The following is a 115,343-nucleotide window of genomic DNA, read 5'->3' as shown; positions in this document are numbered from 1 at the left end:
TCGCGGTACTGGACCACGGCAGTTTTTCCGAAGTGGCGCGCCGCGAAGGCCTGGCGCCGTCTTCGATCTCCCGGCAGATCCAGCTGATGGAGCAGGCCCTCGGCCAGCAGTTGCTCTATCGCCACACCCGCGCGGTCAGCCCCACCGAGGCGGGCCGCCTGCTCGGGCGGCATGCGCGCTTGATGCTCGAGCAACTGGAAGCCGCCGGCCAGGCACTGCAGGAACAGCAAAGCGAACCCAGCGGCCTGGTGCGGATCAACGCACCGATGGTATTTGGCCAGCGTCACCTGTCACCGTGGCTGGGCGAGTTGTGCCGGCGCTATCCGAAGCTGCAATTGGATATCCAGCAGACCGACACTTATGTAGACCCGTTGCAGGACGGTACCGACTTGATGTTCCGCATCGGCGTGCTCAACGACTCCAGCATGCAGGCGCGCATCTTTGCCCCCCAACGCTTTCGCGTGGCCGCCAGCCCGGCCTACCTGGCCCGGCACGGCACGCCTCAACACCCGGACGAACTGAGCAACCACCAGTGCCTGGCCTATAAGGGCATCACCGGCCAGCAACGCTGGTTCTTCCGCAAGGGCCACGGCGACTGGAAGCCCTACAGCGTCAACGGTCCGATCACCGGCAACCACGCCGACACCCTCACCCACGCCGCCGAACAGGGCCTGGGGCTGGTGGTGTTTCCGTCCTGGCTGATCGGCGAAGGCCTGCGCGCCGGCACCTTGCAGGCGGTACTGACCGACTACGAAGTGGCGACCACCCTGGAACCGCAGCAGATTGCCGCGCTATGGCCCGGCAGCCGGCGCCTGTCGTTGAAGGTGCGCACGGTGATTGATTATTTTGTGGAGTGTTTTGGGGTGGTACCGTATTGGGATCGATGAGTGGCCAGAGCTATAGAGAAAATTTCCTACCTGGAAAAGTAGGTTTGCTCTGATTTTGCGGGCCAGTATTTCTAGACAAGGACGTCTGGCGCAAACTCCGGCTAACTCTTTTTGGAGATATGCCATGGAAGTCATCTACTACAAAAAATCCCCCGCTGGACGAACTGCTTCAGCCAACTGTCGGACGAACTTTGATAGCTCTCTTAATTTTGGCTATATTTGGCCAAAATATGGGGAACGCCACATGATTACCGTACCTTTGGGTGAAGCGAAAAATAACTTGTCCAAACTGGTCGATGAAGCCGCCAGCGGCAAAATCATCACCATCGCCAAGCATGGACGTGCGATGGCGCAGCTTGTACCCGTGGGCAAATCCAAAGGTCGACGAATTGGCGCAATGAAAGGGAAGCTCGTCATCCCTGAAGACTTTGACGCCGCCTTACCTGACGATATATTGGCTGCCTTCGAAGGCAGTTCTTCATGAGAGTGCTGTTGGATACCCATATCCTGCTATGGGTACTGACTGATGACCCCAAGTTATCCAATAAAGCCAAAAAGCTGATTGAGAGTGCAGCGGAAATTTACATCAGCGCTGCCACATTTTGGGAGATGGCAATCAAGGTCGGCCTGGGAAAACTTACGGTCGACCTGGAGGAAATCCGTGAATGCTGCCTGGATAGCGGATTTGTCGAACTGCCCATCACCTCAGAACATGCTATAGCGGTAAAGGACCTTGAGCACCATCACAAAGATCCTTTCGACAGGCTCATTGTTGCGACAGCCATGAGCGAACCGATGAAGTTATTGACCGCTGATCCACAGGTCGCCCAGTACACATCCTTGGCGATCCTCGTTTAGTACCGCCCGACCTCGATCAAAACACCCACTGCCCAATCAACCACGCATTCGCCCCGCTGATCACTGCAAACAGAAACCACGCCAACACCCTCGTGGGCAGCCGATTGACGAACGGGCCCATCAGTTGCTTATCGCCGGTCATGCGGATCAGCGGGTACAGCGCAAACGGCAATTGCAGGCTGAGCACCACCTGGCTGAGGATCAGCAACTTGCCAATGGCATCGTCGCCCATCAGCCACACGCCGAGAAACGCCGGGATCAGCGCCAGCCCACGGGTAATCAGGCGGCGTTGCCAGCAAGGGATGCGCAGGTTGAGGTAGCCCTCCATGATCACTTGCCCGGCGATGGTGCCGGTAAACGTAGAGCTTTGCCCGGACGCCAGCAACGCAACGCCGAACAGGATGCTGGCAAACGCGCCGCCCACCAACGGGTCAAGCAGGTGGTAGGCGTCCTGGATTTCCACCACCTCGGTGTGGCCGGTCTTGTGGAACGCCGCAGCGGCGAGTACCAGGATCGCGGCGTTGACCAGCAGCGCCAGGGCCAGGGAACCGATGGTGTCGATACGCGCCAGCTTGACCGCGTCCTGTTTGCTGGCGAGGTCTTTGCCGATCAGCCGGGTTTGCACGATCGAACTGTGCAGGTACAGGTTATGGGGCATCACCGTGGCGCCAAGAATGCCGATGGCCAGGTACAGCGGCGCGGCATCACTGATGGCCGCCAGTGACGGCGTAAAACCGCTGAGCACGTCCGGCCAGTAGGGTTTGATCAGCACCAGCTCGATGACGAAACACACGCCGATGGTCGCCACCAGCGCCAGCATGATCGCCTCCAGGCGGCGGAAGCCCCGGTTTTGCAGGGCCAGGATCAATAACGTATCAAAGGCGGTGATGACAATACCGGTGGTCAACGACACCCCGAGCAGCAAGTGAAACGCCAGGGCGCAGCCGAGCACCTCCGCAAGGTCGGTGGCGATGATGGAGATTTCCGCCAATACCCACTGGGTTCGTGCGGAGCGCCGGCTATAGCGTTCGCGGCACAGTTGCGCCAGGTCCTTGCCGGTGGCGATGCCCAGCCGCGAGCACAGGCACTGCACGGCCATCCCCGCCAGGCTGGCCAGTAACACCACGAACAACAGGCTGTAGCCATAGCGCGACCCGGCCTCGATGGCCGTGGCCCAGTTGCCCGGGTCCATGTAGCCGATGGAGATCAGCAGCCCCGGCCCGGCAAACATCAGCATGCGCTTGAAGAATGAAGCCTTGGGATCAACGGCGACGGAGCCGGCCACTTCCGGCGGGCAGAACGGGGCGGTAGCAATTTTCGGCAGGCTGAATTTCACGCGGTATCCCAGGCAAACACTTAAGACAAGCGCGCAGCTTATCAGTCGGACGCAACCGTGCGCATCACCGTGTCCCGCGGCAGGTCAAACGCTTCCACTACCTGCACCACCAAGTCCATCTCCTGGTTCAGCGCTTCACGCTCCATGCGCTGGCGAATCACGCCGACCACCAGCACCGCCAGGGTGGTGATCGAGTACGCCGGGCCGGAAAACGCGCGCACCCCACTCACCAGCAGCATCGCGGCGGCCAACGCCTGGCCTACCACGGGGATTGCCGTGGCGGCGCCTCGGCGCAGGATAAACCCGGTCAGCCCGGCCAATGCCGTACCACTCAAGGCCGTGGTGGCCGAGCGGCCGACGTCAATGCGATTGAACAACCCCTGTTCTTTTTGCGCGGCGGCCTTGAGCTCAGCCTCGAATACCTGCCGGTCGGCATTGCTGAGTTTGTCCTTGTACTGCTCGATGAGTGTTTCCGCGACCTGGGCTTCAAGGTCCGCCAGCGCCACGCTGGCCAGGGGCTCGTCGAATTTGATGCCCAGGCGCTGCGCCACAGCTTCGGCGATCTGGCGATAGCCCACACCATGGCCCCGGGCCAGGTTCATAAAGGTATCGCCGCCCATGCGCTGCAACTCGATCGTCAGCTTGAGCGGCTCACGCACCGTGGCATCGATCGACGCACTGCGCTTTTGCGCCATCAACTCGGCGAGGAACTTCAACTCCTCCGGCCGTGCCTGCACCAGCGCCGGGAACAGCTCCGCGTCTTCCTCGGCGAAACGCACCTCACGGCTGCGCTGGTCGGAGCGGATCAGGCCACGCCGCTCGTGCAACAGGTCGGTGTACTGCACCACGGTTTGCAATTGTGGCCAATAGGCGGCGTGATCGAAGGTCGCCAGGTGCACATTGGTGACCTTGGCCTTGAGCGCCGGCGTCACCGGGATCGCATAACGGCCGATGCAGCGCTCGGTGTCGGGCTTCATGGCCAGCGCCCAGTCCTTGCTGGAGTGGCAATTGATGACCCGCCCCTTGAGCGGCGCCGAAACTTCGTCCCAGGGGCTTGAGGTACAGATCGCGCCGCCCATCAACAGCAGGTTGTCCAGCGGCAGCTCACGGGCGGTTTCCGGGCTGGCCAGCAGGCTCTTGACCAGAATCCGCGCGCCCAGTGAATGCCCGATCAGGTTGATACGGCGTACCTGCAGTGACTCGCCGTGCAGGTACGCGGCGAGCTCCGGCAGCAAGCCTCTGGCCACTTCGTCCACCCGGGCCTCGACGCTTTTATAGTGATCGAGGAAATACGCAATCGCCTTGCCCACCCCCACCGTCGCCGCACCCAGGCTGCCGCCGCCGAGCATCGCGCCGATGACATCCTTGAAAGGCGCGAACAGGTTTTCCAGGAAATGCCCCGCCGGCCAGAACAGCATCAGGTTGGTCGAGCCTTCGATACCGGCCAACTGCGCCTTGAAGCTGCCCAGTTGTTGGCGGTTGAAGAACGCCGAATAACCGTGAACATAGAGATTGAGCACATCCCCCTGGGGCTCGCCACACAACACGAACGTGGGCTTGCGGGTGCGGTGCATTTCATCCCACTGGTGCTGCATGGGGCGGTGACTCCTGGTGACAAGGGAGGGCGATATTAACAAAGGGTGAGGCTCAACGCGGTACCGTTGGGGGGAAAGGCACCCGGTTGGCGCCCTCCTCCTTTCAGAACATCGATGCGGCCTTGGACTTGGCCAGGTACCGCGCCGGCGAATCCCCCAGGTTACGGCGGAACACCGAAGTAAACGCACTGGAACTGCTGAAACCCAACTCGAGCGCCACATCGGTGATGGATGAACCGTGGCTCAGCCGCGCCGTTGCCTCCAGCAGGCAAACCTGCTGGCGCCAAGACACAAACGTCATGCCGGTGCACTCACGAAAATTTCGCGTAAAGGTTCGCCGGCTCATGCTCGACCAGTCGGCCATTTCGCCGATGGAGATTTTCTGCGTGGGCGCTTCCAGAAAGCGCTGGCAAGAACGGGCCAGGCGCGACTCGGAGGGCAATGGCGCACTGAGGGGCAACTCGGGCATGTTGCCGATTTCGTCAATCAGCAAGGTCAGCACGCAACGGTCGCGCACGCTGGGCGAAGCGGATGGCCCGATCGCCAGCGCTGCCTCCAGCAGGTGGCGCAGCAGCGGCGATACGCCAAACACCTGGCAATGGTTCTGCAACCCTGCGCGCTGGGCGGCATCGTCGTCCAGGTAGGTGTTGAGCATCACCACATCGCCGCGCATGTGCATCTCATGCGACACCCCGCCCGGCACCCAGATCGCCCGTTGCGGCGGCACCACCCAGTTGCCCAGGTCGGTGAACATCTTCAACGCGCCGGTGGAGGCATAGGCGAACTGCCCACGGCGGTGCGTGTGGCGTGGAAATACCGTACCAGAGGCGTACTCGCGCAGCGTCACCACCGCTTCAGGGCTGTCGGGTTCATAGGGCGAAAAGGTGAAGGTCGGTGGCATGGCCCGATTTTGTCAAACTATGACCTGACATAGCAAGCAGGCCAAAAGTTCCCCACCTAGAATCGTTGCTCCCCAAGTTGGGTTCATTTCGAAGGGATATTCGGACAATGACGGTCAAAAACTACTTGGACGTACGGGTAGACGGCGCTGTATTGATGGTAGGGCTCAACCGCCCGCAGAAGCGCAACGCCATGTCGCTCGAAGTCATGCACGAACTGCGCGACACCTTCAGCAACCTGCCTGAAGGCATTGGTGCCGCCGTGCTCTACAGCACCAGCCAGCATTTTTGTACGGGGTTGGACCTGTCGGAAATCCGCGACCAATCGGTGATCGACAACGTGCAGGCCTTTCGCGAATGGCACAAGACGTTCGAACTGATCCAGTTCGGCAAAGTACCCGTGGTAGCCGCCATTACCGGTGCGGCCATCGGTGGCGGCCTGGAAATCGCCACGGCCTGCAGCCTGCGCGTGGTCGATGACAGCGCCTTCTTCTCGCTGCCCGAAGCCATGCGCGGCCTGTATGTGGGGGTAGGCGCCTCGGTGCGCTTCCCGCGTATCGCCGGCATCGCCCTGATGACCGACATGATGCTCACCGGCCGCACGCTCTACGCCAAAGAAAGCTACGAGCGTGGCGTGGCCCAATACCTGGTGCCGGTCGGCCAGGCAGTGCTCAAGGCCACCGAATTGGCCCACAAGATCGCGGGCAACCTGCCCATGACCAATTACGCGGTCACCCACGTATTGCCGCGCATTGTGGATCAGAGCCAACAGGACGGCCTGATGACAGAAGCCCTGATTGCTGCGGTGGTGTCCTCCGACGTCCGCACACAGGATCGCCTGGCGGACTTCCTGGATCGCAAGAAAGACAAGATCCAAACCGCGCCAGAGGCGGTGTAACTCCCGGTCGTGAACGTTGCCGAGCGTGCCTCGGCAAACCATGGATGGCCTTCACAACTCACTATCAACCCGGTGAAACCATGTTTCAGCACAGCACTCAAGACGATCTTTATCGCAGCAATGACGCAGCCGATGAACGACTGATCAAAATCGAACGCAGCTGGCACAAACGCGCACAGATCAAGCTCGACTCCCAGCGCCCGGATATCCAGCTTGACCTGCAGGCGCCGGACTTTCTCGAAGCCCTGCTGCCCTTCGCCCATGACCCGCATTACCAGAATTACCCCCACGCCCTGAAGTTGCTGATCCTGTCGGCCGGCTGGGTGATCTACAACCAGAAAACCATCGCCATCGAAACCGAAATCATCTGCCCGTCGTGCCTGGACCTGCTGCAACTGGGCTCGCGCCTGAGTTCGGCCAGCGCCGCGACGATTTCCGAAACCCTGGCGGATGAGGCCTACCACACGCTGTTCTCGATCAACATGTGCGAACTGGCGATCACCCAGCGTGGCATCCGCATCAAATGGCCGGAGCTGGAACTGACCCGCCACCTGAGCCAGGCCCAGGCCACCCTGTCCGAGGCGGATTTCAAGATTTACCGCCTGGCCTTCTCGCTGGTGTCGGAGACGTTCATCAGCGACTACCTGGCCGACCTCAGCGACGCACCGGAGATCCAGCCGGTGTTTCGTCACGTGGTGGCCCTGCACAAAAAAGACGAGCTGGTGCACAAGCACATCTTCCCGTTGTTCGTGCAGCAGGTGGTCGGCGACTTCACCCCAGAGCAAACCGCCTTGTTTACCCGTGGCATCGCCAACTCGATCCGCGTGTTCCCGATGCGCGAAATTTCCGCGTGGCGAATCATCCTGCCGCAACTGCTCGAAGTGTTCGGCGACCGCTCGCTGCTGTTGCCCACTCAATTTATCGAGACCGGCGAAGCGGATTACTCGGCCATGCCCGAGATCCTCAGCTCAATTGGCATACATCCCGCCTCGGTGCTGCCTGAGCTGCCTGTGACGCCAGAGCCGGCGATCACCGTTTGAACCCAGCGTGCCGCTGACCAATACAAATTCAATAGAGTAATGTTTATGTGTGGATACATTGGCGTGTTTGCCAAACAACCTCGTACGTTCAACCCGAACATGTTCGATGCCGCCCTGCGCGCGATCCATCATCGCGGCCCCGACAGCTCCAGCCAGTGGTTCGACCCCAAGGGCCAGGCAGCGTTCGGCTATGTGCGCCTGGGCCTGGTCGGGCTGGGTAATGGCACCCAGCCTATCGTCGCCGACGAAGGCGACCTGGTCATGATGGTCAACGGCGAGTTCTATGACTATCAACGCATTCGCGCAGAGCTTGAAGGTTACGGTTGCCGCTTCAAGACCTCCTCCGACAGCGAAATCGCCATGCACCTGTACCGCCGCCACGGCGTACGTGGGCTCAAGCAACTGCGCGGCGAATTCACCATCCTGATTTTCGACCGCCTGCGCAAAAAGCTGTTTGCCGTGCGCGACCGAGTGGGTGTCAAGCCGCTGTATTACACCGAACATGAAGGCGCCTGGTACTTCGCTTCCGAAATCAAGGCCCTGCTGGCGGCCGGCGTACCGGCGCAGTGGGACCACGAAGCCTACGCCAGCCGTGGCTTTATCCTGCGCGACCGTACGGTGTTCAACAACATCCGCAGCGTCAAGCCGGGTTGCTGGATCATCGCCGACGAAAGCGGCCTGCAGACCGAGCAGTATTGGGACTGGGAGTTCCCCGACGCCAAAGCCACCGAGCAGCGCAGCGAAGCCGAAATGATCGACTCCCTGCGCAACACCATCGAAGAATCCGTGCGCCTGCGCCTGCATGCCGATGTACCAGTGGGTGTGTGCCTGAGCGGCGGCCTGGATTCCTCGGCGATGCTGGGGATTGCCACCGAACTGACCGGCCAGCCGTTGCAGGCGTTTCACTTGTCGTTTGAAGGCGAACAGGCCTACGACGAACGCCAATACGCCGAGATCGCCGCCCGTCATAACCGCGCACACCTCAATGTGTTGTCGGTAAATTCCTCCGACATGGCGGACAATTTCGAAAATGCGTTGTGGCACGCCGAGATGCCGTTCGCCAACGCCCACAGCGTGGCCAAGTACTTGCTGTGCAAATACGTGCAGAACCAGGGCATGCGCGCTGTGCTGACCGGTGAAGGCGCTGACGAAGTCTTCGGCGGCTACCCGCATTACCGCCGCGATATGGTGCTGTACAACCACGAACACCAGGACCCGGCGGTGATCGCCGAACTCAGCCGCCGCCTGCACGCCAGCGCAGACCGCTACCTGCCTGGCGCCAAGAATGACGTGCAGTGGGTTCAGGATGAACTGGGCCACGGCGTGTCCTGGCTGCAAACCCAGTCGGCGCTGTTCGGCCCCCTGGCGCAGTTGTACACCGACGACTTCCGTGAACGCTTCTGTGATGTGGATGCCTACCGCCAGTTCTACGACCGCCTCAGCCCGCGCGCGCTCAACAACTGGGAGCCGGTGAACCGCTCGCTGTACATGGTGGCCAAGTCCAGCCTGCCCAATGTGGTCCTCACCTCCCTGGGCGACCGCATGGAAATGGCCGGCAGCCTTGAAGGCCGCCCGCCTCTGCTGGACCACCAGGTGATCGAAGCTGCCTGCCGCCTGCCGGTCAACATGAAAGTGCGTGGTGCTACCGAAAAATACGCCCTGCGCGAAGCCATGCGCCCGTATGTGCCCCAGGCCGTGCTGGATCGCAAGAAGCAGTACTTCCGCGCGCCGCCGGCGTCCGAAAGCCCGCAGTCAAAGCTGTTTGAAATGGTCAACGACGTGTTGAGCGGCCCGGCCTTGAGTAATGTGCCGTTCTTCGATTCGCGTAAAGTGCGCGCCTTGCTGGCCACCCTGCCAAGCCTGTCTCCTGCCCAGCGCGCGTCGGCCGACAACCTGCTGATGGAAATTGCCGGGCTGTGCCTGATGCAAAAACGGTTCGCCTTGAACTGACCTGTATGCGGCGCATCGCTCCTGCGGTGCGCCGCTAGACCCAAGGAGGGTCCATGCTGAAAAAACATTTGTCGCTCGCCGTACTCGTCACCCTGGTGTGGGGGGTGAATTTCCCCATCACCAAACTGGGCCTGCGCGCGATCGACCCGTTTGTGCTCACCGGCATCCGCTTCGCCCTCGCCGCCTTGCCGCTGGTGTTCTTCATCAAACGCCCGGCGGTGAAATTCAGCTACGTGGCCGCCTACGGCTTCATCTTCGGGCTGGGCATGTGGGGCGTGATCAACTACGGCATCCAGGTGGGCGTGAGCCCGGGGATCGCTTCATTGATCATCCAACTCAGTGTGTTCTTCACCATGGGTTGGGGTTTTGTGCTGTTCAAGGAAAAAATCCGCGGGGCACAGATGATCGGCGCCGTCATGGCCCTGATCGGCCTGGCGGGCATCATTTCCACCCAGGAAGGCAACCATGCGGTGCTGGGGGTCATGTTGATCGTCCTCAGCGCGGTGGCGTGGAGCGTGGGTAACGTGATCATCAAGAAATCCGGGGTCAAGGAGATCTTCTCATTCATGGTGTGGGCCAGCCTGATCCCACCCATCCCGCTGTTTCTCACGGCCTGGCTGATGCATGGCAGCGCCGCGTTCGAAGGCCTGCAAGCCAGCCTCGACCTGACGGCGATCCTGTCCATCCTGTTCCAGGTGTACTTGGCCACGCACTTCGCCTACTGGGGCTGGAACTCGCTGCTCAAGCTGTACCCGGTGTCGACCGTTGCGCCGCTGTCGCTATTGATTCCGGTGTTTGGCATCACCAGTTCGATGCTGATAATCGGCGAGCGTATTTCCACGCCAAACCTGATCTCGATCGGGATCATCATCGCCGGGTTGGCGGTGGGGCTGTATCGCAAGCCGGCGAATCTGGTGCCTGCCGGGCGCCCGGCCGTGATGCAGGCGGAAAAATAAATCCGAACCTTGTGGCGAGCGGGCTTGCCCGCGTTGGGTTGCGAAGCGACCCCAAAAATGGGCCTGCTATGCAGTCCAACGCGGCGCTGCGACGATTCGGCAAGCCCGCTCGCCACAGCTTCGGCGTACTGCCGCCTACTCAACAGGCAAAGTTATCGATCCTTACCTGACCGTCGGGAAACGTCGCAATAATTTCCAGCTCGCCGCCCATTGCGCGGATGTAATCGCGCAACGTGCTGATGTACATGTCGGTGCGCCGTTCCATCTTCGAGACGGCGGCCTGGTTGATATTCAAGCGCTTGGCCAGACTCTCCTGGCTCAACTGCCGAGCCTTGCGCAGCTCATGCAGCGGCATTTCCTTCAGGTGTTGCTCGAACAGTTGCTTGGCGTCTTCACGTGCCTGCGGTGTCATGCGGGCTTGAAGCTCAGCGAATTTCTTAGCCATGGTTACGGCCCTCTTTACGCAATATTTCCAAATGTACGTCGTATAACTTTTCTGCCATTGGGATGTACGCCTCATACCATCGGTGTTGCCCGGTTTTATCTGCGCCGATCAGCAATAACGCGCATCGTCTTGGATCAAAGGCGTAGAGCACCCGGTAAGGTCGCCCCGCATGCTGTATGCGCAGCTCCCGCAAGTTGCCGTGCCGGGAGCCCTTGATGTCGCTGCTGTGGGGAAAGCCCAGGCCCGGCCCGAAAAGCCCCAGCAGATCCACGCTGGCAGATACCGACACCTGTTCCTTGATTCCCAGTTGCTCCCACCAGGCGCCGAATTCATCCGTGTATTCAATTTCCCAGCCCATGAAAATATGCCACCTATGGAATATAAACTCAAGAGCATAAAAACTAGTAGATAAAACGGATGAGCTGCCACCCACGGGCCCTGGGAAATTGTTTGTACGTACTTCCGGCGTGAAGGCAAACGGTCAGACGCTGCAAAAACACAATTATCGAAATGTAAAAAGCGCTCTAATACGCTCCTGTTGATTGGCTTTAAAGATCCTGGAGTTCGCAATGCCCCATGAAGGCAACCTATTACAAGCAGCCGTGGTGTTCCTGCTCGCCGCCGTGCTGACCGTGCCCCTGGCCAAGCGCCTGCAGCTGGGCGCGGTGCTGGGCTATCTGTTCGCCGGTGTGATTATCGGCCCGTCGGTGCTCGGTCTGATTGGCAACCCGCAAAGCGTGGCGCAGTTCTCCGAACTGGGGGTGGTGCTGCTGCTGTTTATCATCGGCCTGGAACTGTCACCCAAGCGGTTATGGGTAATGCGCAAGGCTGTTTTTGGCGTCGGCCTGGCCCAGGTGCTGCTCACCGGCCTGGTGATGGGCGTGGTGGCGTTGTGGCTGTTTGGCCAACCGTGGAACAGTGCAATCGTGCTGGGCCTGGGCCTGGCGCTGTCATCCACCGCGTTTGGCCTGCAAAGCCTGGCCGAACGCAAGGAGCTGAACCAGCCGCACGGGCGCCTGGCGTTTGCCATCCTGCTGTTCCAGGACATCGCCGCGATCCCGCTGATTGCCATGGTGCCACTGCTGGCCGGCAGCGATCACCCCACCACCGAAGCCCAAGGCCTGCAACATGTGTTGCAGATCCTCGGCAGTATCGCCGTGGTGATCATCGGCGGGCGCTACCTGCTGCGGCCGGTATTTCGCATCGTCGCCAAGACCGGCCTGCGCGAAGTGTCCACCGCCACCGCGTTACTGGTGGTGATCGGCACCGCCTGGTTGATGGAGCTGGTGGGTGTGTCCATGGCCCTTGGCGCCTTCCTCGCCGGCCTGCTGCTGGCGGACTCGGAGTACCGCCACGAGCTGGAATCCCAGATCGAGCCGTTCAAGGGCCTGTTGCTCGGGCTGTTTTTCATCAGCGTGGGCATGGGCGCCAACCTTAGCCTGCTGCTCAGCTCGCCGCTTGTCGTGATCGGCCTGACCCTGTTGTTGATCGGCTTGAAGCTGCCGTTGCTGTATGCGGTGGGCCGCCTGGTGGGTGATCTCAACCGCGAAAGCGCGCTGCGCCTGGGCGTGGTGCTGGCGGCCGGTGGTGAATTTGCCTTTGTGGTGTTCAAGATCGGCCGCGACCAGGGCCTGTTCGAGCCCCACCTGTACGACATCCTGGTGCTGACCATCACCCTGTCCATGGCCGTGACCCCGTTGCTGCTGCTGATATGCCCGAAGCTGTTCAAGCCCAAGGTCAAGCCGGTGGAAGTGCCCGAGGAATACCGCACCATCGAAAGCGATGCGCCGCGCGTGGTGATCGCGGGCATGGGCCGCATGGGCCAGATCGTGGCGCGGATCCTGCGTGCGCAGAACATCTCGTTCATCGCGCTCGACACCTCGGTGGAAACCATCGAGCTGACCCGCAGTTTCGGCGGCATGCCGGTGTTCTACGGCGACCCGCAACGCCCGGAAATCCTGCACGCGGCCAAGGTTGACCAGGCGGAATTCTTCGTGATCGCCATGGACGACCCGGAGATCAACATCAAGACGGCCGAGCTGGTGCGCAGCCTCTACCCACACATGAAGATCATCGCCCGCGCGCGTAACCGCCAGCACGTGCACCGCCTGGTGGACCTGGATGCGTCGCCGGTACGTGAGACCTTCTATTCCAGCCTGGAAATGAGCCGCCGCACCCTGGTGGGCCTGGGGTTGAGCCAGGCCCAGGCCGATGCGCGCATCACCCGCTTCAAGAACCACGACCTGCAGGTGCTCGCCGCACAACACGCGGTGTACGACGATGCAGCGAAGGTGATGCAAACCGCCCAGGAAGCCCGTGCGGAACTGGCGCGCTTGTTTGAGATGGATCGGCTTGAGGAAGAGTCCGACAAGGTGTGAGGCTGGGGATGAACGATTTTGCGATTTTTCTGACAGAATACGGCGCAAATTCGTTCATCACCGGAGCGCTTCATGGCCACCCTCACCAAGACCGCAGTCCTGCTGGCCCTTGCGCTCAGCGCCGGTAGCGTATTCGCCGCCGCCAAACCGAGCACGCAAACCATCTCCACCTTGGGCGGTAAGTTTTCCTTCAACCTGCCCAAGGCCTACACCGCCGACACCCTGCCGGCCGGCAAGGCCGAAGACGGTACCGCCGACACCCAAGGCACGATGTACGCCAACCAAACCACGAAAAGTGTGGTGATCGTCGCCGAAACGCTGCGCAACGACGGGGTAACCATCGGGGATAACGACCCGCAATTCCTGGACGGCGCCGTGGCCGGGTTCGTCAAGGACCAGCGCGCCGCCCTGCCCGACTTCAAGAAACTGAACGAGAAAAAACTCACGTTCAAAGGGCTCGGCCTGCGCCAGGTGGACAGCACCGCCACCCAGGGCGGCGGCAAGACCCTGAACTCCACCTTCCTTGGCGGTTCGGGCAACCATCTGCTGGTGATTCAGGCGATTTCGCGGGCCGACGATGCCAAGGGGCATGCGGCGTTGGTGAAGCAGATCACTGGCGGTAAGTAAGCCGATCGCCCCTCCCACATTTAAAACTGTGATTATCTTAGGTTCTTTTCCAACCAGGCTTTCAGGTCCTGCACTTCCGCCTCACTGATGGTATGCGGCATCCCTGGATACCCATGAAACTCAGGCTTCAGCCCCAGCCCGGTCAGCACCTCGTTCGCCCGCGTCGCCGAGGCATAGGGCAAAGCCTGATCCAACGTGCCATGGCCGATAAAGATCGACAGCCGGTTCAAACGTTCATCCGGCTTCAGCTCAGCCTTGAGCACCGGCAACACGCTGCCGCTCAGCGCCGCAATCCCACGCACCAACGTAGGCTTACGCAGCCCGACCTCATAGGACATGATCGCGCCCTGGCTGAACCCCACCAGGAACACCCGATCACTTTGGGTGTGGTACTTGGCCGTGGCCTGGGTCACAAAGTCTTCGATCAGCCTGGCGCTGCGTTGCAGGTCGGCGGTCTCGCCGTTGTAATCGGCGTCGCCAGTGGTCTTGGTAAACCAGCGATAACCGTGGGGGTCCACCGGCATCGGCGCGCGGGCCGACAGGTAGGTCCAAGTCGACGGCAGCGCGTCCTTGATGCCGAACAGGTCTTCCTCGTTGCTGCCAAACCCGTGCAGGAAAATCACCAATGGCTGGTTACGCGCGTCGCCCTGGGTCTGTTCCAGGTACGCCAACGGCAAGTCGGTACGCAGGCTGGCGTCGGCCTGGGCGGCACCGGCCAGCAGGGTCAGTGCCAGAGCAAACAGTTTGAGCATGGGACGTTACCTCAGGGTTTGCGCAACAAGTAAGTGTCCATGATCCAGCCATTTTCCAGGCGCGCCGCCTTGCGCACCCGTTGGATTTCTTCGGCCACGTCACTGACTTTACCGCTGATGAGAATCTCATCCGGCGTGCCCAGGTAGGCGCCCCAGTAAATATCCAGGTCCTGATCGGCCACCGTGCGGTAGGAGTCCTCGGCGTCGAGCATCACCACCAGGGTATCGGCATCACTCGCCTGCCCCGCGGCCAGGCGGCGCCCGGTGGTGATTTCGATGGACTTGCCGATGCGGTTCAGCGCCACCTTGTGCTGGGCTGCGAGGGCCTGCACGCTGGTGATGCCGGGGATCACTTCGAATTCGAAGGTGCAGCGGCCACTGGCCAGGATCGCCTGCAGGATACGAATGGTGCTGTCGTACAGCGCCGGGTCGCCCCAGGCCAGGAAAGCGCCCACTTCATCGTCGGCCATTTCCTCATTGATCATGCGTTCAAACGTCTGCTGCTTGTCGCGGTTAAGGTCGCGCACGGCCGTGGTGTAGTCGATATCACCGCGCACGCGCTCAGGGCAATCAGCCTCGACAAAACGATAGCCGGGCTCGGTGATATAGGTTTCGCAGATCTCACGGCGCAGGTCGATCAGCTTGTCTTTGCTCTGGCCCTTGTCCATCAGGAAGAACACGTCGGTGCGGTTCAGCGCCTTCACGGCCTGCATCGTGATGTAGTCAGGGTTGCCGGCGCCAATGCCGATGATCAGGATGCGTTTCATGGGTTGCTCTCATTGCGGGGCGACGATTTTGCCATGTGAGTCTCCAGGCGCAAGCGCCACACGCTGTTAAAGCGCAGCTCGGTGATGGCCAGGGGCTCGACGTCGATCCGATAAAACATCGTCATCGGCAGCTGCAGCACGTTCAGCAGTGCAGCCCGGATGACAAACGGGTGAGTCACAGCGACTACATGGCCAGGCTCGGTTTCAAGGGATTTCAGCCACTGTGCCACCCGCCCACAGATCTGCTGCACCGATTCGCCGCCATGGGGCGCGCTGGTGCTGTCGGTAAGCCAGGCATCGAGTTGCGCACTTTCAATGTCCCCGATGGCCTGGCCTTTCCAAGCGCCAAAATCAGCGTCGTGCAGAGCGTCTTCAATCACTGGGTGCGCGCCGAACAAACCTGCCGTCTGCCGGGTTCGTGCCTCCGGCCCGCACACCAGGCGCGGGCTTTTTTTGTAGCGCCCGGCCAGGGACAACGCCGCACCCTGCCAATCCATCGCCACCGACTCGTCATCGGGGAAACGCCCCTGTTTCTGCAGCGGCGTCACGGCATGGCAAATAAGGGTCAAACGGGTGGCCTGCATGGCTATTTCACTCGGTTTCGAAGCGCAGTCAGCGTAGACCGGCAAAGTTGTTTCACATGTTACAACGAACATGAAAGAGCAAGCCGGTTCGATGCCGGCGCGGTCGCGCCACTGTATGCGGCCCTACAGCCGTAGGCCAGAGCCTGCTTCACCCCTTATGTGTACATATCCGTTGCTGCGGTAACGGCTGAGTAGGGTTCCGCCCTTACAGCGGGTCACTTTTGAAAAGCACAAAAGTAACCAAAATGCTCTTGCCCCACCACTCGGCACCTCGCTCACGCTCGGTGTGCCCGAAAACAGGTACTACGGAGCGGGCCGCCGCGACGGGGCGTCCCTGCCCCGTCGCGGCTAAACCGGCGTCCTGCCGGTTTACCCGCTCCGTACTACCTGTTTTCGGCCAGCGTGGTTAACGGGGCGCCTAAGATCAAGATCAATAGCCAAAGCAGAGCAGATCAAAAGCTGGCCGCACACCGAGCCTAAGCGAGGTGCCGAGTGTTGCCCCCCCAGTCAATCAAACCACTCCCGCCGCCCCTCAAACGTCCCCACAATCAACTCCACAACCCCCTGCACCGCCTCCGCATCCTTTATCTGCGCATTCACCGCCAACCAAACCCGACGCTGCATGCTCTCACCCAGTAACCCCGGCAACGCCACCAACCCCCGGTCAAAGCTACTCATGTAATGCGGCAGCAACCCGATGCAGGCGCCGCAGCGGATCATCTCCAGCATCAGCGAATACGCCTGCACCTGCACCACCGCCGCCAGCCGCTGTTGCACCACCTGGTTCCAAGGCTGCAATGCATCCACCTGCGCATCCGGCTGCCATTGCACCAGCATGTAGTCGGTCAAATCCTCCACGCTGTCCGGCCGCGTGGTCAGTCGTGAGTAACGCTTGGCGATATGCGGCAGATACTGCAGGCGCGCGAGAGCCCGGGGCGGTTTGGTGGCAAAGCTCGGGCCAGGCACCGGGCTGTCGCCGTCCGCCAGCCATAGCACCACATCCACGTCCACCGCCTGCAGCGACAGGTGGCTGTCGAGGGAGATGATCTCCAGGCGCACGCTGGCGTTGCGCCGCAGCAAGGCAATCAGGTCGCGACCGAGGATGTCATGCAGGATCGGCTCGGCGACCGCCAGGCGGATCAGCGGCTGCTCTACCACCGGCAAGCGCCGCGCGTGGGCCAGGGCAACCAACTGAGCCTGTAATTGCTGGCCGTCGCGGCTGAGCACCAGGCCGTTGCCCTGGTAGCAGAACAACGCATGCCGCACCTGTTCCTCAAGCTGCGCCAGGCGCTTGCGCAGCAGGGTCGCCTTGATATTCAGGCTGCGCGCCGCCTGCATGAAACAGCCGCAACGCGCGCTCACCAGGAAATAACGTGCCACCTCCGGGTCGATCTCGTTGGCCAGCGCCAACCAGCTGCTGCGCGACTCGGCGGGTGCGCGATAGGCCGAAGGCCCTGGTTGGCCGGACGGTTCCAGTAATGCCATGTGAGACTCCCTGTCTTGTCGGTCGATGCATCCAATGCGGGTTGGCGCGTGTTACTCCAGCACTTTGTTCAACTCGGCACCGTCGATGCTCAACGTCGCGGTGTTGAGCATGCCTTCCAGATAGGCCTTGGCAATCTGCTCCTGGCGCTGGACGCGCAGGGCCTGGGTCAGGCGTTCGCGCAATTCGTCGAGGCTCGCGGTACGCGCCGGTTGCTGGCCGGTGAGCTTGAGCACATGGAAGCCCGCCCCGCTCTGCACCACGTCCGATACGGCACCGACCTTGAGCTTCGACACCGCCTCGCGCACCTGCGGCACCAGTTGCTGCAACGGCTGCATGCCCGAATCGCCACCGCGCGCGGCGGTGTCCGGGTCCTGGGAATATTGCGTCGCCAAGGCGGCAAAATCACCCGGCGCCGCCTGGGCACGGCGGCTCAGTTCCTGGGCCTGGCGGCGCACGGCGTCGGCGCTTTGTGGGTCATTCACCGCGAGGAAAATCTGACTCACCCGGTACATCGGCGGCGTTACCCATTGCGCCTTGCCGCTGTCATAAGCCTGTTGCAGTTCGGCGGCACTGGGGTAATCGGCCGGCACCTGGCTGACCGACAGCATGTAGTCGCGAAACACGATCTGTTCGGTGGCGGCGCGGGTCTGCTGTTCCACCTCGGGGCGTTGGCGCCAGCCCTGGGCGTCAGCCTGTTCGAGCACGGCCTTTTGCGCCAAGCGTGAGCGCAGCCAGGTTTCCAGCGCGCCACGGTTACCGCGTAATTGCTCGCGGGACTCGGCCGGCAGGCTGGCGAGTACGGTTTTCAGCTCCGGCAGGTCGATTTGCTGGTTGCCCAGGCGTGCCACCGCCGGCCCGCTCGGTGCAGGGCTGAGCGCCGGCGCCGGTTGTTGCGCGGCCACCGGGTCGCTGCCTGGGCGTACGCTCAACCCCACCGCCACCACCAGCAAGGCCAGCGCACCCGCGCCGACCATCAGGGTTGGCTTCTTCACAGGACAGGTGCCTCTGCGTCAGTGGCCACCGCCTCGGCCTGGGCCTGCAACTGCGCTGCCTGCTGGCTGTATTCACGCAGGTAGACAATAAACTCCTGCAGCAGGCGGTCCCACAATTCCAACTGACTGCGCAAGTGCAGTGCGCCAACACCGGCCACCACCACGTCCATTTCCATCAACAGGAATTCACCCTGCACCGACAGCCGCGCGAACCGTCGCGAGGCGTTCCATACCTGGGCCAGGCCCTCGGGCAGCTCCCCTTGAATGCGCAGCGCACAGCTGTAGGTGAAATCCACATAACTGCCCTGCTCTGCCGCCGGGTTGCCGAAGCGCACGGCAAAGCCGATGCCCTGGCTGGCGCTGAGCAACTGCACGATACCGTTCTGCTCGGTCTGGTTCACGCGATAACCGGCCTCTTGCAGCAGGTCGGTGAGGCTCTGGGTGGTCACGTTGATGATCAATTCGTTCATGTGCGGTTCTTCCTTGTGATCAATGATTGACGCCCGCCTGGGGCGCATCGAAACGGCTCTTGTACAGATCGTCGCCAAAGCCCTGGGCCAGTTCCTCGAACTTGACCCGCGCGCCGCTGGCGAAGGGCTGGCGAATACTCATCACCTCGGCCACATCGATCTTTTCGTAGGCCGCGAGCAATTGCTGGGCCACGCCGTACATCTGTTGATTCTTGACTGAACATTGCTGCACTTGTGTGTCACGTTCGCTCAGTTGTGCCTGCAAGCGGCCGCGCTCGGCTTCCTTGCCCTTGGCCAGCACCAGCAGTTCGTCATAGGCCTTCTTGAACTTACCGATCTGCTCGTTGCTCGCCGCCACCTGCGCTTGCGCCTGGTTGTGCAAACTCTGCTGCTGGCCGGCCATTTGCTCGGCCACGCCACGGGTTTTCTCCAGCTCGGCGGTCAGTTGCTTGATTTGTGCCTGAGCCTGTTTGGCCTGGGTTTCGGCGGCGATACGCGCCGCGCTGGCCTGGGCCTGCTCGCTTTGCAGCGCCTGCAATTGCTGGGTGGTGCTGCGCAATTGCGTACGCAAGCGTTCCTCCATGCCTTCGGCCGACGCCGCTGTGGCGACGAACAGCAACAGCAGCCCGCAGATTCGCGTGTTCATGTGGCATCTCCCTGCGCATTAAAAGCGCGTGTTGAGTTCCAGTTGCATCACATCCACTTCGAACGGCGCGCCATACACTTCGGACGCGCTCAACCAGCGCGCACTGGCGTAGATGTTCTTGTCGATGCCGTAGTTGCCGCCAATGAAGTAACCCTTGGCGTTGGTGCCGCCGAGGTGAAATGAGGAGTCGTTGAAACCGTCGGGCAAGGCGTCGGGCTGGATGTACTTGTAGCCGGCCAGCACGTTCCAGTCGCCGCGCTTGCGCATCTCCAGCGCGCTGCCGAGGGTGAAGGAGACCATCAAGGCATTGCCGCCACTTTCAAACTGGCCCTTGCTGTTGATGTTGTTGACGATCTCGCCCTCGCTGCGCTTGAGCATCTCGTTCTTGTCGTAGGCCAGGTTGTGGATGAAGTTGCCCTGGCTGCGCAGCTTGAAGTCGCTGGGCAGTTCGCTGTCCCAGACCAGGTTGAGGTCCAGCACGTTGAACTTGGAGGCCAGGCCGACGAATTGCGGGTCCGGCGTGGTGGCTGGGGTGGCCGGGTTGGTGGTGTTGTTGCGCAAATTGAACACCGTGTTGCCTTTTTGCATAAAGGCCACACGCGTGCCGTCGGTATCGCAACCCGCGGCTCCGGCCCACGGCGAGCAAGGGCTGGAGCGTTCGCCTTCGATATCCTGGAACTGGTAGTAGGCAGCGGCAAGCTTGAGGCGGTTAGCCCGATTGATCTTCCAGTCGGCACCGATTTGCCCGCCGAACAGCCATTTGGTTTGACTGTCTTCCTTGTCGATACCGTTGGAACTGGCGGTGTCGGAGGTGTATTCGACCGGGAACGCGCCGAGCGTCCCGAACAGGCCCCATTCGCTATTGAGGCTGTGGTTGAAGATCGCCGCCACGCCGTCGAAGTTGAGGTCGTTGGAGTACATCATGTCGGTGGAGTAGAACGGATTGCCGATGCGCCCGGCGGTCAAGGTCATGTCATCCGTGGTTTTCCAGGTCAGGTAGCCCTGGTCCAGCCAGATATCCTTTTTACCGAAGCCGCCGCCGAGGGTCTGGGTGGTGGAAACCGGGTTGTTGTCGGAGCCGGTGGCGATGCGGATGCCGGCGGTCCATTCCGGTGAAATCACCGCTTTCATGCCCAGGCGTGCGCGCAGGCGGAACAGGTTTTCACGGTCCTCGCGGGTGTTGAGCAAGGGTGGAAAGCGGGTGTTGGAGTTTTTGTTGACGTCGTAGGGGCCGGTGTCATTGAGCTTCGCGAAGTCAGTGATGTTGTTGCTGTTATTGCCCGAAAAGTAGCGCGATTCATCGCGCAGGCGGATGTCGCCATCAAAGCTGATACGCGAGATCCAGTCCGGAAAGGTATTGGGCTGGGCCCAGTTTTCCTGCTTGGCGGTGGCCATGACTTCGGCTTTGACCTGGTCGCGGATCTGATCGCGCACCGCTTGCGGCACGTACTGCACGCGCACATCGCCCGGCGCAGCGGTCGGGCCTGCGGCCACCACCGGCGCGGCATTGGCCTGCCGCGCCTGCTGGGCTTCTTTTTCGGCCTGGGCAATCAGCCCATTGGCGGTGTCCTGGGTCAACACGCCTTGTTGCACCAACAGGCGGATCAGGTTGATGGTGACGTTTTCCGAGGGGGCGACCGGGGCTGCCGCCGCCTGGCCAACCAGGGTCGCGATGACCATGCCAACCGCCAGGGTCAGTCGATTCACGGGGGAAATCATGTGTACGCAACTCCTGTAAAAAACCGTTGAAAAAAGTCGTTAGAACAGCAAACGATCAATCTGGGCGCCGGCCCTTGAGGGACAGGCGCATGGGCAGCGTCAGCGACGCCGGAGGCTTCTGGGTGGCACGCGGCGCACGCACCAGGGCGAGCATCTGGGCGTCGGTCTCGGCATCCCCGCTGGACTTGGCCACCACTGCCTTGGTCACCTCGCCTTCAGCGCCCAACCACAGGTCTATCTGTATCGAAAACGCTTTCTTGCGCAGTTCCGGGTCCTCGCGCATCAGGCGTTGGTAGGTACCGGCCAGGTACTGTTTGTAAGTACCGGTGCCCAACCCGCCGCCACCGCTGCCCGCCATGCCGCCGCCCTTGCCGGCACCGATGTTGAAACCGTCATTGCCGGACTGGGCATCGCCGTCGATCTGCATCGGGTTGGCTAAATCTTCGTTAGGCGAAGGCGGTGCTTCCTCGGCTGGCTTGACCTCTTCGGGCTCGGGGCTGGGCACCGGTTCCGGGACTTTTTCTTCGACCTGGGGCTCGGGCTCCTTGGGTTTCTCCGGCGGTGGTGGCGGCGGCGGTGGCAACGGAATAATCGTCGGCACCTTGGGCGCTTCGCGGCGCACGCCACTCATGTCATTGGCCCACTGCCATAAAAACCAAGCTGCCACGGCGCCCAGCAACAGGCCGGCGCCCCACTTCAGCGGGCGCAACGGCGGTTTCTTCTTCACGGGCAACGGCGCGATCGGGATCTGTGCGGTCATGACTCAGCCCTGGCTCGGTTTGCCGGTGACCAGCCCGACCTGGGACAGCTCCAGCCGACGCAGCAAATCGAGCACTTCGATGACTTTCTGGTACTGCACCATCGCGTCGCCGCGCACGATCACCGGGAAATCCGGGTTCAGCGCTTTCTCGATACGCAGGCGCTCTTCCAGCTCGCCGAGGGTCACCGGGTAGGCGTCGAGGAACACCTGGCCGCCGTCATTCACGGAGATCGCCTTGGTCTTGGCCTCCGACAACGACACCGAGGCGCTGGCCTTGGGCAGGTGAATCTGGATGCCCGAGACCTGGGCGGTGGCGGTGAGGATAAACATCACCAGCACCACCATCAGCACGTCCACCAGGGGCGTGATGTTGATACTGTCGACGGCGGCGTCATCGTCATCGTCGTGGGAGGCATTTACGGAAGCCATGGTGATTCTCCTCAGGCCGGAACCGCGGCGTGATGCTCGCGGCGGTGCGCGGCTTCACTGTGCTGGCTCTCGCCATGCATCTCCGCCAGGCGGGTGATGAACTCATCGACGAACACGCGCATGTCGGCGCTGACTTCCTTGTTGCGCGTGATCAGGCGGTTGTAGCCAAACAGCGCGGGGATCGCGACGAACAGGCCCATGGCCGTGGCCAGCAAGGCCGCCGCCATGCCCGGGGCGATGGCGTTGATGTTGACGTCACCGGCCATGGCCGTGCCGAGGAACACCACCATGATCCCCAGCACCGTACCGAGCAGGCCGATATACGGGCCGCCAGCGATGGCGTTGGACAGGGTCGACAGCTTGGCGCTGAGCTGCTGGTTTTCACGGGTGCGTACGCCGTCCATGGAGCAACGGATGGCTTCGATGGTGGCGGCCGAGACCGACGAGGTGTCGGCGCCCTGGGCGCGGCGGGTGCGGATCTCCTTGACCGCCACCAGGTACAGGCGCCACAACGAGGAATGGCGCAGACGTTCGCCCAACTGGGCGTCGTCGGCATACATCTCCAGGCGCGTGCCGATCTGTGCAAAGTGCTCGCGGAAGATCTCGTTGGCACTGCTCACACGGCTGACTTGGCGGTTCTTGCGCAGCATGATGACCCACGACTGGAACATCATCGCCACCAGCACCAGGATGATCACCCAGGCGTCCACCGGCACGGCGTTGAGCAGGAAGCCCAGGCTGCCAAAACCGAAGCCCGACTGTTCTTCATCCACCCCGTAGGCCACCAGTTTCGACTCGGCGCCCTGGGCATTGGCATCGGCCAGCAACAGTGCGCCCGGGCGTGCCACCTTGGACAGGCGCAGCTCATCGATGGCCCCGGCGAACGGCAGGTGCGTGCTACCAGCGTCTGGCAGGTCGGCACCAACCGCCAGTTGCGTATTGAACGCCGGCAGGGCCACGGCGAGGGTCGCGGTTTCGCGGCCGTTCACATACAGCGTGATCTTTTCGCCCTCGGCGGTGAACGCCAGGTGCTGCCATTGGCCGGGGTTCAGCGGCTGGGTCGACACGCCGCGCTGGCCGTCGACGTCAACAAACGGCATGCCCTGGTTCACGCCCAGTAACAGGCTATGGGGGCCGTCGCGGCGGGCCAGCACCACTTGCTCACCACTGGCCTGGTCCAGGCGCAGCCAGGCGCTGGCGGTGAAGGCGCCGCCGGCGGCGTGTTGCAACGACGGGCTGGCCGGCAACAGCAACGGCTGGCCGGCGAACTGCAAGGCGCGGCCGATCACGCCATCGATGCTCGCGCCGCTGGCGTTAACCGAGGTATTGGCGTAGGCCGTGGTGTCCCGGGCCGGCGTGCCGTTGGCGCCGTCAAAGTGGTAGAGCGCGGTGTAGTTCGGATCAAATGTCAGTTGCCCGTTGGCTGTGGCCGGGGCCTTCTGGTTGCCGTAGTACATCCACAGGTCCTGGCGCTGGCCGCCTTCGACCTTGGGCACATCGACCCAGATCAGCGCCATGCCCATCAGCGGGTCGAAGCTTTCGATCTGATGGTTGAACACGGTCTTGTCATCGGCACTCACAAAGCGCAGGTCGGCGCCGTCGTCCTTGACCCCGTCAAAGGTGAAGTTGCCGGTGTGCAGGCGCACCAGCAGCGCAGTGCGGCCCAGGGCCTGGCTGATCGCGGCGCCTTGGGCGGTGGTGTCTACCGAGATCTGCTTGCGGTAGTGCCAATCGTCTTGCCACCAGGCATGGGCGGTGGCCGGGAGCGCGAAGCCCAGGCAGATCAACAGGCTCAGGATTAGGCGTTGCATGGGTGAAATCTCCGGGAGAAAAAGTCAGAAAGTCGCCTGCACACTGAAGTGCAGTCGCGAGTCCTGTTTCTGGGTGTTCGGTCCATCGAGCAGCGGGTAGCCCCAATCCAGGCTGCCGGACAACCATTTGCTCAAACTGGCGCGGGTGCCCAGGCCGACACTGGCCAGGCTGTATTCGTCTTCCTGCTCGGGCAGTGGGTCGTGCAGACGCATGCGTGCGCCTTCGGCGAAGGCGTAGAAGCGCCATTCCTGCACGTAGCTGCCGAGGAACTTGGCCAGGGACGGGGTGCGCAATTCCTGGGAGAGCAGATAACCGTCATCCCCCGTGCGCTCGGCCGCCAGGTAACCGCGCACCGAGGTGGCGCCGCCGGCGGAGTACTGCTCGTTGGACACCAGCGGCCCCGAGGCCAACTGGAAGCCGGCCTTGGAGGCGGACTGCCAATCGTTGGCGAAGGTGTAGGTGTAATTCAGGTCGCCCTTGAGCACGGCAAAACTGGCGCTGGCCTTGTAGCGTTTGTAGTCGAACTCCTCGGCGTCGCTGCCGTAGCCGAAAAACGCACGCGTGCCCACCACCAGGTTCAAGCCCAGGCCCAGTTGCGATTGCTCGGTGTAGCGATAGCCGTTGTAGCCGAAGTTAAACGGTGCGTATTTGAGCGGCACCTGGTCGCTGCTGGACCCGAACTTCATCTCCTCGTCGAAATCCTTGAAGTCGATGCCGAACGAGAACGAGTTGGCCCAATTACCGGCGGCCGGCAGGCTGTAGATCGCCGACACCCCGTAGGAGTGGCCCTTGCCCAACACGTTGCTGCCGCCGATGGTCGCGATATTGCTGTCGGACTGGTAGCCGGAGAACTGCAGGCTCCATCGCTCGTTCAGCGGCGCGGTGTAGGAGCCCGACCAGACCTTGGCATTGTCGGTGTCCTGGGGGGCGGTGAAGTAGGTCAGGGAAATGCTGTGGCCCAGTTGCCACAGGTTGTCGTAGCCGAGGGTCGCGACTGAGCGCAGTTTTTCGGTGTCGGCGCTGTAGTCGTTGTTCAGACCGATGCTGGCGTGCCAGGGGTTCTGGTCCTCCACCTGCAGATCCACATCCATGGTGCCCGGGCGCTGGCCTTCACGCACCAGCGGCGTGACCTGGCGCCCGGCCCCACGGTTAAGGCCGGCGAGCTGGGTTTGCACCGTGGCAAAGTCCGGCACCGTGCCCTCCTCCAGGCCCGGCACTTGCTCGCGGATCTCCACCGGCGAGTAATGCTTGGCGCCGACCACTCGCACGCGGCCGACCTTGGTTTCGCTGACTTGCAGGTAGACGATGCCGTCATCGACCTTCTGCTCCGGCAGCTCGACAAACACCGACTGATAACCGCGCGCCTGGTAGATTTTCTGCAGCGCATCACGGGCGCCTTCGATATCGTCCAGGGTCTTTTGTGGCCCGAGAAACGGGTACACCGCCTCCTCGATCGTCGCCGCATCGAGCACGGTATTGCCGCGCACGAAGTACTCGTTGACGTCCACCTTGCGCGCCGTTTCCTCCTCGGCCCGCGCGGTTTGCGTCAAGCTCCCCAGCGTCACGCAACACAGCGCCAACGTTAATTTGAACAGATGCTCCACACCGCCCCCTGACCTTGTATTTTTATGCGCCGCCGGTTGCACGGCGTACGGCCTGCTCAATTGCTGGATATCGAGGTGCTGCCATGCCGTGCCAGCCAGGTGTGCAACAGGGCGAAGTTCAAGGAGAACTCCGGCATGTGCAGCAAGGCGCCACAAAACACGTCACCGATGATTTTCTGGATAAGTTGCACCGCGCGCGGGTTGTCCAGCAGCGTGGCGATGTCGCGGGTGAGCACGTGGATGCTCCAGACCTTCTGGTTCAGGTCCAGGCCGACGAACCAACGGAACAGCAGGTTGTAGTTGAGCTGTTCATGCAGTTGCTGTTCGCTGGGCACGGAATACAACAGCTGCAGCAGCAGGATCTGCAACACGGTCTGTGGCGCAATCGACATCGTGGGTTCGGCCGCCAGCCAGTCACGATGCTGGTCCAGTACTTCATCGATCTGCGGGCGCAGCAGCACCAGGGAATGGCCCGCCGGGATGAAGCTGGCGACTTCCTTCAAGGCGCCTTGCCAATCCTCCTGGGAGACGATCCATACCCACGGCGCGCCGTAGCGATAGACCGACACCGGCTTCTTGCGCGCCGCTTCGACGATCTTCGACAGGCGCTGATCGAGCTCCTGCATGCCGACTTTCGAGTAACGTTCCATAGTTCCCATCGCCCCACTCCTGGCATCCTGCTGGCGGTTGAAAAAAACGCCGTGCTGACGTTGTCAATCGCGATACAAAGGAGAGACGGGAGTGGCCAAGGACTACCGAACTTTTGTCATGAAAGCTTCATTTTTTGCGGTTGGGGGGTGGTATTAGAGGGGGTTCCGCTCTTAAAGCGGGTCACTTTGGAAACGCCCGAATGCCGGCCCAGCCCGAAGCAACCAAAAGGCTCGTGCCCCTCGGCCAGGCGGTGTGTAGAGCTCCAAAAGTGGGAGCGGGCTTGCTCGCGAATGCGGTGTATCAGTTAACACATGTATATCTGATGCACCGCATTCGCGAGCAAGCCCGCTCGCACATTTTTGACCTGAGTTCGGCTTGAGAAACCGCTCGGCTCTCAGGCCGCCGTGCTGTGCTTTTGATCTTAGGCGCCCCATCAAACACGCTGGCCGCGCGCAGGTTTGAACCCGTGGGTAACCCGACAGGACGCCGGGTTAGCCGTTACCCAAATAACAGATATACACGCCGTCACATATACAAAGGCAACTCATAAGACTTCTTAACCGTACGTACCACCAACGTAGAAGAATACGTACGAATCGGAATTTCCCGATAAGTCTCCAGAAACCGATAGATATACTCGGTGTACTCCGTAGCATCGCGAAACTTCGCAACCATCACAAAATCAAACTCCCCGGTCATCAAGTAACAATCCTGAATCTCCGGATGACTCGCAAGAATATGCTGCATCCTGCGATCAATATCATGGCTGTCCTTATCCAGCTTGATCAGGAAAAACGCCGTCACCTGGATACCCAGCTTGCGCTCATCCAACACCGCCACTTTAGCCTTGATAATCCCCACGCTTTCCATCCGGCGAATCCGCCGGTAACAACTGGTGGATGACAGCCCCACGCTGTCGCTCAACAAGTCCAGGCTCTGGCCGCAATCCTTTTGCAGCCGGCCCAGGATCTTCAGATCCATGGCATCGGTCATCGGTCCAATTCATCCTTGAGAAATTGCAATAAATACGTCGCCAAGACGCACCAATTTGCACAAATCCTGCGCAGAGGCTGGTTAACCTCGATTCAGCTTAGCAGCCCGGCCAACACCTGGCCTCGGGGCGGCATGAGAGGGATCTTATGATAGTCGCGAAACCGACATGGACCGCTGATATCCAAGGACTTTTCAGCGCGCCCTACTGGATACCCGCCACCGAACGCGCCGCTGTAGCCGCCACGTGGGTAGGCTGCATGAATGCCTACGAGGTGTTCCTCGAAGACCCGGGCTCGGTAAAAACCTGGTCGCAAACCATCTACCAGCACCTCGCCTCGCGCAACATGCCGCTGACCACCGACCCGCAGCAATTCTGGCCCATCGATGCCCTGGAAACCTTTCGCCAATGGGTCAACCAGGGCTGGCGGCTCGACGCCGACTCACCGTTCGACGTGGCCGAGCGCATCCCCCCGCCGACACTGCCGCAGCCCGTCCAACGCGTGCGCCAGGACATCCGCGCCCTGAGCCCGGAGCAATTGAACCGGTACCGCGCGCGCCTGGACGATGTGATGCACATCGGCGATCCGGACAGCGGCGCGCCCTGGCAGCGTTACGCCTACATCCACACAAACTGGTGCCTGCATTACCAGGAAGCGTTCGCCCTGTGGCACCGCGCGTATCTGCTGTACCTCGAAGCCCTGATCGACTGCCCGATCCCTTATTGGGACTGGATGGCCGCCGACGCCAGTGTCGACGGCAGCCCTCAAGCGGGCCTGCCCCAGGCGTTCCTCGATGAAACCTATGTGCACCCGCACACCGGCGAGGTGCGGCGTAACCCGCTGCGCTACGCGGCAGCCAAGGATGGCCGCTCCAAAGTGTGCGCGCGCGGCGACGTCGACGGCGTGGACTGCCTGTACGTACAACGCAACCCGCTGTTCTACACCCAAGGCGAGGCGTTTCGCATCGAACGTACGCGCCTGTATGGCATGAGCCGGATCTTCCAGCAGCAAGTGGTCGACGCGCTCGCCTTCAGCACCTTCAGCCAGCCCCAGGGCGTGCCGGGCTACCCGTGGGCCAACATCACCAGTTTCGACCCGCCGCAACCGGACAACCTGTACCCCAACCGCGCGCTGAATTTCGACGGGCTCTACGAGCAGCCCCACGACAACTACCACGGCTGGATCGGCGGCGACATGGCCGACAACGCCTACACCGCCTTCGACCCGGTGTTCTGCTCCTACCACGCCAATATCGACCGCATGCTGGAAGTGTGGATTCGCGCCAACCCCGCCGCGCAGTACACCACCCAGTGCGTGCTGCAACCGTTCGCCGGGCGTGAGGCCAACAGCGTGAACTTCACCAGCGCGGACGCCTGGTGCTACACCACCCTGGGCGACATGGCCCAGGACAGCCGGCATATCGGCTACGACTACGGCGCGCCCGTGGCGCCCCAGTTCGGCGCGACAAAAACCTGCTGCCAGGCACACGCAGCGAGCACCGGCCCGTGGGTGGTGTTCGACCATGTGCGCTGCACCCACGACACCTTCCTGATCGATGTATTCCTCAACCAGCCCGACGCCAGCGTGCACCACGTCAGTGCGGACAACCCCCATTACGTCGGGCGTTTCAGCCGTATCGGCATGGGCCTGGTGGATGACAAGGGCCGCTGCATCACCCAGGGCGTCTCGCGGGCGCTGAACGCCGCACGCAGCGCCAAGGCCCTGAGCCTCACGCCCACCGACGCGGCGCAGTTATCGCTGATCGTGACCCATCTCGATAGTGGCCAGGTATTGGCGCCCGACGCTTACGCGCCGCTGCCTGGCTTTATCGCCCAACTGGTGTGGGACGACCCACGCCTGACCGCCGCCGGCCCCGCTCCGAGGGCCGGTTGCTGCTCCACCTCCGCCAACACCAACGCTGGAGAACCGACATGAGCACACCCTTCACCCAATTCACCTCCCCCGCCGAACAGGCGCCCAAGGACTACAACAAGCTGGGCCTGGAAGACCAGCTATCCACCTTCGAAACAGACTGGAACAACAACGTCACCGGCTGGACCCAGATGTCGGTCATCGGCAACCCCTGGTCCAACCTCAACGACGCGCCGCGTTCGGGCTATTACAACCCCATCGAAAGCGGCTACGGCACACAGACGCCGCTGACCATCACCTGGCAGCCCTTCCCCAACCGGCTGTGGACGTTTTTCTACAATAACGGCGCGGCCGTGGTGCCCCAGCTGGGGGGCCAAGCCATGACCCTCGACCAGGTGATGGAACTGACCGACCACGGCCAGATCACCCTCAATGGCACCCTTTATTCGCTGTATCCGGACCCCGCCGCCACCCAGCTGCAGATCCCCAGCGTGCTGTGCAAATCGATCAACTGGAACGGCCCCTACGCCGACTTTTCACCGTCGGGCCCACGGGGCTGGCTGGATGAGTATTGCGAGTGGTCGATCACCCGCGACCCCGACGGCAACATGCGCAGCATCATGTTCACCAGCGAAAACCCGGCCTACTTCCTGACCATGTGGAATATCGACCCGAACGCCGTGCTCGGTCTGTACCAGGCGTATGTCGACCCCCAGGTGAAACTCGAAGACCTGTACCTGCGCTACACCGCCAACGGCCCGACCGGTAACGCCGGCGACCCGGTGATCGACGCAACCACCGGCCGCCCGGCCTACGACACCGTGAACAAATGGAACAGCGGCACCGTACGCATCCCGGGCGTCTCGGGCGGCGCCATGCACCTGACCTCCGGCCCCAACACCCTGAGCGCCGAGATCTACCTGGCGGCCGCCGCGACCATCCTGCGCCCGCTCAACAGCAGCCGTAACCAGCAAAGCCTGATCTGCTGCGCCCAGTACGGGCAGAACTATCGCAACTCCGATCCACACATCGGCTTCTCGGCCAACCAGGCGGCGGTGAAAAACCTGATCTCGCTGACCAACCCCATCGGCCTGTACCTGCAACAACCCACTTCCTTCAGCGGCTGGAAAGGCCCTCAGGGCCAGGATGTGAGCAGCTACTGGCGCGTCACCCGGGGCACCGCCGGCACCGGCCCGAACAAGTCCGACCAGATCCTGCAGGCCGTATTCGAGGTGCCGGCCAGCGCGGGGTTCTCGATCAATGACATCACCATCAACGGCACGCCAATCAACTACGTGTGGGTGATTGCCGACCAGTTGGACGTGGCCCTCAGCGTGACCCCGGCGCCGCTTGCCGAAACGCCCAAGGAGTGCGACTGCGTGGCGGCGAATAACACCGATGCGCAACCCTGGCCGGTGCAATTGCTGCCGCTGGACCTGTTCTATGGCCAGTCCCCCAGCGACTTGCCGACCAGTTTCGCGCCCGGCACCTCGGGCCAGTTTGTGCTGGTGGTGCAAGGCGCCGACCCGAACACCACCGTGGCGGATGCGCGGGTGCAGTTCTCCAACCCTGGCATCACGGCCCAGGTCACGCAGTTCTTGCCTGACGCCTCGGCGATTCCCGGGCAAACCGACGGCGGCGGCACCCAGGGCTACATCATGACCGTCACGGTCAGCAGCACGGCCGCACCGGGGCTGGTGACCGTCCGGGCCCTCAACCCCAGCGAAGCCGCCAACCCCAGTGCCACCGAACACCCGTGGGAAAGTGGCCTGGCCTTGGTGCCCGGCGCCTGACTCCCTCTCGCCGCCCACGCCCGTGGGCGGCCTCCCCGCTAGCCTTGAGCAAGGAACGCGATCATGTACAGATGGCCCCGCTTGAGTGTGTTGTGCTGGATAACCTACGCCCTGCTGCTGGTTCCACCACCGGCCAGCGCCGCCTCGGACGCCCAGACCTGCGTCAGCCAACTGGTGTTCGACCCCACCAGTGGCGGCTTCCTGCCGGTGAATAATTTCGGCACCGAGCAGGCCTTTCTGAATTGTTTTGGCTGGCAGCTGTTTATCGCCATGAACTGGCCGGTCAACCCCGGGTGGCCCGCCAACCCGAGCCTCGCCGGCGAGCCGGACACCCAGAGCAGCGCCGCCCAATTCGGCGTGCCGACCACGCCCGGGCAACCGATGAGCAACGCCCCGGTGTGGGCCAGTTACAAGGACGCCAGCGAGATCTTCCTGCCCGGCGCACCCAAGCCGTCCGGCTGGGGCGTAGAAACCCTGGTGCCGTCCAATTGCACGGCGACCGGCAACCTCAAGGCATTCTCGAGCGGCGCGCGCAAATTCATCACCGCCACTTCGGAGAGTGCGATCAACCGCAAGCACCGCTTTCACTTGTCCAGCGGTACTCGGGTGACCCTGCCGGATTCGATCATGGAAGCGTCCGGCGGCTGGCTGACGGACCAGTCGGGCAACCTGGTGTTTTTCGAACGCAAGGTCGGCAAGGCCGAGTTCGACTACATCGTCGATAACGGCCTGTACGACGCCGCCAACCAACTGGTAGTCGCGCAGAACAGCGACAACCGCCACCCCGCCGGCCTATCGCTGCCGGCCGGCAAGCTGGTGCGCGAACTGCCGGACAAGGCGCTGCCCCAGGAGGAATTGGGCGCCCTGGAACTCAAGGCCGCCTGGCGCGTACTCACCAATAAACCGCAGCTGTACGGGCGCTACCTCACCACCGTCGCCTGGCTGCAACGCCCCGACACGCTCACGTGCACTCAGGAAGTGGTGGGCCTGGTGGGCCTGCATATCATCAACAAGACCCAGACCCAGCCAAACTTTATCTGGAGCACGTTCGAGCAGGTCGACAACGTGCCCGACGGCGGCGCCACCCCGCCCGAAGGCTACAGCTTCAACAACCCGAACTGCACCGGCAGTGCCTGCACACCCAACGTCGCCCGGGTGCAATGCGACGCCAGCCACACGCCCCCCAACTGCACGCCCCTGGATCAGCCGGTGCAGGCCACGCGGGTCAACGCCACACCCCAGGACATGCAGGCACTGAACACCGCGGTGCAACAGACTTTCGCCCAGCAGAGCCAAGGCCAATCGGTATTCCAGTACTACAAACTGGTGAATGTGCTGTGGTCCAAGACCCCCAACGCGCCGAATGAGCCAGGGCCGGGGCCGAATGTGCAGACGCCGTTGTCGTATGGGCCGTTTGTCAGCGATCAGAGCGCGGTGGTGGCCAATACCACCATGGAAACCTACGTGCAGAACGATAACTGCAACGCCTGCCATCAGTACGCGGCGATTGCCGGCACCAGCGGGCTGGCTGCGGACTTTTCGTTCCTGTTCGGCAATGCCGACTCGGCGAAAAATACGCGCCTGATCAAACGCATCGAGGCGTTCAAAACTCTTAAGGATTAAGAACTGGTACTTACCCATGTGGCGAGCGGGCTTGCCCGCGTTGGGTTGCGAAGCAGCCCCAAAACCAGGCGCTGGGTTCTTTCAGGAAAACCTCAGCGCTTGTACTGGGGCCGCTTCGCAGCGCAACGCGGGCAAGCCCGCTCGCCACAGGGGAGGTGTTTGCCTTCAGAAGGGGGGCTGGCAAGCCAGTCCCACAGAACAAACAAAAAAGGGGCGATCATTGATCGCCCCGAAGGTGCATCGAGAGGTCCTGCTGAAGTACTACAAACTGATCTGCTTGCGCTCCTCATCCGTCAACCGCGCCCGCGCCTGCTCACTCAATGGCCCGGCACCCAGTACCTGCACCGGGCTGTTGGGGTTGTAGCCCGAGGTTTTCTGTTGCGGCGCCGGCGTTTGCGGTAACGGCTCGGTACCCAGGCTCAACACTTCCACGGTCATGATCGACGGCCGGCCCTGCTTGGCCGCCGCCTGCTGGCTGCGCGCCGCGTCTTCCGCCGCCTGGGACGCCGCCGCCCCTGCCGCGCTGGCCGAACTCATGGCGCCGGTGTTGACCGTGGCCGACACTGGCACCCCGGACGACTTGCCCTGGGTCTGGATATTCGCCGCGTTCACCACGCGCAAGGCGGCGATGTTGACGTTGCCCGACACGCGAATGCCCGCCTCGCCCGCATCGATGGTGCCCAACGGTGCGATCAAGTCGATATCCCCCGCCGGCACTTCCGGGATCGGGTTGAGCGTGGCGATCCCCGCACCGGTGCTCGGCACCGACGGCGACAAGCCCACGTTGCCCCAGTTGTCATAGACACGCTTGGGCGGCGTGTACACCACGGTGGTCTTGGAGCCCCGCCCGGCGTTGATGTCACCTTCGCTGGTCCAGCCCATGATGGAACCGCCGAAGGTGGTCATGATGCGGCTCTGGCCAAGCAAAATGCTGCCCAGGGAGTACAGCTGGATATCGCCGGCGCCCTGGGTGATCACACCCGCCGTGGACGGTGGCGCCGCGCCTTCGATGCCGAAGGTCTGGCGGCCGCCCGGGGTGAGCATCTGGATCGAGCCGCCGAAGTTGGTGTGCACGCCGGCACCGCCGAACATCGTGATATCACCTTTGTAGGTGATCGGGTTGCCGGCCACGTCGGTGCTCGGGAACAACGCCGCGATGGCGTCACGCCCGCGCAGGTAACTGCCCTGGCGCACGCTGCCGTCCTGGTTGTACTCGCGGCCGGCGGCCTTGAGTTCGGCAAAGTACACGTCGCGGGCGAAGACCCGTTGTTGCTCGGCGGGTAGCGCCGCGTAGTAGGCCCGCGCCTGTTCGCTGTTGCCGACAAAGCCGAAGCGCTCGGCCAGCCAGCCAACCAGTTCGTTTTCGTAGGTCTTGGCCACCTTGCTGCCCTGCAACGACTCACCCGGTTGGGCCAGGTTGGCGGGGTCGAGGTAAGCCTCGACAAATCGCAGGTAATCCGGGCCGTTGGGGCCGACGCCGGCTTGCATCACGATGCTCGCGCCGGGGCGGTTGTCGCCGGCCGCAACTGCGCCGAGGCTGTTGACCCCGACCTTGTCTTCCATCTGGATATTGCGCCCTGCCGACAGCTCCAGGGTGCCGGGGCCGGCCACATTGAAGCTGCTGTAGAGAATGTCGCGGCCGGCGCTGGCGATGGAAATGTCGGTGAGACTGCTGTGTACGAACAGGTTGCCGGTGATGGAATAGGCGCCCGTGGTCGAATCACCGCCCTCAGCGCCACTGAGTGGAGTACCGCTGCTGACAATGTCGCGACCGGCCAGCATCCATACCGGGCCCGCGCCTTCATAGTAGGTTTGCCCAAAACGTGGATTACCGGCGGTCGTAATGGTGATCGCCCGCCCACTGTTGACCCCCAGCAGGTCACCACTCAAGGCATAGAAGCGTGCAGGCTCCAGGTTTTCACCCCAGGCCGTGCTGGCCGTGTTGGGGCCAAAGGCAAACAGCGGCGATCGTCCGAAAAGCGCAGTGCTGCCGTCGCTGGACAGGTTACCGCTGCCCGTTACCGGGTTGCGATCGCTCAGAAAACCAAGGAAGGCCGGATGCAGGATCGAGGCCAGGCTATCCGGGGTAGCGCTGGAGCGGCTGATGGTCAGGTCGCCGCCATAGATCGAATCGCCCGCCAGCAACTCCAATTGCCCGTTGGCCGAGGGTGCCAGCACCAAGGCTTTGAGCGGTGCCACCGAGTTGGTATTGAAACTCGAGGCACGCCCGTAATACAGGCTGCCGTTGGCGGCGACCGCCCGCAATGTGGCGGGATAGACCGCGGCCATATCGGTTTCCAGGGTCTCGGTCAGCGGCGTGAGGTTGCCGCCAGCGGAGAACAGGTCCACCGCCGTGTGGTCGGTCCACAGGCTGAACCAGCTTTGCCCGATCCCATTGACCCCACCGTTGACATAAGCCAAGGCATTCATTTGCGGCGCGCGCCCTGGGTCGGCGACGTCCTGCAACACCAGGTCGCCCCGGGTGGAGAGACTGAAGGTTGCGTCGCCCGGCAGCAGGCTCAAACCACCCGCCGCGGCGGCGGAGGTGGAACGCAACGGATCGTAGGCCCGCACTTCGCTGGGGCTCTGGTCTCTGAGCTGGTTACCGTAACGCAAGGTCAGGCTGCCAAGGGCGCCACCGGTCAACTGCACATGCCCACGCAGGTTCACCAGTGCGCCGTTGAGGTGGCCGGTGAAGGTCTGGCTGGCTGGGTTGATGGCGCCGCCGACCCGCAGGTTCAAATCGCCGCCACCGGTCAGCTGTACGCTGCCGTCGGCCGCGACCCGGCCAGTGCTGCCGACTGCGAGTACCAAGCCCTGGCTGCGGGGGCTGACGTTTTGAGGGGTTGACGACACTGGGCGGATAAGCCCTGCATCGCCGCCTACATCAACATTGAGGTTGCCGCCGCCCAGGGTGCCAAAGCCGGTGAAGCCGACCATCTGGTCGGCACCCAGGCTTGAGACATAGGAGCCAAAGTTGATCCACCAGGCAGTGGCTTGCGCGTTACCATCGCCCTGGCGCCACAACCAATTGCCGACGTTGGCCGAATCCTGACCCAAATCGACAGCGACCGGGCGCCCGGCGCCAATCAGTGACGGGCTGGTGACATTACCCGTCAGGTCGCCACCCACTTTCAGCAGTAAATTGCCACCCGTATCCGGGTACCAGGCACGATACAGGCTGCCCGGTTTGCCATTGACCAGTTGCTCATTGTTGCCCTGGGCATTGCCCAGCACCTTGTTATTGCTGCCCAAGGCGCGTTTGAGGTTGTACGGGTCATTGGCCGAGGTGGCGCTGGATGAACTGCCAGCGGTGTAGACACCGAACAGCGACTCCATACTCAGGTTTCCGGCCGCCAGTAATTCCAGGTCCGCCGCCCCCGTGCGTATCACACTGAAACGGGTACTGCCCCCGGCCAGATAGCTTGTGCCGCCCCCCTGTGTAACGCAAAACATCGGGTATTCATCACACATGCCGGGGTACGCTTCGTTATCGAAGTCAATCGGTTGTCCCGCCATGCCGCTGTCGCCAAGCCATTCGATGGCGCCCTCCTCGCTCCATACAATTGTGGCGCCCGCGCCGGGCACTCCAAACATCCCATAGTGACTGTCGGCGAGGCGCAGATTACCGCTCACCGGGAGCGGCTGCAGCAGGCGACTATCCGCCGCTTGCGTATCAGCACCGGCCACCAGGCGCAGCGACCACGACTGCGAACCTTCCTCCAGCATCGGCGCAATCGCCCAGTTCTTGCCCTGGCGACCGGCGTCGGCAACCCGCAGTTGCACCGACTCCACGCCACCCGGCAACTTGACGTTGGTACCCGACGGCAACAAGGCTCCCCGGGGCAGCACTGTGCTGACGGCCAGCGTGACGTTGCTGACCAAAGGAACCCCTTTGGGCCAGATCAGCCCGTCGATATTGGCCGAAATGCTCAGCAAGGTGCCAGCATCCAGCTTGCTGCCGATGGCGAGGGTTTCACTCTGGCTCAACAGCGTGCCCGCCGCGAACAGCACATTGCCCGACGCATCCCGCACGGCGGCCGCCAATACCGTACCGGCCGGCAGCACCAGCGGTTGGCTGAGCGTTGCCGCAACCGGAAACCGGGTGCCCGCCTGCATAAACAGCGCCTGGGTCAGCACATCAAAATTAAGCGCCGCACCGGCTGGAAACACAGTGCCCGCTTCCAGCGTCACGCCACTGCCCGGCACCACCACCGTGCCGCCGGTGTAGTCGATACCGGCGCGCAGTACCCAGCCATTGTCATCGTCCGTCTCGAGCGGCGCCGCGAAGCCGTCGTTGATGCTGCCGTAGATATTCAGGTCGCCACCGGCACGCAGGGTCAGGCTACCGGCTTCGGTCAAGGCGGTGGATTTAAGGCTGGCGTAGCGATAGCCGGACAGGTCCAGATCGCCCTGCACCACCAGGTCGCCGTCCGCGGTTGTGCTGATGATCTCTACCCCAGGGCGCAGATGGAACGTATCTCCGTAGGTGGCGTTGTTCAGGCCGGCCAGCTTGTTTTGCACCAGGTTGTTATTCGCGCGGGCGGCGTTGATGAACGCCGTGTTAGCAGGATCGACAACCTTCTTGAGGTAGTCCTGATCAATCACCTGGTAGGGACGCCCATTCGGCGTTTCATCGGTTTTGGTCGGGGCGTCGTCATAAGTGATCATGCCGTTGAGGGCGATCGACCGCGCGCCCTGGATCGTCAACTGCCCACTGGCGTCAATGGCGATGTCATTGCCACCCAGGCGCGGCGCGTTGAGTTCCAGGGTGCCACGCGGGCGCCCGTCGCTGGTCGCAGCGTCGGTGCCATGGCGCAGGTCGATGTGCACGCCATCGGCCAGGGTCAACTGGCCCTGGCCCGAGCTGAGGACTACGGTGGCGCGGTTCGGTGAGTCGATGATCTTGCCGTAGCTGTCCACGCGCAGTTGCGTGCCATGGGCATCGAGCACGGCGCTGCCGTCCAGGGTCAGGCCGTTCTTGGCGGCCAGGTTGATGCTGCCGACGCGCTCGCCGCTGGCGTCCACCAGGCCGGTCACGCGCAGGCTGCCGTTGTCGATCGAGACGTTGATGCTGTTGGCCTTGACGCCACTGCCGATGGTCAAGTCGCCCTGCTTGAGCTGGAAGCTGCGCGCGCCGAACACCTGACCCTGGTTGAGGCGCTGGTTCAGCGCGGCAAATTGGTCGTTGAGGGTGCCGCTGCCACCCAGGTGCTGGGCCTGGATCTCCACCGCACCGGCCAGGTACGGCACCAGGGTGCCGCCAGCATCGTAGTAACCGCTGCTGCCGGCAACGATCTTGCCCGCCAGGTCGACTGTCCCCGCCGCGCTGTCCACCGCCACTGCGCGCAACCGGCCGGCCTGGTTGAATTGCGCCGACAGGTCGATGGTCGAGCCAGCCGCCTGTTGCACATTGCCCGCGCGGCTTTCCAGCAACACCTCGCCACCCGCGCTGTACTTAGTCAGGTCGTTGAAGGCAAGGGCCCGACCGGCCACATCAATCGAGGCGGCATCGGTCAGCACCACGTCGCCACGGGCGCCCAGGGTGACTTTACCGCTGGGCAGCACCACCGCGCTGGCCAGGCGAATGCTGTCGCCCTGCAACGACAACTCGGCGCCGATACCGTCGACCTTGCCCACCGCGCCGGCCGATGCGCTCACATCGATGGCGCCACCGGCCGTGATTTTATTCACCGAACCGGCTTCACCGGTCATCAGCGGCGTGAGGACATTCAGGTTGCCGCCGCTGTAGGCAAAGCCCTTTATCGCGTCGTAGGCGCCCTGGCTCTGGTACACCGACAGGCTGCCTTTGTGGTTGGCGGTGATGCGCTCGCTGGCATTCAGGTTGACGTTGGCAAAACCCAGCGCCAGGCGGTCAAAGGTCTTGGTGGTGCTCGGTTGGGCAAAGTCGCCGTAGCCGAACTCGATACGCTCGGCGTTGATGTCCAGGCGCCCACTGCCGGTGCCGGCACCGCCGGTCACTGCTGCCACAGGCGGCGCCACGGCGCCCTGCCAGATCAGGTTGGCGGTGTGGATAGTCGCCACGTCATTGGCGCCGCCGGCGCCGTAGATCGCCGGGGTGGACAGCATCAAGTTGCTCAGCAACGACTTGCCGGTCACCGCGTCATAGGTGTCCAGGGTGCTGGTGCCGTAGAAGTTGAAGCTGTCGCGCGCCGACAGTTGCAGGGTCTCCAGGGCCGGCGCGCCGAATTGGGTATCACCGCGCAGCAGGCGCTCCAGCAGTTGCTGGCTGAGGGTCATCCCCACCGGCAGGCGATTGTTGGCGGCGGCATCGGCCAGGGCTTCGGGGCTGCCGACGTTGATGCTGGACACCCCCAGATTCAGGTGGCGGGTGCCATAACGCACCGCATCGCCCATCTGCAGTGTGCTGTCGGTCAAGGCGACGATGCTGCCTTCGGAATACAGGGCCGTCTGCCCACTGCAGAGTGCGCTGTTGCACGCGCCCAGCTGGATGCCCCCACTCACATTACCGCCCGTTGACGGTGCGGCGACAACGTTGAGCAAACCGTTGGACACCGCCAGCACATTGGTCAGGTTGTAGATAAACCCGTCACGTGCGTCGTAGCTGGCCTTGCCCTGGCCGATGGTGTTGATCGAGGCGCCTTGTTCGACCGCTATATTGCCCGTAGAGGTCAGCAGCATGACCTCCGGTGCCGCCAGGTTCGCACCCTCGCGCAGGACGATGGAACTGGTGATACTGCTGGGGAGGTTGATGTAGTTGCCACCCTGGCCGTAAGTGACATAGGTCATTCCACCGATCAGCAGGCGCGCGGCGCCCATTGCATTGAGGCTGTCGGCATCCAGCGTAATGCCTCTGAAACCGCCGGTAGCCGCTTTGCCTGGCGCGACAATTTCGATATCGCGCCCTAACACGCCTCTTTCTGCGTTAATCAGCGATACGGTACCGCCGTAACCACCCTCAGCCGCCTCGAAGCGACCGATGCCCTGGAACGAAAAGGCATCCGCACCCGCGCCCGGCCGCAAGGCCAGTTGCAAGGTCTTGGCATCCACTGGCAGCAGAGCGCGGGGCACACCCAGCCTCGCGGCATCGGCTAGGGCGAATTGCGCGTAACCGGTTTCGTTGTATTGGGAGTAGCGGCGCAATGTATCCGCCGACGTGAGGATCACCTGGCTGGCTGTACTGTTGCTGATGCCGGTATTGGCGATGGACAAGCGCCCGGCCGTGGCCCATGAGCCATTGCGCAACGCCTGGGTCACACCGTCGGCGCCAAGCCCGGCCAGGCCATTGATTTCAACCCGGAAAGCGCCTGGCATCAGCGCATAGGTCGACGGCATCAGGGTGTAAGTGCCGGCAGCCAAGCCCGGCACGCCGGCGCCAATGGTGATCTGCTGGCCGATCAGCGGGTCGACCGCGCCGCCTTCCGGCGCCACGGGGGCATAACCCGGCTGCACGCCCGGCACAATCGCATAGATCGGGTTGGTGCCCAGGCCAGGCAGCACAAACCCTCCATTCGCCCCGAACTGTACCAACGGGTTGTAACGCGCATCCGTAGAGCCCCCGCGCCCGGAAATAAACCCCGCACCGAGCAGTTCGCCACCGCCGGACAGATCCACCGTCGCCTCAGGCAGCACCGCCACCGACTGGCCACCCAGAACCACCCCAACGTTCAGGCTGCCAGCCGTGTTGCCACCACCCTGGCCGATGAACGTCACCGTCTTGCCGTTGTACTTGTAGACTTGGCCATCCACCGTGCCGCCGTAAGGCAATACCAGCCCCTTGCCACTCACCGAGGTGATGCTGCCCGGCAGCAACTCCACTCGAGTAGACCCCAGGTTGCCGATCTCGATCAGCCCTAGGGGGGCACGCACCACACCGCCCTGTTTGATGGTCGGGCCACCCAGTTGCAGACGACCGAAGGCCGAGTAAGGCATGGCAGCAGTGCTGTCCCCGATGCGTGCGAGGGTCAGGGTGCGTGTTGGATCGTAGTTGAAGCCTGTGCCATTGCTGGAAGTACCCGCCAGATAGCCCGCCAGTACCCGCGCGCCCACCTCCGTCGCCGGATACAGCTGCGCCGCGCGCAGGGTCATATCGCCGCTCGTGATCAATTGCGTGCTGATGCCTTGGGCAATCACATCCGCGCCAGCGCCGGCCAGGAAGCGCAGATCACCCTGGCTGGTCAATTGCACATCATCGAACCCACGCCGTTCCAGGCTGGCCTGGCTGTTGTCGGGCCGCAATAGATAGCTCTTGTTGCCAAACAGCACGTTGCCACGCACCTCGATCAGATTGGCGTTGGCGTTGAACTGCGCCGTGGTAGCCAGCGCGGAGGGATTGGGCAACACCGGCACCGCGCGGGTGTAGGCTTCCTTGCCGGATTCTGCCGGCGCGAGGATGCCGGCCAACAACAGGTAAGGCGCTGACAGGTTGACCCGCGAGCTGGCCGCCGCGTTTTCACTGAGGTTATAGCTGCCACTGTACAAGCGCAGGCTCTGGCCCATGCTCAACGACACGTCACCGTCAAAACTCAGCAAGCCGTTGCTGAGCAGCGCCAGGTTGTCAAAGCCGCCGGCACTGATCTGGTCCACGCCGAGGCGGCCATGGCCGTACTCCAGGCTGGCGGTGGGGCTGGATTGATGGGTCTGGCTGAGTACCAGTTCTCGCACCTTGAGTACACTGTCGTTGACACCGGCCTTGAGGTAATACGGGCTTTCCAGGGCAACGGCCAGGCTGCCGCCCGCCGCACCTGCGCCACCCGCACGGGCAACGAAGCTGCCGTCCAGGTACAGGCCGTTGTTCGAGGCAAAGCTGATGCTGCCACCGTTGCTAGCCACCGGCACGCGGCCCTGGCCGGGCACATCGAGCAACGCCTGGGCGCCGGACGCGTCCAGGCGGGCGCCGTCGCGCACCACCACAAACAGGTCGCTGGCCTTGGCGATGCCGGTGGCCAGGTTGATGTCGCCACCAATGCTGATCGTGCCGCCATTGCGCACCTGGCCGTAGACATTGCCACGGTTGCTCACCGCCGTGACCGCACGCGACGCCACATCGATCAGCGCGTTTTCACCTACCCAGATCGAACGGCGATGGCCAGCGGCGTTGGCCGCTTCCGAACCCGTTGCCGTCAGGCCACCGAGGCTGACGCTGCCGCCCCAGGCGTTGAGGGTACCGTTCATGGTCAATTGGCCGACGCTGCGCAGGTTGATGGCCTGGCCGGGGTCGACACTGATCACCGCGCCCTGCCCCACACTCAAGGCCGTGGTGGCCAGTTCAGCCGCCGTGGAATTCAGATTGCCGGCGGTCAGGGTCAGGCTGGCCCCACGGCGCTGGGTCAGCACACCTTTGCTCGCGTCTTCCTGGTACAGCGCCGGCGTCCAGCGCTCAAGGGCGGTGGCCGGATCGCTGCCCGTGGGGGCCGCCGATGTCTGTTCGCCCACGCGATATACCGGCGTAGTCACATCGACCTGGGTGCCGTCCGTGACCAGCAGCCCATCATTGCCGGTGATGTCATAGGCCGAGAAGCCTTTGTTGAAGAAGTCACCGGCCAGTTGCACGGTACCTGCATCCGGCGCCGTGGCGCTGGCGCCGATCTGCACTTTGCGCGCCTGCAACGCCAGGGTGCCGCCACCGCTGACGCCATAACCGCGAATCTCGCCGTCCAACCCCAGGGTGCTCAGAGACGCCAAGGTCACATCGCCGCCCTTGCCGCCGTTGAGCTTGCCATCCAGGCCGAGGGTGCCGCCGGAGGATGTGTCCACCACGCTGCCGGCGACCAGGTTCACATTGCCCGTGCTGCGCAACGACACTTTGCCGCCGTTCACAAAGGCCACACCGCTGTTGTCGGTCGGCGCCAGCAGCAGGTTGCTCCAGCGCCCGCTGGTGTCCAGCGTGACCCCGGCGGCGACGTTTACGGTGCCGCCGCCGTTGAGGATCGTGTCACCCACGGCACCCGCTTTAAGCGGGTCGACCTGGCTGAGGATATTGCCCGCATTGATACTGCCGCCGTGGGCCGTGAGGTTGGCGTTGATCGCAACGCCACGCCCGAACAGGGTGATATCGCCGCCATCGCCCACCTTGAGCGCACCGTTGACGGTAACCTGCTGCTTGCCAGCGACCTTGATCGCGCCCAGTTGGTAGCCATTGAGCTGGTCGCTGTCGAGCACCATCTTGCCCTGGCGATCCGCCGGCAATGCGGTGGTGAGGTCCAGGCCATCGGCGATTTTCTGCGTGCTGCCTTCGATCAACACCTCGTCCGCGTTCGCGCCCAAGGCATAACGCAGCGTGCCGGTGGTCTTGTTGTACACCGGTGTGTAGCCGCCAATGATCAACTGCGCGCGCTGGGCCATAGCCTTCTGCGACTGCTGGTAACCGTCGAGGTTGATATTCGGCGCCTGGGTCTGGCGGTCGCCCTGGAACACGTCACTGATCACCTGGCCCTCGAGCACCGCGCTGGTGGTGCCGATCACCAGCTTGCCGGCATCGCGGCCCACTGTGTAACCGCTCTCGTAACGGCGCTGCTTGGCGATCATCGGGTTGTAGTAGTACTCGGTCTGGCCCCAGCGCACGCTGGTGTCTTCATAGCCTTTGTAGATCCCGGAATAGAGGATGTCGCCCGGCGCGTTGGACAGCTCGTACAGCCGCCCATCCGGGCCCTTGAGCCAGGTCTGCTGGATATAACCGGCCTGCACATCCACGGTGCCGCCCGACAGGTTGATCTGCGCGCCGGTCTGGGTCACCACGTCCTTACCGGTAAAAGTCACGGTGCCGCCCTGGGCCATCCACTCGCCCACCGAGTGGCCCTGGGTGCCGAGGTAGCCGCCGACTTCGAGCAAACCGCCGGCGGTGTACCAGCGGTCCGTGGCGTAGCCGTTGGTGCCGGCGGGCACGAACACCAGATCACGCAGGTCGACCCACACATCGTTGTTGATCAACTGCCCATCGTCACGGTTGACCGGCGCATCGCGCTGCTCATTGCCCTGCACGTTGATCTTGATGTTATTGGATTCCATCGACACCTTGACGCCGACGGCGCCCGACACGTCGATCATCGCCCCGTCGCGCACCAGGCTGCGACCGGCCGCGCTGACCGCCACCTGGCCGCCCGTGGCGAGGGTGATCGAGCCTTTCTGGAAGTCCACAGTGCCGCCGCTGACGATTTCGATGCGTGATTGATCGGTGCGGTCGGCCACGGCGCTGAGGTTGTTGAACTGGCCGGTGATCAGGTTGGCGGGCGTACCGTCAAGCTTGATCAGGCCGTTGTCTTTCTGGCCGTTGAGCGCAGTGCTGCCACTGCTGTCGAGCAGGATCGCGGTGGTGCTGCCCTCGCCCAGGGTCACGCTGCCGGTGGTGTCCGTGGCGGCGTTGAGCAAGTGGATGGTGCCACGGGTGTCCACCGAGGTGCTGGCCAGGGCCACGCCGTTTTGCTGCACCTGGTGCCCGGTCAGGGTGATGTCACCGGTGGCGGCCATGATCAGGCCCGTGTTGCTGACCTTGCCTGCGGTGCTGCCGGCCTTGAGGCTGGTGGCCACTTCATTGCCGCGCGTGGTGGAGCGGTCATTGCCGGTAGTGCCGACGCCCTTGCGGATGTAAAAGCTGTCACCGGCGGCCAGGGTGGTCTGGCCCTTGGCGGTATTGATGGTGCCGGCGTTTTCCACTTCCGAGCCCAGCAGCAAGGCATAGCCGCCGGCGTCGGTGGAGGTGGCTGGGTTGTGGGTCTGGATCACTGCGCCACGCTGCACCTCGACCTTGCCCGCCGCATCGGTGAAGGTCGGCTGGGTGCCGGTAGCGTCCACGTAAATGCCACGCTGGGTGAACTGCTCGTCGGTGATGTTTGCCGCCGCTGCCACCAGGTTACGCACGTTGACCTGGCTGGTGCCGCTGAACACCACGCCGTTGCGGTTCATGATCATCACCGTACCGGCGCCGTTGATCTGGCCCTGGATCTCGCTGGGGCGCGCATCAGGGTCGTTGACGCGGTTAAGCACGGCCCAGCTCGACTGCTGCTGGAAATCCACGCTGGTATTGCGCCCGACGTTGAAGGTCTCCCAATTGAGGATTGCCTTGTCGGCGGTTTGCTCGATGGTCACCGTGGTCTTGCCGCCTGCCTGGGTCTGCACCGGGCCCTTGGCGTTGGTCCAGCCCTGGGTCAGGCTGTTATCGACCTGCAGGCCGCCCTTGCCCAAGCCATCGGGGATCGTCGAGACCTGGCCGAACGCGGCCTGGCGCCCAGCGGCCTGCGCCGCCTGCTGCGCGGCAATCGCCGCCACGCTGGTGTTCAAGGTGCTGATGGAACGCGCCAACTGCTGGTTGACCTTCGCCTGCTGGTTCAACGTCGGAATCCCCGGCACCTGCCCGGCACTGATCCGCGCTGCCGTCGCCGCCTGGGTCGCGCCTTTGTCGGCAAACCAGCTGGAACTGAACGCCGTGGCCGCGTGGGCGTTGCCCGCCACCATCAACAACGCAATGGCCTGGGCCAAAGGCTTGAGGCGCAGGACAGGCTCTTGGGCTTTCAGGTTAACCGGTGATTTGCAGCGGACCATCGGGAATCTTCCTTCTTTGTTATTCGCCAGAGGCAAGACAAGCTCACGTATGAGGGTTAGGCGGCTGGCGAGGGGCGGGACTGAACTTCTGTCACGCAAAGTTCATAGAGGGCTGGTAACGGCGGGCACAAACGCAAAAATCAGCAACGGCACAGGCCGTTGCTGATCAGGTGTTGCAGGTCGGTGAAAGCGTGGGTTACAGCGGACGACCGATACCGTTGCAGACGTTGGTATTGCCGATGCTCAGGGCGTTGCTGGCGGTCAGGAAGCTGCCGCGAATCGCGACTTTCCAAGCGGTTGGCAGCGGTACGAAAGCATTGGCGGTGATGGCTGCATCGTTGTTGTTAGACGCGCCGTAGTGCTTGGCGAAGAAATCACGCACTTGGGTGGTCTGGGTGGCATCGGCGTAGCACTGGCTGAAGATCACGTTGGTGAAGCCCAGGATCGGGTAGCCCGAGGTTGGGTAAGGCTGCACACCGGCCACGCCATCTTTACCGAATACCGGAACCCAGCTGTCCGGGTTGGCACGCACACCTGCGGCAGGCACCGGTACTGCGCCGATAGCAGCAGAAACGTTGCTTGCGGCTGGCGACACGCCCTGGACAGCAGTACCGTTGACGACATCCTTGCCAACGCGAGCAACTTTGGTCGCGTCATCCAGACCGGCGAGGGTCGGGGCGGCGAAGTCAGGGCTCATGTAGGTGATACGCCCCTCATCGACGGTGGTATCGTTCAGCGCAGTCATCACGCCTTGACTGCCGGTTGCGGCAACGGCGCCGGCAGGCAGGCCACCGGTGTAGCTTGTGCCAAAGGTAGTGGTGACGTTGAAAGTGCCGGGCTCAGTGCACTTGGCGTTAAGGAAACGGGTAAACAGCTCGGTGGTGCCGCTGCTTTCACTGCGGTATACAACCGTGATCGGACCGCTACGGCCTGCCCCAGTGATACCGCTCCAATCGACGATACGACCGGAGAACACACCGCACAACTCGCTGACGCTGAGGTCAACGTTACTAGTACCGCTTTTGCGGAAAGGAATGGCGACCGAAGTACCTACCGAAGGCAACTGGATCAGTTTGCCCCAGGTCGCTTGACGGGTGTTTTCATAGGTGGACAGCTCAGTCGCCGACAACTTGGAATCGCTACCCGCCCAGTGCACGTTCTTGTTAGTCACGCCAGCCTGGAACTTGGTGTAGTCGTTGTTCAGGAAGGCTGCCTTGCCATTGCCGCTGCCCACGCCGATGTAGCCGGCAAAGCCAGTGGTGAGTACGCCGGAGGTCTGGTACAGCGCTTGTGGCAGGGTTGCGCCGCCGCCGTTGATGTCAGCCATTGCAGCCTGGGCCGAGCACAGTGCAGCGAGGGTCATGGATACCGCGAGAACGTTGCGCTTAAACATGAAGAAGCTCCTTTCGTCGTGTTTGTACGTTTGGGGTAGATGGCGCTTGCATGACGTCATGGCTTCGGTCCCAGGCCCGGTTCAGGGGGTGGCGAGGGGTGAGGCCATGGGTAGGGAATTTGGCAGCTTCCGATGACAGCAAAACGAAAAAACCTCGGGAGGAACACCTTGATTTTCAAAAAGATTCTCGGGTGTTTTGGTCATGCCAATGAGCGGTTTCGGGGCAGATGACAGCGGCGTTTCAACACGGCTGCGCGGCCCTGGGCTGCAGGCAGCGTAGGCCGTGTGGAAGGGGTTGGAACATGACGGAATGAGGAACCCGAGGTTGGGGGCCCTACTGAAGAAACGCAGTAAAAATGTGGGAGGGGGCTTGCCCCCGATAGCAGTGTGTCAGCTGAAAATAAGCCAGCTGAACCACCGCCATCGGGGGCAAGCCCCCTCCCACATTGGATTTTTGGTGTGTTCAAGTGACGAGTTGGTTGATCTCGATGATCGGCAACAGCACCGCCATTACAATCACCAACACCACCGCGCCCATCACCACGATCATCAGTGGCTCCAGCAACGCGGTCATGCCCATGGCGCGGCGTTCGATATCCCGCGACAAGGTCTGCGCGGCGCGCTCCAGCATCGGCGGCAACGAGCCGGTTTTTTCGCCGCTGGCGATCAGGTGGATCAACACCGGCGGGAAGACCTTTTCCACCGCCAGCGCCGGGGCCAGGTTGACGCCTTCGCGGACCTTGGCGGTAGCGTCGTTGACACACTGGCTAAGACGGTCGTTGGACAAGGTTTGCCGCGCGGCTTCAAGGGCGCGCAACAGCGGCACGCCGGCGCCGCCGAGGATCGCCAGGGTCGAGGCAAACCGCGCCGTGTTCAGCCCCAGCACAAACCGCCCGATCAGCGGCAGGCGCAGCACACGGCTGTGCCAGTTCAAGCGCGCCAGCGGGTTGCGCAGGTACAGGCGCCAGCTCCAGAAACCGCCGACGAGCCCGGCAAAACACAGCCAGCCCCAGGCGCGGATAAAGTCACTGGCGTTGAGCATCGCCAGGGTCAGTCCCGGCAGGTCCTGGCGCGCCTGGGAAAATGCGCTGACCACCTGGGGCACCACATAGCTGAGCAGGAAAATCACAATGCCGATGGAGACCAATCCCACCACGCCAGGGTAGATAAACGCGGTGAGGATCTTGCCGCGCAGGTTGTTGCGCTCCTCGATGTAGTCGGCCAGGCGCTCCATCACTTGGGCCAGGTCGCCAGACTCTTCCCCCGCCGCAATCAACGCGCGGTAAATCGACGGAAAATCCCGTGGCCGTGCGGCCAAGGCATCGGCCAGGCGCATGCCGCCACGCACATCGGCGCGCACGGCGGCCAGGGTCTGGGCGATATGTTTTTTCTCGGCCTGCTCCACCGTGGCACTCAGCGCCGCTTCCAACGGCAGGCTGGCACCCAGCAGGCTCGCCAGTTGCCGGGTGGCCCAGGCCAGATCGTTGTCCGACAGCTTGGCCGTGAACAGGCTGCTGCCGGCGGCGGCTTGCTGCCCGCCCTCAACCTGCACCAGCAACGCGGTCAGGCCACGGCCGCGCAACACCGCAAACGCGCCGCTCTGGCTGTCGGCCTCCACGTGCCCGGCCTCGACCTTGCCGCTGGCGTCGGCGGCTTCATAGCGATAGCGATTCATCAGGCGTCCCGTGTCACGCGCAGGATTTCTTCGGCTGCGGTGGCGCCGCTGCGCACCCAGCGCTCGCCGTCTTCACGCATGCTGAACATCCCGGCACGCCGCGCGGCCAAGCGCAGATCCTGCTCGCCGGCGCCGTTGTGGATCAGGCTGCGCACATCGTCATCGACGCAGAACAATTCATGGATACCGGTCCGCCCGCTGTAGCCAATCTGGTTGCACTGCGCACAGCCCACCGGGCGCCAGGTGCCGGGCGCGGCCGGGTCTTGCTGTTTGCAATGCGGGCACAGCCGGCGTACCAGGCGCTGGGCCAACACGCCCAACAGCGAAGACGCGAGCAGGAAGGGTTCGACGCCCATATCGATCAAGCGGTTGACCGCCGATACTGCGTCGTTGGTGTGCAAGGTGGCGAGTACCAGGTGGCCGGTGAGCGAGGCTTGCACGGCGATTTGCGCTGTTTCGAGGTCGCGAATTTCGCCGATCATGATGATGTCCGGGTCCTGGCGCAGAATCGCGCGCAAGGCCAGGCCGAAGGTCATGTCGATCTTGGCGTTGATCTGGATCTGGCTGATGCCCGGCAAGTCATATTCCACCGGGTCTTCCACGGTGAGGATATTGCTGGTGCTGGCGTCCAGCCGCGCCAGGGCGGCATACAGGCTGGTGGTCTTGCCACTGCCGGTGGGCCCGGTGACCAGCACGATGCCGTGGGGCTGGCGGATCAGCGTATCCAGGCGCGCCAGCAGCTGCGGCTCCATGCCCAGGGTTTCCAGTTGCAAACGCCCGGCCTGTTTGTCCAGCAAGCGCATGACCACGCGCTCGCCATGCCCGGTGGGCACCGTGGACACGCGGATATCAATCGGCCGCCCCGCTACGCGCAACGCAATGCGGCCGTCCTGGGGCAGGCGTTTTTCGGCGATATCGAGCTGGGCCATGATCTTGATGCGCGACACCAGCGCGCCATGCAACGCCTTGCGCGGCGACACCACATCACGCAGGGTACCGTCGACGCGGTAGCGCACCACGGAGTGGGTTTCGTAGGGTTCGATGTGGATATCACTGGCCTCGTCGCGGGCGGCCTGGGTGAGCAAGGCGTTGATCATGCGAATCACCGGGGCGCCGTCCTGGGTGTCGAGCAGGTCGGTGACCTCGGGCATGTCTTGCATCAGGCGGTCGAGGTCGACTTCGTTTTCGGCGGCGCCGACCACTGCGGCGGCACTGCCGGTGTCGGCGTAGGCGCTGGTGAGCAGGCCGTCGAGTTCGTCATCGCGCACGTGTTCCAGGCGCGACTGGCCGAACTGGCGGTGGACTTCGCTGATGGACCAGCCGGGGGTCGAGGGGCAGACGGTGAGCAGCATGCCGTCTTCGCTGGGGCGCAGGAGGATGCGTTGGGATTTGGCCCAAGCGTAAGGTAGAAGGCTCATGGGGTTGGGCCCGTTTTTATGGGTCCATATGCAGTTTTTTTGTAATGGCCACTAACGCGGCGCTTAAGATCAAAAGCAACGCGTGACGGCCTTGGAGCCGACCGGTTGTTTGAAGCTTGCGCATTCCCCTGTGGGAGCCGGGCTTGCCCGCGATGCAGACACCTCGGTGTATCAGGCCAACCCAGTCGCTGCCATCGCAGGCAAGCCAGCTCCCACATTTGAACCGAGCTCCACAGACACGCGCGGTCGGTTCCAAGGCCGCCGCGCTTTGGTTTTTGACCTGAGACGCCCCGTCGACCATGCTGGCCGCAGTGAGGGCATGCCAAGCCAACCGATACGTACGCCATCAAGGCCGCGCCCCCGAAGAAACCGGCACCGCCCTGATCACCGCCCTGGGCCCCTGCTGCTGCGCCCCCGGAATCGCCTTCTCCACCGCAGGCAACTGCGGCGCCTGCACATCCGGCATTGCCCAACTGTGCTCGGGCTGCAACCCACCTTGCGCTCGGCGCATGAACTCATAGCGGTTCAGCGTAATACTGCGCCCCGCCTCACTGTCGCGAATAATGTAAGGCCGCAAAAACACCATCAGGTTGGTCTTGGTCACACTGCGCTTCTCATTACGAAACAACGCCCCCAAACCGGGAATATCCGACAACCACGGCACCGCATCATTGCTCTGGCTATAGCCATCCTGCAGCAACCCACCCATGACCATGATCTGCCCGTCATCCAACAAAATGCTGGTATCGATCGCGCGCTTGTTGGTCACCGTGCCCGCCTCCACCGAGGCCCGCGAGTCCACGCTGCTGACCTCCTGGTAGATATCCAGCTTCACCGTGCCCCCCTCGGAAATCTGCGGCCGCACATTCAGTTTCAAGCCCACCTCTTCACGTTGCACGGTCTGGAACGGGTTGTTGCTGGTGCCCCCGCCGCCGGTCACATAGCTGCCGGTGACAAACGGGATGGTCTGCCCAACAAAAATGCTCGCCGCCTCGTTGTCCAGGGTCAGCAGGTTCGGTGTGGACAGCACATTGGTGCCGCCCTTGCTCTTCAGGGCGCGGGCCAGCACTTTGAGGTCGAGCACCTTGCCGATCCCCGGGATATCTACCGTGCCGTTGACCAGGCCGATATTCAGGCCCTTGGGCAGCACATCGACGCTGGTGGGGCTGGTGGGCGTGCCGTTGATGCCACTGCCACCCAGGTTGACGCCACCGAACGCGCCCTTGCCCGCCAGGTTGCCGGCCTGCCATTGCACGCCGAACTCGGTGGCGTCGTCTTCGCCGACTTCCACGATCAGGCTTTCGATTACCACCTGGGCGCGGCGCTGGTCGAGCATGTCGATCACTTCGCGCAGGTTGCGGTACAGCGGGTCGGGGGCGGAGATCAGCAAGGTGTTGGTAGTAGCATCCGCCTGGATGGTCACGCCGCCGGCGCTGAATGCGGTGTTCTGGTCGCTGGCGGTATTGCCGGTGCTTGGAGTGGTACCGCTGGTTTGCCCGTAGCCCGACTGCACGCCACTGCCGGTGGGGGTGCCGCTGCTGTTTTGCGCGGTGCTCGTGCCCTGGCTGTTCTTGCTGTTGCCGCCCATGGCACTGAGCTTGCCGCGCGCATCGTCGCTCACGCCCGTATCGCTCTCGCCGGTCAGCAGCCCGCGTAGCGACTGGGCCAACTTACCGGCCTGGGCGTTGCGCAGGTACACCACGTGCATGTTGCTCGGGTTGCTCTGGGCGTTGTCGAGCTTGTAGATCAGGTTGCGCGCCAACTCCGTACGCTCGGGGCTGCCGGAGCGGATGATGATCGAATTGGAGCGTGGGTCGCCGACCACATTGATCTTCTGGGTCTGGTCGGCACCCTGGGTTTCCAGCAGTTCACCGACCATGGCGGCGATGTCCACGGCGATGCCGTTCTGCACCTTCACCACGTCGGTGTCGATGGCGCTGGGGGTGTCGATGCCGTTGATGATCTGCGCCACGCGCGCGAGGTTCTCCGCGTAGTCGGTGATCACGATGCTGTTGTTGCCGGGGTAGGCGTTGATCGGGTTGTTCGGCGACACAATGGGGCGCAGCACCGGGATCAGGTTCACCGCGTTTTCATATTGCAGGCGAAAGGTGCGGGTCTGCATGCCGCTGCTGCCAGCACTGTACATCGGGCCGCCGAGCAACTTGGCATCGGCCTCCGGCACCACCTGGGCGACGCCGCCCACATCCACCACGCTGAAGCCCTGCATGCGCAGTGCCGCCAGCAGCATGTCGTAGGCCTGGTGCGCAGGCACCTGGCCTTCGCTGACCAGGGTGAGGTTGCCCTTTACCCGTGGGTCCACCAGGAACTGCTGGCCGGTGGCGCGGGACAGTGCGCGCACCACCGCCTGGATATCCGCATCGACAAAATTCAGCTGCACCGGCTGGTCGCCCAGCGGGTTACGCGCCTTGACGGCCGCCGGGGCGTGGCCACGGGCGCTGTTGGTCAGCGGATGCTGTACGGCGGGCTTGGGCATCGGTTCGCGCTGTCGATCCAGCACGGTATCGCCGCTGCGGCGGGTGTCGGCCAGAGGCTGGCCGAGTTCACTGTCTACCAGCAACGGCTTGGCGGCCTCCTGGCTGCTGCACGCACTGAGGGCCAGCAACAGCAGCGGCGCAACGGTGCGAAAAGGGGGGACTGACCACTTCATGAAGCTTCCTTAGCGCCAAGCGCCTGATCCATGCGAACGGTCCCGGACACAGTGCCGGCCGAGTTATCGACGCTATCCGGGGCACGCTGCAAACGCGCCTCGGACACTTCCAAAGAGAACGAACGCGGATTGCCCAGCAACCAGCCCACCACGGCGTCGGCCGGGGCGTTGTCGAAGGTCAGGCGCCAACCACCGGGTTCCAGCGCCTGCAACTGGTAATGCCCCTGCAACCCGGCGCTTTCCAGCGCCTGGCGCAACGCCGCTTCGTCAGCCTGCCGAGGCGCGGCGACGTCCTGCAACAGCACCTGCAAGGCGGCGGCCTGGGCCCGTAATTTGGGCGTTTCGGCCTGCCAGTAATCGATCTTTTTCAACGCCGGCTGCACCAGCAGCAGCCAGGTCAATAGACTCACCAGTACCAGCCCTGCGCCGATCAACAGACGCTTTTCGCGCAGGGCCAGGCCGCCCCAGAACAACTGGAACTGGCTGCGTAGACGGCGAACTTTATTCATCGCCGGCCTCCGGTTTTTCCGCCGCCTGCGCCGGGCCGATGCTCCAGCCACGCTCATCGCGTTCAGCGGCAAAGCCGGCCTGGGCCAGCACCGCCTGCCAGTCGCCCACGGCCGCCGGGTTGCGACTGTCGGCGAGCAACGCCACGTGCAGGCGGCCCTGTGCATAGTCCAGGCTGTCGACACTGCCCACCATAAACGCCAGGTTGCTGCCCGCCAGTTGCAACAGACTGCTAAAGCGCTGGCCCGGATCGGCCGCCGCACCGCTCTGGCGCGCGGCCAATTGTTGGCGGGCCTGCTGCAACGGGTTGAGCACCACCGGCAATTCAGGAAACGCCTGGCGCACCTGTTGGCTCATCAACGTCTTGAGCCGTTGGCCTTCGTCGACCTGGCGGGCGGCGTACAGGTTGAGGCCGACGGCCCAGATCGTCGCCGCCAATGCGACGCAGCCCAGCGCCCTGCCCCAGCCGCCGCTGGATGCCTGGCCAAGGCGCACCTGCAACCCCCAGGCAGGCACCGGCCCGCGCCAACGCTGGGCCGCATCCACCAGCGGCACATCCAGTGCCTGCAGCCCCAAGGGGTGCACCGCGCCTTGCTGCAGGCTGTCGCGCGTTAACAGATAACCATCGTGCAACGCCGCAGCGCCCACCGGTAAAGCATGGGGCGCCGGGTACAGGCCACGCAGCTTGAGCTGCGCCTGCGCCAACACCTGGCCGAGCCGCTCCAGCGCGGCCTTGGGCACCCAGCCCACCTGCACGCGCCCATCGCTTTCGCGCGGGCCGTGGGCGACCTGCATCTGCTCCACTGCGCCGAGGATCAGCGCCTGCGCGGCACAGGCCACGGCGGCGGCGGTTTTGGCGGCGGGTAAAGGCGGTAGTTCCAGGCTGGTCAACAGGCTGTCGCGGGGATGCAGAAAGCAGTCTGCCGCCTGACGGTGCTTGCCCAATTGCAGCAGGCTGGCGCGGCCCTCATCAGTGACCACGCCCCTCTCCAGCCAGGCAAACGTCACCTGGCTGTCCGGGCTCAGCTCATCGAGCGGCGGCAAGCCAATGCGCAGGCGTTTCATACCCCCACCCGCGACCAGATCACCCGTGGCGCACGGTCTTCGGGGCGGTGCAGCAGCGCCTCCAGCGTCACCCGGCGTTGCTCGCGCCGCGCCTGGCCCTGCAAGCGAAACCACTCGCTGGTAATCCCCACTTGCACGGCATCCACGTTGACCTGAGGCAGGTGCAGGCGGTTGACGAAATCCCCGCGATTGATAAACCAGTGCCCACCATCGCGCTCGGCCACCAGCCCATGGGCCTGCGCCAGGCTGAGCTGCGGCACCACCGCACTGAGCACCTCGGCACTGGCGGTGTTGCCGTTGACCCAGGTAATGCCGGGCAACACGCTGATATACGCCTGCATGCGCTGCAACAGCGCCGGGTCGAGGCCCTCAAGGCCGCTTAAATCGTCGAGGCTGCGCAGCATCGGGTATTTGGCCGGCAGGTCGGTGCGGTCATAAGAGGCGATCACGCGCTGGCTGATGCGTTGGCTCAGTGCCGGGGCAACGCCTATCAACCGGCACAGGCGCTCGAAGCTCTGCAATTGCTCGGTGTCCAGCTGCTGGCGGTTAACCAGGTTGCGCAGGTTGAACTTGCCCTGCTCGTCCTCGATCCGGCCTTCGAAGGCGCCGCCCTGGGCACGCGCCCACGGCTGGTCGAGGCGCGTCAGCACGTCTTTCTGGCGCGCGTCCCAGAGCAGCTGCCGGCTGCGTTCCAGGCCACCCTGCAACAGCCACTGACCCTGGATGCGCAATTGCTCGGCTTCAAGGCTGCGGGTGAACACGGTCTGTCGAGTGAGCATCGCGCCGGCGAGTACCGCCACCACTGCGGCGATCAGCAAGGCGCTGATAATTGCCATGCCGCGCTGCTTCGCCGCCGTGGGCGAATACCGTTTCATGGCGCGCCTTACAACTGCCAGGAGCCGATATCGGCATTCACGCCGTCGCCATCGGGTTGGCCGTCGGCGCCGAGGGAGAACACATCGACCTCACCGTTGGCGCCCGGGTTGAGGTAGTGATACGGGTTGCCCCACGGGTCATTGGGCAGGCGGTCGAGATAGGCGCGCCAGTTGCTGTTCTTGGCATCCGCCGGGCGTTCCACCAGCACTTTGAGGCCCTGGTTCATGTTCGGGTAAGTGCCGTGGTCAAGGCGATAGAGCTTCAGCGCCTGCATCAAGCCACCAATGTCCTGCTTGGCCGCCGTAGCCCGCGCCTGGTCCGGCCGATCGAGGACCTTGGGCACCACCATCGCGGCCAGGATCCCGAGGATGACCACCACCACCATGATCTCGATCAGGGTGAAGCCACGCTGGCCGCGAGGCCCTGGCAATGGGGTTGTTAGGCGCGCGATATCCATCTCGACATTCCTTGGCGTGGGTGCATTTCGTGGCGCAGTGTTGCAAGAACATATGTCAGTCGTATTGAAAATCCTCGGGAGTTTCGGTCGCCAATCGGTCAACTGCCGGCGCTAGTCTGCGGGCCTGTTTCCCCGCGTTGAGAACGCCATGTACAGCCGTCGCAAGGAGCAAGGCTTTACCCTGATCGAGGTGCTGGTGGCGCTGGCGATCATCGCCGTGGCCATGGCCGCCGCCGTGCGTGTGGCCGGGTTGATGACTCAGAGCAACGGGCTGTTGCGCGACAAATCCATGGCTTTGCTGGCCGCGCAAAGCCGCCTGGCGGAGCTGCGCCTGCAAGGGCACTTGCGCAGTGGCAAGCAGACCTTCGAGTGCGACCAGGGCCGCTTGAAGCTGCGCTGCGAGCAAACCATCAATGCTGATGGCCGCCTGTTTCAGGTCAATCTGCAGGTACGTGATGACAGCCGTGATGCCAGCCGCGACGCGCCGCCCCTGGCACGCCTCGACACCCAGGTCATGGCCGAGTGAGCAGCGGCAAGGTCGGCCCCGGCGGCAACTTGTCGAGGTTGACGCGCAGCTTCTCGCCGCCACGCTCGATCTCTACGCCGTCGCCTTCAATGGCTGTCAGCCGCACACCCGGGCCGAGGCGCTCGCCCAATAGAAAGCTGCGTGGCGGGCCATCGTTGAGGCTGAGGATCGCCACCGCGCCACGCGCACCGGCCAGCACACCGCTGACCTTGACCTGCAACGCCGTCGGTACAGTGGAAAACCATTGCAACGCCGGGTTATCACTGCGCGCCGCCAGGGCCTGGGGGGTGATGGCTGGCGTGTGCGACTCGGCAGACGTGAGCAGCAGCGGTGTCCACATCACAATGCCGGCCACTGCCACCAGCAAAGCCAATGCCTGCACACCGTGGGCAGGTGAAAAACGCTGGGCGAATGCCATGGGCAGGACCTCCTGTTTGTCCGTCGCACCAGCCTACAGACCAATTCGCACGTTTTTATTTCAGCGGCGTTTATTTCGTCCCGAGGCCCATCGATGAAACAGCAAGGCTTCACCCTGATTGAGTTGATGGTGGTGCTGGTGATCATCGGCATCGCCAGTGCCGCTATCAGCCTGACCATCAAGCCCGACCCGCTGCACCTGCTGCGCAAGGACGCCGAGCGCCTGAGCCAGTTGCTGCAAATCGCCCAGGCCGAAGCCCGCGCCGATGGCCGCCCGATTACCTGGCGCGCAGATGCCAAGGGTTTTCGCTTCAACCGCCGCAGTGACGACGGCAGCGCCACCGAGGCGTTCCAGGCCGACGCCCAACTGCGCCCGCGCCTATGGGAAAGCACACCAATGCAGATCACTATCGAACCCCGGCAAACCCTGGTGCTCGACGCCGAATGGATCAGCCCGCCGCTGCGGGTGGTGCTGTCCGACGGCCAACACAGCCTTAGCCTGCAACGGGATGCGGCCGGCTTGATGCGCGTGGTGACCCAACCATGAATCGATCCCAGCAAGGCTTTACCCTGATCGAAGTGATGGTGGCGATCATGCTGATGGCATTGGTCAGCGTCATCGCCTGGCGCGGCCTCGACAGCGTCACCCGCGCCGATCAGCACCTGCAGGCGAGCACCGAACAGACCGAAGTGTTGCTGCGCGCACTGAACCAGATGCAGCGCGATATCAGCTTGCGCGCCAGCGTCGAACTGAACGCACAAGACGATAACGCCAAGCCGCAGGGATTAGCCGCGGTGACGGTGCGCAGTTCCGACAGCAAGGGCTTCCGGCTGGATGTGATCCGCAGCGCAGCGGTCGCGGGGGATGGCCTGCAACGGGTGCGCTGGTGGGTAAAGGGCGACAACCTGTACCGCGCTGCAGCACCGGCGCGGGACCGATTCCCGCTGCCGGCGGCGAAGGACGGGGTGATCGTGTTGGCCGGGGTCAGCGATTTGCAGGTGCGGGTGTGGGAGGCGGATAAGGGCTGGCGACAGTTGAGTGGCAACCGCCGCGAGGACCCCTTGGGGCTGGAAATCAGCCTGGTAAGGGAGACGCCGCAGGGAGTGGAGCGCTATCGCCAGGTGGTGGGGCCGTTGAGGTAAGTGGGCGGATTGGCTCATGAGGGTTGACGGCTTCCCCCCACACGTGCGGGCTGCTCACAGGCCCCCACCTGTGGCACCAGTTGGATGTCGACGCGCCGGTTGGCGGTACGCCCCGCCTCAGTCTCGTTGCTGGCAATCGGCTGATTGGCGGCGAAACCCTGTACCGCAAAGCAGCTGTCGGCGATGTCACCCATGCGTTGCATCCAGTCGCGCACGGCGGACGCTCGGGCGTGGGACAGGGCCAGGTTTTGCTCCACTGCCCCGGTTACATCGGTATGCCCGGCGATCACGATCAGCCAGCCGGGCTGGGCCTTGATGCCGGTCAGGGCATTGATCAGCACTTTGGTGGAGTCCGGTTTCAAGGTTGCGCTGCCTGCATCGAACAGCGACAAGCTGTCCAAACGTATCGGCGCGAGCGGTGGGTGGTCTATGGTCGAAAGCCATGTTTGCCATCCAAACACAACCGCTAATGCAACGATCAAAACGCCGGCTGACAGCCACGCAGCCAGGCTCCACCCACGCAGTTCCACGTCGGGCGGCGGCAGAATGACCACGGGGGTTGGCGTCATCATCCTGATGGGCGCAAGCATCCTCTCGGCCGCTGCGGGCTGCGGCTCCTGGCGCTGGACCCAGTTGCCAAGCTGATTTCGCAGAGCCTCAAGTGCCAGCAGCGGCGCGGGTAAATGAGGCAGCAGACGCGCGTGTAAACGGTTCAACTCGACCTCCAACTGAACCAGCGCAGGCCCACGATGTGTTGCCATCACTAAGCTACGCAGCAGCAATTGCAGCTGGTCGAACAACCATCCCAACAGGTCCAGCCGCGCAGTTTCCATCAGAGGCCACAGCCGAGCCCATTCGCTGCTCAGCGCTTCCAGCAACACCACGCCTTGTGTAATGCCCTCCACCCCGTGGCGTTGGCCACGTGCCAGGGTGTAAAAGCACGCGGAATACAGTTCTGCACCATTTTGCTCGAAAAGCTCCAGGCACAACTGCTCGACCTTAGCCCATTCCACATCCGGGCAGGCCGGGTGATTCAGCTTGCCCAATTCCTCGCGCAACACGGTAAATTCTCTGAAGCCGCGCGGATCGCCGCCGACTCGAATACGCATCTCAAACAACGCTGTCATCAGGCTTCCTCGGTTCAAGGCTTCGACAGGTACTGCTGTCGTTTCAAATGGCGCACCAACACCTTGCCGTCGGGCGTCAAGGTGCTGCCGAAGGTCACCTGGTGCCCATCCTTCAGCTGCAGGTCCAAGGCATATTCCAAATGGCCCGGCAGGGTCTGGGGCAGCAGTTCGATGGCGACCGTCGCCAGGCGTGGTTCGTACTTGAGCACGGTGGTGGTCATGGTGCCGATCAAGTCATGGGCCGTGGCTGGCAGCCCTTGCATAATCCGCCCCATGTCCGGCAGCCCGTAATCCGGCAGATGGCTGAGTGCACCGGCGCGGCTGTTGAGGATGCGTTGCAGGTTGTCCAGCACAGACAGGGTGTGTTGGTCTGCTTCGCTGACTTGATGCAGGTCCAGTTCACCGTCGAAATTCTGTAGCAGCCTTTCGTAGAGCGAGGCGGTGTCTTCGGTCATGGCTCAATCCTTGGCGAGGGCCCGCAGGGTCAGGCGGTTGCCCCCCACCTCGATGAGCCGCGCCCGGTCGGGGTCGAGGTCATCGCGCGTCAGCGTCAGGCGCCAGGTGTGCAATTGGGTGTCGGGGCTGCGGAACAAGGCCACCACGGTGACTAACTGCGCGTCCTTGTCCAGCGGTACATTCAACTGCGCGCCCTCTTCGGGTCTCACCACCACCGCGCGTTTGTCCAGCAACGCGCTGGCCAACAGGTGGTCGTCATCCGCCAGCAAGGCGTCGTAGCTCGCCTGCTCTAGCGCCTTGCTGTCGCGCAGTTGGTAGACCCGCAACAGGGTGGCCACGGATAAGTCGTTCATGTTTTGGGTATCGGTGTTCAGCGCGGTGCGCGCGCTGAAGTCCAGGTGCAGGGTTTTCACCTGTTTGTAGAAGATTGCCTTGGCGGTGGATGTGGTGCCATCCGCGACGGTCTGGACCAACCCGCAACCGCTAAGCGCGGCGAGCATCACGAGACTAATAAAGGTACGCAACATGCTGTGTCTCTCTGTTGAGGGAATTAATCGACAGGCCTTGGTAGCGGCCCAGGTTGATCGTGAGGGTGTCGTGCTGCGTCGCCTCGCCCAAACCCAGCACGCCGGTCATGCCGAGCCGAATGGAAGCCTCTCCCAGCACCGGCACCGGCAAGCTGCGCACCGGCAGTGACAACTGCAGTTTTGCCGTGCAGCGCCACCCCAGGTAGACCCGCAGCAGCACGAGCAAATCGCGGTGCAACTGGCCGCCCGGTAACCAGCCGCTGGCTTCTTGTGGATCTGTGGTCAGCAGCGTCAGGCGTAGCTGACTGTTGGCGTCGTGCCCGACACGGCCCAGCGGTGTGCCTTGGGACAAGCTCACCGGGTATCGCGTGCACAGGCTCGCTGGCTGCGTCAGCGCGATCTTCTGCGGCCAATGCGCAGTCACCAGCGCCTGGGTATTGGGCGCCAATAAGGTCACCAGCGCGGTGATGCCTTCTGCATTACGCGTGGGCAAGCGCATCACACTGAGCAAGGCCAGAAAACGCGAGACCGGCGTGGCGATGTGTCGCGCAGTGCCGGGAATGCCCAGGCCGATCAGGCCCAACAGGCATTGCGAGGTGGCATCGGTGCCGCCTGCTTCGAACGTCGCTGGGTAGGAGTATTTGCGCCAGATCCGGTAGAACTGGGTGAAGATCCGATGGTTGAAAATATCCAGGAAGGCTTCCAGCGCTTCATGGCCTTCGCGACGTTGCGCGATGTCATCCAGAAATACCGTGGGCATCGGCGAGTCGACGCCGTACAAGCCGAGCAAACGGGTGCGTACCGTCGCCGGGCGTTCCGGGTGACGTTCATCGGTTTCAATCGCCTTCAACTCACCTGCTGGAAAGCCCATGCCCGGATCGGGCCGGAAGCGCACCGCGTCATCGGCGGGGTGCGCGGTGCTGCCCAAGGGCGGGTGATCCGGCGAGGCCTGTTCCAGCAACTGGCAAAAACGGTACAGGTTGGCCTCGGCCACCTGCCCCTTTAACGCCTCCAGCAAACCGCCGGTTTTCAGCCGGGAATACGCTGACTGTGGTTCTCGTTCCATCGCAGGCACTTTCCAGTAGGTTGCAGGATCAGCGTGAGCTGGGTGTACAGATGAATATCGGCATACAGGGCGAAAAAGCGGTTGAGCATCTCGCCGAACAGGCTGATGTCGCCCTCCCCCGAAAAGCCATTGGCATCCAGGGTGATTTCGATATCGACGCCACGCAGCAGAAAGCCTTTCTCGAACCGCTGCACCAGGTGATGACGTACCTCGGCAATCGCGGCCAGGCGCCGGCGATTGAGTTCACTGCCGGTCCAGTCGTACAGCGCCAGGGTGCCGCGCAGGACCTCGGCGTTGTCGAGCATGGGTAGGAAGTTGGAGCCGAGGTGGCTGAGTACGCGCCAGTGGAAACGGTCGCGGTTGGGGGGGTAGCAGGGTTGGGTTGGTGCACACAGGTTGCGCACGCGTAGGCTGGCTTGGGTGGAGCTCGCTACTGTGTCGAGCAAGGTGCTTTGCAGGGCTTTACGCGGGAGCTGACCGTTGGTGCCGGTCAGGCGTAGCGACAGGCTGTCGCTGCCCTGCAGCAAATCCTTGTCAAAACCGTCGCCGCCGAGGATCAGCCAGGTGTCATGCAAGCCGTTGGCCGAGCGTTTCAAACGGGTATGGAAATACCGCTCGGGGGCATCGTCGCGCAGCATCCCGCCCTTGTGGCGAAAGCTGCTGAACGGCACGTAGTCGTGACGCACAGCGTTGTTTGCCGAGGTGACCTGGTCGACGGAGTAGATCTCGGTATGACCGTCCTGCAAGCGCATCGGCCGCAGCAGGTAGTCGGTTTCCAAGGGCGCAAGGGTCATCGGGTCGGCCTCCAGCGGGAACAGGTTGATCACCGGCACCGCGTGCAGCCGAATATGTTCGCTGCTCACACTGAACTCATGGGGCCAGGCCTCTCGCAGCACCACGTCCAGCTCGAACCAGGGTATAGCGGCGGTGAGGTTCAGTTGCTCCAGACCACACAGGGTCACGAACATGAACTTCTCGCGAAAGGTGAAGTACTCAAGCAACAACTGATAACCGCTGAAGGCGCTGTCGCCCTTGGGCCACAGGCGATCCTCATCGGCAAACCCCTTGGCCGCGAAATGGCCCTCCAATACCTGGCGCTCCTGCTTGCCCGCCAAACGCACATACAGCGCCTGAGTGTTCAGCGTCAGTGCCTGATGCAGGGCGCTGGCCAGCGGCGCGTCTGCATTGAGGTACAGCGGCAGGCGGCTGAGGTCGATCTCACTCCAATCCGTCAACGCGCCGCAGGTAAACCGCAAGCGCAGCAGCGAGCGACCATCCGGCTCATGGGCCAGACGCACTGATTCCAGGGCCAGCGGCTGTAATGTCAGGTCCTGGGTGGTGGTGTAGCAACAACGCGTGCGTTGCGGGCCGATGGGTTGGGACAGCACCTCAAACCCCTTGCCGACCGTTTCGCTGCGTTTCATGTGCGCCAGCTCGGGCACCAATTCAACGACTGACAGCGACGGAATGGTGCGCAAATAATGCGGCCACAACAGGCTGACCAACCCTTCGGTCAGCTCCGGCAAGTCGTCGTCGAGTTTTTCCCGCAGGCGGCCCATCAGGAACGCGAAGCCCTCGAACAGACGCTCCACATAGGGGTCTTGCGCACCCGGTTTGTCCAGGTTGAGCTGGGCCGCGCGGTCCGGGAATGCTTCGGCGAACTCCTTGCCGGCCTCGCGCAGGTAGCGCATTTCGGCGTCGAAGTAACGCAGAGTCAGATTGTCCGTGTTCACAGATAAATTCCTGATGAAAGAGGGTCAGCCGCAAAGCACTGCGGCGCGTACCGGATCGATGGCCACCAGTGATGCGAGCAGTGCTTCTTTACGCTGCGTCAGGGTGGGTTTGTCGGCATCGGTACGTTGCGCTTTCAGGCGCAACAACTTGAGCAGACGAGCCTTGACCTCGAAACTCAGCTCGGGCTCCCACTCAGCCAAGGCCTGGCGTTGTGCGGTGGCATCCAGTTCCCCCAGCAGGTGAATGGCCAGGTCGCCCTTGCCGTATTGCTCGGCCACCCGCGCCATCAGCAGGCGCAGCAGCCAGCGTTGGCGCCCGGTGTGGATGCCTGGGCGTGCAGCCAGCCAGGCCAGTGCCTGATCCACGCCGTCGCTGTCGGCCTGGGCCACGGCCTCGTCCTCCAGGGACAAGATGTCGGTATCGCCAGCGACGGGCGCCACCGAGGTAACGGGTAGCCATTGCTGGGGCTGGTTGCCGCTGACGTGCTGGGTGATCCAGTCACGGGTGATTTCGTCGGCGAAGGGGGTGCCGTCGCTCCAGTGCAACAGTTCCAGGCCCGGCAAGCGTTCCAGGAACATGCCTAGGTCACGCTTGGCGATTTCAGCCCAGCGATCCTGCGGTGCGGGTTGCTTGCTCAGCGCCTGATACTGGTACCACTGCAAATCCAGCCAGAAATGGTTGACCCCCTCGGCATAGATACGCTCAACCTGCTCGATCAACTCCGTCCAGCTCTGTTGCAGGTACAGGCGCTTGAGTTGTGCGCGGTAGTCACTTCTTGGCGGGGTCAGGCGGGTGTTACCGTTCGCCTCTTCAGGCGGGGTCTGATGCACCGTGTCCCAGCGCAGGCTCTTCATCAGCCGGTGAGCTGCCAGCCAGCCGAGAGGTTGGTCGCGCAGGTAGGCGGCCAAGGCGCGGCTGCTGTCCAACAGGTCGCGTCCGGATTTGATCGGCGCGGCAGGTGCTGCAGTCGAATCCTGGCTGATAGTGTTCTGGGGGACCAACGCGTCCATGCCGCCGGACTGCGCCAGCCGCGCCGCCAAGGCGGCATACAGCGGCGCCAGGTCCGGCCGTTGCTCCTGCGGCCACAGGTTCAGCCCGCGCTCCAGCCAGGCGAGTGCCGCGGCGGTGCGTTCAGCCTCGGCCTTGACCACCTCGGGGTACAACGACAGCGTGTCCAGCACCTTGCCACTGGCCAACCATTCCAAGGCCATCTTGCGACTCTTAGGGCGAATGGGCAGCACCGCATCGGCAAAGCGTTCTACCAACGCCGCCAACAGGCTGAGGCCATCGGCCAGGCCGACTTCGCCATCCTTCTGCAGGCGTGCCCACAGGTAGTAGGTGGCAACGCGCAGATCCTTGCAACGCTCGGTCAACAGCTTCTGCGCCAGTTGGGCCACGTGCTCTGCATCGGCGCCCGAGAGTTTGTTGACCTCTTCGCGCATGCGCTGGAAATCATCGTCGTAACCGGGGTCTTCGCCGACGGCTGATTCGGCACTGATGGGCAGCAACCAGGGTTGCCATTGCAAGGCCTGTTCACGGGCGACAGACAACGCATCGCGTTCTCCCAGGCAACGGGCGATCAAGGCGCGCAGGCTCATTGGAACCCCCCGTTATCAGCGACGTACTCGCTGAGAAATATCTGCTGGGGCAGCTTGAAACCCCTTAGTTTAAGGAGCGCCAATGGCCCCGCATCCAGCTCGGTGCGCAAATGCCACACCAGGCTCAAACCGTCGGGTGCCTTGAGCACCATGCGGTAGCGGCTGTCACCATCATCCAACGGCGTGACCTGAGCTTTTTCCAACAGACGGATCAGGCCCCAGGTGCCGGGGTAGTCGCCGAACAACCGTTCGCCGGTGTGCACGCTGGTCCAACTCAGGCTCGCGCCGGCATAGTCGCTACGCCCCGGCCAGTTGAAACGCTGCCAGCTTTCCTTCTGGTTGAAATAGTGGTGTTTATCGCCGTTAAGGATGAAGGTGGTTTGCACCACATCACGCACGGCCTTGCCTTGCAGTTCAAAGCTCAGCCCCATGCCGCCATCGGTGTAGAGCACATCGGCCAAGTCGCTGAGTTGGTTGATGGCCGTCAGAAAGTGCGGGGTGAAACGCAGCCCCTGGCTGTGGCGCGGGTCGGCCACCCAACGGTTACCCTCCTTGCGCAACACACCGCTCAATTGCCGCTGTAAAAACTGCTCGATACGCCCGGAGTCCGCGCGGATCATCTGCCCCAGCATCGGCAGCGACGTGTCGCTGGCGGTGGCCGCAAAGGGGTAACGGCTGGCAAAGGCATCATTCCAATGGTTGACGATCGAGCGTTGCCACTGGCTGTTGATCCCCGCCGCCGAGGGTTGCAGCACCCGTTGCCAGGCGTGCTCCAGCGGTTGCACGAACAACGTTTGCGCCGCCCCGCTCCACTCCGCGCCCAAGCTCGCGGCCATCAGGCTGCCGTAGGATTGAGTGTCGGTCAGGTCGATGCTGCGGCCTTGGAACACGGTTTGCGCCAAGGCCTGGGTCATTTCAAGTGGGTCCGGCGCGTTGTTGACTTGCTGCAACTTCAGGCGTACGCGGGTTACCCGGGTTAAAAAGGCTTGGAGACTCAGGTTATCGGCGCCGGTCTTGCCTTCGGGGCCTTTGCCGAGCAACGCCAATAGCGGGCCGAAGGTGGCGTCCAGTGGGCCGCTTGGGATCTGGGCCATCTGGTCGATCACTGGGGCATTATCCTGCCCGATCAGCTTTTGTGCGGACTTCACCAGCGAGTCGGCCAGGGCTTGGGTTCGAGTACCGGCCTGGCCTTGATAGGCCACGGTGTTCATCAACGCGATCAGTGGCGATTGGCGTACATCGCTCATCAACGTCAACTGGTCGATGACTTCGTCAAGGCTACCTGCCTGTTGCCAGCGCAGGCTGTTGAGGAAGCTCAGCCAGGCACTGGCGTAGTCCTGGAAGTAGCGTTCGGTGAGGCGTTCGCGGAGTTCATCTGGCGTCAGCTCGGTGGCGATGTCGGCCTGGTTGTCGCTGAGTACCCAGTCGATTTCCTCGCGGCGAGCCGAAGCGATATCATCAATGGCTTGGCGTATCTGGCCTTCCCAGGCCTGGCGGGTGAACACGCCGGGCACGCTGGCATCGGTGTAGAACAGGGCCTGGGCATCGGTGTCACTCAGCATGCTTTGCAGGTATAGCTCAGGGTATTGATGCGCGGCGGTGTCGAGGATCTGCTGGTACAGCGTGGTTTCGGCGTTGCGTTGGCCCAGTTGACTGAGCAGCACTCGCCGGGCCTGGGCGACCAGTGCAGGATCGGGCGTGATGGCCCAGGCTGGGTGCGCCGCCAGGTGTTCGCTGTAGAACTGCCATAGATTGGGCGCCAAGCTCTGCCACAGCCCCGGCGACACACCGTCGCGCAATGGTTCAGCGTTACCCAACGCTTTGCTCAGGAAGCTGTCATCGGCTTTCTCCGGACGCGCCATCATCAGATAAGCCTTCAATTGCTCGTAGGCACTTTGGGCGCGCTCAGCCCGCTGTTCGCTGCCGGGAGGCAAGCTGATCAATGCGTTGAGCTGGCGTTGTAATTGGGCCGCGGCGGGGTCACGGATCAAGCGGTTGTTGGCCTCGACATAGCGCGGCCAAAAAGTGTCCAAGAGGTTCTGGTTCTGATTCAAACCGAAGCGCTGGTACCACGGCGTGCCGTGTTCAGCGCGGTAATCCAGACGTGCGAGTTCACGAACCAGCTCGTTGAGCGCGCTTACTTGCTCATCATTGCTTCCCGACTGTTGCATTGCGGCCAATGAAGTTTGCACCTGGGCGATCTGCGCACGGTTACTGGCGAACGACAGCAACAATCCTAACGTCCCAACTACCGCCAACCCCAACACCAACGCATAGCCGACACGTGGAGCACTCCAGCCCAACCGCCGGTGGCTGGTGTTATCACCGAGCACGCCATGCCACACCGGGCTAACCGGCCAGTGATTTCCCATCTCGTGCTGCGCAGGCTGAACCGGCAAGCTGAACCACAGCCCTCGCAACGGCACGCCCCTGGCGAACTCACCGGCCAGCGGCGCCAGCGTGTGGCGCCAGCAGGCAATGCCCTCGTCTCGTAACCCCTGAGACAGGCGCAGCAAAAAATCATGTTCCATCACCGTGTTCATCTGCGTTATGCCCTCACGACGCAGAGGCTCGACCAAATCAGTCAGCGCCGCTTCCAATCGCGCGGGGGTGAAACGTTCGGACAACTGGCAGCCGACCGGTTGCACCTGTCGGGTGTCCTGCGACCATAGGCTGTCGCAGACCTGCCATAGGTATAACGGCAACTGCCAGTGAAGGCACCGGGCCAGGCTGCGTAACTGGGAGGCGCCCTTGCCCATCGCAGCATCGTCGGCGGCTTGGGTTGTGTTCAGGGCCCAGACGACGCCGTCCAGTGCTCGCGAGTGGCTTAGGCCGCTCCATTTTTTCGGGAAGGACTGATCCAATGTGGACTGGGCGCTACCGCCCCAGAGTAGGACGGTGCCTTGGCTTTCCAGCCACTGTTGTTTGGCCAGGGTTGGGGCGATGGCTTCGATTTCGGCGGGTTCGCCGATGACTAGCAGGAAGCGGACTTTGCGGCGCCAGAAGAGGCCGTACTGGTCGCGCAAGTACACCTTCAGCCGCTTGGTTGCTTCGGGGTCATGGACCTCGGGAGCGGACTTATCGTGAACTAAGAGCCTGCCCTTCCAGCGAGAGGCAAAAGCCATCGTTCCCAGCGCCTTATTAGCCACACCAGCGAGGCTGTCGAGGAACAGAAATATCAAGCAGGCAATCAACAGCACTGCCGACCATTGCAATCTAGCAGCCTCATTCATTGTATGGGCCAACGGGTTATCGACCCAAATCAACAGGCCGCCAACGACTAACAAACAAAGGATCACGATCCAGGCACTGAATCTCTTCATGTTTACGATTAATCCTTATCTCAAGATCATCAAGCAGGCCGGACCACGAAAACCTGCGGGGAAACGTCCTGCAACATCACCACCTGAGGTTGGTGATCAGCACTGGCCTGCTCACTGGCAAGTACCAGTGCAACGTTACCCACCGCACATCCAGGCGAGCCAAACGAGCTATCCAGTTGATGGAGCATGGCAACGTCAACGGGGTAGCCGGCAGTACTCAGGGCAATATTTGCTTCACCAGACATATCCTTTGGGATTTGAGTGAGCCAGATGAAATGCTCTTTGCTTCCCGGCGTGAGTCCCCCAAAAAAGAAGGCGTCCTGCAACGCAAAGACGGGATCGGCCATTCGTACGGGGCGGTGTATCCAGGCGACCGGTTCGAATTTCTGTGCAATGCATTCCTCATAGGAGGCCAACAACACTGCGCAGACAGACTCGGCGTGTTCTGCAACGGGCTCCAGGAATAAATTGATTTCTAACGACAGCCAGAGATGTCGGTTGGGATCATCCAACCACGTATCGAGCCACATCAAGCCGTCGTCCTGTGTTGCAAAAAACACTTGATGATCAATACCCACTTTGTTCCAAGCCGAGCGCCATAACGACAAGACATTGTCATCACTCAACACCTGGTTATGTCGGATACGAATGCAGAGCTGCTTGTTGTGAGCGAAGCGATGCAAATCCGGGCCTAACTCGATCACCACTTGCTGCATATAAAGCTGCAGACGCTGCGCGTACTCTTGCGGCGTATGAAGCCGTACGTGCGGTTCAAGCTGGTTCAAACGCATCGTCTGCGCCATGGACTCCAAATAAACCGGTTGCAATGGATTGCCACCACGCCGAAGCGCCTCGGCGATTCGATTGTTGCCAGCACCCGAGCGATAAGCCGTTGTCAACAACGCAACAGCGCGGCGCCCCTGAATAATCAACACCTGTGCATGTTCTTCACGGCTCTCATTCCAGCTGCGTGCGTAATCCCTTCGCTTTTCATAGGTCAACAAGCGCAAGGCATAAGCCAGCAGTCCAGGTATTAACGGGAACACCACCACGCAGCACCAGAACCACATAGACATAGGCCAATGTCCCTGTGGCCACAGCAATACGACTGTGCCGCCTACCACTAACGCACACAGTAGAACCATCAACCACCAACGCCCGTGCTGAAGCGGCTGTGGTAGCGGAAGTTGCTCCGGCAAGGCCTTTAGGTCGACAGGCACGTTACCGCCTCCCGGCGTTAGGCAGTGAACTGATCAACGTACATCCGCAGTCACAGCGATGACCGTGAAGGGCGATCGGCCGGCCATTGCAGCGACTGCCAATATCCCCTTCGCTGATCTGATTACGGCCATGCCCAGGTAGTGGACATATAACCTCATCTCCCACACACGCCACTTCACGTCCCATGAACTTCAATTCACGGGCACCGGTCAGCACGTCGCCGCCCGACGACAGTTTGTCGCCGACACAAATAACGCCCCGCATAAAACCTCCTGAACTAAAACCTATGGCCCAGACTTAAGCTGCCAACTTGGGAAGAAATGAGATATCGACGTAATACTTTTCAGGGTTATCTTTTTCTACAAGCACCGTCACGGTGTCCTGCTCTATATAAGGGGTCGGATCGAACCAGATATTTTCACTTTCAAATGTATGCAACTGGCGAGTCATAGGATTCAGCCATTGGCACACCACAACAAAAGGGCTTTGCCCATTCATAGAAATGTTAGTTTTGACCTCCACCGATTGAATTTTCGCCTCTATAGCAACACCGTTGCGCTGCAAATACGCCCTTTTGCGACCTTTCAATACGCCTATCAAAAAGATAAGCCCACCGATAGACAGAAAAACCGCGCCCATTATGGCCATCACCAAGGTGGCACCCCAGAGCGCAAAAAAACTCTTGAGCTTTGCGCCCGCCGGATCAGAAGACGAGTACAGCACCTCGACTTTTTCCCCTACGGCATACGAAGATCTACTGCTACCCACGGACGACCGAAACTTGACTGGCTGCCCGTTTATTCCGATAAAACTTACGATGGGATAGTAACTGACCGAATCGCTGCTTCTGCTTTGCTCTAGGCCGGTAACAGTTCCTTGTGCGGAAATAGCGTCGAGCAAAAAATCGCTGGTGTTTTTATAAGCCAAAAACCCGCCTACCAGCAAAATGATACCGACTGCTGAAAACACGTATTTAAAAAAAGATAAAACCTTCACCTCAACCCCCTTGAGAGCTTTTCAAATCCATTATTCAATCAAATTAAATTATTTAATTGGCTTCGTGCTATTTACTACGCAGCGGGCGGTTTTTGAACTTAAAAAAAGAAAAGTAGTTTCATCCATATATCCATGGGGCTCAGCAGCCTTTCTTTGTACGTTGATTCCACCCCCCCAACTCGGATCAGCAGACGCTTGGCCACGAACCACCTTTACATCACGACCAAATTCATCTTTGAACACAGGCTTATCTGGCCCTTGAGGATCGACCATTGGTGAATATTTATAATATTCTGGATCATACCAATCCTTGACCCATTCCTCACCATTATCTGACATTGAGTAGAGACCTAAAGGATTAGCTGGAAACATGTCCACAGGCAACGGTGTTAAATACCTAGTATTCCACCCCATTTTTTTTGCAAAGTCCAACCTGTCCATTGAACTAGAAATATTAATTCCTCGAGGGCCATCATCCTCACTATTAGGGACATTCGTAGCTTTATAGGTTCCATCATTCGTAGCCACCATCAAAAATTGCCCACGGCTACGCGCCGCATATTCCCACTGAGCCTCGGTCGGCAAGTAAAATGGCAAGTCCGTTATTTCTGCCAGCCAGGAGCAGTATGCTTCAGCCTCATACCAGTCCATATGCGCCGGCAAGTCGGGCGCGCTGCTAATTACTTTAAATCGATCTCCCGCTACGTCCGTCCGAAGCGCCAACCCATTACGACTCAAATAAAACTGATACGCCTGATTGGTTATCTTAAAGCGATCAATGGAATAACTACTTAGTTTAATATTATGCAAGGGTTTGCTGTCCCTTTCTAAATCATAGGGCAGTTTCTCAGGACCATACTCCACGCCGTAGTCACCCATCAAGAACTCGCCCCCCTCGACAAAAACCAGATTTGCTTTAACTCGCTTAATAAATTCTCCGGCGCGCTTTGAAGACTTATCCCGTTCACAGACTTTCACCGATTCAGGGCGCTGATCACACCCCATCAGTATCAAGATGAAAAACACACTCAACATCAACTTTATTGCACTCATGATTACTCCAGTTATCAAGCCCATCGGCTTGACTGTGACTCACAAGGGCTAAATATGCAGCGCTGTGGGTAGTGGGGATTGGGCACCCTATTAAGGTCAAAATATTTCGTATCATTCATCGCCAAAGCGTACCCCCAAGCAACGGTTTCTTTTAATCGGTCATAAATTGCAATCAAATCGCTTTTCGCTTTCCAAAGTTCTTTATCTTGATTAATACCCTCCTGCAAAAAGCTCACTAAATGCCGTTCCTGCTGCTCCATTATCTCCAGCTCATTATCGGCTTGAGCTAAGCTGGTACCGTTTGCCGTCATACGACATAGAACCTTGCGCCATTCGGCACGAGTCTGAATACTTTTAAGTACCAAACTCACTGCCTCTTTACGTTCGCCGTAAATATCAGGAATCCAATTTTTTCCTCGATTACCCCAATCGAGATGATCCCATACCCCATGTCGGGTGAGCAGGTAAAGTAAGATACCCTTAGCCTCTGGGGTATGGTGCAAAAGCCTGTCGGGATTAGCATTAATACTTGCAGAAAGTTTATTACGTCGTCTCGACGCATCAAAATCATCTTTATTTTCGCTTACCAGGACTTTTATGAACTCGTTGAATTTATCAGCGACGTACTCAACATCGCCTTTCAATCTTCCATAGCTTTCATATAGATCACCACCCACACTTTCCATTTGCAAAACGCAGTACCAACTATAGACACCAAAAGCACTTTTATTAACCACATCAAAGAAACCATAATCCAACCGATACAACTGATAAACCAACCAAGCCCCAAACTCCACAATCGTATTAGTGCCCACCTCACAAATAAACCCACCCTTCGCACCCGCACCCCAACACAAACTCGCAGCCACATGAAAGCAGAACTTTCCGTTAATAAACGTACAGTGAAGTTTCCCTCCTGCACCCGCTCCGAGCATGCCACCAATGCTGCCGCCGATAGTGCAGAAATCGGTAAATTCACCGCTGGATTTCAATAAGCCAGCGACAGGGCTGTTGAGGTCTGTGGGCGCCGTTGGCTTGAGCCATTGCACGCCGCCTTTGAGGCTGCCTTCGGCACGCACACCCGCAAAGGCTTCGCCGGAAAGGTTCAGGCCTTCGTCTTCGGCAGCCATCTGGTTGTGAAAGGTTTTGCCTTTGGTTCTTCTTTCCTGAAAGCGCGGCAGTCGGCTGCTGGGCTGACCCGCCAGCAGTTGCTTGTCGCCGGTTGTCACCACTTGCAGTTGCCCTTCCACTTGTACCGAAGCACCGATAAAACCGTTCAATTCCGGGCTCAGGTACAGGCGCAACACGCCCATATCGAAGGTGTTGCCCTTGGCGTTGGTATAGGACAACGACCACCCCAGGCGGTCTGGCACATATGCGGTGAGGTTTACCATCCCGGACGCGACGGTAAGAGTGGCCTTGGCTTCGCCTTTGAGCGCGACATTGCCCTTGCTCGGGTCGAATTCGGCACTGGCCCCTACATTGGATACGAACCGCATAAACTGCGCGCCACCGGACACATCGACGTTGGCACCTAGCGCGGCCTTGCCCACCAGGCTCTTGTTCCAGGCTTCAGCCCATTCCCAGAGCGCGAAATCGTGATTGAGTGATTCAGGATCAAAATCCAACCCGCTCCACTGGACAATGTCTTTCAATTCGAGCTTTATTTTTGGCCAGTTCGCATCGGTCAGTTGTTGCTTGAGTTTCTCGGTATCGATGCGGCGCTGACCGTTTTTATTTTTTCCGTAGATACTCCCTGTACCGCCTTTTTTGTCGTTGCCTTTCAAAGAAACCGTATGCAGTTTTCGACCCTGCTGGCTCTTGCTGAAATAGCCTTTCCTAACATAGGCATAGCGAGCAGGCTTGACGCCGTTTTTTTTCTTCGCCCCCTGCCCCATGATCGGCAGTAGCTCAACAACATCGTCATAGCTCATACCCTCCTGGGAGAATGCCCCAAGTTTGTTGCGCAATGCCTCTCGCTCTTTTTCCAGCTTGGCCTCTGTCGCAGTCACTTTCTGGGTATAGGCCTCGGTTTCAACCGATGAAAGCGTCCTGGTTGAAGTCGTCGTGCCATAGGCCTCCAAGGCCGAGGAATAAGCCTCCTTGGCCAAATGGAACTGATTGACGCGGGTCATCATCTCTCGCCAGTGGTTTTCAAACTCACCGGCTTCGCTGTCTGCAATAAAGACCAGCTCTTCGGTCTCGGGGCAAAAATAGCACTGGGTTGACTGGTGATGCGCCACCACCAGGGAGTCCTGCTTGCTGATCTGGTTTTCAGCACTATGTACATTGGCTTCGGTCATATTTGTGGACTCCAGGATCATTCAAAAAACAACTTGATGCCTTGCGGCTCCAGGCCGTAATGACGCTGTGTGTAGCCGTTGGCATCGGTCATGCCACGCACCACGCTGCCGTCGGCCGCTTCGATGCGATAACTCACGTAGGGTTTAGGTGCATCGCTTACCTTGTCCCTGACCTGGAACCCACCCTGCATCGGGTTTTTATAGATGGGGTCCTGCATAGTCATTGCGGCGAGCGCCGAATTGAGTGACGCAGAACCACCCCAAGTAATGTTGTCGTTCTTGATCCGCAACTCCCCCGGAGCTCCGATCTCGATGGAGCCATCCTTGAGCTTGATGTAAGCGCCTCGACTGACCAGCGTGATGCCTTGCTGAGCATCAACCACGATTTCGCCATTGATGCTGTTCAGGGTCAGTGCCTTGTCCGCTTGCAGTGTCATCCCATCGGTTTGAGCCTGGATATCCACTGGACCACGGGCAGCAAAAAGCTTGAGCCCCAGGGCGTGGGCAAACAGGCTGATGGATTCACCGGCTGCTACGCTGAAACGCTTGAATACACTGACATCGGCACTCTCCCCCGCCGTAGCGGTAAGGGTGTTACCTGCGGACAATTGAATATTTGCTGGAGTCGTGAGTGCCATGCCTGCGGGAGCCGAGGCAATCAGGCCTGCGTCCTTAAGGCGTGTTAGCGCATCCTGTAATCCTTGCTGTGACTGGGCGTCGGCGGGCAAGGCACCTGATACGGAAGCGCTCTGCGCCAGGGCATTTACCAGTTGCAACGCGTTATTGAGTTGCGCCAGCGCAGCACTCATTTCGAGCATATCGCCCTGAGCTTTTGGCTGTGGATCAGCACTAATGAAAATGCCCTTGCCCGCACGGATAGCGGCATGCCCATCAGTACGCAACTCCGCGCCTTCCCCGCGAAGTTTGCGCTCGGCATCCACCAGATGCCCCAGGCTCAGTTGGCTCTTACCACTGTGTTCCGTACTGAGCTTGATATGCTCTTGCCCACGCGTGTCATCCATGCGCAGTTTGTTATTCGCCGGCGTGCGCAACACGTTGCGTTTGTAGTTGCGCAAGGTCACATGGTCGACGTGTTGGCTGTCATGCAGGGCATGGGCGATGTAGGGGCGGTCCGGGTCGCCTTGTTCGAAGGCGATGGCCACTTCGGTGCCGGCTATCAGCGGTAGATGCAGGCCATGGGTGTCACCTGCGTAAGGTCGAGCCAGGCGTAGCCAGACGCTTTCCTGGCCGGGTTTCCAGGTGTCGCGGTCGAAGAGGAAGTTGACTCGGTAGCGGCCTTCTATGTCGATTTCGGCGTAAGGGTCGTGAGCCTTCGGGCTGGTGACGCGGGCCGGGACGGTGCCGGCGATTTGTGGTTTTGGCTGCAGTTTTGGGCGAAAGCACACGCTTTCTGAATAGGGCATCGCTTCGAAAGTCGCGATAAAACTGCTGTCACGGGCCGCCGTGGTGGTCAGCCCGGTGATCACCGCGCCGGTTGTGAAAGCCGCGGGCGCAGCGCCAGACACGTTGAGCACCTGCCCCGGCGTCAGGATGGCACTGCTGCTGATACCGCTGAGTTGGGTCTGCCCGTTTAGGTAGCGCTCATGCCTAAGGCGCGCGTAGAAGTAACCGCTTTCGCTTAGCAGGCGTTCGTCTTGATCGAGGCGATCGCCCAGGGCGCTGTAGGGTTCGGCGAAGTGGTAGGCCTCGCCGTAGGTGGTGGTTGCGCCGCGGGTCTGGTCGATCTCGCCGCTCAGGTAGGCGCTGGCGTCGCGGTGCTGGTAGGCGCGAATGTGCACCTGCTTTTCGACCACCGCGTGGCTCGATTGCAGTTGCCACACCCCGTCCTGGCCACTGCTGCCGAGCCCGGATTGCGGGCGAAAAGGCAGCTCGATGTCGAACTGGTAGAGGCGTTGATCGTCGCAGAATTCGACCACATCGATACCCAGGCGGTCGTCGCTGGTGAAGCGGTACCAAATCCCTACGTCGGCCAGCAGGCGGTCGATAAAGGCCAGGTCGCTTTCGCCGTATTGCATCACCTGTTCACGCCGGGGGTAGTCGCGTTTCAGGCTGAACAGGAAGTGCTGGCCGAGGAAGCCGTGGCGGTTACGCAGGATGCTTTCGACGATCTCCGGCACCGATTGGTGCTGGTAGATGCGGTATTGCTGACCGCGCTCAAGTAACGCCAAACGCGGCCGCAACGTAACGGCATAACAGGCCTGGTCGTTGGAGCCGGAGTCGCGCTTGAAGCCGGTGATCACACCATACAGGGTGCGCAGCGGCTTGATTTCCTCGGGGCTTGGCGCCAGAAACGAGCTTTGTTTTTGCAGGGCGGCGCGCAGGCTGAAACTGGCGTCCTGGCCAAGCAAGGTGTCGGCCGCAAGGTCACGCTCGGTGCTGGTGAACTCTATGGTGTAGGTGTAGGGTTGGCTCAGGTGTTCTTGGCCGGTGAAGGCCAAGACATCGAGCCGGGCTTCGACCTTGCGCACACTCAGGGTGTGTCGGCTGTGGTCGAAAAAAGTCCGCAATCCATCAAGCATGCTCATACCTCCATCGCAACGGGCAGAGCCGGTTCGGGTACATCGGTGAAATGCAGAAGCACCCCCTCCGTCTCGCTATAACCCAGCGTCACGCCAAGGGTTTTCAACCGCGCTGCCTGGCGTTGCAGTAATTGCTGGCTGAGCACCGGCAGGATCTGCTGGTTGAGCAGGCTGTCGATGTTGCGCGCTCCGGTGTCGGGCAGTAGGCAGGCGGCGACCAGGGCTTGGTTGAGGGCCGCGTCGATCTGGCAATCCAAGCCGTAATGACGTTTTAAGCGCTTGGCCACCTGCGCGAGTTTGATCGCAACGATGCTCTGCAGCGCGTCGGCTTGCAGCGGCCGGTAGATCAGGGTTTGGAAGCGTGCCAGCAAGGCCGGTTGGAAGTGCTCGCGCAGGATTGGACGCAGTAGCTCGTGCAGGGTGCTGTCGGGGGCATCGGGGCACTCTTGTAAGAGCTCTTGCAGTTGATCGCTGCCTAAATTGGAGGTCATCAGAATGACCGTGTTGCGAAAGTCGATTTCGCGTCCTTCGCCGTCGCGCATGCAGCCGCGATCGAAGACTTGGTAAAACAGGTTGAGCACGTCGCGGTGGGCCTTTTCGACTTCGTCGAGCAGCACCACGCTGTAGGGGCGTTGGCGTACGGCTTCGGTGAGCACGCCGCCTTGGCCGTAGCCGACGTAACCGGGCGGCGAGCCTTTGAGTTGGCTGACGGTGTGGGCTTCCTGGTATTCAGAAAGGTTGATCGTGATCAGCGACTTTTCGCCGCCGAACAGTTTGTCGGCCAGGGCCAGGGCGGTTTCGGTTTTGCCGACGCCGCTGGTGCCGATCAGCAGGAACACGCCCAGTGGGGCTTTGTCGTCGGTGAGGCCGGTCTTGGCGGCGCGCAGGCGTTGGGCCAGGGCGCCGAGCGCTGGGTCTTGGCCGATGACTTGTTCGGCGAGCTGGTATTCCAGTTCGAGCAGGTTGGCTTGTTCGTCCTTGAGCAGGCTGCCCAGGGGCACGCCGGTCCAGTCGGCGATGACTTCGGCCACGCAGCGGGCGTCGACGTCGAGTGACAGCAATGGCGGCTGGATATCGCTCAATTGGCGCTGCAATGCTGTGCAGGTTTCCCGCTGCAGCGGCTGCGCCTGGCGTGCTTCAATCAGTTGCTGGGTCAGGTCAAGTTCGTGTTGGTATTGGTCTTCCAAATCCAGGGATTGGCGCTGCAGCTCGGCGTGTTGTGCGGCAATTATTGTCAGGCGCTCATCGGCACCGTTGTCACCGAACTGCTGGTCCTGCTCCAACGCCTCGCCCTCCAGTTCCAAGGCTACTTGGCGAGCACGCAGGCGAACCAACGCCTGGGGCTCGCAGTCCAGGCTCATGCGCACGCGGGCGCTGGCGGTGTCGAGCAGGTCGATGGCTTTGTCCGGGAGTTGGCGGCCGGTCAGGTAGCGTCGCGAGAGGGTCACCGCAGCCTGCACTGCTGCATCCTGGATATGCACGCCGTGGTGCTTGGCGTAACGCGCCTTGAGGCCGCGCAACATCAGGCAGGCGCTGGCGTCGTCCGGCTCATCGACCTTGACCATCTGGAAGCGTCGTTCCAGGGCCGCATCGCGTTCGAAATACTGTTTGTATTCGCTCCAGGTGGTGGCGGCGATGGTGCGCAACTCGCCACGGGCCAGGGCGGGTTTGAGCAGATTGGCCGCGTCGGCACCTCCGGCGTGGTTACCGGCGCCGATCAGCGTGTGGGCTTCATCGATAAACAGCAGAACCGGGTTGGGCGAAAGCTGTACGGCTTCGATGACGTTTTTCAGGCGTTGTTCGAATTCGCCTTTTACTCCGGCGCCGGCCTGCAATAAACCCAAGTCGAGGATGCGCACGCTGACTTGCTTGAGGCTGTCGGGGACATTGCCTTCGACGATGCGCAAGGCAAGGCCTTCGACCAGCGCGGTCTTGCCGACGCCCGGCTCGCCTACCAGAATCGGGTTGTTCTTGCGCCGACGGCTGAGAATGTCGATGACTTGACGGATTTCATCGTCACGGCCGAACACCGGATCGATCTGCCCCGCCCAGGCTTTGGCGGTGACGTCGTGGGTGAATCTGTCGAGGGTGATTTTCAGCGCGTCGGACGATTCAGTGCCGGATGCGGCGGGCAATTCGATGCGGTCGAGTGCCGCTGCTTGTTGGACCTGCGGGCGCTCTTCGGAGTGTTGATCGAGCAACTCAAACAAGCGTTGTAACTGGGCATCACTGATACTGAACAGTGGCCAGGCGGCGTCACAGGCCAGCAGGTTCGGCGTCTCCACCAGCGCACCCAGCAGGTGGGCCGAGCGCAGCGTGTTGTTGTTGCCGTCCAACGAAGCCTGCATCCACGCATTTTTTATAAGCTGTTGCAGCTTGCCGCATAGCTGCGGTTTACCTTGCACGCTGCGCGGCAGGCTATCGAGGTGGTCGAGCAGGCCATGCCAGAGGGCGTCCATATCCCACTCATAGCGACGGCCGATCAGGGTCAGGTCGCCCTCGCCCTGCTCCAGCAACTTGAGCAGCCAGTGCTCGATACTGATCACCCCATGGGCACGGCTTTGGCACAAGGTAGCTGCCGCACTCAAAGCCTGAGCGCAGAACGGGTTGAGACGGCGAAGCAAACGGGTGGAATTCTGGGCCATGGGGTACATCCCTGTTCTGGATTTTCAGCGTGTCATCAACGGAATCTGGCAAACCAGCAGGCGCAGATACGCCCGCCGGTCCTTATGCATCAGGCGCTCTGGCGTTCATTCCACGAATCGGAGTGGATGATGTTGCCGTCCTTGTAGGTCCAGGTGACCTTCTCGTAGCGCAGCTCGATCTGTTCCAGGTGGTTGTGCTTCTCTTTGCCAGGGTCTTTGACGTCGTGCATTTTTGGCGCGACTTTCACCACCTTGACGTTCTCCAGCTTGGTGTTGAAGTACTCGACTTCCTGCCCCGCATCATCGATGCGAAACCACTTGAACTCGGCACTCTTGAGGGTCTGCCCGGTGGTCACGGCCTTGTAAAGGTAAGGGCTGGACGCATCGATTTCCTTGGAAAACAGAAACGGGGTGTGTACCCGCGTACCGGTCAATTTGCCGGTGTTGTTGTCGGTAGGGATGTACAGGCTGTGGTCCTGGGCAATCACCTCGATGCTGCCTTCGCGCTTTTGCACGTCCACCGAGCCTTTGATGTTTGCGCCACCGTCGTCTTGCAGCCAGAGGTAAACGGGAATTGCCATGGGTTGAAGCTCCTTTTCTCGGAAATTTAAATGTCGCGGGATGCGACAGGGGGTTGCCTGTCTGGCCCTGCATTAGAGAGCGCGCACGCCCCTGCCTCAGGTACCAGACGGATATCAACGCGGCGGTTGGCAGCACGCCCCGCCTCGGTGTCATTAGTGGTAATCGGTTGGCTGGCGCCGAAGCCCTGCACCGCAAAACAGCTGTCGGGAATGCCGCTCATCTGCTGCATCCAGGTATGCACGGCTGCGGCACGCGCACGGGATAGCTGCAGGTTCTTGTGGGCGTCGCCGGTGGCGTCAGTGTGGCCGGCGATCACGATCAGCCAGCCTGGTTGGGCCTTGATGTCGACCAGCGCATTGATCAGGACTTTGGTCGAGCCTGGCTTGAGTTGGGCACTGCCGGTGGCAAACAGCGACAGGCCGTTCAGCCGAACGGTGTTGGCAACGCGTACCGGCGCAGCAGCCGGCGCAGGGTCTACATGCGCGGCCAACACGGCCTGCAGCGGCGCCCGCAGTGGTTCGCCGCGATACAGGCCCAAGCCGTATGCCAAGGGCGCACCGTGCCGGTAATAAGTGTCCAGGCGCTGGGCGTCCTGACGAAGCACGGTCATGGCGTCTTCACGCCAGATAAATTCGCGCTGCTCACGTTGAGTCGGTTGGGGAATCGCCGCATAGCGCCGCATATCGTCACTGACTTGACGCACCAACAAGGTGTTCTGCCATGCCGAGCTGGCGAGTGCAGCGACAGCGGTAACGGCGAATAACCACAGCGCCGCGATGCTTGCGCGTTGTGCTGGGGCACGCAGCTGGCCACGTGGTAGCAAGCTAAATAGCGGGTCCGGGAACGGCAGGATCGCATCCGCCACCAACGGCCGGTTGTCGGCCAGCGCCACTCTGCTGCGCAACCATTGCTGCCATAGGTTGCCCTTGACGGCATTCGGCAATGCCGGCACGAATTTGACCGCGCAGATCGTCGCCAAACTCGAAGCGCTGTGTGGCAGCACCGCGTCATGCAGCCAGGACACAACGCTGCTCAGCTGTACGCTCGCCTGCATCCGAGCCGCTTGTATGGATGAATCTGCGCCGTGCTGCTGCCACTCACGCAAACTGACGCAAGCGCCCGCATCACGCACACGGACGTCGGCCTGGTCGTTGGCCCAATTGAACCAAGGCTCCTCGCCCCGCGCGGTTTGCAAGTAGCTCACCAGCAACAGCGGCAGCGCCAGGCCACGCTTACGCGTCAAGGCCAGTTGATGACTGAAAGCGCGCACCTGGCCAGCGAGTACAGCACTGTCGCTGTGCTCGCCAGGGTTAACACAGAACATCACATTGAGTTGCGCGCCCCAGTCAGGGCGAAGGGCCAGGATGGCATCGGTAACAGCCGGCAACTGGTCCAGGCTGGAGACACGGACATAACAACCTTGCTGGGTCACGCGCAGGGCCATCTGTTCAACAGACACCACGCCAAATAGACCGTCCAGACCATCACCGCAAACGAGCACTACGGGCTGACGAAACACGCCTGCAGGCAGGTCCTTGATATTGGCCACCCCACGCTGTTGAACTGCACGGCGCCCTGACAAAACCCAGGCCAGCGCAACACAGCCCAATACGGTCAACACGCCAAAGGCTCGCACCCACTGTTCGAGCGGAACGATGACCAGCAAAGCGACAGCCAAAGCCCCCGCCCACAAATAAAGAATTCGACGCAGGTAGCAGGTCATTTCACCCTCCCCCTTGCCCAGGCAAGAGCGAGGCAATCGCGCCGCTCAACAGGTGATCCAACCCCCACCATGTGGCTCCCAGCAATGCAGCCACCGCCAGAACATGCGTCAGCGGTAAACGCAGCCAGGTCATCCCAGCGATCCAGTTGCCACGTCCCACCTGCGTAATCAGGCGTTGATTGATACTAAGGGGCGTAATCCGGGCTCCGAGGGCAGCCATTAATTGCTCGCGCTCTGGATCACTCAGCTCCCGGTAACGCCCACGAAAGCCCGACATCAATATCCGTTGAAAGGCCGTAATTACCTGCCGATCGGGCGCTGGCTCGCGCAACACTTCGCGCATTTCCTCGTACAGGGATTCTCCCGCCTGGTGGCGATTGAAAAACCGCGTCTGTAACGGTTCTCTGGCCCATAAGTCCCGCGCGTCTTTGTCGGCGGACGTGAGCACGGCTTCATCAAGCAACGCACATTGCGCATGGCTGATACGGTCCACGTTGCGCGGGCTCGAGCCCGCCTGCTTGAGCGCCTGCCGCACCTCCTCAACCTGCGCCACACACAGCTGCATCAGTTCGCGACCGTTCTGCACGCTGGCGCCCTGGCGCAACTCAACCACCAGCAGGTAGGTGTCTTGCAACAGTGCATCGATATCCACTGGGTTCATGAGCGCAACACCGCAAACAGTTCAAGTTTCACGTCGGCCAAGGTGCTTGGCACATAGAACGCACAGACCCCTTCATCGAGCATGGCCTGGCCCTTGGGATGGCTGAGATCCAGCGCGAAATACTGGTTTTCCAGACGTAACGGAATCGCCGCCGGCACATGGCTGAGGGACTGCAACGGCACACCATCGAGGGCGACGTTGACCAGGTAGTTGACGTCGTCCGGCGTGCCGATCTTGCACAGCCGCGGGAACTGATCCTGCAATTGCGCGGCTGGCAGGCGGCAACGCACCGACAGATAGAAATCAGCCCCATCACGCTCACGCAGGCGCGGGTCATTCAGCGTGACCTGCCAGCGATTGGCACTCACTTCTTCCAACTCCAGCGCTATTACACGCGATGGCAGGCTGGCTTCCAGCAAGGTTGAAATGGTGCGCATCAAGGGTGGCAATACGCTTTCCAGCTGTTCATGCCGATAAGCCGGAATCGTGTCGATATTGTGTTCCAGCGAGAAGGTCAGTAGCCCCCCGGCCAGCTTGATCAATTGCTGATAGACCTGCTCCGGATGCCGCGCGGGAAACGCCTGAAGATCCGCCAATACCGGCTGGTAGGTATTCAAGGCGTTGAGCAGCCAGAACAGTGAAACATCCGCCACGGCAAAGTCGGCCATGCGCTGATTGCTTTCGCGGCGCATGCCCATCAACCGTTGCCGCTTGGCGGATAGCTGCGTCAGCAGGTTGTCCAGCTGAGTCAACAGCCCCGCATGCGCAGCGAAACTCAGCAGCGGCGGCACATAGGTCGGATCAAGATTCCAGGCACCCTGCCCGTCACGCACCAGGCGTGCGACCGGGCAGGTCAGGTAGTCGGCATTGTCATCCGTGTGCAGACGCAGGCTCAGGGCGTGTTCCAGCACACCGATCGACTGCGCCTCGTCGGCATAAATGTCCTGTACTTCACGCCAGGCCTGGCGGTAACGCATAGGGCGATCGGCGCGGCCACCTTCGAACAGGCAGTTGTTGCCATTGGCCTGCTCCAGCGGCAGTGCCAGGTGCACTATCGCCTGCTGATCAGCCCCGGCCACCATTTGCGCCAGCTCCACTGCGGGCGGCAGTCTATCGACATGATCGGTATCAACCAGGGTGCCATCGGGCATACGTACACACACCTGGGTGGCCTTGAGTTTCCCCAGGCGCAAGGCCTCCGTGTCGAAACCGACCCCCAGCACACCCCAGGGGTGTACCCGCGATAAATGCGCCAGGCTCTCGTTGGTCCAAGCCTCCCAGCGTGCCTGCTGCTGGAATTGTTGCGGCGACAGCAAAGCGCCCGCGGCCCACAGGGGGCGGTCGATTTTCATCACATTATTTCCCCGAGAAGTGGCTTAGGCCTTGGCCTTGGGCATTTGCGAAACCAGCGACAAATTGACGTCCATGCCCTCGACCTGGAAGTGCGGCACGGCGTACAACTTGACGCGGAAGAAGCCGGGGTTGTCCTCGATGTCTTCCACCGTAACCTTGGCGTCGCGAAGCGGGTGCGAAGCCTGAAGGTCATCGCCGGGATCGCTCATCTCGGTCACCAACCCGCCAATCCATTTGTTCAGCTCCAACTCCAGCAGGCGGCGGTCCTTGGTAGTGCCGATGTTTTCGCGCTGGATCAGCTTCAGGTAATGGGCGATGCGTGAGAGCAGGAAGATGTACGGCAGGCGTGCGTTAATCCGGCTGTTGGCGGTAGCGTCGGCGGTGTCATACAGCGCCGGTTTCTGCGCCGAGTTGGCGGAGAAAAAGCACGCGTAGTCGCGGTTCTTGTAGTACGAAAGCGGGATGAAACCGAGGTTGGCGAATTCAAACTCGCGGGTTTCCGGAATCATCACTTCCGAGGGGATCTTGACCTGATTGCCGATGCCAAGATCGTACAAGTGGATCGGCAACTCAGTGACCGCGCCACCCGATTGCGGCCCACGAATCTGCACACACCAGCCATTGGTGATGAAGCTCTTGACCATGTTGGCCGCGAAGGCGAACGAAGCGTTGGTCCACAGGTACTTGGCGTGGTCCGGGCCCTTGACGCTCTCGACGTAATTGAAACTGCGTACCGGGATGGTGTCCGGCCCGTAGGGCAGCCGGCCCAACACACGCGGCATGGTCAGGCCGATGTAACGTGCATCGTCGCTGTCACGGAACGCCTTCCACTTGATGTATTCAGCGCGGTCAAAGTAGTTGCCGATATCCTTGATCGCGGCCACCTCCTCCATGGTGTCCTTGCCGAAGAACGCCGGGCCTACGGAACCCACGAACGGCATATGGGCGGCTGCCGCCACTTTGGAAATATTGCGCAGCAGGGCGATGTCCTGCGGGCCACGGTCGAATTCATAGTTGGAGATGGCCGCGGCAATCGGCTCGCCGCCCGGGGTGTCGTACTCCTGGGTGTAGGTGTGCAGGTACAAGCCACTTTGGGCGATTTCGGGGGCGTCCTCGAAGTCCTGCACCAGGTGGTCCTTGCTGATATCCAGCAACTCAATGCGCACGTTCTGGCGGAAGTCCGTCTGGTCAATCAGCGACTTCACACCACGCCAGGTTGATTCGACTCGCTGGAAATCCGGGTGGTGCATGACCGCGTCGAGTTGACGGCTGATCTGCATATCCAATGACGCGATATGCTCGTCCAGCAGGACCTTATCCAGGCGTTCGACTTTTTGCGGTGATTGCTTAAGCAACTTTAAAAATACACTGACCGCAGCCGTTACGCGTTCATCGGCCGACACCTCGGAAAGTGCCTCCGAGTTTTGAAACACCTCGATGCCACCCAAAACTTTAACAGGGCTTAAGTTAATCTTGCTGAACAGCGCGCCATAAACACCGCTACTTTCTTCAGACAACACTGTAGCGCCGTGCGATTGCACGTTCGAACTCTCTGTGGACATAGTGAAACTTCCCTTTTGAAACTAACGGTATGAATTAACGTTGCTCTTTAGGCGCCAAGGCAGCCAGCTCGGCGCGCAACTCGTCACTGAGCGCGTCATCCTTGAGGATGCGCTCCAACTCATGGCGGAAGGTCACGTTATCCAGCAGGTTCGATTTGAGATCACGCAACAGATTGCGCATCGCCAGCAAGGCGCGCAGTTGCGGAATCTGCCGCGCCACCTGTTCGGGCGCAAAGTCCTTCATGCTCTGAAAATTCAGCTCGACCGACGTATCCGACGCGTCGCCCGCCAAGGTGTTATCGACGGCAAGCTTGAGGCTAGGCGAAAACTCGCCCAGCACGCTGTCAAAGTTGTTTTTATTGATGTCGACCTTGCCGCGCTCAGAGAGCGGGCGCTGTTCTTTGCCGTTGCTGTAGTCGCCCATCACCATCAGCTTCAGCGGCAATTCGACTTTTTTCTGAGCACCACCGGTATGCAGGTCAAGCTTGATATTGACCCGCGCCTTGGGCACTTCGTTTTGGAAACTGTTTGAAGCCATAACCCCTCCATTCCAACTGACGAGCGGCTTACCCGCCAACCCGCCGTAGTCTACGATTCTGATTAAATTTGAGACGTTAAAGCGCTTACACAACATGAGGGGCGCTCACTTCCTGCCAAAACACAATGGACTATTTCAGATATTCCTTACTAGTCTCTACATTGCGATGGGGAGCTTTCAGCGGAGCTTTGAAGACACTTCCTACAATTCACCCCTTGAGGCAGCAATCACGCGGACTGTCCTGGGATTGCTCTTACATTAAGAAGAAGTATCAATGACGGACTTTTCAGCAAACAAAAAGCCAAACAAAACAACAAGTCTATCTATGCAATAAACATTGTTTATCTATATAGACGAGAACAACACAAAAGGCAGCTTCAAGGTATTGAAGCCGCCAAGTTATCACTGACACGCGGGGATATAGCGGGGGAACATCCGTGTAGCACTGTGCAACCGTAAATCGAAGCCTAACTCAACAAAACCACCCCACCTGGCAGTTCCGTACATTTTGCGCCATAGGCATCCCGAATCAACAACGCCACGCCCGCCAGCTGCTGCAGGCTGAACCGCGCCTGCACGCGACGCTGGCCCAGCTCCCTGTTGAGTAACAGCAACATTCCCGGCCGGTAGCGGTTGATCTCGTCCACTACCGTCGCCAGTGTGGCGTTGTTGAACACCAATACCTGTTCGCGCCAGGCCACGACCGCCTGGGTATCGACTACCACCGGTTCACCTACCTCGGCGGCGCTGTAGCTCAGCTGGCGCCCGCCCTCAAGCCGCACACTGCGACCCGCGACATCTACCGACAGCGAGCCCTCGATGCAGGTCACGCACACCTTGTTATCGGTGTTACGCAGATTGAACCGCGCCTCCCCGGCGCTCACCCAACCGTCGCCGGCCAGTACCTTGAGCGGTTGCGCAACATGGGCGAGCACTTCAACTTCGCCTTCGAGCAATTCAATGCCCTGCCCCACCCGACTGACGCGCGTCTGGGTGTTGAGTTCCAGGCTGACCCCGTCGCCCAGCAGCACTTGCCGCTGCTCGCCCACCTCGGTGCGATAGTCCGCCGTGAGGCCGGCAAAACCGCCGGGGGCACCCACGCGGACCATTACCACGGCTGCCGATGCGGCAATCGCACCGCCGAGGAAAGCACGTCGGCCGAACGAACGGGGCTGCGAGACTTGCGCCGCAGCCGGCGCCAATTGCTGCCATAACGCCTTGGCCTGCTCGAACGCCTGGGCGTGTTCGGCGCTTTGCGCGCGCCAGGCCTGCAAGGCCTTGGCATCGGCCACGGTGGCGCGGCCCGAGGTCAGCAGGAGCAGCCACTCGCGGGCTTCATCGTGCACGGGGCTGGCAGCGGTTTGCCGGGCGGTGGAGAGGCTAAAAATGTTCAAGCGCGCACATACTCACGGATTTATCAGGGACTCGACACTAAGACGGTTTTCCGGCCCCGGGACCGAACCGCTGGATCACTTTTCTTTCCAGGCGCTTGGCGCAGTGGCCGAGGGCGGCCTTGATTTCCTTCTCGACCATGCGCGTGGAAATCCCGAAACGCTGGGAGATTTCCAGGTGCGGCGCCTCTTCCAGGCGGGCGGCAATAAGGATCTTGCGGCGCCGTGCCGGCAGTTCGTAGAGGGCCTTGACCAGGGATTGGATTTCTTTCTGGCCACCCACCACCCGCGAGGGGTCCTGGGCTTCGTCAGCGCTTTGCAGCAACTCTTCCACTTCGCTGCCGGTGAGCAAGCGCGCATCGGCCTGGCGACGGTCAGCGGCAATGTTCAAGGCCATGCGGTAGAGGTAGGCGTTGGGTTGCGCCAGGTTTGGCGGCACCTCCATGCGGTCGACCCGCAGGTAGGTTTCGTGCAGGACGTCGTTGGCCAGGTCCTCCGAACCCAGGCGCTTGCGCAAACGCACCTTGAAGTCGTCGTAGGAGGCCAGGAACAGGCTGACCATCGTACTGTGCCCGGTATTTTTCATCCGCCCCAGGCTCCTTTTGCTGCTGTGCATTCCATGCGTATTCCTGTTGTGTCGGGCATCAGAAGTAACGTCACCGGCTGACGCAGCGAACTCGGTGCCGGGCGATCCACTCGCGCTGCGCCCAGGCTGCGTACCAGTGCTTCATCACGTTGTTCATCACCGGTGGAGCTGACCAGCCGGCTGTGTTCGATCACACCCAACGGGTTGACCCAAACCTGCACCAGCGCGCGAAAACTGCCGGGGCGGGTCAGGGGCGACCGGCACAGGCTGGCTTCGATCGCCTGCTGCAACGCCGTGGCGTAGCTGTTGTTGATGCGCGCCGCGTGCCGTGCCGCCGCGCCTCGGGTGGCGGCTGGCGGGCTGACCTCGGGGGTCTGCAAGGTAAATGCATCGCTGCGTGCGTAACGCGCCATCAGGCCACTCCCGGTCAGCAACATCGCCAGTGCCTCTTGCGCCGTAAAGCGCCCGCGCACGCCGATAGAGCGCCGGCCCCGGGTCAACTCACGGTCGACCAGCACCGCCATGCCGGTGGCGCGGCTATACGCTTGCAGGGCGTGTTCGAGGTCTTGCGCCGGCAGGTTCAACACCAGCGGCGCTGACTCTGCCTGCGCCGCACCACCACTGGCCAGCAGCAACAGCAAGACCAGGGCGCATACGGCACGCCTCCAGGCTCCCTGCTCACCCGCTGCTCTGCATCGCTGCACGGCCGACGCGCCCTAGAAAACCGTCATCCTGAGGCCAGTTTATGAACCTGATGTTACGGTGATAGCAAAAAAAACATCACGGTGACGAGAAGCCCGCTGCACTAGACTTGAAAGCCTAACGGCCCTTTCCCCCGGGTCCGCCAGGAGGCTCCGATGAAGCTGCTACCCCCCCTCGCCAGCCTGTTGCTGTGCGCCGCCCTGCCCTTCGCCGCCCATGCCGACAGCTGCACGGAAGTCGCGGTGGATGGCTACAAGGCGCCCGACTATGGCTGCCTGAGCCAGCAGATGGGCAATGACACGAATGCGACCAAGGCTGCGCAAAAAAACCGCGAGGCGCAAAACATCGGCGTGGAAAAACGCCTGCCAAACAAGGTGGGCCTGGCCACGCCGGCGGCCACCAGCGTGCGCATGGGCAATACCTTTGGCACATCGGTGAAACCGCAGCGGCCTTGAGCCGTTTAACGAAATTTTCAGATCCGCCCCCCTATGATTCCCCTCCTCGTTGGGGAGTAACCGGCTTCTGACTCTGTTGGAAGCGTTCGTATCAACATATTCGGCAACCTGCCGTGGTACGAACACCGTTTGGTTGGTGAGACCAGCGACACATCCATGCCTAAAGTCGGGCGTGTGGTTGTGTCGTTGTGTCCCATAGCCCGACTGGAAGCCTGACCGTGAACCCCATTTCCCTGCTCCTTCTCGCCCTGGCCATGTCCACGGACGCCTTTGCGGCGGCCATAGGCAAAGGCTCCAGCCTGCAAAAACCGCGTTTGAGCGAAGCCCTGCGCGCCGGCCTGATCTTTGGCGTGATCGAAGCCATTACACCGATGATCGGCTGGGCCATCGGCCATGCGGCCACCCGCTGGGTGGAAAACTGGGACCACTGGATCGCTTTTACCCTGCTGGTGGCACTGGGTTTGCACATGATCTGGAACGGGCTCAAGGCTGACGACGAGGAAGCCGAAAAGCCCACCCAGCACTCTTTCATGATCCTCGCCGTCACCGCGTTTGCCACCAGCATTGATGCGCTGGCAGTGGGCGTGGGCCTGGCGTTTGTCGACGTGAATATCCTGCTGGCCTCGGCGGCCATTGGCCTGGCGACCATGACCATGGTCACCCTCGGCATGATGCTCGGCCGGGTGTTGGGCACCGTGGTGGGCAAGCGGGCGGAGATGGTCGGTGGCGTGGTGTTGATGCTGGTGGGTGCGACGATTCTCTACGAGCACCTCTCGGTCTGAAACGCACACATAAACAATGTGGAAGGGGGCAAATCGAATCGTCGCACCGCCCCTCCCACATTAGACTTGCGCTGCACTCACGCCGCGTTACTTTCCTTTTTCAAACTGGCCATATCGATCACAAACCGATACTTCACATCGCCCTTGAGCATCCGCTCATAGGCCTCGTTAATATCCTGGATAGCGATCATCTCCACGTCCGAGACAATCCCGTGCTTGGCGCAGAAGTCCAGCATGTCCTGGGTCTCCTGGATGCCACCGATCAGCGAGCCGGCCAGGCTGCGGCGCTTGAAGATCAGGCCGAAGACTGCAGGCGACGGGTGCGGGCTGTCGGGCGCGCCGACCAGGGTCATGGTGCCGTCGCGCTTGAGCAGGTTGAGGAAGGCGTCGAGGTTATGCGGCGCGGCGACGGTGTTGAGGATAAAGTCCAGGCTGTTGGCAACCTTGGCCATTTCATCCGCGTTCTTTGACACCACCACTTGGTCGGCGCCCAGGCGCAGGCCGTCCTCGCGCTTGCTCGGGGAGGTGGTGAACAGCGTGACATGCGCGCCCATGGCGTGGGCGATCTTCACCGCCATATGCCCCAGGCCACCCAGGCCCACTACGCCGACCTTCTTGCCGGGGCCGACCTTCCAGTGGTGCAGCGGCGAATAGGTGGTGATGCCCGCGCACAGCAACGGCGCCACGGCGGCCAGGTTGGAATCGTCATGGGAGATGCGCAGTACAAACTTCTCCTTGACTACGATGCTGTCCGAGTAGCCGCCGAAGGTGTTCTCACCGCCGAATACCGGGCCGTTGTAGGTGCCGGTAAAGCCGTTCTCGCAGTATTGCTCCTCGCCCTCGGCGCAGGAGGCGCAGTGCTGGCAGCTGTCAACCATGCAACCGACACCGGCCAGGTCGCCGACCTTGAAGTTCTTGACGTTGCCACCCACGGCCGTCACGCGGCCGACGATTTCGTGGCCAGGCACCGAGGGGTAAAGCGTGTTATGCCACTCGTTGCGCGCAGTGTGCAGGTCGGAGTGGCAGACGCCGCAATAGAGGATGTCGATCTGTACGTCGTCGGCCCCTGGCGCACGGCGCTCGAAGGTAAAGGGCTTGAGCGTGTCCTTGGCGTTCTGGGCGGCGTAGCTGTAAGTCTTGGCCATTTCGTTCACCTGTGTGATCTGACGGTAGAGGTCAGTGGACCAGCATAGACGCTGAACCGTTCAACCGAGCACACCCGTACAAGCCCTTCGTCCGGTTTAGCGCAATAGTGAGCTAGAGTCTTTTTGCCCTACTCACCCAGGAGTTTTCCATGAGCACATTCGTTGCCAAAGACGGTACCCAGATCTACTTCAAGGACTGGGGCAGCGGTAAGCCCGTGCTGTTCAGCCACGGCTGGCCGCTGGATGCCGATATGTGGGAATACCAGATGGAATACCTGAGCAGCCGTGGCTACCGCACCATCGCGTTTGACCGCCGTGGTTTCGGCCGCTCGGACCAACCGTGGACCGGCAATGACTACAACACTTTCGCCGACGACATCGCGCAGTTGATCGAGCACCTGGACCTCAAGGACGTGACCCTGGTGGGCTTCTCCATGGGTGGCGGCGACGTGGCCCGCTATATCGCCCGCCACGGCAGCGCCCGTGTTGCCGGCCTGGTGCTGCTGGGTGCGGTCACCCCGCTGTTCGGCCAGAAAGCCGATTACCCACAAGGCGTGCCGACCCCGGTGTTCGACGGCATCAAGGAAGGACTGCTCAAGGACCGTGCGCAATTCATCGCGGACTTCAACACCCCGTTCTTCGGCATTAACAAAGGCCAGACCGTCTCCGAAGGTGTGCTGACCCAGACCCTGCAGATCGCTCTGTTAGCGTCCCTCAAGGCGACCGTGGATTGCGTCACTGCGTTCTCCGAAACCGACTTCCGCCCGGACATGGCCAAGATCGACGTGCCGACCCTGGTGATCCACGGTGATGGCGACCAGATCGTACCCTTCGAAACCACCGGCAAAGTAGCGGCCGAGATGATCAAGGGCGCAGAACTGAAGGTCTACAAGGACGCGCCGCACGGCTTCGCGGCCACTCACACCCAGCAGTTGAACGAAGACCTGCTGGCGTTCCTGAGCCGCTGATACGACTGAAACACCCTCTCCTTATTTGGCCGGGCTTGCCCGGCCTTTTTTTGCTCAGGCGAAACGCTGGCTCAGCACCAGGCGACCGGGCCCGGCGATCAGCACGCTGGTGAAAATGATCAGCAGCAACCAGCCGAACTGCCCTTCAAGCAACGTCCATTGCGGGTGCACCACCACCATGGCGATCAACAGCACCGCCAGGATCGGCAGGCACGCCAGACGCACCCGCACCCCCGTGATGATCAGCAGCGGGCAGAGTACTTCGGCAAAGATCGCCAGCAGCAAAGTGACGTTGGCGCCCAAATGAAACGGGTCTTCGATCAGCGTCAACTGCTCGCTGTAGTGGAGCAACTTGGGCAAGCCATGCACCCACAGCAGGAACAGCGCCCCACTGACCCGCAGAAACAGCAGCCCCAGAGCCTGACTTTTTGATTCGTTCATAAACGACCTATGCGCAAAAAACCGCTGGCGGTTGCACAGCGGCTATAGGGAGAGAGGGTTAGTCGATCAATGGCACATGCGCCGCACGTTTATACGGCCCGTACTCCACCGGTACCCACTGGAAGTGCTTGCCCTCGGTGGTGATATGGCCAATGCCCGGGAACGGCAAATGCGCCGCGGTCACCCAGATCTTTTCGGCAGCGGCCGCGCTGAACACCGCTTCGCGGCTCTTGATTGCCTGCTGGCCATTCACGTCAAACCCGATCGACACCTCAGGGTGCAGGAACTGCACGGCGAGGTTATGCACCAGGTCGCCCATGAACAGGATGCTCTGCCCCTGGGAGTTGAAACGGTAAGTGGTGCTGCCCGGCGTATGCCCCGGCTCCTGTGCCGTCTCGATACCTGCGATCGGCAGCTTGCCCGGCTCAAACGTCTTGAAACGCCCGGCGGCTATGTAGGGGGCGGTCGAGTCTTGGGCGATCTTGAAAAAGCCTTTGGCCGCCTCCGGGGCCTTGGCCAACGCCTGAGGGTCGAGCCAGTAATCGGCCTCGGCCTTGGCGGCATACACGGTGGCATTCGCGAAAATCGCTTGATGCTGCCCATCCACCAGACCGCACACGTGGTCCAGGTGCAGGTGGGTCAGCAGGATCGTGTCGACCTGGGACGGCTCATAACCGGCCGCCTTCATGTTCGTCGAGAGTTGCCCGGCGGTGGCGCCGATGCATTGGCCGGCGCCGGTGTCCACCAGGATCAGTTGCTTGCCGGTGTTGACCAAAAACGCGTTGAACGCGGTCTGCACGCCCGGGGTTTCGATGGAGCGGCGGGCCAGCAAGGCGCGGATCTGGCTTTGGGTCATGCCCTTGAGCAGCTTGGGCGACAGGTCGTTGTAGCCGTCGAACAGCGCCGTGACTTCATAGTCGCCGACCGCCAGGCGGAAGTAGCCTGGCGCCTGGGTACCGACCTGCGCGGGCGCGGCGGCAAACGAATGCCCCGAGGCCAATGCCACCGCGAGCGCTAAAGCAAACACCGATCTTCTTTTCATACTGTTACCCCTGAACATGCGTAAAGAGGCTGATTGTGTGCCCGCCGCGCCGCAGGAAATTGCAAGCCTGTGCTGACTACTCCTCCCCCGTGCCGGCAAACCCGGCGACGATTTCATCGATCACCACCCGCACCCGCGCCGTGTGGCGCAGGTCGGCGTGGGTGACCAGCCACACGTCGTAGGGCAGCGGGCGCGTGCGCTCCGGCCATAGGCGCACCAAGCCGTCGCGCTCGCCGGTGTACACCGGGATCTCACCGATGCCGATGCCGGCGGCAATCGAACGGCGCACCAGCAGGCTGGAACTCAGTGCCGCCACAATCCGCCCGCGCCCGAGGGGTTCGGACACCAGGGTCATGTCCTTCTGGCTTTGCAGGTAGGGTTGGTAGACCACCAGGTCGTGGCCTTCGAACAGGCTGCCAGGCTCGGGGATACCGTGGCGGTCGACATAGGCCTGGGACGCAAACAACCCCAGCGGCCAGCGCGCGATGCGCCGGGCGATCAGGTCGGGGTTGTCGGGGCGGGTATTGCGCACGGCAATGTCGGTTTCACGCTTGGCCAGGCTGAGGAACTGCGTGGACGCGTCCAGCTGCACGCGCACATCGGGGTGTTGTTCATGCAGGCGGGCAATCGCCGGGATGATGAAATCGATAGCCAGCGAGTCGGTGGTGCTGACACGCACGATGCCGGTCAGGCGGTCGTCCAGGCCCTGAATCTGGCGCTCCAGATCCAGCGCCGAGCGCTCCATTTTTTCCACCGAGCGCAGCGCGGCTTCGCCCACGGCCGTCAGGGCGTAACCCTCGGAGGTGCGCAGGAACAAGGTCGCACCCAAGGATTTTTCCAGGGCGTTGACGCGCCGGCCGACGGTGGCCTGGTCCACGCCCAGCACCCGGGCGGCACCGCGTAGGGAGGACTCGCGGCACACCGCCAGAAACACCCGTGCATCGTCCCAATTCATGCTGATTCCTTATGCTGCGTATTTGCATCAGAGCGCCGTATAATCGCTGCATTATTGCATCAATAATCTTGGATATGCTGGGCGCCAGAGAAAAATACCCAGGACCGCCATCATGCACGACACTCATTTTTCACCCCGCAGCGCGGTTTGGCTGCCGATCTTCGCCGGCCTGTGCGCCAGCCTGGTCAGCATCGGCCTGGCGCGTTTTGCCTACACACCGTTGATTCCGAGTTTGATCCAGGCGCACTGGTTCTCCGCCAACGACGTGGTGTACCTCGGCGCCGCCAACCTGGTGGGTTACCTGATCGGCGCGCTGATCGGCCGGCCCATCGCCCAACGCAGCTCTAACAAAAGCGCCCTGCGCTTCATGATGGTGGCGGTGACCCTGGCGTTTTTCGCCTGTGGTTTCCCGCTCTCGGTAGTGTGGTTTTTCGCCTGGCGCCTACTGTCGGGCATCGCCGGTGGCGCGATCATGGTGCTGGTGGCCGCCACCGTATTGCCCCATGTACCGGCGGAACGCCGTGGCCTGGCCAGCGGTGCGATCTTCCTCGGCATCGGCCTGGGCATTGCCGCCTCGGGCACCCTGGTGCCGCCGTTGTTGAGCCTTGGCCTGCAACAAACCTGGTTCGGCCTGGGCCTGCTGGCGGTCATACTCACCGCCGCCAGCTGGTTTGCCTGGCCCACCGGCACCGTGCATGAGGCACCGCTGCCGGCGGGCAGCGCAGCGCCGACACCTTCGGGGGTGTACCTGTTGTTTGCCCAATACGCCTTCATGGCGGCGGGCCTGGTGCCGGCCATGGTGTTTCTGGTGGATTACGTGGCCCGTGGCCTGGGTGACGGCGCGCATGTCGGTGCAATGATTTGGGTGATGTATGGCCTGGGTGCGATTGTGGGGCCGGTCACGTATGGCTTCCTGGCCGACAAACTCGGCGCACGCTGGAGCATTCGCCTGGTGTTGATGGTGCAAGCGGTCGCCGTTGGCCTACTGCCGTTTGCCGGCTCGTTTACCGCCCTCGCCGTACTGGCGGTGATCCTCGGTTCGTTCCCGCCAGGCATCGTGCCGCTGGCCTTGGCGCGGGTGCATGAACTGCTGCCCAACCATCACCAGCAACAAGTGGCGTGGAGCCGGGCCACCGTGTCCTTCGCCACGTTCCAGGCGCTGTCGGGCTTTGCCTACTCGGCCCTGTTCAACAGCAGCGGCGGCCAGCATGCGCAGTTGTTCCTGATTGCAGCGGCGGCGATTGTGGTCGCGCTGGCATTGGAGCTGGGTATGATCCTGCTGAACCGCCGACCACTCGCCACGGTCCCAACCCATACGCTCATCGCTACAGGTAACCTCAAATGACACTGCCTAAAGAAATGACCCTGATCGAAATCACCACCCCCGGTGGCCCCGAAGTGCTGCAACCGCGCCGCGCCGACGTGCCGGTGGCGGGCCCCGGTGAGATCCTGATCCGCGTGCACGCCGCCGGGGTCAACCGCCCGGACGCCTTGCAACGCGCCGGCAAATACCCGATGAAACCCGGCATGAACCCGTACCCGGGCCTGGAAGTGGCCGGCGAAGTGGCGGCGCTGGGCGACGGCGTGTCGGGGTTCAACCTGGGCGACCGGGTCTGCGCGCTGACCAATGGCGGCGGCTACGCGCAGTTCTGCAGCGTGCCGGCCGGCCAGGCCTTGCCGATCCCCGAGGGCATGGACTGGATTCAAGCCGCTGCCGTCCCGGAAACCTTTTTCACCGTATGGGCCAACCTGTTCGGCCTGGGTGATGCACACACGGGCCAGCGCGTGCTGATCCACGGCGGCACCAGTGGCATCGGCACCACCGCGCTGATGCTGTGCCGCGAGTTCGGCATCCAGGCCTTCGCCACCGCCGGCAGCGCCGACAAGTGCGCGGCCATCGCCGAGCTGGGCGCCGAGCCGATCAATTATCGCGAGCAGGATTTCGCCGAGGTCATCGCCGAACAAACCGACGGCCAGGGCGTGGACGTGATCCTCGACATCATGGGTGGCTCGTACCTCAACAACAACCTCAAGGCCCTGGCCATGGACGGGCACCTGGTGATGCTGGGTTTCCTCGGCGGTGCCAAGGCCAATGACGTCGACCTGTTGACCATCCTCGGCAAACGCGCGGTGATTACCGGCTCGCTGTTACGCCCGCGCAGCCACGCAGAAAAGGCTGCGATTGCCGAGCAATTGCGCGAGTACATCTGGCCAGTGCTGGCCGCCGGGCGTTGCCTGCCGATGATCGACAAAGTGTATGAATACACCGACGCGGCCCAGGCCCATGCACGGATGGAAGGCGGGGATCATATTGGCAAGATTGTGTTGCGGGTGGAGTAATCTAAAGGCCACACATCTGAATGTGGGAGGGGGCTTGCCCCCGATGGCAGTGGGTCAGCAACAGATGGTGTAGCTGATACACCGCTATCGGGGGCAAGCCCCCTCCCACATTGACCGTATTCTTAGTCGGAATAAGCGGGATAATCGGTGTACCCCACTTCGCCCCCGCCATACATCCCTTCTACCCGCAGCGGGTTCAGCGGCCAGCCGTTGAAAAGCCGCTGCGGCAGATCCGGGTTGGCAATGAACGGCCGCCCGAACGCAATCAGATCCGCTAACCCCGCGTCGACCAACCGCGCACCCCGCTCGGCGGTGTAGCGACCGGCGTAGATGATGCGCCCGCTGAACGTGTCACGCACGGCGCGGCGGAAGGTCTCCGGCAGGTCGGGCGCGTTGTCCCAGTCGGCTTCGGCGATGGAGACATAGGCGATGCCCGCCGCTTGCAGCACTTTGATCGCCTCGATATAGGTGTGGTGCGGGTCCTCTTCCACCAGGCCGATATACACGCGGTCCTGGTCGGTGCCGCTGAACAATGGCGAAAACCGCACACCGAGGCGTTCCGGGCCGACCACGGCACTCACCGCCTCGACGATTTCGCGCAAAAAGCGCAGGCGGTTGTCCAGTGAGCCGCCGTACTCGTCGTCGCGCCTGTTGGAGTGGGCCGAGATGAACTGGTTGACCAGGTAACCGTTGGCCGAGTGAATCTCCACCCCATCAAACCCTGCATCCAGGGCATTGCGGGCAGCCTGGGCGTAATGCGCCACCAGTTGCTTGACCTCAAGCGTGCTCAAGGCACGCGGCACCGGCGGCTGCACCAATTCGCCCGTACCTGGCCCGGTCTGGATAAACGCCTTGGCTTGCAACGCTGCGAGTGCCGACGGGGCCACCGGTGCCGCACCGTCAGGCTGCAAGGCATTATGGGACACGCGCCCCACGTGCCACAGCTGGGCAAAAATCACCCCACCCTCGGCGTGCACGGCGTCAGTAACCGTGCGCCAACCGTCGATCTGCGCCGGGGTGTAGATGCCCGGCGTCCAGGCATACCCCTGGCCACGGGGCTCGATCTGCGTACCTTCACTGACCATGAAACCGGCACTGGCGCGCTGGCGGTAATACTCGGCCATCAAATCGGTGGCGATATCCCCGGGTTGCGCGCTGCGTTGACGGGTCAGCGGCGGCAGCACGACACGGTTATTCAAGGTGTGGTGACCCAGTGTTATCGGGGTACTTAATACACTGTCAGTCATGCTGGAAACTCCAAATTCAGGACGAGCAAAAACACTGGCGACTCTTGCGAGTCGCCAACTAATAACGGGGTTAATTAACTTAAGCGGTGAGTTTCAGCAGGGCCTTGGCCACATCACTGGAACTGCCAGGGTTTTGCCCGGTAACCAACAGCCCATCGACAATCACGAACGACTGCCAATCAGCGCCCTTCTCATACTTGCCGCCCAACTTGATGAATTCATCTTCAATCAGGAACGGCACCACATCGGTCAACTCGACAGCGGCTTCTTCGGAGTTGGAGAAACCCGTCACGCGACGGCCCTTGATCAACGGCTCACCGTTGACAGCCTTGACGTGGCGCAAGGCACCCGGCGCATGGCACACAAAGCCAATCGGTTTACCGGCGCGCTCAAACGCCTCGATCAGCGCGATTGAAGTGGGCGACTCCGCCAGGTCCCACAGCGGGCCGTGACCACCCGGGTAGAACACGGTGTCGAAGTCGGTGGCGTTGACCGTGTCCAGCTTTACGGTGGTGGCCAGGGCCTGCTGCGCAGCCGGGTCGGCGGCGAAGCGGTGGGTTTGTTCGGTCTGGAAGTCCGGCAGGTCGCTGACCGGGTCCAGCGGCGGCTGGCCACCGGCCGGGGATGCCAGCACCACTTCGGCGCCGGCGTCCTTGAAGGCGTAATAGGGTGCAGCAAATTCTTCGAGCCAGAAGCCGGTCTTGCGGCCGGTGTCGCCAAGCTGGTCGTGAGAGGTGAGTACCATTAATACTTTCATTTTCCAGTGCCTCGATCGATGTGAATGTCAGTGTGTTCAGGGCTACCCAACAGCTGTCGGGTCAGTAACAGCGCCTGGTCAAAAGGCGCGGGTGTTCGGGTGATCTTGCTCATTACGCTGGCCCCCAGCCACAGGGCGTACAGCTGCTGGGCCAGGTGCTGCGGCCGGTGTTGCAACAACAGCGAGCCGTCTGCGACGCCGCGCTGCATGGCCACGGCGAGCAGTGCGATGGTGCGTGAGGTGCCGCGCTGCAGCGCCAGGCGCATCGGTTCTGAAAGGTCTGACACCTCCGCGCCGAGTTTGACGGCAAGGCATTTGCCCGCGTCGGTGCAGCCGGTCTGGTTGTCGATCCAGCAATGCCAATAGCGCATCAACTTGGCGCCGTGGGATAGGCCCGGTTGGTTGAAGAGTTGCTCCATGCCGTACACGTAGTTGTCGAAGTACGTGTCGAGCAATACAACGCCGAAGGCATCTTTGGAGTTGAAGTAGTGATAGAACGAGCCTTTCGGCACATCGGCGGCTTGCAGTATTTCGTTCAGGCCCACCGCCGAAAATCCTTTACGGCCGACAATCACTTGCGCCGTGTCCAGAATCGTCTGCCTTGCACTTTTGGTTTCACTGCTCATGCTTCACTCCGTCCGATTAGACCAGTCGTCTAGTTCGTTGGGTGAATGTTAGGAGCCGGAGCAAAAGCCGACAATGTCATATCCGCAAGGATTCCGGACATGGCTCGAAGTCGGTTGCCGTTTTCCCGGCGGCCGCCGACAATCCCTCTTCCCACGCCCCTGGAGACATACGATGCACAGCGTTGCGCTGATGGTTTACCCGAACTTCCAATCCCTGAGCCTCAGCCTGGGCTCGGTGTTCGAGTGCGCGAACCTGATGCGGGGCGAGCCGGCCTATGAGTTTCACCTGGTGTCGGAAAGCGGCGGCGCGGTGATGACCTCCCAAGGTTTCTCGGTGAATACCACGCCGATTCGGCCGGAAGGCTATGACACGCTGATCGTCAGCGGCTACCTGGAGTTTCGCCTGCCCGAGGCCAACCTGCTGGACCTGGTCAAGGCCGCGTCTGCGCAGTCACGCCGGATCGCCTCGCTGTGCATGGGCATTTTCGTGCTGGCCGAGGCTGGCTTATTGGACGGCAAGCGCGCCACCACCCACTGGATTCACGCGCCGGCCTTCCGCAAGCGCCACCCGGAGATCCACCTGGAAGAAGACAAACTGTTTGTGGTCGACGGCCAGGTCTGGACTGGCGCGGGCATGAGCGCCGGGGTGGACCTGGCGCTGGCCATGGTGGAGAAGGACCTGGGCAGCGACCTCGCCCGCCGCATTGCGCGCAAGCTGGTGATTGCCCAGCGCCGTGGCAGCGAGCAGTCGCAGCTGTCGGCCCTGCTGGAACTGGACCCCAAGTCCGACCGCGTGCAACTGGCCCTGGCCTACGCCCGCGAAAACCTGACCCATGATTTGTCGGTGGACGCCTTGGCCGATGTCGCCCGGCTCAGCCCGCGCCAGTTCAGCCGGGTGTTCCGCGAGGAAACCGGGCAAACCCCGGCCAAGGCCATTGAGTCACTTAGAGTGGAAGCCGCCCGGGCGATGATGGAAACCAGCCGCCACCCGGTGGAAGTGGTGGCCCGCGAAACCGGCTTCGGCGACCGCGAGCGCATGCGCCAGGCCTTCCTGCGCGCCTTCGGGCAACCGCCCCAGGCCATGCAACAGGCGTTTAATGCAGCGCCACCCGCGTGATCAGGTAAGTCACCAGCTGCGCATCGTCGTCCAACTCCAGCGCCTGCACCGGGCGCGGCAGGTTATCCAGCACCGTGCGCCAGAACGCCTGGGACGCTTCGTCCTGGTCATAGAAACGCACCAGCCAATCGGCCTCGCCGCTGCACAGCACCTGGGTGGCGATAGCGCGGCCGATGCCTTTGCGCCGGTAGCGCTTGAGGATAAACAGGTCGGCCAGCTCCAGGGCATTGATCCCCGGCAACTCACTCTCTTCGATCAACAGGAAGCCGGCGATATAGCCGTCGACCAGCAACAGGTTGGCGCTCCAGTGCGGGTCTTGCCAGTAGCGGTTCAGGTGCTCGTCGTGGATGTAGAAACGGCCGTCCGCCTCGACATCCTCCTGTTCCCAGTCCGAGGACTCGTAGGCGTAGTACTGGTAGAGATTGCGGATCAGTTCGGCGTCTTCGGGGCCGGTCTGGATCAATTCGACGGTGGTTTCAGGCATGGGGCTCTCGGTGAAAAAACGCAGGGCGCCATTGTTCACAAAAGTGCCGGCCAAGCCAATGGAAGGTCGAACCTTTCTACTCGCTGAACAGAGTGCAAATAGCGGTTGCCTCAGCCGAAACCTTGAAACATTTCGAATAAACTTCGCCCACCTCCGCTTTTCTCTCAAGGACACGTACTTTGACCACCGTCTGTTCCGCCGGCCTGGATGTGGGCTTTGCCTCCCTGGATTATCTGCAGATTTTTATCCTGGGCGTGATCCAGGGCATTACCGAGCTGTTGCCGGTGTCGTCCACCGCCCATATGCGTGTGGTACCCGCCCTGCTCGGCTGGCAGGACCCCGGCTCGGCGTTTTCCGCGGCGATGCAGTTGGCGGCCTTGGCGGCGGTGGTCAGTTACTTCTGGCGGGATGTGCGCCAAGTGACCACGGGCAGCATCGGCGCGGTGCGCCGGGGTGACTACAACGACCCCTGGTTCAAGCTGGCCGTGGCCATCATGCTGGCGACCGTACCGATCTGCATCGCCGGCCTGGCCCTGTCCTCCACTTTGAACGCCTGCAACTCGCCGTTGCGCGGCCTGATGGTGATCGGCATTTCCTGCGTGGTGATGGCGGTGCTGCTGGCCGTGGCCGAGCTGCGCGCCCGGCATACGCGGGACATGGGCCAGATGCGCCTGCGTGATGCGTTGATCGTCGGCATTGCGCAGATCGGCGCGTTGATTCCGGGCGTATCGCGTTCCGGCTCGACGCTGACGGCGGCGCTGTTTCTCAACTTCAAACGCGAAGAGGCCGCGCGCTTTTCATTCCTGCTGGGTTTGCCGGCCATCGCTCTCGCCGGCTTGAAAGAGCTGTGGGTGCTGCTGCACACCGACCTGCCCGCCCACGCCTGGCCGCATCTGTTGTTTGGCCTGGTGGTGGCGAGCGTCTCGGCGTTTTTTGCGATTTGGGGCTTGATGAAGTTCCTGGAGCGTTTCTCCACCTGGCCGTTCGTGATCTACCGCGCGCTGCTGGGGGTGTTCCTGATTGTGGCAGTCAGCACCGGGTTGTTGAGCTGAGGGAATATCACGGGGGCAGTCTGATAGAGTTGGGTTTTCAGCGCATGGCGACCCCTGAACATGTCTTTTTTAAAACGCGTCCAGCACCAGGAAATTTCACGGCCCAATCAACGCAGCTTTAAACCGGACAGCTGGAACGCGCAAATCGACCCCGCCACTGCCGACGAGCCGGATAAAAACCTGCAACAGGCAGGCCTCTGGTTTTATGCCGCATTCGAGGCGCTGCGCAAGCAGCTCAGCTACGCCGCAGACAAGAGAATACCCAGGCAGAACAAGCTGCTGGCCTTCATCACGCGCGCCAACCTGAACGCGATGATGTACGACGATACCACCCGGGAAATCGGCCAGAGCACCCGCGACCTCGACCCGGTGGAGAGCAGCAGGCTACAGATAGTACCCAAGCTTTCCGGCAATAACGGCGAGCAGTACTCTTTAGACGAAGTCACCCAGGCGGATATCGACGGGCTGTCTTTGCCGATCCAGATGGTACTGGCGCAACAAGGCGACCCTTCGGAACTTGATATCGCCACTGCGCGTTTCGACCTCAAGCGCGTCGACCATGACTATCAACTCGGTGCCTTCTACGGCGTACTTGAGCAGTACTGGGAGGATTGCCTGTGGAACGACTACCGGATCGATATAAATGACAAGGTCGTTCTCACGCCGGGAAACCGACACTTCGCCGCCTGGAAAGTGATAGGCCAATTTCGGCGCAATATCCTGGTTCATTCCAAGAGCAACGCCCGGCTCCTGAACTTTCAGAAGTACAGTGGAGAAAAAGCCCACAGCGAATTGGGCATCCCCCGCCCTATCCGTGCATTAACCACGACAGCGGACGGTGTCGCGCATTACCTCCTGGCCGATGACCACGACGTCGGGCGTTCAAGCGGCAGCATGTTCATGATCATTGATGAGGCCATGGAGCCCTACTACACCGGTTACAACGACTTTCACGCCCCCCGGCTGGCCGGGGCGACCATCAATGACGTGGTCCGGTGCTGGGCGGTTTTGTGGAGCCTGGTGAAATGCCTGTTGGAGGCCCCGGCAGTTCCGCCGGAAACGCTGCTGGGTGACCCATTGCTGGTGCACGCCGCCGCCCCGCTGATCGATAAAGCGGCACTGACCCAGGCCATCTCCGAGTCGCTGGGTATCAGCGCCGAGCGCAGCCTGGCAGTCATCGACTTTCTGACCTTTGATCACACCGACAAATCGGACAGCGGTAAGAACGAACTCTGGACTCAACCGCTGATCCCCTACAGCAACGACAAACTGCTGATTCTGTTTACGCCGTTGCTGTGCAGCACCACGCAACGCAACGTGAATATCTGGTTGCGCCAGATGGGGGCCGACCTGGCAGAGCGCGGCAATTCATTCGAAACCCATGTGCGCCAGGTCCTGGCCCACTACGCCGAGGTGTCGCGCCTGAAAAAGCACACCCGGCTGATGATGCATGCCTTCAAATTCAACTTACCCAAGACCGCTGCGCACGCGTACGAAGACATCGACCTTTTGCTGCTGATCGGCAACACCCTGGTCGTCGGCGAAGTGAAATGCTTCCTGCAACCGGCCGACGCACTGAGCACCTTCGGCCACCGCAAAAAGGTGGTCGACGCCTGCGATCAGTTAGCGCGTAAACTCGAGTACATCCGTGACCACGAAAAATCGTTCAGAAAGCAGTGCCTGAAAGCCAATTTCCGCCTGCCTGACAAGTTCACCATCCAACCCGTCGTAGTCTTGAATGGCCCTGCCCATTGCGGAATTCCCTATAACGGCACACCGATTGTCGATGTGGCCATCCTGTCGACGTTCTTCACCGGCGTGATCCGGCAAAACATTATCGAAAGCATCGCAGAGGGCGTGGTCTCCGAGGACCGGATCATTCTGTACACGGACCTTGCCAGCGCGCAGTCGAACCTCGCCGATTACCTGGCAAACCCGCCACAGCTGGGCTATATCAAAAACGGGCTGACAGAGAAAGTCTCAGGTCCTCACCACAACATCGCGAGTATCGACGACCTCTGCTACCGCCACTTCGAGGTGGTTTTATAAGATCACTTCTGCGACGCCTGCCACACGTTGCGAATCAACGCCTGCAGCTTCAAGGCTTCGGCCCAGCGATCACTGATCTCGCGGCCATCCGGGCCGGTGATGGCGTAGGGTGGCGGGCCCAGTTCGCAGGTGAACGACAGGCTCTGCGCGGCGTCGGCGCGGGTCAGCCAGTCCTGGATGCCGTAGCGCCACCAGCCGGTAAAGCGCTCGACCCAGGCCTGGTGCTGGGGAAACTCCAGCGAGACTTGCACCTGCTCGCTGCTGGCCACGCGGCCGTGGAAGCCCCAGCTGTGGCGCAGGATCGTGCGGATCTGCGCATCGTCCTCGGCGGCAGCGGGCTGCGGCAACTCGCGGCCGACCACGTAGTGGGACAGGTCGGCCAGCAGTTTCAGGTCCGGCATCTGCGCCAGCAAATCGAGGGTGAACAACAGGTCGTTGGTCAGACGGTAACGGTGGGTTTCCAGCAGGACCGGGAAGTCCACCTGCTCGGCCAGCCGTTGCCAGCCCTCGATCAGCCGGGCGGCCTCGGCCTGGGTGCGCGGGCGCACATCGGCTTGCAGGGTCAGGTGGTGGCAGCCATAGCGGCTGATCACATCCAGCGCCGCGGCGAGGTCGTCCACCGTCTGCGGAAACAGCTGGCCTTCGATCTGCAAGCCGTGGGCCTGGGCGGCGGCATGCAGCCGTGACACCTCGGCGGGTTTCCAGTAATGGTCGGTGATGCCGTCAAAGCCGGCGGCGGCGATGCGCTCAAGTTGCGCTTCGAGGGGGCCGGGCTCGGTCTGCATGGCCCACAGGGATTGGAACACCAGGAATTGGCGCATATCAGCCTCGCAGCAGGTGTTTGAGGGACAGCTCGGGGTCGCCCAGGCTGGCGATTGGCAGCGCGATGGCAGCGCTGATCAGCCGTTCGCAGAGTTTGATGTCCTTGGCCACGCTGTTGCCCGGGGCCCAGCCGCAGGCGCCTTGCAGGCGGTGTTCGGCGTCGAGGTAGAACAGCAGCAGGCCGCCGCCGGGCAGAATGCGGCTGACGGTCAGCGCAGTGATCACGCCGACGGTCTGCAAGCCCCAGTCGTATTGGTCGGACCAGAAGCCGGGGAGCGCCTCGAACGGCAATTCGCGCCCTAACAGGTTCAGTGCGGCGTGACGGCCCTGGGCCTCGGCATTGCGCCAGGTTTCCTGGCGCTGATACACACCGCCCAGGCGAAACTCGCACACATCCCCCGCGGCAAAAATATCCGCCACGCTGGTGCGCAGTTGCGCGTCCACGCGGATGCCCTGCCCGGTGTCCAACCCCGCCGCCTGGGCCAGTTCGAGGTTGGGTTGCATACCGATGCCGACCACCACCAGGTCGCAGGGCAAACGTTCGCCGTCGATCAACTGCACGGCGCCTTCGTGGATGCATTCCAGCGCCGCGTTCAAGCGCACGTCCACGCCTTGCTCACGGTGCAGGGTCAGCAGCGCGTCACTGATGGCCGCCGGCAGCACCCGGCCCGCCAGGCGTGGCCCGGCTTCCAGCAGGGTGACGGCACAGCCGAGGCTGCGCGCGGTGGCCGCCACTTCCAGACCAATAAATCCGCCGCCGACAACCACCAGCCGCGCGCCAGGGCGTAACGCGCTTTTCAGTGCCAACGCTTCATCGTGGGTGCGCAGGTACAGCACATTCGCCTGTTCCTGGCTCAGGCGCCGCGCCCTGCCGCCGGTGGCCAGCAGCAGACCGGCATAGCCAAGCCACTGGCCATCGGCCAATTGCAGGCGATGCTGCGGCGGGTCCAACTGGCTGACCGCGTTGCCGGCGATATGCTCGATGCCCAACTCGGCCAGCCGCGCGCTGTCGCACAGGCTGCACCCGGCCAGGTCCATGCTGCCCTGCAACAGGCCCTTGGACAGTGGCGGCCGCTCATAGGGCAAGTGCGGTTCATCGCCGATCAGGATCAGCCGCCCGCTATAGCCTTCTTCGCGCAGGGTCAGCGCGGCGCGGCCACCGGCATGGCCGGCGCCAACGATTATCAGAGGCAGGTTCATCATCCGGCCGTGACGGCGAGCAGTACCCGCCCCGCTTCGACCCGTACCGGGTAGGTCTTGAGGTTGACGCACACCGGTGCGCCCAGGGCCTTGCCGGAGCGGTAATCAAAGCGCCCGTTGTGCTTGGGGCACTCGATCACGTGGTCCATCACCAGGCCGTCGGCGAGGTGGATTTTTTCGTGGGTGCACAGGCCGGCGGTGGCGAAAAATTCATTCTCGGCCGAGCGGTACACCGCATAGGTGTGCGGCCCGTGGTCGAAGCGCAGCACATCTTCTTCGTCTATTTCGCCCACGGCGCAGACGTCGATCCATTGATCGTTCATGGCATATATCTCCAGGTGACACCTACCTTGTGGCGAGCAGGCCTGCTGTGGCGAGCGGGCTTGCCCGCGTTGGGCTGCGCAGCAGCCCCCAAGATCGGCAATCGAGTTTTATCTAAGGGAATGCGGCGTTCTTACTGGGGCTGCTCCGCAGCCCAACGCGGGCAAGCCCGCTCGCCACTTTTGGAGTCCTCGCCGGTATCGGCCGAGGTCGCGAGGGGCCGCTGCACGAAATACGTCGGGTCGCTGCGCTGCTTCCAGATAGTCGGCAGGATTTCCTTGTATGCCTCGAAAAGGTTGGCATACGGCGGCGGGCAATCGCCGCGGATCTCTTCGTGCAACTGTGCCAGGGCGTGGTACGGCACCATCGGGTACATGTGGTGTTCGAGGTGGTAGTTCATGTCCATGTAGATAAAGCGCAGCACGCGGTTCATGTAGATGGTGCGGCAGTTGCTGCGGTGGTCGAGTACATCCTCAGCCAGGCCTACGTGCTGGGTAAGGCCGAACACATAGCCGAGCCATGCGCCATAAATACTCGGCAGGCCCACCAGCATCAGCGGCAACCAGCTGTGCAGGTACAAGGCGGTGCCGATGATCACCGCGTAGATGCCGACCCAGATTCGTGCGGCGCGGAACACCTTGGACCATTCGGATTCGGGGATAAAGTCCGCCTCCTGGGCGCTCATCTTGCCGATCGCATGGCGCGCCACGCCGCTGAAGGTCTTCCAGGCCAGAGGCAGGTTGAACACGCTGAGAAACATCATCAAAAAGCTCGGCGGGCGCGGCTCAACGATCTCCGGGTCACGGCCAACCACGATGGTGTCGGTGTGATGGCGGGCATGGCTCCAGCGCCATACATGGGGCTCGAAGATGCACATGAAGCTCGCCACTTGGTACAGCGCGTCATTCATCCAGCGGGTCTTGAACGCAGTGCCGTGGCCGGTTTCGTGCCAGCGTGGGTTGGAGGCGGTGCCGTAGAGCACGCCATAGGCAATGAAGAACGGCACGCAGGCCCACGAGCCCCAGAACCAGAAGCCGCCAAAGCCGGTGGCCAGCAGCGCCAGCACCCAGATGCCGGTGTCGAGCAAGGCTGGGCCGTCGCGGCGCTGCATCAGTTCTTTCATGCGTTTACGCGAAATCGGCGATTGGTACCAACTGGCCGAGACCAGGCCTTTTTCGGCGGCACGCGCGGCTTCGGGGCCGGTGAGGCTGTAATCGCGCCGGGCGGTGTGAGCGGTGTGTTCAGGCATTTTTATTGTTCTCCGCAAGCGGGTGGTTTCTGGTGCTTTGTGAAACCAACGATAGAGCGCGGCTAAATCACCCTCAAGGCCTTGAATCCATTCCCTATCAAGCTATCATCCAGGCCCAGCGGGGCTTGATAGTTTTCTATCAAGACGCTCAAGGGGCCTGTCATGAACAATAATAAACGCCCGACCATCGCCACCGTTGCCGCCCACGCGGGCCTCAGCGTGGCCACCGTCGACCGGGTTTTGAATGCGCGCGCGCCGGTCAACCCGGACACCGCCGAACAAGTGTTCCAGGCAGCTGAAGCCGTGGGCTACTTCGCCGCGCGGTTGATCGGCCAGCGCATTCGCGAACGCCGCCCCACCTACCGCTTCGGCATCCTGCTGCTGGGCACCGCCCAGGCGTTCTATGCCAACCTTGCGCAGTCGATCAGCGCGGCGGCGCAGCATCACGCCACGGCCAACCTGACCTGTCAGTTCGAGTACATCATTGACCGCACACCCAGCGCCATCGTCGCGCAGATCGAACAGTTGGCCGTGCAGTGCGACGCCCTCGCCGTGGTCAGCTTCGCCCACCCGTTGATCAACGCCACCCTTGCGCAAATCCGCGAGGCCGGCGTGCCGGTGGTGGCCCTGCTTTCGGATATCCACGAGCAAGCCGCCGAGCCCTATGTGGGCCAGGACAACCACGTGGTCGGGCGCACCATGGGCTGGCTGCTGGCGCGCACCTGTGGCGCGCGCAAAGGCAGCGTCGGGATTCTGTTGGGCGGCCACCGCTTCCTCGGCCACCAGGCACGGGTCGAAGGCCTGCACAGCTACCTCGCCGAACACGCGCCGGGGCTTAAACCCCTGGACCCGCTGATCAACCTCGACAACTGCGACATCACCGAAGAAGCCACCCTCGACCTGCTCACCCGCCACACCGACCTGCGCGGCTTGTGCGTGGTCGGCGGCGGCGGTGACGGCGTGATCAGCGCCCTGGCCCAACTGCCCAAGCGCCCGGCGCTGTGCTGCATTTTGCAGGAGTCCACCGAGCTGTCGCGCCAGGCGCTGAGCCAGGGTCTGATCGATGTGGTAATGGACTCGCAGCCGCGCCAGACGGCGGTGGCATTGGTGGAGTTGCTGGTGGAATTGCAGGGGGCCGAGGGTTTTGATCCGGTGCGGCACCGGGTGTTTATACCGCCGCAAATCGTCACATCAGAAAACATGTGCACCTGACCGCCCCACCCACATTTTTGAACCACTTCAGCCGCCGCGAAAATCCCCGGCATTCAGCCCAAACCGACTCATCTTGTTGTACAGCCCGCCCCTCGAAACGTTCAGTTGTTGAGCGGCCAGGCGGATATTGCCGCCGGTCTTCTTGAGTGCCGCGACGATGGCGTGCATTTCGTGGCTGCTCAGGTCCTGGGTGGGTGGTGGTTCGTAGGCACTGGCGAGTGCGCGGGGCTTGGCGTCCAGGGGTAGATCACTCGGCTGGATCAGTTCGCTCGTGGCCAGGTTGGTGGCCCGCTCAATGGCGTTCTCCAGCTCGCGCACATTGCCTGGCCAGGCGTAGGCCGATAGCAGTTCCAGCGCTTGCGGGGTGAAACCCTGTACCGCTTTGCGCAGCGAACGGGCACAGCGCGCAAGAAAATGCCGCGCCAGCAGCGGGATGTCTTCGCGGCGCATGCGCAGTGGCGGCACGGTGAGGTTAAGTACGTTGAGGCGATAGTAGAGGTCTTCGCGAAACGCCCCCTCGGCCACCGCCTGGCTGAGGTTGCGGTGGGTCGCGGCGATGATGCGCACGTCCACTGGGCGCGAGCTTTTCGCGCCGACTCGGGTGATTTCGCCCTCCTGCAACACCCGCAGCAAACTGACCTGGGCATCGAAGGACATATCGCCGATTTCATCGAGGAAAATCGTGCCGCCGTCGGCCAGTTCGAACTTGCCCGCCGAGCCACCCCGGGCCGAGCCCGTGAACGCGCCCTCGACATGCCCGAACAGTTCGCTTTGCACCAGGTCGCGTGGGATCGCGCCACAGTTGACCGCCACAAACGGGCCGTTGGCGCGGTCGCTGGCGTTATGGATGGCCTGGGCAAACAGCTCTTTGCCGGTGCCGCTTTCGCCGAGGATCAGGGTGGTGGATTCACTGCGACTGGCGATACGCCCCAGGTGCAACGCGTCCTGGATCGCCCGTGACGTGCCCTGGATGGTGTCGAAGGTGTAACGGGCCTGGCTGCTGATGATGCGCCGGGTGATCTCGCGTATCCGCCGGTTCTCGCGCAGCGACACAATCACCCCGCCCTGCTCCAGCGGGCACACCGAGACCAGGCAGGCAAGTTGCGTGCGGTCATGCAGTTGGAAGGTGCAGTCGAGGTCCCGCACCGCCTCCCCGCCGCGCAGCAACAGTGCGGCGCTCAATTCGCTGCGGCCCAGTTGCTGGAACGGGCTGCCGAGCAGCTCCAGGCCCACGCCAAACAGCTGCCGGGCATAGCGGTTGAGCGCCTTGATGCAGCCACGCTCATCCAGCACCACCAGGCCTTCGTTGAGCACTTCGAGCATGGTTTGCTGCTCTTCAAGCAGCGCTTGCAGGGCCATTTGCCGCGAGACCGCATCGGCAGCCGCCTGCACCGTGCCGAGGGTATGGAAGTGAAACCAGCCGGGTTCGGCGGTCAGGGTCAGCATCGCCACGGTGTCGCCCTGGGCATTCTTGATCGGTGCGGCGGCGCAGTGCATGCGGCGCTGGCGCAGGCCGCTGGCAAAGTTCTCTTCGGCCAGCACGTACACCAGGCGGTCTTGGGCCAGGGCCAGGCCAGTGCAATTAGTGCCCTGCACCGACTCCAGCAGGCGGCTGCCGATGGGGGTGATGTCCACCCCGCAGAAGTACAGGGTGGTACCGCCAGCGTCGGTGAGGTTGATATGGCCGCGTGGGTTGTAGGCCAGCAAGCCCTGCATGACGTGCGCCGCAGCCTCGATCAACACGCTGTGGCTGGCGAGGGTCGCCGCCAGTGTCTCTGGGGCGACGAAGCGGTAATGGCTGTCGTCCGGGTCGATCGCCGCGTCGACACTGCGCCGCCAGGAGTCCCAGATCACCTGGCGCACCGCGCTCGGGCGTTCGACCTGGCCGGCCAGGCACGCGCGCCAGGCTTGCTCCAGCGCAATCACCGGGCCTTCATTCAGCGACGCCGGGCCGAGGGCCGTGAGGTAATCGAGATCTTGCACACTGAACGCCACGCTCATGCGGATATCCATGTTCACGTTTTTGACATGTCAGTATAGACATGTCATCAAAATGAACACTTATTACTTACATAAACGCTACAAAACCTTCTATATCAATAGCTTATAAATTGGCACAGCCCTTGCTCTTACCCCTTTGCCCGCCAGGACTGTCCTGGGGCCAACAATAAAAAAGGGGTCACTGCATGAGTACACAGAACATCCGCCTGGGCTTGATCGGTGCCGGCCGCATGGGCAGCTTCCACGGCCTGACCGCCGCCCGGCACATCCCCGGCGCCTGCCTCGCCGCCATCGCCGACCCAACCCCAGGCCAAGCCGCACGCCTGGCGGCGGAACTGGGGGTAGACAAGGTCTACACCGACCCGCAGCAATTGCTCGATGACCCGGATATCGACGGCGTACTCATCGCCGCTCCAGCCCGCAGCCACGCGGAGCTGGTGATCAGCGCCGCCCGCGCCGGCAAGGGCATCTTCTGCGAAAAACCCATGGCCATCACCCTCGATGAAGCCGATCGCGCCATTGCGGCCGCCGCCGATGCCCGCGTACCGCTGCAAGTCGGTTTCAACCGGCGTTTCGCCAAAAGCTTTCGCACCGCCCACCTGGACGTGGCCGCCGGCCGCATCGGCACCCCGCAACTGCTGCGCTCGATCACCCGCGACCCGGCGCTGAACAACCCGGCCAACTCACCGCAGTGGGTGATCTTTCTCGAAACCCTGATCCACGACTTCGATACCCTGCGCTACCTCAACCCCGGCGCCGAGGCGGTACAGGTTTACGTGATGGCCGACGCGTTGATCGCGCCGGAATACAAGAGCAAAGGCTTTCTCGACACCGCCGTGGTGACGATCCGCTTCGACAACGGCGCGATTGCCACCGCCGAAGCCAACTTCCAGGCCGTGTATGGCTACGACGTGCGCGGCGAAGTGTTCGGCAGCGCCGGCATGCTGAGCATGGGCAGCCTCAATGATTCGGACCTGGTGCGCTACCTGGCCCAAGGCATCCAGGCTGACACCCAGCGCATGGACACCGACTTGCTGCGCGATGCCTACATCGCTGAACTCAACCACTTTGCCGACTGCCTGCGCACCGGCGCCAAGCCCCTGGCCAGCGGCGAAGATGCCCGTGCGGCCCTGGCGATTGCCCGCGCGTGCATCACCTCGTTCGAAACCGGCAAGGCGGTGGCCGTATGAGCCCGTTCAAACTGGCGATCAGTGCCGAGATGGTGTTTCTCGAGCTGCCGTTTATCGAGCGCGTCAAACGCATTCACGCCCTGGGCTTCAGCGCCGAAATCTGGAACTGGACAGATAAGGACATCAGCGCCCTGGCCGCCACCGGTGCGGACTTCACCTCAATGACCGGCTACATCAGCGGCACCCTCACCGACCCCGACGGCATCCGCCAACTGCTCGAAACCGCCCGCGAGTCCCTGGGCGTTGCCGAGCGCCTGAACTGCCCCAGCCTCAACCTGCATGGCACTGGCCTGGGTGACGGCGGCCTGCCGGTGCACCCGGTCAGCCAGACCACCGGGCGCATGTGGCTGAGCGCATGCAAGACCCTGGAAAAAATCGCCCGCCTGGGGGAAGACGCCGGCCGCGTATTCCTGCTGGAAAACCTCAATACCGAAGTCGACCACCCAGGCACCCCGTTCGCCCGCGCCGACGACACCCTGGCGTTGATCGAAGCCGTGGGCAGCCCGCACCTGAAGATGAACCTGGACCTGTACCACGCACAGATCGGTGAAGGCAACCTGATCGAATTGATCCAGCGCGCAGGCGCCGCCATCGGCGAAATCCAGGTGGCCGACGTGCCTGGGCGCAAGGAGCCCGGCACCGGCGAAATCCACTACCCGGCCATTGCCCGCGCCTTGCACGCCATGGGCTACAGCGGCGTGGTCGGCCTTGAAGGCTGGGCCAGCGGCGACAGCGAGCTGGCGCTGCAGCGTTTCCGTCAGGCGTTCACCCTATAACAATAAAAGGAACATCCCTATGCATCGCCATTCATTGATCGTTGCCGCATTTTTACTGCTGTTCAGCCAATGGAGTTTCGCCGCGTACCGTATCGGCGTGAGCATCGCGCGGGTCGACGACAACTTCATGACCTACGTGCGCACGGGCCTGGAAGCCGCTGCCAAGCAACAGGACGTGCAGATCCAGTTCGAGGACGCCCAAGGTGATGTGGTGCGCCAGCTCAACCAGGTCGAAGGCTTTCTCAACCAGAAAGTCGACGCGGTGATCGTGTTGCCGGTGGACACCTCCGCCACCGCCAACATGACCCGCGCGGCCGTCGCCAGCAAAATCCCGCTGGTGTACGTCAATCGTCATCCGGATGAGCGCACCTTGCCCAAAGGCGTGGTCACCGTGGCGTCCAACGACATCGAGGCCGGGCAATTGCAGATGCGCTACCTCGCGGAAAAACTCGGCGGCAAAGGCAATGTGGCGATCATCATGGGCGACCTCGCGCAGAACGCCACCCATGACCGTACCGAGGGCGCCAAGCAGGTGCTCAAGGATTTTCCGGGGATCAAGATCGTCGAGCAGCAAAGTGCGGAATGGCAGCGCAGCAAGGGCATGGACCTGACCAGCAACTGGCTGCTGGCGGGCACGCAGTTTGATGCCATCGTGGCTAACAACGACGAAATGGCGATTGGCGCGGCCATGGCCTTGCAGCAGTCGGGCAAGGCCAAGGGTGAGGTGGCGATTGTCGGCATCGACGGCTTGCCGGATGGCCTGGCGGCGATCAAGCGTGGATTGCTCACCGCTTCGGTGTTCCAGGACCCCAAGGCCCAGGCGAGCAAGGCCGTGGAATCGGCGGTGCGGATGATCAAGGGCGAGCCGATTGAATCGGAGGTGTGGGTGCCGTTTGAGTTGATCAAGCCGGAACAAGTCGCAGTCTTCGAACAACGCTATAAATAGAGTGGACGCGGATAAATGTGGGAGGGGCTTGCCCCCGATGGCGGTGTGTCAGTTAAGAATTTATCAACTGACACTCCCTCATCGGGGGCAAGCCCCCTCCTACACTGTGACCGAGGTCAGTCCAAATCGGTGGAGCTGTGCCGCTCTGCCAGCTGCTCTTCAGGCTCACCGGAAACCCGGTTCACCCGCCGCCCCCGCTGCACCGCCGGCCGCGCCTCAATCGCCTCCGCCCAGCGCTGCACATGCTTGTACTCATGCACCGACAAAAACTCCGCCGACGCCCCATACAAGCGACCTTTGACCAAGCCACCATACCAAGGCCAGATCGCGATATCGGCGATGGTGTACTCATCCCCGGCAATGTACTCGCTCACCGCCAAACGCTGGTCCAGCACATCCAACTGGCGCTTGGTTTCCATCGCAAACCGGTTGATCGGGTACTCCATCTTGCTCGGCGCATAGGCGTAGAAATGCCCGAAGCCACCGCCCAGGTACGGCGCACTGCCCATCTGCCAGAACAGCCACGACAGGCACTCGGCGCGGGCCGCAGGCTCAGTGGGGAAGAAGGCGCCGAACTTCTCGGCGAGGTATTGCAGGATCGCACCTGATTCGAAGATACGAATCGGCGTGGCGCCGCTGTGGTCCATCAATGCCGGAATCTTCGAGTTCGGGTTGACCGCGACAAAGCCGCTGCCGAACTGGTCGCCGTCGCCGATCTTGATCAGCCAGGCATCGTATTCCGCGCCGGTGTGCCCCAGGGCCAGCAGCTCTTCGAGCAGGATCGTGACCTTTTGCCCATTGGGCGTGGCCAGGGAATACAGCTGCAGCGGGTGTTTGCCGATCGGCAGTTCTTTGTCATGGGTCGCACCGGCGATGGGCCGGTTGATGCTGGCGAAGGTGCCGCCGCTTTCGGTGTCCCAGGTCCAGACTTTCGGGGGTACGTACTCAGTCATGCTTACCGCTCCATAGGCGCTTGCGATCAACGTAGCGCTCCAGACTAAACCAAAGGTGTACGCCGTGGCACCTGTACCCGCCAGGCAATCAACACAGCAGCCAACAGCATCAGCACGCCCGCGGCGATGAACACGCCGCTAATCCCGCTGAGGCTGAACATCGCACCGCCACCGGCAGCGCCCGCTGCAATCGCCGACTGCACCGACGCCACCACCATGCCGCCGGCGCTTTCCGCCTGATCCGGCACGGCGCGGGCCACCCAGTTCGACCATGCCACCGGCACACCGCCAAAGGCCATGCCCCACAGCGCCAGCAGCAGGGCCTGCCCCGGCAGCGAAGCGGGTAGCCACACCAGTGCGAGTGCCGCAACGCCCACCAGCAGCGGCATCAGCACCAACGTGCCACGCGGGTTGCGCACCAGCATCCAGCCGGCCAGCAGCGTGCCGACAAAATTCGCCGCGCCGAACCCCAGCAGCATCAGCGCCAACCCTTGGCTGCCAACACCGGTGGTGCTTTCCAGAAACGGTCGAATATAAGTGAACAGTGCGAAATGCCCGGTGTGCACCAGCACACAACCGCACATGCCCATGGCAATGCCGGGGCGCAGCAGTACTTCCAGCACCGTGCGCAGGCGTGCGGTGCCATTCGGGGCCAGGCGCGGCAGCGTGAACAACTGGAACACCAACGTCACCACGCCCACCGCGGCAGCCGCGACAAAGGCGCTGCGCCAGCCATACAAACCGCCGAGGTAGCTGCCCAGCGGCACCGCGACGACTGTGCCCACGGCAATCCCGCTGAAGATGATCGACAACGCCCGTGGCAGCAGCGCCGCCGGCACCAGGCGCATCGCCACAGCCGCCGCCATGCTCCAGAAACCGCCGAGGGCGATGCCGAGCAGGATGCGCATCACCAACAGCACCGCGAGGCTGGACGAGAACGCCACCAGCAGATTGGACGCAATCATCAGCGTCGAAAAGCCCAGGAGCACCACGCTTCGGTCAACCCCGCGAGTCAGGCCCGGCACCAGCAACCCGGCGAATAACGCGACCACCGCCGTGACCGTCACCGCCTGCCCGGCCAAGGCTTCCGAGACGCCGAGGTCCATCGCCATCGGCGTCAACAGGCTGGCCGGCAGGTATTCCGCCGTCAGCAGGCCGAACACCCCCATTGCCAGGGAGAACACCGCCATCCAGGCCGGGCTTTCGGCTTGCGCCCTGGCGTCGATTAGGGCTGCATAGTCATTCATCACAAAACATCCTCAGGAAATCAGCGAGTCGCCAGTCTAGGTTCGCCCCTCAGGATGACCTATGATGCAAACTCTCGAGTTTTTGACCAAAACCCCGAACATGACAATTTCTGACGCGTTTACCGTCTCCTCCGACCTCATCAATGAACTGCTGCAGGGCATGCGCCTGCGCGGGGTGCAGTACCGTCGAATCGAGGCCGGGCCGGTGTTTGGCGTCAGTTTCGAGGCCAGGCCCGGCCACGCCTACTTCCACTTCCTGGCTGCCGGTTGCGCCACGCTGCGACTCGACGACGGCAGCCTCTATGAGCTGTCGGCCGGCAATGCGGTGTTTATCTCCCACGGCGGCGCCCACGGATTGCTGTCGAGCCCCGACGTGCCGGAACGCGATATCTGTAGCTTCGAGGCGACCACCCTGGGTGACGCGGTATGTGCAGTAAAGGCCAGCGCCGAGGGCTCAGCGGGCACCCTGCTCTTCAGCGCCTGCATGGAATTTGAACTGGGCAGCATCCAGGGGCTCGGCCGCTTGATGCCGGCGATGATGCTGATCGATGCGCGGGGCCAGCGTTACCCAGGGTTGATGCCGATCCTGGCGACCATGGAGCGCGAAGTCTGCAGCGCGCGTATTGGCTACGCCGGCATCCTCGCGCGCCTCGCCGATGTGGTCGCGGCGATGATTGTGCGTGGCTGGGTCGAATGCGCCTGCGGCAATGCGTCGGGGCTGGTGGCCGCGTTGCGCGACCCACGCCTGGCACGCGCGCTCCTCGCCTTGCACCAACAACCGGGCCGCGACTGGA

The 115,343-nt window shown here is 62.0% G+C and carries 95 protein-coding genes and 2 riboswitches (2 of these 97 running past the window's edge); of the genes, 28 read left to right on the top strand and 67 right to left on the bottom strand.

Annotation, left to right across the window (positions count from 1 at the left end; genetic code table 11):
- The 3 genes from CXQ82_RS11600 to CXQ82_RS11590 all read left to right on the top strand — a co-directional run.
- Positions 1-887 carry the 3' portion of a LysR family transcriptional regulator gene (locus CXQ82_RS11600; RefSeq protein ID WP_101268978.1) on the top strand. It extends 46 nt beyond the left edge of the window, so only the last 887 of its 933 coding nucleotides appear in the window; the start codon falls outside the window, past its left edge; it ends in the stop codon at positions 885-887.
- Positions 888-1,011: 124 nt separating this feature from the next.
- Positions 1,012-1,371, top strand: coding sequence for a type II toxin-antitoxin system Phd/YefM family antitoxin (locus tag CXQ82_RS11595; RefSeq protein WP_256581893.1), 360 nt, complete (start codon positions 1,012-1,014; stop codon positions 1,369-1,371).
- The gene (locus CXQ82_RS11590) at positions 1,368-1,745 is read left to right on the top strand and encodes a type II toxin-antitoxin system VapC family toxin (RefSeq protein WP_101268974.1); all 378 of its coding nucleotides are present in this window, start codon (positions 1,368-1,370) and stop codon (positions 1,743-1,745) included. Before CXQ82_RS11595 ends, CXQ82_RS11590 begins: the two co-directional genes overlap by 4 nt.
- Positions 1,746-1,761: 16 nt before the next feature.
- Here CXQ82_RS11590 and CXQ82_RS11585 read toward each other — a convergent pair whose 3' ends face one another.
- The 3 genes from CXQ82_RS11585 to CXQ82_RS11575 all read right to left on the bottom strand — a co-directional run bounded on the left by CXQ82_RS11585 (position 1,762) and on the right by CXQ82_RS11575 (position 5,577).
- Positions 1,762-3,081 carry an Nramp family divalent metal transporter gene (locus CXQ82_RS11585; protein ID WP_101268972.1) on the bottom strand — a complete coding sequence of 440 codons (1,320 nt, stop codon included), beginning with the start codon at positions 3,079-3,081 and terminating at the stop codon, positions 1,762-1,764.
- 41 nt (positions 3,082-3,122) lie between these two features.
- Positions 3,123-4,676, bottom strand: a complete 1,554-nt coding sequence (locus tag CXQ82_RS11580; protein ID WP_101268970.1) for a DUF726 domain-containing protein — start codon at positions 4,674-4,676, stop codon at positions 3,123-3,125.
- 103 nt (positions 4,677-4,779) lie between these two features.
- Positions 4,780-5,577, bottom strand: coding sequence for a helix-turn-helix domain-containing protein (locus CXQ82_RS11575; protein ID WP_101268968.1), 798 nt, complete (start codon positions 5,575-5,577; stop codon positions 4,780-4,782).
- Between the two features lie 107 nt (positions 5,578-5,684).
- Here CXQ82_RS11575 and CXQ82_RS11570 point away from each other — a divergent pair, with 107 nt between their 5' ends.
- The 4 genes from CXQ82_RS11570 to CXQ82_RS11555 all read left to right on the top strand — a co-directional run bounded on the left by CXQ82_RS11570 (position 5,685) and on the right by CXQ82_RS11555 (position 10,419).
- Positions 5,685-6,473, top strand: a complete 789-nt coding sequence (locus CXQ82_RS11570) for a crotonase/enoyl-CoA hydratase family protein (protein ID WP_101268966.1) — start codon at positions 5,685-5,687, stop codon at positions 6,471-6,473.
- An 80-nt stretch (positions 6,474-6,553) separates the two neighbouring features.
- Positions 6,554-7,513: a diiron oxygenase gene (locus CXQ82_RS11565; RefSeq protein ID WP_101268964.1), complete on the top strand. Its 960-nt coding sequence runs from the start codon at positions 6,554-6,556 to the stop codon at positions 7,511-7,513.
- A 45-nt stretch (positions 7,514-7,558) separates the two neighbouring features.
- Positions 7,559-9,463, top strand: a complete 1,905-nt coding sequence (asnB, locus tag CXQ82_RS11560; protein ID WP_101268962.1) for an asparagine synthase (glutamine-hydrolyzing) — start codon at positions 7,559-7,561, stop codon at positions 9,461-9,463.
- Positions 9,464-9,516: 53 nt separating this feature from the next.
- On the top strand, positions 9,517-10,419 hold the full coding sequence (locus tag CXQ82_RS11555; protein ID WP_101268960.1) for an EamA family transporter: 903 nt from the start codon (positions 9,517-9,519) through the stop codon (positions 10,417-10,419).
- A gap of 139 nt (positions 10,420-10,558) precedes the next feature.
- Here the strand turns inward: CXQ82_RS11555 and CXQ82_RS11550 are convergent, their stop codons facing one another.
- Together CXQ82_RS11550 and CXQ82_RS11545 are read right to left on the bottom strand one after the other, a co-directional pair.
- The gene (locus tag CXQ82_RS11550) at positions 10,559-10,864 is read right to left on the bottom strand and encodes an XRE family transcriptional regulator (RefSeq protein ID WP_101268958.1); all 306 of its coding nucleotides are present in this window, start codon (positions 10,862-10,864) and stop codon (positions 10,559-10,561) included.
- On the bottom strand, positions 10,857-11,222 hold the full coding sequence (locus CXQ82_RS11545; protein ID WP_101268957.1) for a type II toxin-antitoxin system RelE/ParE family toxin: 366 nt from the start codon (positions 11,220-11,222) through the stop codon (positions 10,857-10,859). The genes CXQ82_RS11550 and CXQ82_RS11545 overlap by 8 nt, the downstream gene beginning before the upstream one ends.
- Positions 11,223-11,433: 211 nt before the next feature.
- On the opposite strand from CXQ82_RS11545, the gene CXQ82_RS11540 reads away from it, so the two are divergent.
- Both CXQ82_RS11540 and CXQ82_RS11535 read left to right on the top strand, forming a co-directional pair.
- Positions 11,434-13,242 (top strand): monovalent cation:proton antiporter-2 (CPA2) family protein, encoded by a 1,809-nt coding sequence (locus CXQ82_RS11540; RefSeq protein WP_101268955.1) that lies wholly within the window; start codon positions 11,434-11,436, stop codon positions 13,240-13,242.
- A 72-nt stretch (positions 13,243-13,314) separates the two neighbouring features.
- Positions 13,315-13,869 carry a hypothetical protein gene (locus CXQ82_RS11535; protein ID WP_101268953.1) on the top strand — a complete coding sequence of 185 codons (555 nt, stop codon included), beginning with the start codon at positions 13,315-13,317 and terminating at the stop codon, positions 13,867-13,869.
- 32 nt (positions 13,870-13,901) lie between these two features.
- Here CXQ82_RS11535 and CXQ82_RS11530 read toward each other — a convergent pair whose 3' ends face one another.
- The 14 genes from CXQ82_RS11530 to CXQ82_RS11460 form a co-directional block, all read right to left on the bottom strand.
- Positions 13,902-14,621: an alpha/beta hydrolase gene (locus CXQ82_RS11530; RefSeq protein WP_101268951.1), complete on the bottom strand. Its 720-nt coding sequence runs from the start codon at positions 14,619-14,621 to the stop codon at positions 13,902-13,904.
- A gap of 11 nt (positions 14,622-14,632) precedes the next feature.
- Positions 14,633-15,388: a precorrin-6A synthase (deacetylating) gene (cobF, locus tag CXQ82_RS11525; RefSeq protein ID WP_101268949.1), complete on the bottom strand. Its 756-nt coding sequence runs from the start codon at positions 15,386-15,388 to the stop codon at positions 14,633-14,635.
- The gene (locus tag CXQ82_RS11520) at positions 15,385-15,972 is read right to left on the bottom strand and encodes a histidine phosphatase family protein (RefSeq protein WP_101268947.1); all 588 of its coding nucleotides are present in this window, start codon (positions 15,970-15,972) and stop codon (positions 15,385-15,387) included. The genes cobF and CXQ82_RS11520 overlap by 4 nt, the downstream gene beginning before the upstream one ends.
- 27 nt (positions 15,973-15,999) lie before the next feature.
- Positions 16,000-16,138: riboswitch (cobalamin riboswitch) on the top strand.
- 341 nt (positions 16,139-16,479) lie between these two features.
- Entirely contained in the window at positions 16,480-17,457 is a 978-nt protein-coding gene (locus tag CXQ82_RS11515) for a LysR family transcriptional regulator (RefSeq protein WP_101268945.1), read from the bottom strand.
- Between the two features lie 51 nt (positions 17,458-17,508).
- A complete protein-coding gene (locus CXQ82_RS11510) occupies positions 17,509-18,450 on the bottom strand; it encodes a peptidylprolyl isomerase (RefSeq protein ID WP_101268943.1) in 942 nt (313 codons plus the stop codon).
- On the bottom strand, positions 18,447-18,920 hold the full coding sequence (locus tag CXQ82_RS11505) for a YbjN domain-containing protein (protein ID WP_101268941.1): 474 nt from the start codon (positions 18,918-18,920) through the stop codon (positions 18,447-18,449). Before CXQ82_RS11505 ends, CXQ82_RS11510 begins: the two co-directional genes overlap by 4 nt.
- A 19-nt stretch (positions 18,921-18,939) precedes the next feature.
- Positions 18,940-19,566 carry a DNA repair protein gene (locus tag CXQ82_RS11500; protein WP_101268939.1) on the bottom strand — a complete coding sequence of 209 codons (627 nt, stop codon included), beginning with the start codon at positions 19,564-19,566 and terminating at the stop codon, positions 18,940-18,942.
- 18 nt (positions 19,567-19,584) lie between these two features.
- A complete protein-coding gene (locus tag CXQ82_RS11495) occupies positions 19,585-21,285 on the bottom strand; it encodes a putative porin (protein WP_101268937.1) in 1,701 nt (566 codons plus the stop codon).
- 55 nt (positions 21,286-21,340) lie between these two features.
- On the bottom strand, positions 21,341-22,045 hold the full coding sequence (locus tag CXQ82_RS11490) for an energy transducer TonB (protein WP_101268935.1): 705 nt from the start codon (positions 22,043-22,045) through the stop codon (positions 21,341-21,343).
- A gap of 3 nt (positions 22,046-22,048) precedes the next feature.
- The gene (locus tag CXQ82_RS11485; protein WP_010211136.1) at positions 22,049-22,474 is read right to left on the bottom strand and encodes a biopolymer transporter ExbD; all 426 of its coding nucleotides are present in this window, start codon (positions 22,472-22,474) and stop codon (positions 22,049-22,051) included.
- A gap of 11 nt (positions 22,475-22,485) precedes the next feature.
- Positions 22,486-24,285, bottom strand: a complete 1,800-nt coding sequence (locus CXQ82_RS11480; RefSeq protein WP_101268933.1) for a DUF2341 domain-containing protein — start codon at positions 24,283-24,285, stop codon at positions 22,486-22,488.
- Positions 24,286-24,309: 24 nt separating this feature from the next.
- Entirely contained in the window at positions 24,310-25,890 is a 1,581-nt protein-coding gene (locus CXQ82_RS11475; RefSeq protein WP_101268931.1) for a ShlB/FhaC/HecB family hemolysin secretion/activation protein, read from the bottom strand.
- A 56-nt stretch (positions 25,891-25,946) separates the two neighbouring features.
- Complete coding sequence (locus CXQ82_RS11470; protein WP_101268929.1) at positions 25,947-26,540, bottom strand: transposase; 594 nt, start codon at positions 26,538-26,540, stop codon at positions 25,947-25,949.
- Between the two features lie 526 nt (positions 26,541-27,066).
- Complete coding sequence (locus CXQ82_RS11460; RefSeq protein WP_101273766.1) at positions 27,067-27,522, bottom strand: Lrp/AsnC family transcriptional regulator; 456 nt, start codon at positions 27,520-27,522, stop codon at positions 27,067-27,069.
- Between the two features lie 158 nt (positions 27,523-27,680).
- Here CXQ82_RS11460 and CXQ82_RS11455 point away from each other — a divergent pair, with 158 nt between their 5' ends.
- From CXQ82_RS11455 to CXQ82_RS11445, 3 genes are all read left to right on the top strand, one after another.
- Positions 27,681-29,468 (top strand): tyrosinase family protein, encoded by a 1,788-nt coding sequence (locus tag CXQ82_RS11455; RefSeq protein ID WP_101268925.1) that lies wholly within the window; start codon positions 27,681-27,683, stop codon positions 29,466-29,468.
- Positions 29,465-31,198 carry a hypothetical protein gene (locus CXQ82_RS11450; protein WP_101268923.1) on the top strand — a complete coding sequence of 578 codons (1,734 nt, stop codon included), beginning with the start codon at positions 29,465-29,467 and terminating at the stop codon, positions 31,196-31,198. Before CXQ82_RS11455 ends, CXQ82_RS11450 begins: the two co-directional genes overlap by 4 nt.
- A gap of 63 nt (positions 31,199-31,261) precedes the next feature.
- Positions 31,262-32,821: a hypothetical protein gene (locus tag CXQ82_RS11445; protein WP_101268921.1), complete on the top strand. Its 1,560-nt coding sequence runs from the start codon at positions 31,262-31,264 to the stop codon at positions 32,819-32,821.
- Between the two features lie 261 nt (positions 32,822-33,082).
- On the opposite strand, the gene CXQ82_RS11440 is transcribed toward CXQ82_RS11445, so the two are convergent.
- The 9 genes from CXQ82_RS11440 to gspG all read right to left on the bottom strand — a co-directional run bounded on the left by CXQ82_RS11440 (position 33,083) and on the right by gspG (position 55,399).
- A complete protein-coding gene (locus CXQ82_RS11440; protein ID WP_101268919.1) occupies positions 33,083-45,340 on the bottom strand; it encodes a filamentous hemagglutinin family protein in 12,258 nt (4,085 codons plus the stop codon).
- A 196-nt stretch (positions 45,341-45,536) separates the two neighbouring features.
- Positions 45,537-46,733 (bottom strand): substrate-binding domain-containing protein, encoded by a 1,197-nt coding sequence (locus CXQ82_RS11435; RefSeq protein ID WP_101268917.1) that lies wholly within the window; start codon positions 46,731-46,733, stop codon positions 45,537-45,539.
- A 463-nt stretch (positions 46,734-47,196) separates the two neighbouring features.
- Entirely contained in the window at positions 47,197-48,408 is a 1,212-nt protein-coding gene (gene gspF / locus CXQ82_RS11430; RefSeq protein ID WP_101268915.1) for a type II secretion system inner membrane protein GspF, read from the bottom strand.
- Positions 48,408-49,826 (bottom strand): type II secretion system ATPase GspE, encoded by a 1,419-nt coding sequence (gspE, locus tag CXQ82_RS11425; protein ID WP_101268913.1) that lies wholly within the window; start codon positions 49,824-49,826, stop codon positions 48,408-48,410. The genes gspF and gspE overlap by 1 nt, the downstream gene beginning before the upstream one ends.
- Before the next feature lie 346 nt (positions 49,827-50,172).
- A complete protein-coding gene (gene gspD / locus CXQ82_RS11420; RefSeq protein WP_101268911.1) occupies positions 50,173-52,494 on the bottom strand; it encodes a type II secretion system secretin GspD in 2,322 nt (773 codons plus the stop codon).
- Entirely contained in the window at positions 52,491-53,003 is a 513-nt protein-coding gene (gene gspM, locus CXQ82_RS11415) for a type II secretion system protein GspM (RefSeq protein ID WP_101268909.1), read from the bottom strand. Before gspM ends, gspD begins: the two co-directional genes overlap by 4 nt.
- Complete coding sequence (gspL, locus tag CXQ82_RS11410) at positions 52,996-54,066, bottom strand: type II secretion system protein GspL (RefSeq protein WP_101268907.1); 1,071 nt, start codon at positions 54,064-54,066, stop codon at positions 52,996-52,998. The genes gspM and gspL overlap by 8 nt, the downstream gene beginning before the upstream one ends.
- Entirely contained in the window at positions 54,063-54,941 is an 879-nt protein-coding gene (gene gspK / locus CXQ82_RS11405) for a type II secretion system minor pseudopilin GspK (protein WP_157832151.1), read from the bottom strand. The genes gspL and gspK overlap by 4 nt, the downstream gene beginning before the upstream one ends.
- Positions 54,942-54,949: 8 nt before the next feature.
- Positions 54,950-55,399 carry a type II secretion system major pseudopilin GspG gene (gene gspG, locus CXQ82_RS11400; RefSeq protein WP_101268905.1) on the bottom strand — a complete coding sequence of 150 codons (450 nt, stop codon included), beginning with the start codon at positions 55,397-55,399 and terminating at the stop codon, positions 54,950-54,952.
- 148 nt (positions 55,400-55,547) lie between these two features.
- On the opposite strand from gspG, the gene gspI reads away from it, so the two are divergent.
- Positions 55,548-55,925, top strand: a complete 378-nt coding sequence (gspI, locus tag CXQ82_RS11395) for a type II secretion system minor pseudopilin GspI (RefSeq protein WP_101268903.1) — start codon at positions 55,548-55,550, stop codon at positions 55,923-55,925.
- Here the strand turns inward: gspI and CXQ82_RS11390 are convergent.
- The gene (locus CXQ82_RS11390) at positions 55,912-56,343 is read right to left on the bottom strand and encodes a type II secretion system protein N (RefSeq protein ID WP_101268901.1); all 432 of its coding nucleotides are present in this window, start codon (positions 56,341-56,343) and stop codon (positions 55,912-55,914) included. The two genes, gspI and CXQ82_RS11390, sit on opposite strands and share 14 nt — an antisense overlap.
- 93 nt (positions 56,344-56,436) lie before the next feature.
- Between CXQ82_RS11390 and gspH the strand changes: the two genes are divergently transcribed.
- A complete protein-coding gene (gspH, locus tag CXQ82_RS11385) occupies positions 56,437-56,889 on the top strand; it encodes a type II secretion system minor pseudopilin GspH (RefSeq protein WP_101268899.1) in 453 nt (150 codons plus the stop codon).
- Entirely contained in the window at positions 56,886-57,485 is a 600-nt protein-coding gene (locus tag CXQ82_RS11380) for a type II secretion system protein GspJ (protein ID WP_101268896.1), read from the top strand. The genes gspH and CXQ82_RS11380 overlap by 4 nt, the downstream gene beginning before the upstream one ends.
- 14 nt (positions 57,486-57,499) lie before the next feature.
- Here CXQ82_RS11380 and CXQ82_RS11375 read toward each other — a convergent pair whose 3' ends face one another.
- The 23 genes from CXQ82_RS11375 to CXQ82_RS11265 all read right to left on the bottom strand — a co-directional run bounded on the left by CXQ82_RS11375 (position 57,500) and on the right by CXQ82_RS11265 (position 87,111).
- On the bottom strand, positions 57,500-58,612 hold the full coding sequence (locus CXQ82_RS11375; RefSeq protein WP_101268894.1) for an OmpA family protein: 1,113 nt from the start codon (positions 58,610-58,612) through the stop codon (positions 57,500-57,502).
- A 14-nt stretch (positions 58,613-58,626) separates the two neighbouring features.
- Positions 58,627-59,067, bottom strand: coding sequence for a type VI secretion system baseplate subunit TssE (tssE, locus tag CXQ82_RS11370; protein WP_101268891.1), 441 nt, complete (start codon positions 59,065-59,067; stop codon positions 58,627-58,629).
- A 3-nt stretch (positions 59,068-59,070) separates the two neighbouring features.
- Positions 59,071-59,595 (bottom strand): type VI secretion system lipoprotein TssJ, encoded by a 525-nt coding sequence (gene tssJ / locus CXQ82_RS11365; RefSeq protein WP_101268889.1) that lies wholly within the window; start codon positions 59,593-59,595, stop codon positions 59,071-59,073.
- Positions 59,576-60,661: a type VI secretion system baseplate subunit TssG gene (tssG, locus tag CXQ82_RS11360; protein WP_101268887.1), complete on the bottom strand. Its 1,086-nt coding sequence runs from the start codon at positions 60,659-60,661 to the stop codon at positions 59,576-59,578. Before tssG ends, tssJ begins: the two co-directional genes overlap by 20 nt.
- Positions 60,625-62,394, bottom strand: coding sequence for a type VI secretion system baseplate subunit TssF (gene tssF, locus CXQ82_RS11355; protein WP_101268885.1), 1,770 nt, complete (start codon positions 62,392-62,394; stop codon positions 60,625-60,627). The genes tssG and tssF overlap by 37 nt, the downstream gene beginning before the upstream one ends.
- Before the next feature lie 24 nt (positions 62,395-62,418).
- Complete coding sequence (gene tssA, locus CXQ82_RS11350; protein WP_101268883.1) at positions 62,419-63,993, bottom strand: type VI secretion system protein TssA; 1,575 nt, start codon at positions 63,991-63,993, stop codon at positions 62,419-62,421.
- Positions 63,990-67,316 (bottom strand): ImcF-related family protein, encoded by a 3,327-nt coding sequence (locus tag CXQ82_RS11345; RefSeq protein ID WP_177409897.1) that lies wholly within the window; start codon positions 67,314-67,316, stop codon positions 63,990-63,992. Before CXQ82_RS11345 ends, tssA begins: the two co-directional genes overlap by 4 nt.
- Positions 67,317-67,345: 29 nt before the next feature.
- Positions 67,346-68,392 carry a hypothetical protein gene (locus CXQ82_RS11340; RefSeq protein ID WP_101268881.1) on the bottom strand — a complete coding sequence of 349 codons (1,047 nt, stop codon included), beginning with the start codon at positions 68,390-68,392 and terminating at the stop codon, positions 67,346-67,348.
- A gap of 145 nt (positions 68,393-68,537) precedes the next feature.
- Positions 68,538-68,801, bottom strand: a complete 264-nt coding sequence (locus CXQ82_RS11335; RefSeq protein WP_101268879.1) for a PAAR domain-containing protein — start codon at positions 68,799-68,801, stop codon at positions 68,538-68,540.
- A 33-nt stretch (positions 68,802-68,834) separates the two neighbouring features.
- Positions 68,835-69,533 carry a DUF3592 domain-containing protein gene (locus CXQ82_RS11330; protein WP_101268877.1) on the bottom strand — a complete coding sequence of 233 codons (699 nt, stop codon included), beginning with the start codon at positions 69,531-69,533 and terminating at the stop codon, positions 68,835-68,837.
- Positions 69,534-69,581: 48 nt separating this feature from the next.
- A complete protein-coding gene (locus CXQ82_RS11325; RefSeq protein ID WP_101268875.1) occupies positions 69,582-70,586 on the bottom strand; it encodes an SUMF1/EgtB/PvdO family nonheme iron enzyme in 1,005 nt (334 codons plus the stop codon).
- Positions 70,587-70,600: 14 nt separating this feature from the next.
- Entirely contained in the window at positions 70,601-72,889 is a 2,289-nt protein-coding gene (locus CXQ82_RS11320) for an ATPase (RefSeq protein WP_157832150.1), read from the bottom strand.
- A 17-nt stretch (positions 72,890-72,906) separates the two neighbouring features.
- The gene (locus CXQ82_RS11315) at positions 72,907-75,429 is read right to left on the bottom strand and encodes a type VI secretion system Vgr family protein (protein ID WP_101268871.1); all 2,523 of its coding nucleotides are present in this window, start codon (positions 75,427-75,429) and stop codon (positions 72,907-72,909) included.
- Positions 75,430-75,431: 2 nt separating this feature from the next.
- Positions 75,432-78,074, bottom strand: a complete 2,643-nt coding sequence (gene tssH, locus CXQ82_RS11310; RefSeq protein ID WP_101268869.1) for a type VI secretion system ATPase TssH — start codon at positions 78,072-78,074, stop codon at positions 75,432-75,434.
- A gap of 89 nt (positions 78,075-78,163) precedes the next feature.
- The gene (locus CXQ82_RS11305; RefSeq protein ID WP_101268867.1) at positions 78,164-78,655 is read right to left on the bottom strand and encodes an Hcp family type VI secretion system effector; all 492 of its coding nucleotides are present in this window, start codon (positions 78,653-78,655) and stop codon (positions 78,164-78,166) included.
- Between the two features lie 26 nt (positions 78,656-78,681).
- On the bottom strand, positions 78,682-80,379 hold the full coding sequence (locus CXQ82_RS11300) for an OmpA family protein (protein WP_101268865.1): 1,698 nt from the start codon (positions 80,377-80,379) through the stop codon (positions 78,682-78,684).
- A gap of 1 nt (position 80,380) precedes the next feature.
- Positions 80,381-81,040, bottom strand: coding sequence for a type VI secretion system protein TssL, short form (tssL, locus tag CXQ82_RS11295; protein ID WP_101268862.1), 660 nt, complete (start codon positions 81,038-81,040; stop codon positions 80,381-80,383).
- Entirely contained in the window at positions 81,037-82,392 is a 1,356-nt protein-coding gene (gene tssK / locus CXQ82_RS11290; protein ID WP_101268859.1) for a type VI secretion system baseplate subunit TssK, read from the bottom strand. Before tssK ends, tssL begins: the two co-directional genes overlap by 4 nt.
- Before the next feature lie 24 nt (positions 82,393-82,416).
- Positions 82,417-83,955 carry a type VI secretion system contractile sheath large subunit gene (tssC, locus tag CXQ82_RS11285; RefSeq protein ID WP_101268857.1) on the bottom strand — a complete coding sequence of 513 codons (1,539 nt, stop codon included), beginning with the start codon at positions 83,953-83,955 and terminating at the stop codon, positions 82,417-82,419.
- A 34-nt stretch (positions 83,956-83,989) separates the two neighbouring features.
- The gene (gene tssB, locus CXQ82_RS11280; protein WP_101268856.1) at positions 83,990-84,493 is read right to left on the bottom strand and encodes a type VI secretion system contractile sheath small subunit; all 504 of its coding nucleotides are present in this window, start codon (positions 84,491-84,493) and stop codon (positions 83,990-83,992) included.
- A gap of 467 nt (positions 84,494-84,960) precedes the next feature.
- Complete coding sequence (locus tag CXQ82_RS11275; protein WP_101268853.1) at positions 84,961-85,887, bottom strand: FecR domain-containing protein; 927 nt, start codon at positions 85,885-85,887, stop codon at positions 84,961-84,963.
- 37 nt (positions 85,888-85,924) lie between these two features.
- Positions 85,925-86,470, bottom strand: coding sequence for an RNA polymerase sigma factor (locus CXQ82_RS11270; RefSeq protein ID WP_101268851.1), 546 nt, complete (start codon positions 86,468-86,470; stop codon positions 85,925-85,927).
- Positions 86,467-87,111 (bottom strand): secretin and TonB N-terminal domain-containing protein, encoded by a 645-nt coding sequence (locus CXQ82_RS11265; RefSeq protein ID WP_101268849.1) that lies wholly within the window; start codon positions 87,109-87,111, stop codon positions 86,467-86,469. Before CXQ82_RS11265 ends, CXQ82_RS11270 begins: the two co-directional genes overlap by 4 nt.
- A 216-nt stretch (positions 87,112-87,327) precedes the next feature.
- Between CXQ82_RS11265 and CXQ82_RS11260 the strand changes: the two genes are divergently transcribed.
- Positions 87,328-87,627: a hypothetical protein gene (locus tag CXQ82_RS11260; RefSeq protein ID WP_101268847.1), complete on the top strand. Its 300-nt coding sequence runs from the start codon at positions 87,328-87,330 to the stop codon at positions 87,625-87,627.
- Between the two features lie 39 nt (positions 87,628-87,666).
- Positions 87,667-87,835: riboswitch (yybP-ykoY riboswitch) on the top strand.
- Between the two features lie 10 nt (positions 87,836-87,845).
- Entirely contained in the window at positions 87,846-88,409 is a 564-nt protein-coding gene (gene mntP / locus CXQ82_RS11255; protein WP_101268845.1) for a manganese efflux pump MntP, read from the top strand.
- A gap of 77 nt (positions 88,410-88,486) precedes the next feature.
- On the opposite strand, the gene CXQ82_RS11250 is transcribed toward mntP, so the two are convergent.
- Positions 88,487-89,554 carry an NAD(P)-dependent alcohol dehydrogenase gene (locus CXQ82_RS11250; protein ID WP_101268843.1) on the bottom strand — a complete coding sequence of 356 codons (1,068 nt, stop codon included), beginning with the start codon at positions 89,552-89,554 and terminating at the stop codon, positions 88,487-88,489.
- A 149-nt stretch (positions 89,555-89,703) separates the two neighbouring features.
- Between CXQ82_RS11250 and CXQ82_RS11245 the strand changes: the two genes are divergently transcribed.
- Positions 89,704-90,522: an alpha/beta fold hydrolase gene (locus tag CXQ82_RS11245; protein ID WP_101268841.1), complete on the top strand. Its 819-nt coding sequence runs from the start codon at positions 89,704-89,706 to the stop codon at positions 90,520-90,522.
- A 54-nt stretch (positions 90,523-90,576) separates the two neighbouring features.
- Here the strand turns inward: CXQ82_RS11245 and CXQ82_RS11240 are convergent, their stop codons facing one another.
- From CXQ82_RS11240 to CXQ82_RS11230, 3 genes are all read right to left on the bottom strand, one after another.
- Positions 90,577-90,963 (bottom strand): DoxX family protein, encoded by a 387-nt coding sequence (locus CXQ82_RS11240; RefSeq protein WP_101268839.1) that lies wholly within the window; start codon positions 90,961-90,963, stop codon positions 90,577-90,579.
- Positions 90,964-91,021: 58 nt separating this feature from the next.
- A complete protein-coding gene (locus tag CXQ82_RS11235; RefSeq protein WP_101268837.1) occupies positions 91,022-92,005 on the bottom strand; it encodes an MBL fold metallo-hydrolase in 984 nt (327 codons plus the stop codon).
- A gap of 76 nt (positions 92,006-92,081) precedes the next feature.
- On the bottom strand, positions 92,082-92,960 hold the full coding sequence (locus CXQ82_RS11230; protein ID WP_101268836.1) for a LysR family transcriptional regulator: 879 nt from the start codon (positions 92,958-92,960) through the stop codon (positions 92,082-92,084).
- 112 nt (positions 92,961-93,072) lie between these two features.
- On the opposite strand from CXQ82_RS11230, the gene CXQ82_RS11225 reads away from it, so the two are divergent.
- Together CXQ82_RS11225 and CXQ82_RS11220 are read left to right on the top strand one after the other, a co-directional pair.
- The gene (locus tag CXQ82_RS11225; RefSeq protein WP_101268834.1) at positions 93,073-94,305 is read left to right on the top strand and encodes a YbfB/YjiJ family MFS transporter; all 1,233 of its coding nucleotides are present in this window, start codon (positions 93,073-93,075) and stop codon (positions 94,303-94,305) included.
- Entirely contained in the window at positions 94,302-95,300 is a 999-nt protein-coding gene (locus CXQ82_RS11220; RefSeq protein WP_101268832.1) for an NAD(P)H-quinone oxidoreductase, read from the top strand. Before CXQ82_RS11225 ends, CXQ82_RS11220 begins: the two co-directional genes overlap by 4 nt.
- Before the next feature lie 122 nt (positions 95,301-95,422).
- Here CXQ82_RS11220 and CXQ82_RS11215 read toward each other — a convergent pair whose 3' ends face one another.
- From CXQ82_RS11215 to CXQ82_RS11205, 3 genes are all read right to left on the bottom strand, one after another.
- Positions 95,423-96,547 carry an alkene reductase gene (locus CXQ82_RS11215; RefSeq protein ID WP_101268831.1) on the bottom strand — a complete coding sequence of 375 codons (1,125 nt, stop codon included), beginning with the start codon at positions 96,545-96,547 and terminating at the stop codon, positions 95,423-95,425.
- A gap of 79 nt (positions 96,548-96,626) precedes the next feature.
- Positions 96,627-97,304, bottom strand: a complete 678-nt coding sequence (locus CXQ82_RS11210) for a type 1 glutamine amidotransferase domain-containing protein (RefSeq protein WP_101268829.1) — start codon at positions 97,302-97,304, stop codon at positions 96,627-96,629.
- Positions 97,301-97,930: a TetR/AcrR family transcriptional regulator gene (locus CXQ82_RS11205; protein ID WP_101268827.1), complete on the bottom strand. Its 630-nt coding sequence runs from the start codon at positions 97,928-97,930 to the stop codon at positions 97,301-97,303. Before CXQ82_RS11205 ends, CXQ82_RS11210 begins: the two co-directional genes overlap by 4 nt.
- A 172-nt stretch (positions 97,931-98,102) precedes the next feature.
- Between CXQ82_RS11205 and CXQ82_RS11200 the strand changes: the two genes are divergently transcribed.
- A complete protein-coding gene (locus tag CXQ82_RS11200; protein WP_101268825.1) occupies positions 98,103-99,047 on the top strand; it encodes a GlxA family transcriptional regulator in 945 nt (314 codons plus the stop codon).
- On the opposite strand, the gene CXQ82_RS11195 is transcribed toward CXQ82_RS11200, so the two are convergent.
- Positions 99,025-99,531 carry a GNAT family N-acetyltransferase gene (locus tag CXQ82_RS11195; RefSeq protein WP_101273763.1) on the bottom strand — a complete coding sequence of 169 codons (507 nt, stop codon included), beginning with the start codon at positions 99,529-99,531 and terminating at the stop codon, positions 99,025-99,027. The genes CXQ82_RS11200 and CXQ82_RS11195 overlap by 23 nt on opposite strands.
- Positions 99,532-99,710: 179 nt before the next feature.
- On the opposite strand from CXQ82_RS11195, the gene CXQ82_RS11190 reads away from it, so the two are divergent.
- Both CXQ82_RS11190 and CXQ82_RS11185 read left to right on the top strand, forming a co-directional pair.
- On the top strand, positions 99,711-100,583 hold the full coding sequence (locus tag CXQ82_RS11190) for an undecaprenyl-diphosphate phosphatase (protein ID WP_101268823.1): 873 nt from the start codon (positions 99,711-99,713) through the stop codon (positions 100,581-100,583).
- 60 nt (positions 100,584-100,643) lie between these two features.
- A complete protein-coding gene (locus tag CXQ82_RS11185) occupies positions 100,644-102,632 on the top strand; it encodes a hypothetical protein (protein ID WP_101268822.1) in 1,989 nt (662 codons plus the stop codon).
- 2 nt (positions 102,633-102,634) lie between these two features.
- Here CXQ82_RS11185 and CXQ82_RS11180 read toward each other — a convergent pair whose 3' ends face one another.
- The 4 genes from CXQ82_RS11180 to CXQ82_RS11165 all read right to left on the bottom strand — a co-directional run bounded on the left by CXQ82_RS11180 (position 102,635) and on the right by CXQ82_RS11165 (position 106,224).
- Positions 102,635-103,453 carry a sugar phosphate isomerase/epimerase gene (locus CXQ82_RS11180; RefSeq protein ID WP_101268820.1) on the bottom strand — a complete coding sequence of 273 codons (819 nt, stop codon included), beginning with the start codon at positions 103,451-103,453 and terminating at the stop codon, positions 102,635-102,637.
- A 1-nt stretch (position 103,454) separates the two neighbouring features.
- Positions 103,455-104,654, bottom strand: coding sequence for an NAD(P)/FAD-dependent oxidoreductase (locus tag CXQ82_RS11175; RefSeq protein WP_101268818.1), 1,200 nt, complete (start codon positions 104,652-104,654; stop codon positions 103,455-103,457).
- Positions 104,654-104,977 carry a MocE family 2Fe-2S type ferredoxin gene (locus tag CXQ82_RS11170; protein ID WP_101268816.1) on the bottom strand — a complete coding sequence of 108 codons (324 nt, stop codon included), beginning with the start codon at positions 104,975-104,977 and terminating at the stop codon, positions 104,654-104,656. The genes CXQ82_RS11175 and CXQ82_RS11170 overlap by 1 nt, the downstream gene beginning before the upstream one ends.
- A gap of 131 nt (positions 104,978-105,108) precedes the next feature.
- Positions 105,109-106,224 (bottom strand): fatty acid desaturase family protein, encoded by a 1,116-nt coding sequence (locus CXQ82_RS11165; RefSeq protein ID WP_101268814.1) that lies wholly within the window; start codon positions 106,222-106,224, stop codon positions 105,109-105,111.
- A 162-nt stretch (positions 106,225-106,386) separates the two neighbouring features.
- Here CXQ82_RS11165 and CXQ82_RS11160 point away from each other — a divergent pair, with 162 nt between their 5' ends.
- Positions 106,387-107,436, top strand: coding sequence for a LacI family DNA-binding transcriptional regulator (locus CXQ82_RS11160; protein ID WP_101268812.1), 1,050 nt, complete (start codon positions 106,387-106,389; stop codon positions 107,434-107,436).
- 27 nt (positions 107,437-107,463) lie between these two features.
- Here CXQ82_RS11160 and CXQ82_RS11155 read toward each other — a convergent pair whose 3' ends face one another.
- The gene (locus CXQ82_RS11155; RefSeq protein ID WP_101268810.1) at positions 107,464-109,437 is read right to left on the bottom strand and encodes a sigma-54-dependent Fis family transcriptional regulator; all 1,974 of its coding nucleotides are present in this window, start codon (positions 109,435-109,437) and stop codon (positions 107,464-107,466) included.
- A gap of 185 nt (positions 109,438-109,622) precedes the next feature.
- Here CXQ82_RS11155 and CXQ82_RS11150 point away from each other — a divergent pair, with 185 nt between their 5' ends.
- The 3 genes from CXQ82_RS11150 to CXQ82_RS11140 are packed head-to-tail and all read left to right on the top strand — an operon-like array spanning position 109,623 to position 112,349.
- On the top strand, positions 109,623-110,627 hold the full coding sequence (locus CXQ82_RS11150; protein WP_101268808.1) for a Gfo/Idh/MocA family oxidoreductase: 1,005 nt from the start codon (positions 109,623-109,625) through the stop codon (positions 110,625-110,627).
- Entirely contained in the window at positions 110,624-111,403 is a 780-nt protein-coding gene (locus CXQ82_RS11145) for a TIM barrel protein (protein ID WP_101268806.1), read from the top strand. Before CXQ82_RS11150 ends, CXQ82_RS11145 begins: the two co-directional genes overlap by 4 nt.
- Before the next feature lie 19 nt (positions 111,404-111,422).
- Positions 111,423-112,349 (top strand): sugar ABC transporter substrate-binding protein, encoded by a 927-nt coding sequence (locus CXQ82_RS11140; RefSeq protein ID WP_101268804.1) that lies wholly within the window; start codon positions 111,423-111,425, stop codon positions 112,347-112,349.
- Between the two features lie 116 nt (positions 112,350-112,465).
- Here CXQ82_RS11140 and yghU read toward each other — a convergent pair whose 3' ends face one another.
- Positions 112,466-113,302, bottom strand: coding sequence for a glutathione-dependent disulfide-bond oxidoreductase (yghU, locus tag CXQ82_RS11135; RefSeq protein ID WP_101268802.1), 837 nt, complete (start codon positions 113,300-113,302; stop codon positions 112,466-112,468).
- Between the two features lie 44 nt (positions 113,303-113,346).
- The gene (locus CXQ82_RS11130) at positions 113,347-114,549 is read right to left on the bottom strand and encodes an MFS transporter (RefSeq protein WP_101268800.1); all 1,203 of its coding nucleotides are present in this window, start codon (positions 114,547-114,549) and stop codon (positions 113,347-113,349) included.
- Positions 114,550-114,613: 64 nt separating this feature from the next.
- Between CXQ82_RS11130 and CXQ82_RS11125 the strand changes: the two genes are divergently transcribed.
- Positions 114,614-115,343, top strand: the 5' portion of a protein-coding gene (locus CXQ82_RS11125) for an AraC family transcriptional regulator (protein ID WP_101273762.1). It continues 263 nt past the right edge of the window; only the first 730 of its 993 coding nucleotides appear in the window; the start codon lies at positions 114,614-114,616; its stop codon lies beyond the right edge, outside the window.

The sequence above is a fragment of the Pseudomonas sp. S09G 359 genome (assembly GCF_002843605.1).
In the GTDB taxonomy this organism is placed as follows: Bacteria; Pseudomonadota; Gammaproteobacteria; order Pseudomonadales; family Pseudomonadaceae; genus Aquipseudomonas.
Note: the sequence above shows the minus strand (reverse complement) of the source record. Positions and strands in the feature narration are given on the sequence as shown.

Excerpts from the sequence above, each read along its gene's own strand:
- CXQ82_RS11595 (WP_256581893.1), top strand. The coding sequence starts at position 1,012 with ATGGAAGTCATCTACTACAAAAAATCCCCCGCTGGACGAACTGCTTCA.
- CXQ82_RS11590 (WP_101268974.1), top strand. The coding sequence starts at position 1,368 with ATGAGAGTGCTGTTGGATACCCATATCCTGCTATGGGTACTGACTGAT.
- CXQ82_RS11580 (WP_101268970.1), bottom strand. The coding sequence starts at position 4,676 with ATGCAGCACCAGTGGGATGAAATGCACCGCACCCGCAAGCCCACGTTC.
- CXQ82_RS11575 (WP_101268968.1), bottom strand. The coding sequence starts at position 5,577 with ATGCCACCGACCTTCACCTTTTCGCCCTATGAACCCGACAGCCCTGAA.
- CXQ82_RS11570 (WP_101268966.1), top strand. The coding sequence starts at position 5,685 with ATGACGGTCAAAAACTACTTGGACGTACGGGTAGACGGCGCTGTATTG.
- CXQ82_RS11565 (WP_101268964.1), top strand. The coding sequence starts at position 6,554 with ATGTTTCAGCACAGCACTCAAGACGATCTTTATCGCAGCAATGACGCA.
- asnB (WP_101268962.1), top strand. The coding sequence starts at position 7,559 with ATGTGTGGATACATTGGCGTGTTTGCCAAACAACCTCGTACGTTCAAC.
- CXQ82_RS11555 (WP_101268960.1), top strand. The coding sequence starts at position 9,517 with ATGCTGAAAAAACATTTGTCGCTCGCCGTACTCGTCACCCTGGTGTGG.
- CXQ82_RS11550 (WP_101268958.1), bottom strand. The coding sequence starts at position 10,864 with ATGGCTAAGAAATTCGCTGAGCTTCAAGCCCGCATGACACCGCAGGCA.
- CXQ82_RS11545 (WP_101268957.1), bottom strand. The coding sequence starts at position 11,222 with ATGGGCTGGGAAATTGAATACACGGATGAATTCGGCGCCTGGTGGGAG.
- CXQ82_RS11540 (WP_101268955.1), top strand. The coding sequence starts at position 11,434 with ATGCCCCATGAAGGCAACCTATTACAAGCAGCCGTGGTGTTCCTGCTC.
- CXQ82_RS11535 (WP_101268953.1), top strand. The coding sequence starts at position 13,315 with ATGGCCACCCTCACCAAGACCGCAGTCCTGCTGGCCCTTGCGCTCAGC.
- CXQ82_RS11530 (WP_101268951.1), bottom strand. The coding sequence starts at position 14,621 with ATGCTCAAACTGTTTGCTCTGGCACTGACCCTGCTGGCCGGTGCCGCC.
- cobF (WP_101268949.1), bottom strand. The coding sequence starts at position 15,388 with ATGAAACGCATCCTGATCATCGGCATTGGCGCCGGCAACCCTGACTAC.
- CXQ82_RS11520 (WP_101268947.1), bottom strand. The coding sequence starts at position 15,972 with ATGCAGGCCACCCGTTTGACCCTTATTTGCCATGCCGTGACGCCGCTG.
- CXQ82_RS11515 (WP_101268945.1), bottom strand. The coding sequence starts at position 17,457 with ATGGCATTACTGGAACCGTCCGGCCAACCAGGGCCTTCGGCCTATCGC.
- CXQ82_RS11505 (WP_101268941.1), bottom strand. The coding sequence starts at position 18,920 with ATGAACGAATTGATCATCAACGTGACCACCCAGAGCCTCACCGACCTG.
- CXQ82_RS11500 (WP_101268939.1), bottom strand. The coding sequence starts at position 19,566 with ATGAACACGCGAATCTGCGGGCTGCTGTTGCTGTTCGTCGCCACAGCG.
- CXQ82_RS11495 (WP_101268937.1), bottom strand. The coding sequence starts at position 21,285 with ATGATTTCCCCCGTGAATCGACTGACCCTGGCGGTTGGCATGGTCATC.
- CXQ82_RS11490 (WP_101268935.1), bottom strand. The coding sequence starts at position 22,045 with ATGACCGCACAGATCCCGATCGCGCCGTTGCCCGTGAAGAAGAAACCG.
- CXQ82_RS11485 (WP_010211136.1), bottom strand. The coding sequence starts at position 22,474 with ATGGCTTCCGTAAATGCCTCCCACGACGATGACGATGACGCCGCCGTC.
- CXQ82_RS11480 (WP_101268933.1), bottom strand. The coding sequence starts at position 24,285 with ATGCAACGCCTAATCCTGAGCCTGTTGATCTGCCTGGGCTTCGCGCTC.
- CXQ82_RS11470 (WP_101268929.1), bottom strand. The coding sequence starts at position 26,540 with ATGGAACGTTACTCGAAAGTCGGCATGCAGGAGCTCGATCAGCGCCTG.
- CXQ82_RS11460 (WP_101273766.1), bottom strand. The coding sequence starts at position 27,522 with ATGGATCTGAAGATCCTGGGCCGGCTGCAAAAGGATTGCGGCCAGAGC.
- CXQ82_RS11455 (WP_101268925.1), top strand. The coding sequence starts at position 27,681 with ATGATAGTCGCGAAACCGACATGGACCGCTGATATCCAAGGACTTTTC.
- CXQ82_RS11450 (WP_101268923.1), top strand. The coding sequence starts at position 29,465 with ATGAGCACACCCTTCACCCAATTCACCTCCCCCGCCGAACAGGCGCCC.
- CXQ82_RS11445 (WP_101268921.1), top strand. The coding sequence starts at position 31,262 with ATGTACAGATGGCCCCGCTTGAGTGTGTTGTGCTGGATAACCTACGCC.
- CXQ82_RS11440 (WP_101268919.1), bottom strand. The coding sequence starts at position 45,340 with ATGGTCCGCTGCAAATCACCGGTTAACCTGAAAGCCCAAGAGCCTGTC.
- CXQ82_RS11435 (WP_101268917.1), bottom strand. The coding sequence starts at position 46,733 with ATGTTTAAGCGCAACGTTCTCGCGGTATCCATGACCCTCGCTGCACTG.
- gspF (WP_101268915.1), bottom strand. The coding sequence starts at position 48,408 with ATGAATCGCTATCGCTATGAAGCCGCCGACGCCAGCGGCAAGGTCGAG.
- gspE (WP_101268913.1), bottom strand. The coding sequence starts at position 49,826 with ATGAGCCTTCTACCTTACGCTTGGGCCAAATCCCAACGCATCCTCCTG.
- gspD (WP_101268911.1), bottom strand. The coding sequence starts at position 52,494 with ATGAAGTGGTCAGTCCCCCCTTTTCGCACCGTTGCGCCGCTGCTGTTG.
- gspM (WP_101268909.1), bottom strand. The coding sequence starts at position 53,003 with ATGAATAAAGTTCGCCGTCTACGCAGCCAGTTCCAGTTGTTCTGGGGC.
- gspL (WP_101268907.1), bottom strand. The coding sequence starts at position 54,066 with ATGAAACGCCTGCGCATTGGCTTGCCGCCGCTCGATGAGCTGAGCCCG.
- gspK (WP_157832151.1), bottom strand. The coding sequence starts at position 54,941 with ATGAAACGGTATTCGCCCACGGCGGCGAAGCAGCGCGGCATGGCAATT.
- gspG (WP_101268905.1), bottom strand. The coding sequence starts at position 55,399 with ATGGATATCGCGCGCCTAACAACCCCATTGCCAGGGCCTCGCGGCCAG.
- gspI (WP_101268903.1), top strand. The coding sequence starts at position 55,548 with ATGTACAGCCGTCGCAAGGAGCAAGGCTTTACCCTGATCGAGGTGCTG.
- CXQ82_RS11390 (WP_101268901.1), bottom strand. The coding sequence starts at position 56,343 with ATGGCATTCGCCCAGCGTTTTTCACCTGCCCACGGTGTGCAGGCATTG.
- gspH (WP_101268899.1), top strand. The coding sequence starts at position 56,437 with ATGAAACAGCAAGGCTTCACCCTGATTGAGTTGATGGTGGTGCTGGTG.
- CXQ82_RS11380 (WP_101268896.1), top strand. The coding sequence starts at position 56,886 with ATGAATCGATCCCAGCAAGGCTTTACCCTGATCGAAGTGATGGTGGCG.
- CXQ82_RS11375 (WP_101268894.1), bottom strand. The coding sequence starts at position 58,612 with ATGACAGCGTTGTTTGAGATGCGTATTCGAGTCGGCGGCGATCCGCGC.
- tssE (WP_101268891.1), bottom strand. The coding sequence starts at position 59,067 with ATGACCGAAGACACCGCCTCGCTCTACGAAAGGCTGCTACAGAATTTC.
- tssJ (WP_101268889.1), bottom strand. The coding sequence starts at position 59,595 with ATGTTGCGTACCTTTATTAGTCTCGTGATGCTCGCCGCGCTTAGCGGT.
- tssG (WP_101268887.1), bottom strand. The coding sequence starts at position 60,661 with ATGGAACGAGAACCACAGTCAGCGTATTCCCGGCTGAAAACCGGCGGT.
- tssA (WP_101268883.1), bottom strand. The coding sequence starts at position 63,993 with ATGAGCCTGCGCGCCTTGATCGCCCGTTGCCTGGGAGAACGCGATGCG.
- CXQ82_RS11345 (WP_177409897.1), bottom strand. The coding sequence starts at position 67,316 with ATGAAGAGATTCAGTGCCTGGATCGTGATCCTTTGTTTGTTAGTCGTT.
- CXQ82_RS11340 (WP_101268881.1), bottom strand. The coding sequence starts at position 68,392 with ATGTCTATGTGGTTCTGGTGCTGCGTGGTGGTGTTCCCGTTAATACCT.
- CXQ82_RS11335 (WP_101268879.1), bottom strand. The coding sequence starts at position 68,801 with ATGCGGGGCGTTATTTGTGTCGGCGACAAACTGTCGTCGGGCGGCGAC.
- CXQ82_RS11325 (WP_101268875.1), bottom strand. The coding sequence starts at position 70,586 with ATGAGTGCAATAAAGTTGATGTTGAGTGTGTTTTTCATCTTGATACTG.
- CXQ82_RS11320 (WP_157832150.1), bottom strand. The coding sequence starts at position 72,889 with ATGACCGAAGCCAATGTACATAGTGCTGAAAACCAGATCAGCAAGCAG.
- CXQ82_RS11315 (WP_101268871.1), bottom strand. The coding sequence starts at position 75,429 with ATGCTTGATGGATTGCGGACTTTTTTCGACCACAGCCGACACACCCTG.
- tssH (WP_101268869.1), bottom strand. The coding sequence starts at position 78,074 with ATGGCCCAGAATTCCACCCGTTTGCTTCGCCGTCTCAACCCGTTCTGC.
- CXQ82_RS11305 (WP_101268867.1), bottom strand. The coding sequence starts at position 78,655 with ATGGCAATTCCCGTTTACCTCTGGCTGCAAGACGACGGTGGCGCAAAC.
- CXQ82_RS11300 (WP_101268865.1), bottom strand. The coding sequence starts at position 80,379 with ATGACCTGCTACCTGCGTCGAATTCTTTATTTGTGGGCGGGGGCTTTG.
- tssL (WP_101268862.1), bottom strand. The coding sequence starts at position 81,040 with ATGAACCCAGTGGATATCGATGCACTGTTGCAAGACACCTACCTGCTG.
- tssK (WP_101268859.1), bottom strand. The coding sequence starts at position 82,392 with ATGAAAATCGACCGCCCCCTGTGGGCCGCGGGCGCTTTGCTGTCGCCG.
- tssC (WP_101268857.1), bottom strand. The coding sequence starts at position 83,955 with ATGTCCACAGAGAGTTCGAACGTGCAATCGCACGGCGCTACAGTGTTG.
- tssB (WP_101268856.1), bottom strand. The coding sequence starts at position 84,493 with ATGGCTTCAAACAGTTTCCAAAACGAAGTGCCCAAGGCGCGGGTCAAT.
- CXQ82_RS11270 (WP_101268851.1), bottom strand. The coding sequence starts at position 86,470 with ATGAAAAATACCGGGCACAGTACGATGGTCAGCCTGTTCCTGGCCTCC.
- CXQ82_RS11260 (WP_101268847.1), top strand. The coding sequence starts at position 87,328 with ATGAAGCTGCTACCCCCCCTCGCCAGCCTGTTGCTGTGCGCCGCCCTG.
- CXQ82_RS11250 (WP_101268843.1), bottom strand. The coding sequence starts at position 89,554 with ATGGCCAAGACTTACAGCTACGCCGCCCAGAACGCCAAGGACACGCTC.
- CXQ82_RS11245 (WP_101268841.1), top strand. The coding sequence starts at position 89,704 with ATGAGCACATTCGTTGCCAAAGACGGTACCCAGATCTACTTCAAGGAC.
- CXQ82_RS11240 (WP_101268839.1), bottom strand. The coding sequence starts at position 90,963 with ATGAACGAATCAAAAAGTCAGGCTCTGGGGCTGCTGTTTCTGCGGGTC.
- CXQ82_RS11235 (WP_101268837.1), bottom strand. The coding sequence starts at position 92,005 with ATGAAAAGAAGATCGGTGTTTGCTTTAGCGCTCGCGGTGGCATTGGCC.
- CXQ82_RS11230 (WP_101268836.1), bottom strand. The coding sequence starts at position 92,960 with ATGAATTGGGACGATGCACGGGTGTTTCTGGCGGTGTGCCGCGAGTCC.
- CXQ82_RS11225 (WP_101268834.1), top strand. The coding sequence starts at position 93,073 with ATGCACGACACTCATTTTTCACCCCGCAGCGCGGTTTGGCTGCCGATC.
- CXQ82_RS11220 (WP_101268832.1), top strand. The coding sequence starts at position 94,302 with ATGACACTGCCTAAAGAAATGACCCTGATCGAAATCACCACCCCCGGT.
- CXQ82_RS11215 (WP_101268831.1), bottom strand. The coding sequence starts at position 96,547 with ATGACTGACAGTGTATTAAGTACCCCGATAACACTGGGTCACCACACC.
- CXQ82_RS11210 (WP_101268829.1), bottom strand. The coding sequence starts at position 97,304 with ATGAAAGTATTAATGGTACTCACCTCTCACGACCAGCTTGGCGACACC.
- CXQ82_RS11205 (WP_101268827.1), bottom strand. The coding sequence starts at position 97,930 with ATGAGCAGTGAAACCAAAAGTGCAAGGCAGACGATTCTGGACACGGCG.
- CXQ82_RS11200 (WP_101268825.1), top strand. The coding sequence starts at position 98,103 with ATGCACAGCGTTGCGCTGATGGTTTACCCGAACTTCCAATCCCTGAGC.
- CXQ82_RS11195 (WP_101273763.1), bottom strand. The coding sequence starts at position 99,531 with ATGCCTGAAACCACCGTCGAATTGATCCAGACCGGCCCCGAAGACGCC.
- CXQ82_RS11185 (WP_101268822.1), top strand. The coding sequence starts at position 100,644 with ATGTCTTTTTTAAAACGCGTCCAGCACCAGGAAATTTCACGGCCCAAT.
- CXQ82_RS11180 (WP_101268820.1), bottom strand. The coding sequence starts at position 103,453 with ATGCGCCAATTCCTGGTGTTCCAATCCCTGTGGGCCATGCAGACCGAG.
- CXQ82_RS11175 (WP_101268818.1), bottom strand. The coding sequence starts at position 104,654 with ATGAACCTGCCTCTGATAATCGTTGGCGCCGGCCATGCCGGTGGCCGC.
- CXQ82_RS11170 (WP_101268816.1), bottom strand. The coding sequence starts at position 104,977 with ATGAACGATCAATGGATCGACGTCTGCGCCGTGGGCGAAATAGACGAA.
- CXQ82_RS11165 (WP_101268814.1), bottom strand. The coding sequence starts at position 106,224 with ATGCCTGAACACACCGCTCACACCGCCCGGCGCGATTACAGCCTCACC.
- CXQ82_RS11160 (WP_101268812.1), top strand. The coding sequence starts at position 106,387 with ATGAACAATAATAAACGCCCGACCATCGCCACCGTTGCCGCCCACGCG.
- CXQ82_RS11155 (WP_101268810.1), bottom strand. The coding sequence starts at position 109,437 with ATGAGCGTGGCGTTCAGTGTGCAAGATCTCGATTACCTCACGGCCCTC.
- CXQ82_RS11150 (WP_101268808.1), top strand. The coding sequence starts at position 109,623 with ATGAGTACACAGAACATCCGCCTGGGCTTGATCGGTGCCGGCCGCATG.
- CXQ82_RS11145 (WP_101268806.1), top strand. The coding sequence starts at position 110,624 with ATGAGCCCGTTCAAACTGGCGATCAGTGCCGAGATGGTGTTTCTCGAG.
- CXQ82_RS11140 (WP_101268804.1), top strand. The coding sequence starts at position 111,423 with ATGCATCGCCATTCATTGATCGTTGCCGCATTTTTACTGCTGTTCAGC.
- yghU (WP_101268802.1), bottom strand. The coding sequence starts at position 113,302 with ATGACTGAGTACGTACCCCCGAAAGTCTGGACCTGGGACACCGAAAGC.
- CXQ82_RS11130 (WP_101268800.1), bottom strand. The coding sequence starts at position 114,549 with ATGAATGACTATGCAGCCCTAATCGACGCCAGGGCGCAAGCCGAAAGC.